Genomic DNA, 114,745 nt, shown 5'->3' with positions numbered 1-114,745 from the left:
CCGCGGCATTCTCAGGGCATCGGCGACCGCACCGTACTCGACGCGGCCGGCGAGCACTGTCAACCGCAGTAGTTCCTGGCACCGTGCCGGGAGCTTGCTGAACGCCCGCCAGACCTGCCGATCGCGCTCCGCGCGCAACACGGCGTCTTCGGGTGCCGGCTCTGCGGAGATCAGGGTTTCCGTCACCTCGTCGGTGAGCGGCATCGGACGCGATCTCGGCTCGGCCGCACGGCGAGACTCGCGCCGGGCGGTCGTGATCAGCCAGGAAGTGAGGGCACGCGGCTCCGTGAACCGGTCGAGATGGTCGAACAACTGCAACCAGACCGTCTGCACGACGTTTTCGGCGGCCGCGCGGTCGAGGTGGTTGCCCCTGGCCACGTGCCAGACAAGCGGCGTCAACTCGTCGATCAGGGCTTGCAATGCCGGGCGGCTGCCGGTGCCGGCGGCCAGGAGGTAGGATCTTTGCCGATCGGTGCCGCTCAGCCGTTCCCACGAGTGGTCGACGCTTTCAGCCTGTCTGTCGACCATCCCTACCACCGATCTCCGTCGTCGGCCACTGATTCTAGAACACCAAACCGGCCATAGCCGGTCGGTTCTCACGCTGGGGATCGGCTACGTGGAGGCACGCGGCGACGCGCCGTCGGCCAGCCGCGGCGAGGCGATCCGGGCATCGTCGAGGACACCTCCGTCGAACAGGTTGTTCGTCAAGGCAGGGCGGCCGTCCGGTTGCGGCAGGTCCGTGGATCAGAGCCGGACCCTGTTGACGATCGAGTTGACCGCTTCCCTCAGTTGCTGGAGCAGGGATTCGAGCGGCGCCGGGAATGCCGGACGGAGGGAGTTCGCGACTCGCGCCAGCCGCGCACCGCTGATTCCCTGGCCGCGCAGCAGGTCCGGCGAACCGAGCTCATCCAGGAGGCAGATGATGAATCCGGCGCCGATGGCGGCCTGCGACGGATCTTCCAGCGTTTTGGTGATCAACGCGAGTGGTTTGTTGGCGTGCCATGCCGACGCTGTCCGAAATACCTGCTGGCGACGACCGAGAATCGTGCGCACCGTGCTGGCTGTCATGATCCCGTCGGTCACCAACTGGCGGAGTGCGACTTCGTAGGCCTGTGTTCCGCTTGTTCTGTACAGCAGCTTGACAGTCGGATTCGCGGTCTGCGCCAGCTGGTTCAGCTGGTCGACCACAAGCCGTTCCAGCGCTGTCTCCGTGGTCGTCGTCCTGGCATGTTCTTCCTCGCGCCGAAGCTGCATCCGACTACCGGTTCGATCGCGTTGGACGACCAACCTGCCCGAGAGGACGAGCTCGGCGAGTTGAGTGGTCAGCAGGCCGCAGGACAGCAATTCGGCGCCGAGCCGGGCGCGCCCCTTGCTGTCGTCGTGGGTCAGCAGCAGAAGAGCGGCGGGCATCGGGCCGAGATCATGGGAATGATCCATCGTGTCCTCTTGTTTCGCGCGGTGCGGCAAATGCCGGCCGCTCTTCTCGAACAGTGCCTCCGGGTGCGGGTTGGGGATCGTAGCGCAAGGCGCACGACCTCCGGGGAGCAGCAGGTCCAAGGTGCGGCTCCGCTCGTTGAGCGGGACGACGATCAGGTCGGTCACCCCGGCGTCCTCATAGCGCTTCACCGCGTCGGTGACGGTGGTGCCGTCTCCGATGACCAGTGTGTCGGCGGGGCTGGCGGGTCCCGCGCGCTGGAGCGAGGCGCGGTAGGCGGGCATCCGGCCGACCGTGGCGAGTTGTCCGGCGAAGCCGGCGCGGGCGCGGTCGGGGTCCGGGCTGAGCAGGGTGACGGCTTGGGCCACGATGCGCGCGCCGGGGCGGTGCGCGGGGCGATGTGCCGGGCGACCATGTCCGGTGTGACCCAGGCGGCGGCCACGCCGTCGGCGAGGTCGTGGGCCGGTTCGAGCATGCGTGGCCCGAGTGCCGACATGAGGAGACTCGAGGCCGGGGCGGTGATGCCGAGCCGGGTGTCGACGGTGAAGAACTCGCCGTCGAAGCGGACGGGCCGGCCGTTCAGCAAGGGGCGCAGCACGGTGAGGTATTCGCGGGTGTGGTGCAGCGGCGAGGTGTAGGCCGGGTTCGCGGCGCGCCGGGTCCGCGCGTTGCCACTCGATCCGCCGCTGAGCATCGACGGGCACATCATCGCCTCGCTGCGGACTCCGCAGGACTGCGGGTCCTCGTTCGTCCGGGCGTTCACCGACATCCCGGCACGAGAGCTGGCGTGACTGCGGCCGGGAACGCGACGACGTCTCTTCGATCCGGCGCACGCTCTCGGAGGAAGCAGTCCTCGACAACTCTCCTCACGGCCGTGTAGCGTTCGCACGGAGTTTCCGTACGCCATACTAAAATGGAGGTGGCCGTGGTCGCGGCGTCTTTTCGGGTCGGTCTGCGGGTCGGTGACGTGGCCGCTGCCGCGCGGTTCTACCGGGGGTTCGGGTTCGATGAGGTCGGCAGCGTGCCGGAGCCCGGTGGCCGGCCGGTGATGACGATCCTGCGGCGGGGTGAGGTGCAGCTGATCGTCGATGCCCTGGTGGGTATGCCGTTTCCCGACAGCGAACGGGAACGGCGGATCCAGGCCGGGCCTCGGGGGCTCGGCGTGGCGATCGGCCTCGGCGTGGACGACCTCGCGGCGAGCTACGAGTACTGCCGCGGCGCCGGCTGCACGATCACCTCGGAGCCGGCGGACGAGGCGTGGGGTGACCGCGTGTTCGAGTGCCTCGATCCGTTCGGTTACCAGTGGGAGTTCTCCCAGCCCATCGAGGACTGGCAACCCGCTGCCGGCTTGGAAGCCGCGCAGGCCGCCTGGTTCGGCACCCCGTGACCTCGCCGGAGGTGCGGATGAGCCCGGTCGGGTGGGTGGCCGGGCAAGCTCGGCTGTACGAGGAATCGGGTGGCACCAGGGGGACCACGATCAGCGGTGCGCCGTGCCTGCTCCTGGACTATCGGGGCCGGCGCAGCGGCCAGTGGCGTCGCACCGTGCTGATCTACCGCCGATCCGGCGAATCGTTCCTGGTCGTCGCCTCCAACGGCGGCGCCGACAACCATCCACTGTGGTACCGCGGCATCCAGGAGAACCCTGATGTGCGGGTGCGGGTCGGCATCCACCGGTTCGCCGCCCGCGCCCGGGTCCTGTCCCGCGAGGAGAAAGCGGACGTGTGGACCAGCCTGGTGGACGTGTTCGCCCCCTACGCGACCTATCAGCGCAAGACTTCCCGCGACATCCCGGTGGTGAGGCTGCACCCGGCGGAGGGGCGGGCGAGCGAATAGCGCGGCAGGCCGGCGGTTTGCCGCTCAGCCGCCGAGAGCCGCGGCGCGGAACTCTCTGGGCGAGACGCCGAACTCGGCGCGGAACAGCTTGCTGAAGTGGCTTGCTTCGGCGATTCCCCACTCGGCGGCGAGGCTGGCGACCGGCCGCCGGGCCAGGGCGGGGTCGGCCAGCTGCGCGCGGATGCGGTTACATGGTGAAGGCGGGGCCGCCGGCGGACCTGTCGGAGGCGCTGGCGGTGCCGCTGCCCGGCTTGATGATCTGCGAACTGCTCGGTGTGCCGTACGGCGACCGCGACCGGTTCCGGGATTGGGTCGGCGCGTGGATGTCGGTCACCGCGCTGACCCCGGAGCAGCGCGGCGAGCACCTCGGCCGGCTCGCCGCCTACCTGGCCGACCTCGCGGCCCAGCGCCGCCGGAACCCGACCGACGACCTGCTCGGCGCGCTGGTGGTCGCCTCGGACGAGGGCGACCGGCTCACCGAGGACGAGGTGGTCCAGCTGACCATGGTCATCCTCGCCGCCGGCTACGAGTCCACCGCCAGCCAGATCGTCAACTTCACCTACGCCCTGCTGACCCATCCCGACCAGCTGGACCTTCTGCGGTATCGACCCGACCTGATGCCCGGCGCTGTCGAGGAGCTGACGCGCTGGGTTCCGCTGCTCGCGGTGGCCGACGTCCTGCCGCGGTACGCGGTGGCGGACGTCGAGCTCAGCGGCGGCACGGTCCGGGCGGGCGAGCCGGTGCTGCTGGCCAAGCACGCCGCCAACCGCGACCGGCGCCGGTACCCCGACCCCCACCGGCTCGACATCACCCGCGACGCCCGAGGCCAGCTCGGCTTCGGGCACGGCGCCCACCACTGCCTCGGCTCCCCACTGGCCAGAATGGACATTCAGACCGCACTCACCGCTCTGCTGAGCCGCTTTCCGGATCTCCGGCTTGCGGTTCCGGAGGCCGAACTGGTCTGGAAGAGCGGGATGGCGGTCCGCGCCCCCGTCGCACTACCCCTCGCTTGGTGACCGGTGTGTGGGCGGAGACGGCCCGGACATCATCCTGCCTCCGGGCGACCACGTGGATGCTCTAGAGCCGCAGCTCGGCTGCCGCGCGGACCAGGTTGAGGCCGCACTCGCACCACGCCGTGATCGTCCGGCGCAGGGCCGGCCAGCCGGGTTGTGCGCGGAAGCCGCCGAGGACGGCGCGGACGAACCTGACCCGCGTGTGCCCCGGCGGCCGCGACCGCGGGGACTCAGGTGGTCCAGGTTGTTGCTCAGGCGCGGATCGGCCAGCAGGCGCTTGTACCGCGGTCCGTGGCGTCGAGGTCGACGATCTCATCGGGTACCCGGCGGGTCACCACGCGATCGGCATCCGCTGGGCGCCGCGCACCGGCATTTCGATCTTCCACTCGATCTCCCCGGCGATGTGCAGGCCGGGCAGCTTCCCGAGCAGCGCCCGCAGTCCTTCCTGCAGCTCGACCCTCGCCAACGGCGCGCCGAGGCAGTGGTGCACGCCGTGCCCGAAGCCGAGGTGCTGGTTCTCCTCCCGGTCGAAGCGCAGCTCGTCGGGATCGGGGAACTGCCGGGGATCCCGGTCGGCGGCCGCGAAGTCGACCACGACGGGTTCTCCCGCGCGCACCAGTACCCCGCCCACTTCGATGTCTTCGGTGGCGTAGCGCGGGAAGCCGGGTCCGTAGCTCAGCGGCGTGAACCGCATCAGCTCCTCGACGGCGGTGGGCACCAGGTCGAGATCGGCCCGCAGCTCGGCCAGCCGCTCGGGGTGCGCCTGCAGCACGACGAGGAAGTTGGGGATGTGCGAGGCGGTGGTTTCGTGCCCGGCGACCAGCAGCCCGAGGCACATGTCGGTCAGTTCGAGCTCGGAGAGCCGGTCGTGCTCGTCACGGGCCTCGATCAACGCGGTCATCAGGTCGTCGGCGGGCGCCGCGCGGCGGGCGGCGACGAGCCCGCTCATGTACTCCCGGAACCCTTCCCGGTTGACCGCGAACTGTTCCGCCGTGGTCTTGTTGGTGGACAGGAACGCGTCGCTCCACGCCCGGAACTTCGGCCGGTCGGCCACCGGCACCCCGATCAGCTCGCAGATCACCGCGACCGGCAGCGACAACGCGAAGTGCTCCACCAGATCGACCGGCTTGCCCCGGGCCACCATCGCGTCCACGAGTTCTTCGGCCAGTTCCCGGATCCGCGGCCGCAGCTGCGTCACCCGGCGCACGGTGAACGCCTTGGCCACCAGCTTGCGCAGCCGGGTGTGGTCGGGCGGATCCTGCACGATGATCCCGGCATCGAGCTTGACGGGCCCCATTCGCGGCACGTCGGCCTCGACGGCCATGGCACGGCTGAACCGCCGGTCGCCCACGACGAGCCGGACGTCGTCGTAGCGGACGGCCAGCCACGCGGGCTCACCGTAGGGCAGCTGGATCCGGATCATTCCGGGGGTTTCGCGTGCCTTCGCGTAGGCGGGGTCGATGTCCAGCCCCGCCGCCGCGCCGAACGGATAGGTGACGGGCTCGAGATGCGTCATACCGCTCACCCTTCGGGTGTATCGGGAGAACCTGGCCCGGAAAACCGCTGATCGGCGCAAGTCCGCCTCGCCAGAAGGCGATCGAAGTGTTCGGCTACAGCGTGGTGTTGCGGCCGTGGCGTCCCGGTATCGGCTGCGGCACCGCACGCCACCGCGTACCGGGCCGATGCCTCGATAACCGGCGACGTCGCCCGGCCGCGGCGGCTGCACGGTCCCCGGCGGACCAGGTCTCCGCGGGCACGTTCTCCGGCGCGTCGGCGAAGTCGACGTCCCAACGCCTGCCGGTCACCGGACGACGGTCTTGTCCAGCTGGTTCTGGACGCGCTGGGCATCTTCGGTGCGGTGCTGAGCGCGGAAGAGCTGCAATGCGTGTCGCCACGCGGTGCGGGCGCGAGCTTCGTCGCCGGCGGCGGCGTGGGCCTGGCCGATGCTGTCGAGGGTGTTGGCTTCCTGGTAGGAGTCTCCGAGCTCCCGGCGGAGGGCGAGCGACTGCTCGTAGTACCCGATGGCGCTCGCCGCCTCTCCCTTGCGGTGGTGGATGTAGCCGAGGTTGTCGAGGGCGTGCCCTTCGCCGTCGCGGTAGTGGTGCTTGCGGTGCAGTTCGAGCGCGGTCCGGCAGTGCTCGAGTGCGTTTTCGTGATCGCCGAGCCGGGCGGTGAGCCAGCCGAGGTTGTTGAGGGAATGCGCTTCGCGGATCTCGTCCCCCAGTTCGCGGAAGAGGGCGAGGGTGTCCGTCATGTGCCCGAGGGCTTTGTGGTCGTCGCCGCGCTGGGTCCAGAGCTGGGCGAGCGTGCCGTGGATGGCCGCCTGTTCCGGGCGGTCGGCGTGGGATTCGGCGAGGGTGAGGGCGCGGTAGACGTGGTCGAGTGCTTCGTCGAGCCGGTTGAGCCTGCCGAGCACCCGGCCCAGGTAGCGATGGGCTTGCGTCTCGGCCGCCGGATCGGCCAGTTGCCGGGTGGCGGTGAGCCCGGCCTGCCAGACGGTGAGCTCGTCGTGGAGGAGGCCGCGCCGGTAGTGGTAGGTGTTCATCGCCCAGGCGAGTTGCCAGACGACGTCGTGGTGGCCGTGCGCGGCGGCGGCCTGCTGGGCGCCGAGCAGGCACGGGTGTTCCTCGTCGAACCAGGCCGCGGCGGATTCGTCGTCCGGCAGCCGCGGGAACCGGCAGCCGGGGACCGCGGGCGCGGGGGTGAGGTGCCGGCGTTGGGGCGACAGGAGCTTCTCGGCGGCGCAGGCGGTGTGCAGGAAGTAGCCGAGGACCCGGCGCAGCGCCTCGCGGGCAGCGGGCTCTTCCGCGGTTTCGGCCGCGTACTGGCGGATGAGGTCGTGCATCCGGTACCGGCCGCCGGACTCCCGCGTGAGCAAGGAGGCCTGTTCGAGGGCGTCGAGGATATCCGCGGTCTCGCCGGGCGACCGGCCCAGGACGTTGGCTGCCGCGTGCAGGCTGACATGGGGTGCGGGCGCCGTGCCGATGAGGGCGAACGCGTGCGCGATGTCGCCGGGGAGTGCTTGGCGGGACCACGAGAGGACCGTGGGAAGACTGGCGATCGGGTCCTCGTCGCCGAGCGCACTCGTCCCCTTTTCCCGCAGTTCGGCGACGAGGACGGTGAGCGGCCGTTCGGGATGGACGGTCGCGTGGCCGGCGACGATGCTCAACGCCAGGGGGTAACCGCCGCACAGCCGCACGAGGTCCGTCACGGCGTCCGGTTCGGCGGTGATCCGGGCCGGGCCGAGCCGGTCGGTGAGAAGGGCACGCGCTTCGGCGTCGAGGAGCACGTCGAGCGCCAGGTGGCGGGCGCCGTAGCCGGTGATCAGTCCGGGCAGACGGTTGCGGCTGGTGACCACGACGAGACTCGAACCGTCGCCGGGCAGCAAGGGCGTGACCTGGCTGGTGTCGACGGCGTTGTCCAGGACGACCAGCATTCGCTTGCCGGCGACCAGACTCCGGAACAGCGCGGCCTGGGCGTGCGGGAGGCCGGGTACCCGGGCGGGTTCGACGCCGAGAGCTTCGAGGAAGCCGCGGATGGCCACCTCCGGGCTCATCGGCGTGCCTTCGTGCCCGAACCCGCGCAGATCGACGAAGAGCTGCCCGTCGGGGAAGCGGTGAGCGTGCCGGTGCGCCCAGTGCAGCGCCAGCGAGGTCTTGCCGATGCCACCGGCCCCGGAGACGGCCGAGATCACCACGGTCGCGGCGGCGGTGTCCCGCAGGAATTCGCCGAGGCGGTCCAGTTCGGTGTCCCGTCCGACGAACGGCGCCGGCGTCAGGGGCAGCTGCCGGGGGACGGGTGTGCCGCCAGGTCCGGCCGTCACCGTGCTCAGCGTGGGATCCGCCTCGAGGATCCGTCGGTGCAGGTCTTGGAGCGCGGCGCCGGGATCGGCGCCCACTTCGTTCGCCAGGTGACTGCGAACAGTCCGGTAGTGCGCCAGCGCGTCGGCCGGCCGTCCGGCGCGGTACAGCGCGAGCAGGTACTGACCGGCCACTCGTTCGTCCAGGGGGTCCTGCGCGGCTCGCGTGGCCAGCCAGGCAGTGAGCTCCCGGCCTTCGCCGAGTTCCAGCCGGGCGTCGGCGAGGTCGTGTTCGGCGGCGAGCCGCTCCGCACGCAGTTCTTCGCGCGTGGCTTCCACCCAGCTGCCGGCGAGCCCGGTGAGTGCCTCGCCGCGCCACAGCTCCAGAGCTTCGGTGAGCAGCGCCGTCGCGTGTTCGTGTCCCGCTGAGCGGGCACGGGTGCACAGGTCACGGAACCGGGCGACGTCCACGTCCATGCCGTCGGCCTGCAGTGAGTACCCACCCGAGCGCCTGATGATGTCCGTCTGCCCGGCAACCGCGAGCGCATGCCGCAAGCGGGAGATGTAGCTGTGCAGCGTGCCGCGCGCCCGGTCCGGCGCGTCCGGTCCCCACACGCGCGTGATCAGCCGTTCCGCGGGGATCAGCCGGCCGGCCTCCACGGCCAGGGCCGCCAGGACGCACCGCTGCTTGGCCGGGCCGAGGTCGATCGGCCTGCCGTCCAGGTGCGCGGTGACATCACCCAGCAGTCCGAGCCGCAGCACGGTGTTCCGCCCCCTGCCTCGCGTCCCGATCCGGACAGGAGTCCTGTCGACCGGCGAATTGCAGAAACCCACAAGAAAGGTACACGAGGATCTGTCCGAGTTGACCGCCATGGAGAAGGGACGGCCGGCCGCGGCCGGTTGTCGTTCTTCGTGACGAGCGGAACCCGATCGCCGTCGAGCACCGGCTGTGCCTACGTTCCACGAGGGGATATCGACCATGCGAAACCGACTGTCGAGAGCGAATCGCCGGGTGGTGCCGCGGGCGCGGATCGTGCCCGGTCGCCGAAGAATGACGGTGGTGGCCGCGGCCGCGGCCGCGTTCGCCGTGTGCGGAGGGCTGGTCGCTCCGGCGACGGCGGACGCGGTCGCCGGTGGTGAACCGGTGCCGGCGGACTCGGACCGGTTCGCGGCGCGGATCACCAGCGAGGGCCACGCCTGCGGCGGCGCGCTGATCGATCCGCAGTGGATCGTCACGGCGGCGTCCTGCCTGCCGTCGGGCGTGGACACGGCGTCGGTCGCCGTCGGCGCCGAGAGCCGGCACATCGCGCAGGTGGTGCCCCGGACCGACCGCGACCTGGCCCTGGTCGAGCTGACCTACCCGATCGACGGCGTCGCGCCGGTGCGGGTCGGGACCGTGGCGCCCTCGGCCGGTGAGACGCTGAAGGCCGAGGGCTTCGGGCGGACGACGACGGAATGGGTGCCCGACCGGCTCGCGTCGTCGCCGGTCACCGTGGGGACGTCCTCGGCCACGACGGTCACGCTGGCGAACGCGGCGGGCAACGACCTCTGCCGCGGCGACGCGGGCGGCCCGGTGCTGCGCCAGGCCGGCGGCCAAGCCGAACTCGCCGGGATCGCGGTCACCGGGTGGCAGCACGGGTGCCTCGACAGCGCCGAGACCCGGCAGGGCACCACCGCCGTCCGGGTGGACGACATCGCCGGCTGGATCGGCGAGCAGGTCAAGCCGAAGGTGCTGCGCCTGGTGAACCGGGCGACGCAGCGGTGCCTCGCGGTCGAAGGGGCGCGGAACGTGAACGACGCTCCCGCCTTCCAGTTCGACTGCCCGCCCGCGTACGAAGACCAGTCGTGGGAGGTGGAACCGGTCGCCGGAGGCGGGGTGCTGGTGCGGAACCACGCCACGAAGCGGTGCTTGATCGTCCATGCGGGCGGCAACGTGAACGGCTCGCCCGCGGTCCAGTTCGGCTGCGCGCCGCAGTTCGCCGACCAGCTCTGGGACCTGAACCCGGTCAAGGGCGGGTTTCAGCTCCGCAACCGCGGCACCGGCCGCTGCCTGGCGGTCGAGGGCGCCGACAACGTCAACGCCGCTCGCGCGTTCCAGTTCGACTGCCCGCCCGCCTACGACGATCAGGTCTGGGACCTGACCGGCGTTCCGGAGACGACGCAGGTGCGCAATCGCGGCACCCAGCGTTGCCTCGCCGTTCAGGAAGCGAACAACGTGAACGACGCCCCGGCCTTCCAGTTCGACTGCCCGCCCGCGTATCCGGACCAGGCGTGGGAGATCGAGCCGCACGCGGGCGGCGGGTTCCTGGTGCGCAACCACGCGACCAAACGCTGTCTCATCGTGCACGCGGGCGACAGCGCGGCGCTCGCGGTCCAGTTCGACTGCATGCCGCAGTTCGCCGACCAGCTCTGGGACCTGACCCCGGTCAAGGGCGGGGTCCAGCTCCGCAACCGCGGCACCGGCCGCTGCCTGGCGCTCGCCGGGGACAACGTCAACGGCAACCGGCCGGCGCAGGCGGACTGTGCCACGGCCGGCGACAACCAGACCTGGGACGTCGTCCGGTTCCCCGCGGGGACCACGGGAGCGCAGAGCGGGCCGGCCCGGACCGCGGCCGACGGGCAGCCCTCGCTGGTCGAGGACTTCGGCTACCCCGGAGCGGACCGGATCTTCGCCGATACCGGCGTCAAGCTGATCTCGGGCGACGGCCACATCCTGTTCGCCGACTGCGCCACCCCGCGCACCGGTGACATCGGCCTGCTGCAGGTGCACTCGTCGGAGTCCGTCGGCACGAAGCACGACGGCGTGGTCTGCTTCAAGATCACGGCGTCGAGCGGCACGGTGCAGGTGAAGATCCCCGCCGTGTTCGAGATCCGCGGCGACGGCTACGTCCCCGGGGCCGGCCACAAAGTCAAGGCCAAGCTCACCACGGACGCCGGCACTCAGTCCACTGTGGACGTCAATCCCAGCGGCAGCACCCAGGTCGGCCAGGGCACCGGCCCGGGCGCGGCGCCCACGACGCTGCTGCAGCTGACCGCCGGCTCGTGAACCGCGAAGGAGGGAACACCATGTTTTCGGCAAGACGATTGCTGGTAGCCGTGCTCGGCGTGTGCCTGACGGCGGCGGCAGCGGAGGTGCCGGCCGCGCATGCGGACACTCCGCCGCCCGGCGCGGCGGCCTCGCCGCGAGCCACGGTGCTGATGCTGTGGCAGACGGGCGGTCCGCGGGTGAAGGCGGGCGCGGAACGGGCACTGGCCGGGACGGACGCCGCGGTGGCGGACTTCCTCGCGCACGGCCTGGACGCGGCCGCGCGGATCGACCGGCGGATCGCGGTCAACCGGGTCATTTCCTCCGGTGGCCCGGCGGTCGGGGCGGCGGCGCAGAGCGCGCTCGACGCGGCCGATCCCGGCGCGCTGGCCGGGTTCCTGGAGAACGGGTGGCAGGGCCCGTCGGAACAGGACGAGCGGCTCCAGGTCAACCAGGTGATCGCGGCCGGCGGCCCGCTCGAGCGTGCGGCGGGCCAGAAGGCGCTGGACGACGGGTCCGCCGAGGCGTTGCGCAAGTTCCTGCAGGACGGCTGGGTGAACCCGTGGATGCTCGACACCCGGATCCGGATCAACCAGCTGATGGCCGGTGGCGGCAACGCGGTCAAGGCGGCGGCACAGGTCGCGCTCGACGCCGGCACGCCCGATGCCTACGCGCGGTTCCTCAACACCGAACTGGCGGTCGCCCAGGCACGTGACCAGGAGACGGCGAGCGTCGCACAACTGGCCGCGGTGGCCAAGGACGCCGGGGCCGTGGCGGCGCAACAGACCCAGGCGGCCAAGGACGCGGCCCAGCGCGCGGTCGTCGAGGCCGAAATGGCGCGGCAGGCCGCGGAGGCTTCCGCGAGGGCGACGGAAAGCGCCCAGAACAACGCCAACGACGCCGCGGCGGCGGCCAACCGGGCGGCCGACGCCGCCAACCACGCCGCCGACGCGGCCCGGGTGGCGATCGGTGCGGCGAACGCCGCCGGCACCGCGGCCCGGGGTGCGGCGTCGGCCGCCGCCCGGGCGGCGAACGCCGCGTCGCTCGCCGGCGGAGCGGCGTCACGAGCCCAGCAGGCCGCCGCCGCGGCGGCGGGCGACGCCGGCAAGGCCGCCGCCGCACGGCAGGCCGCGCAGGCCGCACGGGACGTCGCCACGGGGGCCGGCCAGGCCGCCGACGCCGCCAACGCGGCCGGTCAGGCGGCGCAGCAGGCGTACAACGCGGCGGGGGCCGCCCGCGACGCGAGCGGCCACGCGTCGGCGGCCGCGAAGGCGGCGACCGACTCCGTGACATTCGCCAAGCGGGCCGGTGCGGACGCCGGCGCCGCCGAGGCCGCCGCGAGGCAGGCACGCGCGCAGGCCGTCCGGGCCGACTCGGCGGCCAACGCCGCCCAGGCCTTCGCCCAGGTCGCCGCCAACGCGGCGTTCGCGTCGAGGGACGCGGCGCAACGGGCGGCGGCCGATGCGGTCGCGGCCGCGGCGGCGGCCGACGACGCCGCCGAACACGCCGGGCACGCCGCCGACGCGGCGAAGGAGGCGACCGAGCACGCGAACGCCGCCTCGGCGGCCGCTCAGCGTGCGACCGACGCCGCGGCACAGGCCCAGCAGATCCACGCCGCCGCGGCGCGGGCGGAAGCCGCCCGCATCGCGACCAACGTCGGCCAGGCCGACGACGCCGCGATCGCGGCCAAGGCCGGCGCCGATCAGCTGCACTTCGACGCGGCGTGGGACGCGCCGCAGGACACCAAGCGGGACGCCGAGAGCACCCGCCTGATCGCCGAGGCGAACACCGCCGGCACCGCGCCGGCGGTGGTCGTCGCCGACGCACGCAAGGTGGCCCTCCGGCTGGCCACGTCGGGCGGCCCGTGGAGCAGATCGGCGGCGTTGGCCACGTTGGCCGCCACGGACGCCGAGGCCGTGGCGTACGTGCGCGACGGCGTGAACATCGCGGCGGCGCAGGACGACCGCGAGACGCTGCAGACCGTCGGCGACAACGGCACCGACGGACTCCGGGCCGCCATCGACAACGTGACCATGGGGCCGGACGCGGGAGTGCACGCCTTCCTGCTGAACCCGGCGTACCCGGACCGCGCCAAGGACGAGCGGATCCAGACCAACCAGATCATGGCGGCCGGCGGTCCGGCGGTGAAGGCGGAGGGGCAGAAGGCGCTGGACGCCGGCACCGACGCGGCACTGCACGACTTCGTCATGACCAAGCAGTACACCGCCGCGGCCAACGACGACCGGCTGGTCGCCAACCAGCTGATCGCGGATCCGAACACCGGCCCGGAGACGAAGGGCATGGCGCAGGCCGCGTTGGACGGCCCCGCCGGGTACCTGCACCAGTTCGTCCAGGTCGGCCAGTACCTCTCGATCCGCCACGACAAGGAGGCCGCCGACCACGAAGCCGAGGTGCTGGGCCATCTCCAGCAGGCGGCGAGCGCCGCGGCCACGGCGACCGCGGACGCCGACACCGCTCAGCAGGTTGCCGCGATCGCCCGGAACGCGGCCGACCAGGCGGCGCAGTGGGCCCAGCAGGCCAAGGACGCGGCCAAGCAGGCCGCGGACTATGCCGCCCAGGCCCACGAGTCGGCGGTGAAGGCGGAGCAGTCGGCCAAGGACGCGCAGGCATCGGCCACCGCGGCCCGGCAGGCCGCTCAGCGAGCGGAGCAGTCCGCCAAGCAGGCACAGCACTTCGCGGTGCGGGCCAACGTGTCCGCGAACCAGGCGTATGGCTTCGCCAACCGGGCGGTGGCGGCCTGGCACTCGGCCTACGACTCGGCGGTCGCGGCGGGCAAGGACACGATCGCGGCGATCGACGCCGCCAACGCGGCCCGCGACGTGGCGGTGCAGAAGGTCAATGACGAGCGGTCGAAGCAGGCTTCGGACATGTCCCAGGCGTGCGAAGCCAACAAGGAAGTCGGCGGGCAGAAGGCGTATGCGGACTGCCTGCGGTTCGCCGGTGAGGACCCCGAACACCGTTTACAGCACATCTACAGCCGCGGCATGTTCTGCGCGACCTTGAACGGCCCGGGGAAGTATCTGGACAACTGCGCCGCCGACGCGCTGTCGCCGACGTTCATGACCGATCAGTTCCTGTCCCAGGTCAACACCGTGTCGCAGATCGTCACCGCGGTCGCCGGCGGTGAGCTGATCTTCGAAGCCGCGCTGACGTGCCTTGGACTCGGCGAACTCTGTGGCGGCGCCGCGGACGCGGCGATCCTGCCGTGGGGCGCACTGACCGAGCAACTCTCCGAGCTGGCCGCCACCACGTGGCAGAAGATCGGCGTGCTGGCCCTGATCAACGGACCCGAGCTGGCGTTCTGGGGCGAAGGCTGGGATCAGTGGCGGGAGGTGCTCCTCGATCAGACGAAGGAGGCGCTCGTCGCGGAGGAGGCGGGCAAGTTCGCCGGGATGGGCGAGGCGGACCGGTTGCAGCGGCTGGGCATGGACCCCAACCTCGGCGGCGCTTTCCAGCAGCACCAGCAGGATCTCGCCGTCGCGATCCAGAACCAGTTCGGAGTCAAGCTGTTCCGCTGGCCGCTGCGTTCCGGACCGGCCTGGGTCGGCGCCGACGGCATGACGTACAGCGTGCTGGGGCCGTTCGACCCGAACACCTTCAACGCGCAGAACATCGCCGAGCAGGTACGCCAGGCGATCAACACCCACCAGGGCAGCAAGGCGAACTACGTACTCGTCGACACCGTCGGGCTGCGCGCCGACCAGATCACCCAGCTGAAGGACCTCGTCCGGCGCTACGAGCCGTACGCCTTCTTCCTGAGCTGACCCCGGTCGGCAAGGCGAGCGCTCGCGCGTGGCGCGGGCGCTCGCCGCCTGGTTGCTGTACGAACGCCTCGGTTCGACAGCCGTTCAGCGGCGTTCTCGCCTGGGGACTGTGAGATTTCAGCCACCCGACGTCCATTCACCGAACTTCGGCAGGTCCGCCACCGCCGGGGCTTCCGGGCCGACCCTGGACGTGAAGAAGGCCACGTCTACCTGCGTAAACGTGGCCGATCCGGTCGGGCTGACAGGATTTGAACCTGCGACCCCTTGACCCCCAGTCAAGTGCGCTACCAAACTGCGCCACAGCCCGGACCCGCACTCCCTGAGTGCGTGGAAGTACTTTAGCGTGCCCTCCGAACGGCCCTGCAACCAGGGTCCCCAGTGCACTTGACCTGCGCAAACACCGCCAGGGAAGATCAAGCCGGGTTGGCTGCGTGCGTCAGGGTCTGCCATGCCACGAACAGGCCGTTCGTGCCCGCCGGGCGTTGGCGCTCCGTCAGGGTCTGGGTGTTCGCCATTGCCGTGCCCAGGCGCGTGTGCAGGGCGTTGAAGCCCACCTCCGTCACCGGGCCGAGGCCGAGGTTCAGCTTTCCCGAGCACAGCCACGTCGGGACCGCCGTGCCCAGCTGGTACTTCGACTGGAAGCCCAGTGCCTGGCGCAGGCGTGTGCCGACGTCCGTCGTGTACACGTCCTGGCCCTGGATGTGCAGCGTCTCCGCCACGTCGGCTATCGCCGCTATGCCGTAGCCCGTGTGGGTGAAGTCGCGGCAGGTTTCCTGCGTCAGGCCGTCCGCGAATGTCGATTGGCCCTGCCAGTACTTCACGATCTGGTCGCGGGTCGACAGGCCGCTGCCGGGGACCGTCTTCGGGAGGGGGCCGTCCGAGGACAAATACACGTACGCCGCGACGCGGTTGCGGTACCTCGTGACCGCCTTGTCGAAGCTCGTCCGGTCCTCCAGGAACACCGAGATGCCGATCGCGGCCTCCATCATGGACAGTTCCCAGTTTCCGTTGCTGTTGCTGCCGTTGATCACCTTGCTCAAGTAGACATTGCGCAGCATCGTGGCGAACCGCCCGGAGTTCGGCCAGCTCGGGTACGTGTACTTGATGATTTCCGCCGCGCGCGGCCATGACGAGCCCGCCCAGCCTGTCTGCAACGGCGCGTTGCTGTTGGTGTGGCTCGTGATCGTCGCCGACCACGCGTCCATCAGGGCGATCGCCTTCTGTGCGTAACGCGCGTCGCCGGAGAGGTACCAGATCAGTGCGTCCGTGTACGCCGCCAGTGCGTCTTCGCGCTCGTCGGTGCAGCCGTAGTTCGGATTCGAATACGAGCCGCATTCGACCACCGCACGCGGTTTCGGTGTCCGGGAAAGTGAGGCGTAGGAACTCGCCAGGGCTTGGTCGTACGCCGCTTTCCAGGGCTGGGCGCCGGCCTTCACCTTGGCCTTGACGAAGTCCAGCTGGGGGCGGCTGACCAGCACGCCGGGGTGGGTGAACGTCGCCGGGGCCGCGGGGGCCGGTGGGGCGATCAGGCTCAACACCAACGCCGCGACGAGCGTGAAGGCCTTGCGAAAGGGGGACATGGCTCTCCTCGAGACGACGGTGTCCGGGGGACGCGCTGCCCTCAGTGTCATGGTCCAGACCACTATTGGTCAAGGGTCGAAGAAAGGGTTCAGCCCGCTGAACAAAAGCCGTTCAGCGGGCTGAACAAACTCACCCGAGTCCGCTGCTGACTGCGTTCATCAGGACGCCGGTGTCACCCGACATCTCCCACGCCATCACGCCGAGCAGGCCGCGCGACTTGAGCCACGTCGTCTTCAGCCCGATCGACCACGCGTCGTCGAACGTCCACCACTGGCCGCCGTTGCCCGTGTAGCACGACGTCGCCACCGCGGCCGTGTCGTGGTGGACCGTGCAGCCCGGCACGCTCGCCACCAGGTTCGCGTAGCCCCGGGTGCCCGCCTCCTCGGCGAACTGGCCCGGCGCCGCGCCGGTCGCCGGCTGCCACTCGCCGCTCTTGCCGCCGTCGGCGACGCCTTGCCAGCCTCGGCCGTAGAACGCCAGGCCGAGCGTCAGCCGCCGGGGGTCGACGCCCCCGTTCGTGTACGCGTTGATCGCCGCTTCGGCGCTGAAGTGGAACGGATACGGGTCGTCCGCGTCGGCGTACAGGTTGCCCTGGTGGCCCGTGCGGTTCGGCTCCCACGAGTTGTCGCTGCCCGCGCCGTGGAAGTCGTAACCCTGCACGTTCGCGACGTCCAGGGAACCGAACACCTTGGCCAGGTCCCAGCCGGACGCGACCTTGGCCGGGTCCGCGGGCGTGAACGCGTGCAACTGGTACCGCTTTCCGGTCGTCACGCCGTACGCGTCGAGCTGCGTGCGGAACTCGGCCAGCAGTGCCGTGAGGTTGTTCTTGTCGCCTCCGCTCCAGTGGTTGCCCGGGTGGCCGTCGGCGCTGGCCGGCCACTCCCAGTCGAGGTCGATGCCGTCGAAGATCCCCGCCGCGGTGCCCGGACCGCCCGCGCCACCGTACGGTGCGATGTTGCCCTTGAGCCACGTGTCGATGCACGACGAGACGAACTTCTTGCGCGACGCGTCCGTGGCCGCGACGTCGGAGAAGTACTTCGAATACGTCCAGCCGCCCAGCGACACCAGCACTTTCAGGTTCGGGTGCTTCGCCTTGAGCTTCTTGAGCTGGTTGAAGTTGCCGCGCAACGGCTCCCAGCCCGTGTCGGCCACGCCGTCGACGGACTGCGCCGCCGCGAACGGCCGCGAGTAGTCGGCCTCGGCGTCACCCGCGCCGTCGCCCTGGTTCGGGTCCTGGGGGTTGGCCGTGGTGCCCTTCGTGACGCCGGACAGGCACGTCAGGTTCACCGGATCGATGTTCTCGAACGCGTACAGCAGATGTGTCAGCTTCGCCGCCGCGCCCGAAGTCTCCAGGTTCTTCACGAAGTACTGGCGCCCGTAGATTCCCCACTGCACGAAGTACCCGACCTTCGCGTACCCGGACACGATGTCGCCGGTCCTCGCCACCACCGCGTTGCTCGGCGCCGACAGGTTGTCGTACCCATCGCGGGCCCGCACCGTGAACGTGTACGAAGTGGACGGTGCGAGCCCGGTCACCACCGCCGACGTCGTGGTCACCGTCGTGGCCAGCACGGAACCTCGGTATACGTCGTAGCCGACCACGCCGGTGTTGTCGCTCGACGCGGTCCAGGTCAAAGAGACGCTGCCCGAATCCGCGGCCGTCGAGCGGAGGGCACCGGGCGCCGACGGCGGCTGCGTGTCGTCGGCCGGGTTGTTCGTCGTGACGGCCAAAGCGGCGCTCGCCGGGGAGGTGTTCCCCTTGGCGTCCCTGGCCTTCACCGTGAACGAATACGTGGTGCCCGGAGCGAGTCCACTGATCGTGGCGCTCGTCCCGCTCACCGACGTGGCCGGCGAAGTTCCTTGGTAGACGTCGTACCCGGTCACCGGCAGCGAACCGGCGGCGGACGCGGTCCAGGCCAGCACCACCGTCTTCGTCGTCTTCGCGACCAGTCGCAGGTTCGCCGGCGCGCCCGGTGGCGTGTCCGGTGAACCGTCGCAGTTGGCGTTGTCGATCCGGCACTGCGCCGGCGTCGCGGCCGCGCTGAGCCGGAAGGTCGGGCTGTACGGGTAGGTGCTGCGCCCCGGCGCCAGCGTCGCGATGTAGTACGCCGGGGTCAGCGTGACCTGGGTGCCGTTCTGGCTCACGGTGCCGTTTTCGCCGGTGCTCGCCGTGACGCCGGCGGGCAGCGTGAAGGTGATCGTCCAGTTGCTCACCGACGCCGTGCCGCCGTTGGTGACCGTGTACGTGCCGGTGGTGCCGGTCATCGCCAGGGTGGCGGTCAGCGAACCGGCCGCGGCGGCCGGAGGCGCCAGGCCGCCGATCGCGATCAGTGCGACGGCGAGCGCGGAGCGTAGTCGGGTGCGGGTGCGTCTCATGGCGGTTCTCCAAGCGACGGGATCCGGTGTGGTCTAGACCACACTGAATGTAACCCGCGGCGGGGAGAACCGCGTCCGGCCGAACAGCGGAAACCGTTGTCCGGATGGCGGGTTAACGTCCCGCGAACGTGGCTTTCCCCGGCCCGTCGGCCAGGAACGACTTCACGGCGTTGCGGAGGTCCTCGGTCTCGAACAGCGAAGCCGCGATCGTGGTGATGTGCGCGTTCGCTTCGGGGACGCCGCCGGCGGAGTAGTGGTCGAGGACGCGCTTGGTCGCCGCGTGGGCGCGCGTCGGCCCCTCGGCCAGCCGCCCGGCGAACTCGCGCGCGGCCGCGTCGAAGCCCTCGTCGGGCAGCACGCGGTTGACGACGTTCCAGCGCTCCAGCGTAGCCGCGTCGTAGGTGTCGCCGGTCATCACGAACTCCTTGGCGCGCCCGACGCCCGCCCGCGCGGCGAGCCGCTGGGTGCCGCCCATGGTCGGCGTGAGCCCGACGACCTTCTCGACCAGCCCGAACTTCGCCCGCGAGGCGGCGAGGATGATGTCGCAGGCGACGGCGACCTCGAACGCCCAGGTCAGGCACAGGCCGTGCGCGGCGAACACGGTCGGGAACGGCAGTGCCGCGATCCGGTCCGGCACCGCCAGCATCTCGTCGAACAGCCCTTTCGCCTCGGCGGCCGAGCCCTGGGCGTCGAACAGCGAGACGTCCACGCCGCCGCTGACGATCTTGCCCTCGGCCCGGACGAGCAGCGCCCGCGCGGGTTCCGCCTCCAGTGCGCCGATCGCCGAAGAGAGCGACGACTGCAGCGAAGCCGTGTAGAGGTTCAGCGGCGGGGCGTCGATGGTCAGGACGGCGAGCCCGCCATCACGGTCGAGGCGGACTTGCTCGGTCATGCTCACCCTGCTTCTTCGGCTTCGACGATGTCGTCCCAATACTGCTGGGCCTCCGGACGCCAGTCGACGTGTTTGTGATGGAACAGTTCCGCTGCCTTCGTCCCGCTCCACTTCGCCGGGAGAAGCTCGGCGGGCAGCTGCGGGTCGAGGAAGGGGAACCGGCGCCACTCGTGCACCAGCTCCGTCTGCGCCCGCAGCACCGCGCGGCCGCCGGTGGGGTGCAGGCCGGTGAACCGGTCGATGAAGTCTTCGTAGCGGTCCTTCAGCTCGCTCAGGTCCCACGACCGCGCGACCATGGACTCCTGCTCGCCGACCTCGCCGTACGCGGCCGTGAACGACATCGCCTGCGCGTCCAGGCCGAGCTCGTTGACGATCTGCTGGGCCTCGCGCTGGCGGGACAGGTCCGGGCTCACCCACACGCCCGCCACGGGCGAGCCGAAGCCCGCCCAGGTCAGGCGCGTGCGAAGCCGGTGCCGGAGATCGCGCTTGGCCTCCGGGACGGAGACGATCAGCATCAGCCACTGCCCGTTCCAGCGGCGTTCCTCGCGGCCGAAGGCGTAGATCCGGTCGGCGCCCTCGGTCAGCAGGCGCCGCCCGGGCGGGGTCAGCGACCAGCGCACGCGGCGCCCGACGCGCTCGGACACCACCCAGCCCTCGGCGGCGGAGCGGGCCAGCGCCTGCCGGGCCGACTTCTCCTCGATGTCGAGGATGCCCAGCACCTCGACGAGCATCGACGTCCAGACCGGCTTGTCCCGCGGCAGCGCGTACTCGCCGAGTACGGTCATCAGCAGCGACCGCGCGCTGGCGTGGCTGACCTCGCGGCGCCGGCTGACCGTGGGCCGGGGCGCGGATGGGCGGCCTTCCCTCGGTTTCGGCCTGCGGCCGAGGGTGACCGGGGGAGCGGGTTCGCCCATGCTGTTCACCGACCTCACTGCGCTGGGGGACTGACAACCGAACAGGGTACCCACACTGAGTGATCAAAGCGCCACGGGACACACACGGCCGGTGGCTTTGACCTTGATCTGACACTTCACCACGGGGTCGTAGACTCGGCTACCTCATGAGCGCAACTCTCGTCGCGAAGGACCTGGCCGCGGGCCACGGTGACCGCATCCTCTTTTCCGGGCTCGATCTGGTGGTCGCGCCCGGCGACGTCGTCGGCCTGGTCGGGGTGAACGGCGCCGGCAAGTCGACGCTCCTGCGGACCCTGGCCGGGCTCGCGAAGCCGGACGGCGGCGAGATCCGGCTGAACCCGCCGACCGCGACCGTCGGGCACCTGCCGCAGGAGCCGGAGCGGCGGGAGGGTGAGTCGGTGCGGGCGTTCCTGGCCCGGCGCACCGGCGTGTCGGCGGCGCAGGCGGACCTCGACGCGGCGACTTCGGCCCTCACCGCCGGCGCGGCGGGCGCGGACGACCAGTACGCGGCGGCGCTGGACCGATGGCTGGCCCTCGGCGGCGCCGACCTCGACGACCGGGCCGCCGAGGTCGCCGCCGACCTGGGGCTCGCGGTCGACCTGGACCAGCCGATGACGTCGTTGTCGGGCGGCCAGGCGGCGCGGGCGGGGCTGGCGTCGCTGTTGCTGAGCCGGTACGACGTGTTCCTGCTGGACGAGCCGACCAACGACCTCGACCTGGACGGGCTGGCCCGGCTGGAGCGGTTCGTCTCCGGACTGCGGGCGGCGACCGTGCTGGTCAGCCACGACCGCGAGTTCCTGGCTCGCACGGTGGACCGGGTCGTCGAGCTGGACCTGGCGCAGCAGCAGGTGAACGTCTACGGCGGCGGGTACGAGGCGTACCTGGAGGAGCGTGAGGTCGCGCGGCGGCACGCGCGGGAGGAGTACGAGGAGTACGCCGACACGAAGGCCGCGCTGGAGGCGCGGGGGCGGATGCAGCGGGCGTGGATGGAGAAGGGCGTCAAGAACGCCCGCCGGAAGCAGCCCGACAACGACAAGGCCGCGCGGAAGTTCCGGTCGGAGGCGACGGAGAAGCAGGCGTCGAAGGCGCGGCAGACCGACCGGATGATCGAGCGGCTGGAGGTCGTGGAGGAGCCGCGCAAGGAGTGGGAGCTGCGGATGGAGATCGCCGCGGCCCCGCGTGCGGGCGCGGTGGTCGCGACCCTGCGCGGCGCGGTCGTCCGGCGTGGTGGTTTCACGCTCGGGCCGGTCGACCTGCAGATCGACTGGGCGGACAAGGTCGCCATCACCGGCGCGAACGGCTCGGGCAAGTCGACGCTGCTGGCCGCGCTGCTGGGCCGGGTTCCGCTCGACGGCGGTTCCTCCGCGCTCGGGCCGGGAGTGGTGGTCGGCGAGGTCGACCAGGCGCGGCGGTTGTTCCTGGGTGACGTCCCGCTCGCGGAGGCGTTCGCGCGGGAGGTGCCGGAGTTCGCCGACGCCGAGGTGCGGACGTTGCTGGCGAAGTTCGGGTTGAAGGCCGCGCACGTGCTGCGGTCGGCGGCGACGCTGTCGCCGGGGGAGCGGACGCGGGCGGCGCTGGCGTTGCTGCAGGCGCGCGGGGTGAACCTGCTGGTGCTGGACGAGCCGACCAACCACCTCGACCTGCCCGCGATCGAGCAGCTCGAGGCGGCGCTGGACAAGTACCCGGGGACGCTGCTGCTGGTCACCCATGACCGCCGCATGCTCGACGCTGTCCATGTGACGCGCCGGCTGGAGGTCGACGCCGGCAAGGTCCGCGAGCTGTGACTACCGGGCTTCCGGTTGTGGCAGGTTGGGTGAGCCGTGCTCTCGTTTGGGAGCGGTGTGCTTGAGGGTGTTGCGAGCGGTGCTCTCGGTTCTGAACGGTGCTCGCGCTGGGAGTGAGCGGTGCTCTCGAAGTGGAACACTCCGGGTGGTTTGGGGTGAGCGGCGCTCTCGATGCTGGGCGCTGTCGAGAGATGAACGTGAGCAGCGCTCTTGGGGCGGAGCGCTGTTCGCGGCAGGCCGTGAGCAGCGCTCTCGAATCGGAACACTGCCCGGGGCGCGCAATGACCAGCGTGGCCGGCGCTCTTGAATCAGGGCACTGCTCTCCGCTCCGGGGAGAGCAGCGCTCTTGCATGTGAGCGCCGTCCTGAAACGCGAGTGATCACTGCTCTCGCGTGCGAGCGGTGATCACCCCTTGGTCGCCCCGCCGGTCAGGCCCTTCACGAACTGCTTCTGCAACGCCAGGTAAAAGATCAGCACCGGCAGCGTCGCCAGGAACATCAGCGCGAACACGCTCCCGAGGTCCGCCTGGTACTGGCCGATCGAGCGGTAGATGCCGGTCGTGATCGTCGTGCCCTGGCTGGGGCCCAGGATGATCAGCGGGTCGATGAAGTCGTTCCAGATCCACACGCCGAGGAAGATCAGCACCGAGGCCGTCGCCGGGCGGAGCAATGGGAACACCACCCGCCAGAACACCTGCATCCGGCTCGCGCCGTCGAGGCGGGCCGCCTCCTCCAGCTCCACCGGGACGCCGCGGATGAACCCCGTGAACACGAACACCCCGAACGGCACGTAGTACCCGACGTTGAACAGGACCAGGCCCTGCAGCGTGGCCATCAGGTGCGTGACGCGCAGGACGTCGGTGATCGGGATGAGGATCACCTGCGGCGGGATCATCAAGCCGGCCAGGAGGATCAGCGTCAGCACCTTCGTCCACCGCTTGCCCGAACGCGCCAGGTAGTGGCCCAGCATCGCCGACAGCACCGTCAGCACCAGGATCGACAGCACCGTCACGACAACGCTGTTGGTCAAGCTCACCCAGAACAGCCCGTCCGGCCGGGTCAGCACCGCGTGGATGTTGGCCAGCGTCGGCGGCGACGGCAGCGCCGCCGGCTCCTTCGCGATCAGGTCGCCGCGCTTGACCACGTTGGCCAGGACCAGGTACAGCGGCACGAAGAACACCGCACTGACCAGCACCGCGACCGACGGCCGCAGCCAGGAGCGGGTCACAGGTCCACCTCCCGGCGGCGCAGGAAGTTGAGCACCACGGTCGTCACCACCGCGACGATCACCAGCATCAGCACGGCCATCGCCGACGCGTAGCCGACGTGATTGGAGTCGAAGCCAGTCTGCAGCACGTCGAACGCGATCGTCGCCGTGGCGCCGGATCCCGGGCCCCCGTTGGTGATCACCTTGACGTAGTCATAGGTCTTGAACGCCGAGATCAGCAGCACGACCGTGTTGATCGTCAGTGACGGCGCCAGCAGCGGCCAGGTCACCGCGCGGAACCGGCGCAACGGCCCGGCGCCGTCGATCTCGGCCGCCTCCAGCAGCTCCGACGGCACACCCTGCAGCCCGGCGAGGTAGACCACGACGCAGAACCCGAGCATCTGCCAGCACACGATCGACGCCACCGAGTACAGCGCGACGTCCGGATCGGACAGCCAGCCCGGCGGGTGCTCGACACCCAGGGCACGCAACAGATTGTTCAGCGGCCCCTGGTCGTCGAGCAGCCGCGACCACACGATCGAGACGACCACCGAGCTCAAGATCACCGGTGTGAAGAACACGCTGCGCAAAGCGTTGTACAGCCAGCCTTTCCGGTCCAGCAGCAGCGCGACGCCCAGGCCGAGGACGTTGGGCACGATCACCACGATCAGCGTCAGGATCGTGGTGACCTTCAGCGCGGTGAGGAACTGCTCGTCGCTGAACAGCAGCTTGTAGTTGTCCAGGCCGACGAACTTCACCGGCGGGTTGAACGGGTTGTAGTTCGTGAGGCTGTAACCGAAACTGATCAGGATCGGCGCCATCACGAAGCACAGGTAGACGAGCACCCCCGGCGCGCCGAACGACGCGAAGTGCGCCACCCGCGGCAGGATCGGCTTGCGCCGCCTGCCGCGTTCGAAAGCCTGGCGCGGGCGGGGAGGAGCGGGCGGGGAGACGACGGCGGCCAAGTGCGTCAGCCCGCCTTCGCCCACTCGGTGTCCAGGAACGCGCACGCGTCGGCCACGGACTTGCGGCCGGTGATGACGTCCTGGGCGGCCTGGTCGACCTTGTCCTTCATGCCGGGCAGCAGCCCGTCGTCGGCGGTCTCCCAGCGGAACGCGTGCACCACGGCGTTCTGCTGGACGGCCTGGGTGTACAACTCGTAGCCGGCCTTGAAGGTCGCCCCGACGCCCGCCGGCGGCGTGTAGCCCTTGATCGCCGGGAACAGGCCGTCGGCCTTCACCGAGGCGTCCAGCTGGTCCTTGTCCAGCTGGAACCCGAGCGCGAACTTCCGCGCGGCGTCGAGGTTCGCGGCCTTGGCGTTGACGATCATGCCGCCGCCGGTGTAGGCGGGGACGACGAGCTTGCCGTCCTCGGTGGGGAAGTTGAACACGCCCACCTCGAAGTCGTGCTTCTTCGAGTCGGCGTTGGCGGCGAACCAGTTGCCCATCGGGTACATCGCGCTCTTGCCGTCGAGGAACGCCTGCTCGGTCGCCGCGTAGTCGCGCGACACGCTGGTCTTGTCGACGTACCCCTTCGCCGCGAGGTCGGCGAGCTTCGAAAACGCGTGCTGGAAAGCGGGATCGGCGAACTTGACCTTGTCCTGGCGGCGCTGGGTCAGCCAGTCCGGCATCGTGTTGTAGACCTCGGTGCTGACCAGGCCGGAGAGGATCATCGACGACGGGAAGCCGTCCTTGCCGCCGCCGATGGTGAACGGCGAATAGCCCTTGTCCTTGAGCTTGCCCGCGTCGGTGACGAGCTCGTCCCACGTCTTCGGCGGCGCCGCGATGCCCGCGTCGGCGAACATCTTCTTGTTGTAGTAGATCGGCGGGATCGTCTGGGTGTTCGCGGGCAGCTGGTAGTACTTGCCGTTGACCGGGTTGGCCTGCGGGAACTGGAAGTCCTTGAGCTCGTCGGGCGTCCAGGCGTAGAGGTTGCCGGCCTCGGCGAAGCCCGCCGAGTCGACGGCGATCATCACGTCCGGGAACTGGCCCGACTGCAAGAGCTGCTTCGCGTACGACGTCCGCCCGTCGGCGGTCGGCGCGACGAGCTTCTTGACCTTGATCCCCGGGTTCTTGTCGGTGACGCGCTTGATCGCGGCGTCCCAGTAGGCCGGGGTGAGGTTCGGGGTTTCGAACGTCAGGAAGGTGATCTGCCTGTCGGCGGCAGTGCCGCCGGTGTTCGACCCGACCGAGCACGCGCTCACCGCCAGGAGCGCCGCTGCGCCCAGCGCCAGGGACCTTCTCATGTCCAGCCACCTTCCTCGACCCACCATATGTGATGTATGACGCATCTGATCGGATCTATTCGACGATGTCAAGCGTCCGACATGCACAAAAGTGCATCGAACGCCGAGATAGATCAGATCTTTACGCGATCGAGTCGGAGGGCGACGCTGGCGAAGTCTCCGGCGGGCAAGCCGAGCGGGAGTCCGTGGGCGAGCAGGACCGCGCCGCTGTGCGTCCGGCCCGAATCCGGGTCGGCGTACCGGGCGGCCGGATCGAGGCCGTCGAGCCGCAGCGGCCGCTCCGGCGCGTTGAAGTGCGCGGCCTGGCGGTAGGCGAAGACGACGGACCGGTCGCCCAGCACGTACTGGAGGGCGACGACGCCGTCGTCGATCGGGGGCCGCAGCCGGTACAGCGCGCCGTGCTGCACCACCGGCCGGATGTCCTGGTAGAGCGCGACGAGGTCCCGGGCGAGCGCGAGGTCCTCGCCGGGCCAGTGGACGATGTCGCCGCCGAGCCCGAGCACCCCGGCCATGGCGACGTGGAACCGGAACCGCAGCGGCGCCGACCGCGCGGTGACGAAGTTGGGGTTGTCGGTGACCCACGCCGACATCGCGCCGGCCGGGTAGAGCTGGCTGTAGCCGTGCTGGATCCGCAGCCGGTCGAGGGCGTCGGTGTTGTCGGAGGTCCAGACCTGGTCGGTGCGGGCCAGGACACCGAGGTCGATCCGGCCGCCCCCGCCGGCGCACGACTCGATCCGCAGGTCCGGGTGGTCCGCGCGAAGCCGGTCGAGCAGCGCGTACACCGCGTGGGTGTGCTCGACCCACAGCCGGTCCTGGTCCGCTTCGCCCGGCCAGCCCGCTTCGCTGAACGGCCGGTTCATGTCCCACTTCAGGAAGTCGATGCCGTGGTCGCCGACGAGCCGGTCGAGCCAGTCGTGTGCCCAGGCGGCGACGTCGGGGCGCGCGAAGTTGAGCACCAGCTGCCGCCGCAGCTCCGACCGGCGCCGGTGCGGGTGGTGCAGCACCCAGTCCGGGTGGGCGCGGTAAAGATCGCTGTCGGGGTTGACCATCTCGGGCTCGACCCAGATGCCGAACTTCATGCCGAGGGCGTGCACGGCGTCGACCAGCGGTTTGAGCCCGTCGGGGAAACGCGAGCGATTGACGTGCCAGTCACCGAGGCCGGCGTGGTCGCCGGTGCGGGCGCCGAACCAGCCGTCGTCCATGACGAACAGCTCGACGCCGAGTGCCGCGGCCCGCTCGGCGAGCGCCCGCTGCCCGGCTTCGGTGACGTCGAACCCCGTGGCCTCCCAGGAGTTGTAGAGCACCGGACGCAGTTCTTCCGGGTGCGGCAGGACATGCGCGCGGATGTAGGCGTGCCACGCCCGGCTCGCGGCGCCGAACCCGCCGCTCGTGTACAGCCCGGCGGAGACCGGGGTGGTCAGCGGGCGCCCGGGGCCGACGCGGTGGACGACGCCGTCCTGGCCGAAGCCGCCGCTCACGGTCAGCCGTCCGGTCGAGGACCGGGTGGTGGTCAGCCGCCATGATCCGCTCCAGGCCAGCGCGACGCCGTAGACCTCGCCGTGGCGCTCGGTGGCGGTGCCGTCGTCGACCATCACCCACGGGTTGGCGTGGTGGCCGGTGATCCCGCGACGGCTGGCGAACGTGGTTTCACCGTAGGGCACAGACTCCCGCTGCAGCCGGCTTTCCGCGGCCCAGCGGCCGGTGACGTGGCTGAGCCGGTAGTCCTCGGACACCGGCAGTGCCCAGGTGGCCGAGTCGGCCCGGACGACTTCGACGTCGGTGTCCGCGGCCAGTTCGGCCCAGCGTTCGAGGACGTCGCCGCGCAGTCGGTAGTGCAGGGTGATCCGCAGCGGGTAGTGCCGGTCGGCGAAGAACAGCCGCAGGTGGCTGCCGGTGGTTTCGTGGTCGAGATACCGCCATTCGAGGGCCCGCGTCCCGTCGGCGAAGCGGACCTGCAGGGCGGGTGTCCAGTAGCGGGTGCCGCCGTCGGCGGCGAGCTCGTCGAGCCCTTCGTTCGGGTCGTTGAAGCCGTCCCACCAGGGAAGCGCTTCCCCGGTCAGCTCGACGACGCCGGCTTCGGGCAGCGCGGGTCCCCAGTAGACATGCGTCGGGACGTCGTCTTCGCCGAGCCGCAGCGCGTACGTGCTCGACTCCCCGGTGAGCACCCAGGTGCGGTGTGCTTCGAGGAAGCTGATCCCGGTCATGCGGGACATCCTGCTCACCGGCGTGGCCGCCGCCAAGGGATGTCCCGCTCACCGGTCACGGGCGGTCGGTGAGATAGCCGCCCATCGTCTTGAAGTATTCGTGCGCGCTCACGTCGGTGCCGTCGGCGGTGCGGACGCGCTCGACCAGCAGGCCGGGCGACTGCCCGCGGCGGGCGTCCGGGCCGGCCACGATCACGACGCCGTCGCCTTCCCTGATGAAGATCCGGCCCGGCGTGCCGCCGTAGTGCCCCTGCGAGACCGACGCCTTGAGGATCCGCAGCTCCTGGCCGCGGTGGTGGGTGAACGCGTTCGGGTACGGGTCGGACAGCGCGCGCACGAACCGCTCGAGGTCGGCGGGCGGCAGCGTCCAGTCGATCAGGCTGTCCCGCTTGGCGCGCTTGTGGAAGAAGCTGGCTTTCGACCGGTCCTGCGGCACCGGCGTGTAGCCGGTCTCGATCAGCGAGATGGCTTCGGCGGTGATCGGCGCGATGAGGTCGACGGTGCGGTGGAACAGGTCCGTCGTCGTGTCGGCGGGCCCGACCGGGATCGCGCGCTGCAGCACGATGTCGCCGGCGTCGAGCTCGCCGTCCATCATGTGGGCGGTGACGCCGACCTCGGGCTCGCCGTTGATCATGGCCCAGATGAGCGGGGAGAAACCCGCGTACGCCGGGAGCAGCGAGTCGTGGATGTTCAGGGTGCCGTGGCGCGGCAGCTCGAAGATCTCCGGCGGCAGCCAGGTGCGCCAGTTGTTCGCCACGATCAGGTCGAGGTCCGCGGCCTTGAGCTCGGCCGGCAGCTCGGCGTCGTCCGGGCGGTTGCGCAGCAGGACCGGGATGTCGTGGGCCGAAGCGAGGTCGGCGACCGAGTCGGCCCAGATCCGCTCGTAGGCGTGGTCGCTCTTCGGGTGCGTGACCACGAGGGCGACCTCGTGACCGGCGTCGATGAGCGCCCGCAGGGTCCGGTGCCCCCAGGTCTGGTAGCCGAACATCGCGACGCGCATTGGTGCCCTTTCAAGATCGGGGGACGAACATCACCACGAACGTACTAGGCGAGGCTCGCCTAAGTTAGGTTAGGGTTCCCTGAATCGTACTGGAGCGCGCGAGGGAGCAACATGACTGCAGAGGTCCCGATCTACGACATCGTCGGCGTGGGCTTCGGGCCGTCGAACCTCGCGCTCGCGATCGCGTTGGCCGAGCACAACGCGGGCCACGCCGAGCCGGTGATCGCGCACTTCCTCGAGCGGCAGCCGCGGTTCGGCTGGCACCGCGGGATGCTGATCGACACCGCGACCATGCAGGTGTCGTTCCTCAAGGACCTGGTCACCATGCGGAACCCGACCAGCGAGTTCAGCTTCCTGAACTACCTGCACGCGTCCGGCCGGCTGGTCGACTTCATCAACCACAAGAACCTGTTCCCGCTGCGGGTCGAGTTCCACGACTACTTCGAGTGGGCGGCGGCGAAGGTCGACGACGTCGTCTCCTACGGCACCGAGGTCGTCTCGGTGCGGCCGGTGTACGACGGTTCGGAAGTGGCCTACTTCGACGTCGAGGCGTCGGACGGCTCGTCGTTGCGGGCCCGGAACCTGGTGATGGGCACGGGGTTGCGGCCCCAGCTGCCCGAAGGCGTCACCGCCGGCGCCCGGATCTGGCACAACAGTGAACTGCTGTTCCGGGTGGACGCCCTGCGTGGCGCCGACCCGAAGCGGTTCGTCGTGGTGGGTGCCGGGCAGAGCGCGGCCGAGGTGGCCGCGTTGCTGCACGACGAGTTCCCGCGCGCCGAGGTGTGCGCGGTGTTCGCCCGCTACGGCTACAGCCCCGCCGACGACAGCTCGTTCGCGAACCGGATCTTCGACCCCGAGGCCGTCGACCAGTTCTACCGCGCGGGCGAGCCGGTGAAGGACCGCCTGATGCGCTACCACGGCGCGACCAACTACTCGGCCGTCGACATCGACCTGATCGACGAGCTGTACCGCCGTGTCTACCGCGAGAAGGTGCTGGGCGTGGAACGGCTGCGGCTGTTCAATGTCTCGCGCCCGGCCGAGGTGACGGACACGGGAACGGTGACGGTCGAGTCCCTGACGACCGGCGAGCGCACGGTCCTGGAAGCCGACGCGGTCGTCTACGCCACGGGTTACCGGCCCGCGGATCCCACGCCGCTGCTCGGGGAGCTGGGCCGGGGTTGCCTGCGGGACGACGAAGGCCGCCTCCGCGTGGAGCGCGACTACCGGCTGGCGACGGAGTTCCCGCTGCGCGGCGGGATCTACCTGCAGGGCGGCACCGAGCACACGCACGGGATCACGTCGTCGCTGCTGTCGAACACCGCGGTGCGGGTGGGGGAGATCCTGCGGTCCGTCGTGGACCGCCGGGTGGTCGCGGAGCCCGTGGGGGAGTACGTGATCAGCGGTCGCTGACCAGCCAGACCGCGCTCACGTCGTTGAGGGAGGTCGAGCGCACGATGAGGGACGGGCCGGGGAGAGCACGCTTCAGCCGGTCCCACGTCTCCTCGGTCGCCGACAGGGGATCGCCGAGCTGGTCGAGCACGTCGTCCGGCGCGGCGGAGAGCGCGTAGAGCCGGTCGTCCACGTCGTCGTCGGGGCGCCTCACCGCGATGACTTTGAAGTACCAGCACGAGGCCGGATCGGCGATGCGCAGATACCCTTCGAGGGGCCCGTCGTACCAGTCGAACACGGCGACGTGGTCGATGCGGATGTCCGGCGGCGGGGTGTTCGCGACTCGCCCGGCGATGTCCTCCACGGTCAGCCCGCGGTGATCTGCTCGCGCAGGATGTCGCCGTGGCCGGTGTGGCGGGCGAGTTCCTCGATCAGGAACAGGTAGATGAACCGCAGGGTCACCTCGCCGACGACCGGGTGCGTCCACCGGTCGTCGAGCGAGAAGCCCGCCGCGATCTCGCGGGAGCGGGCGCTCGCGCGCTCGTACTCGGCGATCACGTCGTCGACCGTTTCGTCGTCGGCGACCGCGAAACTGACGTCTCCGGGGGTCGACGGGCCGTCGATCTCGGCGGCGTCGAGTCCGGCCACCAGCCACTGGAACCAGCGGCGTTCGGCGACGGCGGCGTGCTTGACCAGGGCGATCGGCGTGGTCAGTGACGGGACCAGCCGGCGCCGGGCGTCCGCTTCCGACAGACCGCGCGCGTTCTCGACGAGGGCGAGGCGGCCGCGGTCGATCATGGTCTCCAGCAGTTCGCGCTCGGAGCCGGTGGTCTTTTCGGGCAGCACGTACATGGGCTCCAGCTTGCCGGAGAATCAGTTCTGGCGCACCGGTGCCGGGTGGTGGCGGCTGATCGGGATGACCATCGGGGTGCCGCTCACCGGGTCCGGGGTGACCTGGCAGCGGACGTCGAAGACCTCCTCGACGAGCTCCTCGGTGATCACCGAAGACGGCTCGCCGGAGGCCACGATCCGGCCCGCCTTCATCGCGATCACGTGGTCGGCGTAGCGGCACGCCTGCGGGAGGTCGTGCAGCACCATCACCACCGTCCGGCCCTCGCCGCGGTTGAGGTCGACGACCAGGTCGAGCACGTCGATCTGGTGCGCGAGGTCCAGGTACGTCGTGGGCTCGTCGAGCAGCAGCACCGGCGTGCCCTGGGCGACCGCCATCGCGATCCACGCGCGTTGCCGCTGGCCGCCGGACAGCTCGTCGACCGGGCGATCGGCGAGGTCGGTCAGCTCCGTGGCCGCCAACGCGGCAGCGACCGCGCCTTCGTCCGAAGTGGACCATTGGCGCCACCAGCTCTGGTGCGGGGCGCGGCCGCGGCCGACGAGGTCGGCCACCGTCATGCCTTCGGGCGCGACCGGGGACTGCGGCAGGATGCCGAGCCGCTGGGCGACCTGGCGGGTCGGCAGGTCGTGGATCGACCGGCCGTCGAGGTACACCCCGCCCGCCTTCGGCGTGAGCAGCCGGGCCAGGGTGCGCAGCAGCGTCGACTTCCCGCACGCGTTCGCCCCGACGATCGCGGTGATCCTGCCGGGCGGGATGTCGAGGTCGAGGCCGTCGATGACGACCCGGTCGTCGTAGGCGACGCGCAGGTCCCGCACGTTCAGGGACGGTGTCATCTTCTCAGCCTCCGGAACCGGATCGGTTGGCCCTGGCCAGCAGCCAGAGCAGCAGCGGGGCGCCCAGCGCGCCGGTCACGATGCCGACCGGCAGCGGCGACGCGGTGATCGAGCGGGCGAGGATGTCGCTGCCCAGCACCACGACCGCGCCGGTGAGCGCGGACGCGGTGAGCGGCGGCGAAGCCAGGCGCGCCAGGCGTTGCGCGATCTGCGGCGCGGTGAGCGCGACGAACGAGATCGGGCCGGCGGACGCCGTCGCGAAGGCGACCAGCCCGGCACCGGCCAGCAGGAGTCCCAGCCGCACCGGCTGGACCGGGGTGCCGAGCCCGGCCGCGACCTCGTCGCCGAGCTGCAGCGTGCGCATCCACCGCGACAGGGCCAGGATCAGCGGCAGCAGTACCGCCAACGCGCCGGCCAGGGGGACGACGTGCTCCCAGCCGCGGTTGGCGAGGTTGCCGACGAGCCAGCCGATCGACGCCTGGGCTTCGGTGATCTGCGCGCGGCTGAGCAGGTAGTCGGTCAGGCTGGTGCACATCGCGAAGACGCCGATGCCCACCAGGATGATCCGGTAGCCGGTGGTGCCGCGCCGCCACGCGAGCGCGTACACGAGCAGCCCGGTCAGCAGCCCGCCGAGCAGGCCGAGCGTCGTGGTGCCGAGACCGCCGCCGAAGCCGAACGAGATGCCCGCGACGACGGCGGTGGCCGCGCCCGCGTTGATGCCGATCATGTCCGGGCTGGCCAGCGGGTTTCGCGTGATGGTCTGGAACACCGCGCCGGACGCGCCGAACGCCAGCCCGGCCAACAGCCCGGTCAGGGCCCGGGGCAACCGCAGTTCCTGCACGATGTACGCGGTCCCGCTGTCCCCGCCGCCGAACACGGCGGAAAGGACGTCGGACACGCCGAGCGGGACGTCCCCGATCGTCATGCCCACGCAGAACAACGCGAACGCCAGCACGGCGAGGACGAGCGAGACGACGGCGAGCCGGAGCCGGATCTGCCCGGACACCGCGGGTTTCGCGAGGCGGAAGGTGACGCGGTCGCGCCGCATCTGCACCAAGCTCATGTCAGGACTCCACCAGCTTGCGGCGGCGGACGAGGTGGATGAAGAACGGCGCGCCGAGGAACGCGACGATCACGCCGGCCCGGACCTCGCCGGGCCGCGCCATCACGCGGCCGAGGATGTCCGCGGCCAGCAGCAGGCACGGCGCCAGGACCGCGGTGTAGGGCAGCAGCCACCGGTGGTCGGGACCGATCACGAACCGCACGGCGTGCGGGACGATCAGCCCGAGGAACACGATCGGCCCGGCGACGGCGACGGAAGCGCCGGTCAGCAGCGTGACGGCCAGCGCACCACGCAGCCGTAGCGGCCCGAGCCGTCGCCCGAGCGCGACGGCGACGTCGTCACCGAGAGCGAGGCTGTTCAGTGCCGGCCCGCTCGCGATCGCCAGCACGACGCCGGCGAGGAGGAACGGCAGGATCCGCAGCAGCGAACCGCCGTCGACACCGGCGAGGGAACCGGCCGACCAGAACCGGAAACGGTTCAGCGCCACCGGGTCCGACAGCACCATCGCGCTGGTGAACGACCCGAGCAGCGCCGTGACGGCGGCGCCGGCGAGGGCGAGCTTGACCGGGCTCGAGCCGTTGCGGCCCCGGGTGCCCAGGAAGTAGACGATCGCCGTCGCGGCGAGCGCGCCGGCGAAGGCGAACCAGACGTAGCCGTAGAGGGAGCCGACGCCGAGCACGGTGATCGAGAAGACGATGGCGAACGCGGCTCCGGCGCTGATGCCGAGCAGGCCGGGGTCGGCGAGCGGGTTGCGGGTCAGCGCCTGCATGAGCGTGCCGGCCAGCCCCAGCGCGGCACCCACCGCGACGGCCAGGAGTGTCCTCGGCAGCCGGACACTGTGGATGATCACGGCGTCGGCCGAGCCGTCGTCGTGCCAGAGCACCTGCCAGACCGCGCCGAACGAAATCTCCTTCGACCCCAGCCAGACGCTCAGCAGGCACAGGAAAACCAGGACACCGAAGGCGGCGAGCAGACCGAGAGCGCGGCCCGTGTGTGGCGGGCGTCGCGTGAGAGCGATCCCTCCGGGGGCTGTTCGCACCGCACCTCCGACTGGTAGTGATTTAGGTAAGGCTAACCGATGGTACAGGAGTGCGTCCTCACCATCCGTTTGTTAGGGTCGCCTAAGTTTGCACCCCGATCGGGGTGCCGTGAGCAGCGGGAGGCTGGTCTACCGGTGAGCAACGGTGACGCTGTGCAGCAGGTGTCGAGGCTCGGCTTCTGGCGTGAGCGCCTCGCCTCGGCGCCGAAAGAGCTGCCGCTGCCGGTCGACCGGCCGCACTCGGCCGAGCCTGTCGTGGAACGGCTGATCAGGCCGCTGCCGATGGTCGACGAACTGACGCTCCTCTCGGCGTTCATCGTGTTGCTGTCCCGGTATTCGGGCACCGCCGACGTCGTGGTGGGCCTCGGTTCACTGGTGCCGCTGCGGGTCGATCTCGGCGGTTCGCCGGGCTTCGCCGACGTCGTGACGCGGGTGCGTGAAGCGCGCGAAGAGGCCCTGGCGCACGAAGTTCCGTTCGACGACCTGGTCGCCGAGATGGCACCCGAGCCGGGGCGCGGGGGATCGGTGCTGGTCAACGTCGGCTTCGGCGCCGACACCGACCTCCCGCTCGATCTGAACCTCACCGCCGACGGCAGCCTCGACTACCGCGCCGACGTCCTCGACAGGTCCACTGTGGACCGCATGCTCGGGCACCTCGCGCGCCTCCTGGCCGACGCGCTCGAGCGTCCACAATGCCTGGTCGGGCGGCTGGAAGTCGTGCCGGAGCCGGAACTGCGCCGGATCCTCGACGACTGGAACGACACGGACCTCGACGCGCCGCTGTCGACCCTGCCGGAGCTGTTCGCCGCCCGCGTCCGGGAAGCGCCGGACGCGGTGGCGCTGGTCTTCGAGGACCAGGAGCTGACCTACGCCGAGCTGGACGCGCGCGCCAACCGGCTCGCCCACGTCCTCATCGGACGGGGCGCCGGGCCCGAACGGGTGGTCGCGCTCGCCGTGCCGCGTTCACTGGAGATGATCGTGGCCGAGCTGGCCGTGCTCAAGGCCGGGGCCGCCTACCTGCCGCTGGACCAGGACTACCCGGCCGAGCGCATCGCGTTCATGGTCGCCGACGCGCGTCCGGTCTGCGTGGTGACCACCGCCGATCTCGCCGACCGCTTCGACGGCGATGTCCTGCTCCTCGGCGAAATCGACCTCGGCGCGGGCCCGGACACGGACCCGCGTGCGGAAATCGTCCCGGCGAACGCGGCCTACGTCATCTACACGTCCGGGTCGACCGGCCGGCCCAAGGGTGTCGTGGTTTCCCACGCGGGCGTGGCGAAGCTCGTCGCGACGCAGTCCGAGCGGTTCGGTGTCGGCCCGCAGAGCCGGGTGCTGCAGTTCGCGTCGCCGAGTTTCGACGTCGCCTTCTGGGACCTGTGCCTCGGCCTGCTCTCGGGCGGACGCCTGGTGATCGTCCCCGCCGAGCGGCGCGTGCCCGGCCCCGAGCTGGCCGAATACGCGCACGCCCACGGCGTCGACTTCATGATCTTGCCGCCTGCGCTGCTGGCCGAGTTCCCCGAGGACTGCGATCTGCCGCGGGACAGCGTGCTGCTGGCCGGGACCGAGCGGGTGTCGCCGGAGCTGGTGCGCCGCTGGGCGCCGGGGCGGCGGATGTTCAACGCCTACGGCCCGACCGAGGCGACGACCAACTCGACGCTCGGGCTCTGCGACCCGGAGATCCCGCCGGGTTCGGCCGTGCCGATCGGCGTGCCGGACCCGGGCACCCGCGCGTACGTCCTCGACGCCTACCTCGCGCCGGTCCCGGTCGGCGTGGTGGGGGAGCTGTACCTGGCCGGATCCGGTTTGGCACGCGGGTATCTCGGGCGGCCGGGGCTGACGGCGGAGCGGTTCGTGGCGGATCCGTTCGGCTCGGGCGGTCGGCTGTACCGCACGGGTGACCTGGTGAAGTGGCTGCCGGATGGGCGGCTGGTGTTCCTCGGCCGGGCCGATGACCAGGTCAAGATCCGCGGCTACCGCATCGAACTGGGCGAGATCGAGTCGGTGCTCGCCGAACACCCGCGCGTCGGCCAGTCGGTCGTCGTCGCCCAGGACGGGCAGCTGGTCGCCTACGCCGTCCCGGTGCCCGATCGCGACCAGGCCGCCGAGCAGGGCCACGTCGACGAATGGCACGACGTCCACGAGGAGATGCTCGCCGGCTCGACGGGCATCGAGGAGAACTTCGCCGGCTGGAACTCCAGCTACGACGGGTCCGAGATCCCCCTCGACGAGATGCGCGAGTGGCACGCGGCGACGATCGACCGCATCCGTTCTCTCCCAAAGCCCGAGCTTTCACGTGAAAGCTCGGGGTTGGGACGGGTGCTGGAGATCGGGGTCGGCAGTGGCCTGATCCTGTCCCGGATCGCGCCGGACGCCGAGGAGTACTGGGGTGTCGACCTGTCCGAGAGCGCGGTCGAGAACGTCCGGCGCGAGGTCGCCGCGCTGCCCTTCGCGGACAAAGTCCACCTGGCCGCGCGGCCGGCGCACGACCTCGGCGAGCTGCCGGACTTCGACACGGTGATCGTCAACTCCGTCGCGCAGTACTTTCCGAGCGCCGACTATCTGGCCGAGGTCGTCCGGACTGCCGCGGGCGTCCTGAAGCCGGGTGGGACGATCTTCCTCGGCGACATCCGCAACCTCCGCTCGCTGCGGGCGTTCCGCACGGCGGTCGAGCTGCGGCACGGCCGGGGCGACGTCGCCGCCGTCGACCAGGCGATCGCGCGCGAGGGCGAGCTGGTGCTCGACCCGGACTTCTTCCCGGCCCTGGCCCGCGAGCTGGACGGCTTCGACGACGTCGACCTGTGGGTCAAGCGTGGCGAGGCGCACAACGAGCTGACCCGGCACCGCTACGACGTCGTCCTGCGGAAGGCGCCGAAGCCGGAAGTGGCCGACGAGCAGGTCGTCGCGTTCGGCGACCTCGGCGCGGTGGAACGGTTCCTGGCCGCCGAGACCCCGGCGCGGCTGCGGGTCACCGGGATCCCGGACGCGCGGCTGGCCGGGGAGCTGGCGGCGGTCCGCGCCCTGGACACCGGCGACGCCGGCGCGGCACTGGCCGCCCTCGAGCGGCGGGACGGTGTCGACCCCGAAGCCCTGCACCGGCTCGGCGAGCAGGCCGGTTACCGCGTCGCGGTGACGTGGGCGGCCGAAAGCGGCGAGCTGGAGGCTGTCTTCACGCGCCCCAATGTGGCATTGGGTGCGTCCAGCGCACCCAATGTGGCGTTCGGTGCGTCCAACGCAACCAACGCCACATTGGGGCGTTTGGGCGAAGGCGGAACCGCGTACCGGCCGGTGCGTGCGGCAGGCGCGCCGGGGTCGTACGCCAACAACCCCGCGGCCCGGCGCGAAACCGGTGCGCTGGTGGCGTCGCTGCGGGCGCACGTGTGGGACCGGCTGCCGCTCTACATGGTGCCCTCGGCGTTCGTCGTGCTGGACAAGCTGCCCGTGCTCGCCTCGGGCAAGCTCGACCGCAAGGCCCTCCCGAGCCCCGAGCGGTTCGCCGCCGCACGAGGACGTGCGCCGCGCAACCCGGTCGAGCAGCTGCTGTGCGAGATGTTCGCCGACGTCCTCGGCCTGCCGCAGGCCGGCCCCGACGACGACTTCTTCGCCCTCGGCGGCCACTCGCTGCTGGCCACGCGGCTGATCCAGCGGATCCGCGCGGCCGCCGGCGCCGAGGTCCCGGTGCGGGCCGTGTTCGACGCGCCGACGCCGGCCGCGCTCGCGGAACTGCTGTCCGGGGCCGTCGCCGGCACCGGGCGGCGCCCGCTCGTCCGCGTCGCCGAGCGGCCGGATCGGCTGCCGCTGTCGTTCGCGCAGCAGCGGCTGTGGTTCCTGCACCGGCTGGACGGCGGGTCGGCGACCTACAACGTCCCCCTCGTCGTGCGGCTGGCCGGCGAGCTGGACGTCGAGGCGTTGCGCGCGGCGCTGAACGACGTCGTGGCGCGGCACGAGACGCTGCGGACGGTCTTCCCGGCCGCCGACGGCGAGCCGTACCAGCAGGTCCTCGCCGAGACGACGGTCGAGTTGACCGTTCGCGAAGTGGCCGAGTCCGAAGTGGACACCTCGGTGGACGGCCTGGTCCGCGAGGTGTTCGACCTCGGCGCCGGCGTGCCGCTGCGCGCCGCGCTCCTGGCGCTCGACCCGCGCCGGCACGTGCTGGTCGTCGTCCTGCACCACATCGCCGCCGACGGCTGGTCGCTGTCCCCGCTGTGGCAGGACATCGCCACGGCCTACCGCGCCCGGCTGCACGGCGACACTCCACAGTGGACTCCGCTGCCGGTGCAGTACGCGGACTACACGCTCTGGCAGCGTGATCTCCTCGAAACCGAAGAGACCGCCCAGCTCGACTACTGGCGCGAGACGCTCGATGACTTGCCCGAGCGGATCAGCCTCCCGCTCGACCGGCCGCACCCGCCGGTGTCCGCCCACCGCGGCGAGTTCTTCACCTTCACCTGGGACGCCGGGCTCCGGGCCGGGCTCGCCGACCTCGCCCGGGCGTGCGGCGCCAGCCCGTTCATGGTCGTGCACGCCGGCCTGGCGGCGCTGCTGTCGCGCCTCGGCGCCGGGCACGACATCCCGATCGGCACCCCGATCGCCGGGCGCACCGACCAGGCCTTGGACGACCTCGTCGGGTTCTTCGTCAACACGCTCGTCCTGCGCGTCGACACCGGCGGCGACCCGACGTTCCGCGACCTCGTCGCCCGGGTCCGCGAGCGCGGCCTCGACGCCTACAACCACCAGGACGTGCCGTTCGAGCGCCTGGTGGAAGCCCTCAACCCGGCCCGGTCGCTGGCACACCACCCGCTGTTCCAGACCATGCTGGCCTGGCAGAACACCCCCGGCACCGGCGCTGGCCTGCCCGGGCTCACCGTGACCACGCAGCACGTGGGCACCGGCACCTCGAAGTTCGATCTCTGGTTCTCCTTCACCGAGCAGGACGGCGGCCTCGCCGGCGAGGCCGAGTTCAACACCGAGGTCTTCGACCGGACCACCGTGACCGGCCTTCTCGACCGCCTCGAACTGCTGCTGCGCCAGGTCATCTCGGCCCCGGACCGGCGGCTCGGGTCCCTCGAAGTGCTGACCCCGGCCGAGCGTGACCGCCTGGACGGCGTCTGGTCCGGTGCCGCCGAGGACGTCCCCGCGGTCACCCTGCCCGAGCTGTTCTCGGCCCAGGCAGTGCGGACCCCGGACCACCCCGCACTGGTCTTCGAGGACGAAGAACTCAGCTACGCCCAGCTGGACGCCGTTTCGAACCGCCTCGCCCGCGTGCTCGCCGCGCGGGGTGCCGGGCCCGAACGCGTGGTCGCCCTGGCCCTGCCGCGTTCGGTGCACCTGGTCACGGCCATCGTCGCCGTGCTCAAGACAGGCGCGGCCTACCTGCCGCTCGACCCCGGCTACCCGGCCGACCGCATCGCGTTCATGCTCGAAGACGCGGACCCGGCGCTGGTGCTCGCCACCGCGGAGACCGCGGTTCCGGGCGCGCTGCTGCTGGACGATCCGGACGTCCTCGCCGGAGTCTCGGACGCGCCGCTCGACGTCGTGCTCCGGCCGGACAACCCGGCGTACGTCATCTACACGTCCGGGTCGACGGGCCGCCCCAAGGGGGTCGTCGTGCCGCACGCCGGGATCGTCAACCGGCTGCTGTGGATGCAGGACGAGTACGGCCTGACCCGCGACGACCGCGTGCTGCAGAAGACGCCGTCCAGCTTCGACGTCTCGGTGTGGGAGTTCCTGTGGCCGTTGACCACCGGGGCCACCGAGGTCCTGGCCCGGCCGGACGGCCACAAGGACCCCGCCTACCTCGCCCGGCTGATCCGCGACCGCGGCATCACGACCGTCCACTTCGTCCCGTCGATGCTCCAGGTCTTCCTGCAGGAACCGGCCGCGACGGAGTGCACGAGCCTGCGGCGCGTCCTGTGCAGCGGTGAAGCCCTGCCGCCGGACGCGGTCGCGCAGTTCGGCCGGGTGCTCGACGCCGAGCTGCACAACCTGTACGGCCCGACCGAAGCCTCGGTGGACGTCACGTCGTGGCGTACGTCCACTGAGGACAAGACCGTCCCCATCGGACATCCGGTGTGGAACACGCGGACGTACGTGCTCGACGCCGCTCTCCGCCCGGTGCCGCCGGGCACGCCGGGGGAGCTGTACCTCGCCGGCGTCCAGCTCGCCCGCGGCTACCTCGGCCGCCCGGGGCTGAGCGCGGAGCGGTTCGTCGCCGACCCGTTCGGCGCACCCGGCTCCCGGATGTACCGCACCGGCGACCTCGCCCGCTTCCGCCCCGACGGTGTGCTGGAGTTCCTCGGCCGCGGCGACGAGCAGATCAAGATCCGCGGCTTCCGCGTCGAGCCCGGCGAGATCGCCGCGACGCTGTCCGCGCACGACGACGTCGCCCACGCCGTCGTCGTGGCCCGCGAAGACCGGCCGGGCGACGTCCGCCTGGTCGGGTACGTCGTGCCCGCCGGTGCCCCCGCCGACGCCTTGCCCGCCGAGCTGCGGGCGCTGGCCGCCGCCCGGCTGCCGGAGCACATGGTGCCGTCGGCGATCGTGGTCCTCGACGAACTTCCGGTGACGGCCAACGGCAAGCTCGACCGCCGCGCACTCCCGTCCCCGGACCCGGTGGCGCCGACGTCCGGCCGCGCACCGCGCACCCCCGTCGAACGGCAGCTGTGCGAGCTGTTCGCCGACGTCCTCGGCCTGCCGCGGGTCGGCCCGGACGACAGCTTCTTCGCCCTCGGCGGCCACTCGCTGCTGGCCACCCGGCTGATCGCGCGGATCCGCACGGCGCTGGGCGCCGAGGTCGAGATCCGGTCGGTGTTCGAGACGCCGACCCCCGCGGGCCTGGCCGGGGTGCTCGCCACCGGCGCCGGGATCGCGCGCCCGCCGCTGGTGCCGGTGCCCAGGCCGACGCGGGTGCCGCTGTCCGGCGCCCAGCAGCGGCTGTGGTTCCTGCACCACCTCGAAGGCCCGTCCGCCACCTACAACGTCCCGCTGGTCATGCGGCTCGAAGGCGAGGTCGACGTCGAGGCACTGTGCACGGCGCTGGCCGACGTGGTCGGCCGGCACGAGGCACTGCGGACCCGGTTCCCGCAGCGGGACGGCGTGCCGTACCAGGACATCCTGTCCGTCGAGGACGCGGACGTCACCCTTCGGGTGCGCCCGGTCGACGACCTCGGCGAGGCGCTGACCGGGCTCGTCCGCGGCCCGTTCGACCTCGAGCGGCACGTGCCGATGCGGGCCGAGCTGCTGCGCCTGGGCGACCGTGAGCACGTCCTGGTGCTGGTGTTCCACCACATCGCCTCCGACGGCTGGTCGATGGCCCCGCTGTGGCGGGACATCGCCACCGCCTACGCCGCCCGCCGCGCCGGTGAAGCTCCACAGTGGACGCCGTTGCCGGTGCAGTACGCCGACTACACGCTCTGGCAGCGGGACCTGCTCGGCCGCGAGGACGACCCGGACAGCGTCCTGTCCGGCCAGCTGGACTACTGGCGTGAAGCCCTGGACGGCCTGCCGGACCGGATCGAGCTGCCCCTGGACCGCCCGCACCCGGCCGCCGCGACGTTCCGCGGCGAACTGCACACGTTCACCTGGGACGCCGGGCTGCACGCCCGGCTGGCCGAGCTGGCCCGCGAGTGCGGCGCGAGCGTGTTCATGGTCGTGCACGCGGCGCTGGCCGCCCTGCTCACCAGGCTGGGCGCGGGCACCGACGTGCCGATCGGCTCGCCGATCGCCGGCCGCACCGACTCCGCGCTCGACGACCTCGTCGGGTTCTTCGTCAACACGCTCGTCCTGCGCGTCGACACCGGCGGCGAGCCGTCGTTCCGCGATCTCGTGGCGCGGGTGCGCGAGCGCAACCTCGACGCCTACGCCCACCAGGACGTCCCGTTCGAGCGGCTGGTCGAGGTGCTGAACCCGGCGCGGTCGCTGTCCTACCACCCGCTGTTCCAGGTGATGATCGCCGGGCAGAACAACGCCCGCGCCGAGGTCGTCCTGCCCGGCCTGACCGTCTCCGAGATCCCGGTGACCACCGGGACGTCGAAGTTCGACCTCGCGATCTCGCTGACCGAGCGCGATGCCGGGATCGCGGGCGTGCTGGAGTTCAACGCCGACGTCTTCGACTACGCGGGCGCCCACGCGATCCTGCGGCGGCTCGAAGTGCTGCTGCGCGCGGCGCTGGCCGAACCGGACCGCCCGGTCGGGGCCCTGGACCTCCTGGACGGCGACGAGCGCGACCGCGTCCTGACGCAGTGGGCCGGTTCCCTCGACCCGGCCGGCACCGAGACGTTCCCGGGGATGTTCGCCCGGCGCGTCGCCGAGGCCCCGGACGCGGTGGCGCTGGTGTTCGAAGACGTCGAACTGACCTACGCCGAGGTCGACGCCCGCGCGAACCGGCTCGCCCACGTCCTGATCGGACGAGGCGCCGGGCCTGAGCGGGTCGTCGCGCTCGCCGTGCCGCGATCACTCGACATGATCATCGCCGAGCTGGCGGTCCTGAAGGCGGGCGCCGCCTACCTGCCGGTCGACGTCGACTACCCGGGCGACCGGATCGCCTACATGGTGGGGGACGCGGCGCCGGTCTGCGTCGTGACGACCCGGGAGATCGACGCGAAGCTGCCCACGGACGTCCCGCGGGTGCTCCTGGACGACCCGGCACTGGCCGGAATGTCCACAGAGGACCCGGCCGTGGTGGTCAAACCGGAGAACGCGGCTTACGTGATCTACACGTCCGGCTCGTCCGGGCGGCCGAAGGGCGTCGTCCTCCAGCACTCCGGCGTCGCGAAGCTCGTCGCGACCCAGGTCGAGCGCTTCGGCGTGGGCCCGCACAGCCGGGTGCTGCAGTTCGCGTCGCCGAGCTTCGACGTCGCCTTCTGGGACCTGTGCCTCGGCCTGCTCTCGGGCGGCCGCCTGGTCGTCGTCCCGGCCGAGCGCCGGGTCGCCGGGCCCGCGCTGACCGAGTACGCGCACCGGCACGGCGTCGACTTCATGATCCTCCCGCCCGCACTGCTCGACGCCATGCCGGAGGACTGCGACCTGCCGCGGGACAGCGTGCTGCTGGCCGGGACCGAGCGGGTGTCGCCGGAGCTGGTCAAGCGGTGGGCGCCCGGGCGGCGGATGTTCAACGCCTACGGCCCCACGGAGGCGACCACCAACTCGACGCTCGGCGAGAGCGACCCGGCCGAACTGGCGGACGCGACGGTCGTCCCCATCGGCATCCCCGACCCCGGCACGCGGGCGTACGTCCTCGACGCCGGGCTGCGGCCGGTGCCGCCGGGTGTCGTGGGGGAGCTGTACCTGGCCGGATCGGGCCTGGCGCGTGGCTATCTCGGGCGGCCGGGGCTGACGGCGGAGCGGTTCGTGGCGGACCCGTTCGGCTCCGGCGGGCGGCTCTACCGGACCGGTGACCTGGTGAAGTGGCTGCCGGACGGGCGGCTGGTGTTCCTCGGCCGGGCCGACGACCAAGTCAAGATCCGCGGCTACCGCATCGAGCCGGGCGAGATCGAGGCCGTGCTCGCCGAGCACCCGGCCGTGGGGCAGTCCGTCGTGCTCGCGCAGGACGGGCGGCTCGTCGCCTACGCCGTCCCGGCCGCCGGCCGCGACGAGGAAGCCGAGCTGGACCACGTCGGCGAGTGGCGCGAGCTGCACGAGAACGTCTTCACCGACGCGGCTGCGGGTGGCCTGGAGGAGAACTTCACCGGCTGGAACTCCAGCTACGACGGGTCCGAGATCCCCCTCGACGAGATGCGCGAGTGGCACGCGGCGACGATCGAGCGAATCCGTTCCCTGGCAAAGCCCGAGCTTTCACGTGAAAGCTCGGGGTTGGGGCGGGTGCTGGAGATCGGGGTCGGCAGTGGCCTGATCCTGTCGCGGATCGCGCCGGACGCCGAGGAGTACTGGGGTGTCGACCTGTCGGAGAAGGCCATCGCCAACCTGCGGCGGGAGTTGGCGGCGACACCGTTCGCGGGCAAGGTCCACCTGGCCGCGCGGCCCGCGCACGACCTGGGCGAGCTGCCGGAGTTCGACACGGTGATCGTCAACTCGGTCGCGCAGTACTTCCCGAGTGTCGGCTACCTCGCCGAAGTCATCCGCACCGCCGCGGCGCGCGTCCGGCCCGGCGGGGTGATCTTCCTCGGCGACATCCGGAACCTGCGTTCGCTGCGGGCGTTCCGGACCGCGACCGAGCTGCGCCACGGCCGCCGGGACATCGCGGCGGTGGACCAGGCCATCGCGCGGGAGGGCGAACTCGTCCTCGACCCGGACTTCTTCGCGGCCCTGGCCCGGGAACTCGACGGCTTCGACGACGTCGACCTGTGGGTGAAGCGCGGCAAAGCGCACAACGAGCTGACCCGGCACCGCTACGACGTCGTCCTGCGGAAGGCATCGAAGCCCGCCGCGGCCGACGAGCAGGTCGTGCCGTTCGAGTCCGTCACCGAACTGGACCGGCTGCTGGCCGCGCGCCCGGGCCGGGTGCGCGTGACCGGGGTGCCCAACGCCCGGCTGTCCGGGGAACTCGCCGCTGTCGCCGCACTGGCCACCGGGGCCGCCGAGGCGGCACTGTCCGCTTTGGACACTGAGGCTGGGGTGGATCCCGAGACACTGCACGAACTCGGCGAGCGCCACGGCTACCGGGTGTACGCGACCCTCACCGCGGACGAAGGCGCCCTGGAAGCCGTGTTCACCACCGGTGCGCCGACGCGGATCCACCGCGGCCGCCCGGTCCGGGCCGCCTTGGAAGCCCTGGGCAACCACCCGGCCGGGCAGCGGGACACGAACGCGCTGGTGGCGGCCCTGCGGGCGCACGTCCGGGACCGGCTGCCGCAGTACATGGTGCCGTCGGCGTTCGTGATCCTCGATCGCCTGCCGCTGCTCGCCTCGGGCAAGCTCGACCGCCGCGCCTTGCCGAGCCCGGACAAACAGGCCGTCACCGCCGGCCGGGCGCCGCGGACGCCGGTCGAAGAAGTCCTGTGCGGCCTCTTCGCCGAGGTCCTCGACACGTCGTCGATCGGCGTCGACGACGACTTCTTCGCCCTCGGCGGGCACTCGCTGATGGCGACCCGGCTGGTCGCGCGGCTGCGCGCGGTCTTCGGCGTCGAACTGCAGGTGCGGTCGGTGTTCGAGACGCCGACGGTCGCCGGGCTGGCCGCGTTGCTGTCGACCGCAGGGCAAGCTCGTCCGGCGCTGGTACGCGCCGATCCGCGGCCGGACGTGCTGCCGCTGTCGTTCGCCCAGCAGCGGCTGTGGTTCCTGCACCGGCTCGAAGGCCCGTCGGCGACGTACAACATGCCGAGCGCGGTCCGGCTGACCGGAGACCTGGACGTCGAGGCACTGCACACCGCACTGTCCGATGTGGTCGAACGCCACGAAGCCCTGCGCACCGTTTTCCCGGAGGTCGGCGGCGAGGCCCGGCAGCGGGTCCTCGACGACGTCACGATCCCGCTGCCGCTGCGCACGGTCACCGAGGCCACGCTCGCCGACGCGGTGTCCGAGGCGGCGGGCACGGTATTCGGGCTGGAGTCGGAGATTCCGCTCCGGGCCGAGCTGCTGCGTCTGGGGGACCGGGAGCACGTCCTGGTGCTGGTGTTCCACCACATCGCCTCCGACGGCTGGTCGACCGCCCCGCTGTGGCGCGACCTCGCGACCGCCTACACCGCCCGCCGGGCCGGGGAAGCTCCACAGTGGACTCCGCTGCCGGTGCAGTACGCGGACTACACGCTGTGGCAGCGGGAAGTCCTCGGCGAACCGGTGATCGAACCGCAGCTCGCCTACTGGCGCGAAGCCCTCGCCGGCCTGCCGGACCGGATCGAGCTGCCGGTCGACCGGCCGCATCCGGCGGAAGCGTCCTACCGGGGCGAGCAGTTCGCCTTCGGCTGGGACGCCGAGCTCCACAGTGGACTCGTCGAACTGGCCCGCGCGTGCGGCGCCAGCGTGTTCATGGTCGTGCACGCCGGGCTCACCGCGGTGCTCACCCGCCTCGGTGCCGGCACCGACATCCCGCTCGGCACGTCCATCGCCGGCCGCACCGACCAGGCTCTCGACGACCTCGTCGGGTTCTTCGTCAACACCCTGGTCCTGCGCGTGGACACCGGCGGCGACCCGACGTTCCGGGACCTCGTCACCCGGGTGCGCGACCGCAGCCTCGACGCCTACGCCCACCAGGACGTCCCGTTCGAACGACTGGTGGAGGCGCTCAACCCGGCCCGGTCCCTCGCATACCACCCGCTGTTCCAGACGATGCTCGCCTGGCAGAACAACGCCGTCGCCGACCTGGCCCTGCCCGGCCTGACCGCCGTGGAGGAGCCGGTCCGCACCGGCACCGCCCGGGCCGACCTGACGTTCTTCGTCGGCGAACAGCCCGGCCACCAGGCCGGAATCCGGGGCACCGCGGAGTACAACAGCGACGTCTTCGACCGCGCGAGCGTCGAGGCGGTCCTGGACCGGCTCCGGACGCTGCTGCGGGCCGTCGTGGCCGACCCGGACACCCGGATCGGTGCCGTCGACCTGCTCACCGAAGCCGAGCACGAGCGGCTCGCCGCCGACCCCGCGACCCCCTTGCCCGCCGAGACGGCCGCCGAGCTGTTCGCCGCGCAGGTGGCCCGGACACCGGACGCGACCGCGCTGGTCTTCGGTTCCGCACAGCTCACCTATGCCGAGCTGGACGCCCGGGCCACCACGCTCGCCCGGGCGCTGCTCGCGCGAGGCGCGGGCCCCGAACGGGTCGTGGCGGTCGCGCTGCCGCGGTCACCGGAGCTGGTCGTCGCGCTCCTGGCCGTGCTGAAGACCGGCGCCGCGTACCTTCCCTTGGACCTGAACCACCCGGCGGAACGCACCGAGCTGATGCTCACCGACGCGGCACCGCACCTGGTCGTCGCCGAAGACGGCTTCGGTCACCGGCTCGTCCGGCCGGGCGACACCGGGCCGGAACCGGCCTGGCCGTCGATCAGCCCGGACAACCCGGCGTACGTGATCTTCACGTCCGGCTCCACGGGCCGCCCGAAGGCCGTCGCCGGGACACAGCGGGCCCTGGCCAACCGGCTGTACTGGGGCCGCGACCTCGCCGAAGGCGTGCGCGTGGCCAAGAGCGCGCTGACGTTCATCGACGGCTCCACCGAGCTGCTCGGCGGGCTCGTCGCGGGCGACCCGGTCGTCCTCGCCGACGATGCGACGGCCACCGACCCCCTGGCCCTCGCCGAACTCGTGCGGAACGCCGGCGCGCGGGTGCTCACCGTGGTCCCGAGCCTCCTCGACAGCTTCACCGAGGACGCCCCGGCCGCCGCCCTGGAATCGGTGACCACGTGGATCACCAGTGGCGAGCCGCTTTCCGCCGCGCTCGCCGAAAAGGTCGCCACGCGCTGGCCGTCGGCGAAGCTGGTCAACCTGTACGGCTGCTCGGAGGTCGCGGGCGACAGCCTGGCCCACGTCTGCGCCGGGTCCGTGGCCATCGGGCGGCCGATCGCGAACACCCGCGCGTACGTCCTCGACGCCGCGCTGCGGCCGGTGCCACCGGGGGTGCGCGGCGAGCTGTACCTGGCCGGTGCCGGGCTCGCCCGGGGCTACCTCGGCCGTCCGGCGCTCACCGCGGAACGGTTCCTGCCCGACCCGCTCGGAGCGCCGGGGGAGCGGATGTACCGCACCGGCGACCTGGTCCGGCGGCGCGCCGACGGCACACTGGAGTTCCTCGGCCGCGCCGACCAGCAGATCAAGATCCGCGGCTTCCGCGTCGAGCCCGGCGAAGTCGAAGCCGTGCTGACCACGGACGCCTCGGTGGCGCGCGCGGCCGTGATCGCCCGCGAAAACCGGCTGATCGCCTACGTGGCGCCGTCGGGTGACCCCGTGGCGCTCCGGGCCCTGGTGGCCGGGCGACTGCCGGAGTACCTGGTGCCGTCGGCGATCGTCGTCCTGCCCGAGCTGCCGGTGAACGCCAACGGCAAGCTCGATCGCGCCGCGCTGCCGGACCCGGTGGCCCGGACGTCGGGGCGGGCCGCGCGGACCCCGGCCGAACAGGCGTTGTGCGAGCTGTTCGCCGACGTCCTCGGCGTCCCGGCGGTCGGCCCCGACGACGGCTTCTTCGCCCTCGGCGGGCATTCGCTCCTGGCGACGCGGCTGGTCAGCCGGATCCGGGCGCTGCTCGGCGTCGAGGTGCCGATCCGGGCGGTGTTCGACGCGCCGACCCCGGCCCGGCTCGCCGGGCTCCTTGACCCCGGCCGCCGGAGCCGGCCGGCGCTGGTCCCGGCCGAGCGGCCCGAGGTGCTGCCGGTTTCGTTCGCGCAGCAGCGGCTGTGGTTCCTCGACCGCCTGGACGGGCTGAACGCGACCTACAACATCCCGTGGGCGTGGGAGCTGACCGGCCCGGTCGACGCCGGCGCGCTGCAAGAGGCGCTGTCCGATGTCGTGGCCCGCCACGAGATCCTCCGGACGCTCCTCGTCGAGGAGCAGGGCACTCCGCGGCAGGTCGTGCTCGACCGGGCCGAGCCGGTGCTGGTCACCGAGACCGTCGCCGCCGCGGACCTCGACGAGCGCGTCACCGCCGCGGCGTCGTACTGCTTCACCCTGGACGCCGAGATCCCGATCCGGGCGACCCTGGTGTCGGCGGGGCCCGAGCGGCACGTGTTCGTGCTGCTGGTGCACCACGTCGCGGGCGACGGCTGGTCGCTGCCGCCGCTGAAACGCGACCTCGACACCGCCTACGCCGCCCGCCTGCGCGGCGAGCGTCCACAGTGGACCGCACTGCCGGTGCAGTACGCGGACTACACGCTGTGGCAGCGGGAGATGTTCGGCCGCGCCGACGACCCGGACAGCCTGCTCGGTCGTCAGGCGGCGTTCTGGCGGGACACCCTGGCCGGGATCCCAGACGAGCTGGCACTCCCGGCGGACCGGCCGCGCCCGGCGCGGTCGACGAACCGCGGCGCCGCCGTGCCGTTCACCGTGCCCGCCGCCGTCCACCGCGGCCTGCGCGAACTGGCCCACGGCAGTGACACCAGCACGTTCATGGTCCTGCAGGCGGCGCTGGCCGCCCTGCTGACCCGGCTCGGCGCGGGCACCGACATCCCTCTGGGCACGCCGGTCGCCGGCCGCACCGACCACGCCCTGGACGACCTCGCCGGGTTCTTCGTCAACACCCTGGTGCTGCGGACCGACACCGGCGGCGACCCGACGTTCCGGGAGCTCCTGGCCCGCGTCCGGGAAGCCGGCCTCGCCGCGTACGCCCACCAGGACCTGCCGTTCGAGCACCTCGTCGAGCTGCTCAACCCGCCCCGGTCCCTGGCCCGGCACCCGCTGTTCCAAGTCATGCTCGCGGTCTACCACTCGGGTGCGGAGCCTGAACGACTGCTCGGGCTCGACGCGGCCTACCGGGACACCGGGCTGCGGCAGGCGAAGTTCGACCTGTCCTTCGACCTGGTCGAAACGACCGAGGGCATCGACGGCGACCTCGAATACAGCCTCGACCTCTTCGACGAGCCGACCGCCCGGACGCTCACCGAGCGCCTGGTCCGGGTGATGACGGCGGTCGTCGCGGACCCGGACCGGCCGCTGAGCCGCATCGACGTCCTCGAACCGGTCGAGCGGGAACGGGTTCTGCGCGACTGGGGTGCCGGGGCACCGCTGACGCTCTCGGCACCGACGGTCGTCGACCGCCTCGCCGCGCAGGTGGCGGCGACCCCGGACGCGACCGCGCTGAGCGACGCCCACTCGAGCGTGACGTTCGCGGAGTTCGCCGCGCGAACCGACCGGCTCGCCCGGTGGCTCGCGTCCCAGGGTGCGGGTCCGGAGAAGCTCGTGGCGCTGGTGCTGCCGCGGTCGGCGGCGGTCGTCGAGGCGATCTTCGGCGTGTTCAAGACGGGCGCGGCCTACCTGCCGGTGGACCCGGACCAGCCGGCGGACCGGATCTCGGCGATCCTCGCCGACGCGGGTGCCACGCTGGCGCTCACCAGCCGTTCGTCGGGTTCGCCAGTGCCGGGGGCGCTGTTCGTCGAGGACATTGTGGACAGTGACGCGGCGCTTACCCCGCCGTCGCCCGCGAACCCGGCGTACGTGCTCTACACGTCCGGCTCGACGGGCAAGCCGAAGGGTGTCGTCATCCCGCACTCCGGGCTGGTGAACCTGTTCCACAGCCACCGCGAGACGCTCTACCGCCCGGCGGTCGCCGCCGCGGGGGGACGGCGGCTGCGGATCGGGCACGCCTGGGCGTTCTTCTTCGACGCCTCCTGGCAGCCGCAGCTGTGGCTGCTCGACGGGCACGAGGTGCACGTCGTCGACGACGACACCCGCCGCGACCCGGACCGGCTGGCGGCGGTGGTGCGCGACCGCGGGCTCGACTTCCTCGAACTCACGCCGTCGCACTTCGCGCAGCTGGCCGCGGCCGGGGTGGTTTCCGACGGGAAGTGCGCGCTGAGTGTGGTCGGCGTCGGTGGTGAAGCCGTGTCCCAGACGCTGTGGGAGACGCTGCGGTCGATGCCGGGCACGTCGGCGTACAACCTCTACGGCCCGACCGAGGCCACAGTGGACGCTCTGGTCGGCCGCTTCCGCGACGCCGAGCGGCCCGTGGTCGGCCGTCCGGTGCACAACACGCGCGCGTACGTCCTCGACGGCGGCCTTTCGCCGGTTCCGGCCGGGGTGCCGGGCGAGCTGTACCTGGCCGGCGCCGGGCTGGCCCGCGGCTACCACGGACGTCCCGCGCTGACCGCGGACCGGTTCGTCGCCGATCCCTTCGGGCCGCCGGGGGAGCGGATGTACCGCACCGGCGACCTCGTGCGGTGGCGGCCCGACGGGCAGCTCGAGTACCTCGGCCGCACCGACGACCAGGTCAAGATCCGCGGTTTCCGGATCGAGCCGGGCGAGATCGAGGCGGTGCTGGCCCGGCACGACGACGTCGGCGAGGCTCTCGTCGTCGTCCGGGACGAGCGGCTGGTCGCGTACACGACTCCGGCGACCGGCGATCCGGTGGTGCTGCGGGAGTTTCTCGCGCGGTCGTTGCCGGACTACATGGTGCCCGCGGCGATCGTGCCCCTGGACGAGTTCCCGGTGACCCCCAACGGGAAGCTGGACAAGGCGGCGCTCCCGGTGGCGGAGTTCGCCGCTCGCGGCCGGGCGCCGGAAACGCCCCTGGAAAAAGCTCTCTGCGAGATCTTCGCGGAGGTCCTCGACGTCGACGCCGTGGGCGCCGACGACGACCTGTTCGCCCTCGGCGGCCATTCGATGCTGCTCGTGGTCCTGCGCGACCGCGTCACCGAGCGGCTCGGGACCGAGCTGGAGATCGCCGAGTTCTTCCGTACCCCGACCGCGGCGGGCCTCGCCGCGCTGCTGACCCGAGACACGGAGTAGACGTGCACCGCACCCTGATGAACGCCAAGATCCACCGCGCCACCGTGACGCAGGCCGACCTGCACTACGTCGGCTCGCTGACCATCGACGCCGAGCTGATGGCCGCCGCGGACATCGTCGAGGGGGAGAAGGTCCAGGTCGTCGACATCACCAACGGCGCCCGGCTGGAGACCTACGCCATCACCGGCGAGCCGGGCTCCGGCGTGATCGGCGTCAACGGCGCCGCCGCGCACCTCGTGCACCCCGGCGACCTCGTCATCATCATCACCTACGCGCAGGTGGAGGAGGCCGAGCGCGCCGGGCACCGGCCGCGGGTGGTGCACGTGGACGGCGACAACCGCCAGGTCCACCTGGGACACGACCCGGCCGAGCCCGTGCCCGGCGCCGCGGCGCAGCTCCCGGGCCGGGTGGGGGCGGACACAGTTGCTTTTGAGAGGATGCCCTAAATAAGGTGTGCCTATCCTAATGGTTTGGTGAGAGGGTCTCATGTCCGTGTTTCAAGGCGCTGCCGGGCTCAGCCGGCGTGGATTCCTGATCGGGGCGGGCGGGCTCGCCGCGGCCGCGGCGCTCACCGCGTGCGGCGACGGCAAGTCGTCTTCGGGCGCGGCCGCCTCCGGTCCGTGGGAGTTCACCGACGACCGCGGCCAGAAGGCGGCGCGCGACCAGCGTCCCGCCCGCGTGGTCGCCTACGCCAGCTCGGCCGCCGCGCTGTGGGACTACGGCGTCCGCCCGGTCGGCGTCTTCGGCCCGCAGAAGACGGCCTCCGGCGGCAAGGAGATCCAGGCCGGCAACATCGACCTGAACACCGTCACGTCGATCGGCAACGCGTGGGACGACTTCAGCATGGAGAAGTTCGCCGCGCTGAAGCCCGACCTGGTCGTCACCGGCCTGACCGGCACCAAGCCGACGGACATGTGGGTGCTGACCGGCGACCTCGGCCCGAAGGTGCAGCAGATCGCGCCGATCGTCGCGCTCTCGGAGTACAAGGTCGCGCTGCCGAAGGTGATCGAGCGCTACTCGCAGCTGGCCGTCGCGCTCGGCGGGGACGCGAACTCCGACGTCATGAAGAAGGCGAAGGAGGACTTCGACAAGGCGTCCGAAGACCTGCGCGCGGCGGCGAAGGAGAAGGCCGGGCTCAAGGTCCTGGTGCTGTACGGCGACAAGGACGGCCTGTACATCGCGAAGCCGGAGTACTTCGCCGACCTCGCGTACTACCGCGAGCTGGGGCTCGACATCGTCTCGGGTGGCGGCACCGAGGACTACTGGGAGCAGCTGTCCTGGGAGCAGGCGGGCAAGTACCCGGCGGACCTGATCCTCACGGACACGCGGTCGTACGCGCTGCCGCGCGCGCAGATGACGCAGTTCCCGACGTGGAACCAGCTGCCCGCGGTCAAGGCGAACCAGCTCGGCGACTGGTCGGCCGAGCCGCGCTTCAACCACCTGCTCGCCACGCCGGTCATCCAGAAGCTGACCGCGCTGGTGAAGGGTGCCCGCACGGACATCACCGCCTGAGGAGGCCCGCGATGACCAACCCGTTCGAAGACCCCTCCGCGACGTACCTGGTCCTGGTGAACGCCGAGAACCAGCACAGCCTGTGGCCGGAGTTCGCCGAGGTCCCGGCCGGCTGGACGGTCGCGTTCGGCCCCTCGTCCCGCCAGTCCTGCCTGGACCACGTGGAGACCAACTGGACGGACATGCGCCCGAAGTCCCTGGCCGAAGCCATGGACGCCTGAGCTTCTTCCCCCGACACGCCGGGAGCCGTCGGCTCCCGGCGTGTCGTCGTCCCAATCACGTGTGATGACCCTCCAATCACGCGATATCCGCCTTCAATCACGCGAGTACCGCGCCTGATCACGCGAGTTCCGTGTACCGGAACGGTCGGCTCGCGTGCCTGGAGGGTCGACACGCGTGTCTGGAGGGTCGACACGCGTGATTGGCGGGACGACACGGGTCAGGTGCGCTGGCCCGACCAGGCCGCCCAGAGCGTCGCGTACTGGCCGCCCGCGGCCACGAGGTCGTCGTGGGTTCCGGATTCCACCACGGCGCCCGCGTCGAGGACGATGATCCGGTCGGACGCCGCCGCCTGGGTCAGGCGGTGTGCCACCACCAGGGCCGTACGTCCTTCCAGCGCCGCCGCGGCCGCGGACTCCAGTACCCGGGAGCCCGCGCTGCCCGCCTCGGCCGTGGCCTCGTCGAGGATCGCGATCGGCGGGTCCGCCAGCACCAGCCGGACCAGCGCCAGCTGCTGAGCCTGCGTCACCGTCAGCTGGTGGCCGCCTTCGCCGACGACCGTCGCCAGTCCGTCCGGGAGGGACGACGCCCAGGTCAGCGCCCCCACCTTCGCCAGCGCGGCCCGCAGTTCGTCATCCGACGCCGACGGGCGCGCCAGCCGCAGGTCTTCGGCCAGGGGGCCCGCGAAGACGTGGACCTCCTGGCTGATCAGCGCGACCGTCCGGCGCGTGGCTTCCGGGCCCAGCTCGTCCAGGGGGACGCCGCCGAGCGTGACGGATCCCGCGTCCGGGCGGTGGATCCCGGCGATCAGCTTCGCCAGCGTCGTCTTCCCGGCCCCGCTCGCCCCGACCAGCGCCACCCGCTCGCCGGGCGCGACGGCGAGGTCGACGTCCCGCAGCGCCGGATGACCGTCCACATAGGAATATCCGACGCCCGCGATCTTCACGGACGCGTCGACCGGCCGCGTCGGCCGCGAAGGCGACGTCTCGGCCGGCAGGTCGGCGACGCCGATCAGCCGCGCCAGGCTCGCCGCGGCCGCCTGCGCGTCGTCGACCAGCGCCAGCGCGGTCATGATCGGCCCGAACAGGCTGTGGAAGTACAGGGCCGCGGCCGTCGCCACGCCGACCGTCACCGCGTCCGCGCCGACCAGCAGGAACCCGATCGCCAGCACCGCCGACAGCCCGACGAACTCGGCGAGGTTGAGCCGCGAATAGAACCGCGTCACCAGCCGGATCCCCTGCAGGGCCAGCGAGACGGCCGCGTCGGACCGCTCCCGCACCCGCTCGAGGTGGGTGTCGGCCAGCCGGAACGCGCGGACCGTCTTGGCCCCGCCGATCGTGTCGAGCAGCTGCTGCTGTTGCGCCCCGACGGCCTCCCGTTGCGAGGCGTACAACGGCTTCGCGCGCGGCACGTACCACCGCACGGTCCACAGCTGGATCGGCACGGCGACCAGTGCGGCCAGCAGGAAGCGCCAGTCGAGGACCGCCAGCGCGCCGAGCGTCAGGACGACGGTCAGCACCGACCGGCCCAGCTCCGGCAGTGCCTGCCGAACTCCCTCGGCGACGACCGAGACGTCGTTCGTCACGCGTGCGGTCAGGTCGCCCGAGCCGGCGCGTTCGAGCTGTTCGAGCGGCAGCCCGAGGGCGCGTTCGACGAAGCGTTCGCGCAGCTCGGCCAGGATCGTCTCGCCCAGCCGCGCCACCAGCGACACCCCGGCGGCGGTCGCGACCGCCTGGGCGAGCGCGACGAGCACCAGCCCCACCACCGGCGTGACGAGCTCGGCCGCCGGACGGCGCGTCGCGACCAGGTCGACGACCCGGCCGAGCAGGGGCGCGGTGAGCAGGCCGATCGCGGTGGCGGCGACGAGCATCGTGAACGCGGCGGCGGCGCGGCCCTTGGAGCGGCCCACCAGCTCGCCGACCACGGCGCGGATCCGGCGGCCGTCGGCCACCGGCAGGAGTTCCCGGGTCACGACAGCACCGCCGCCCGGTAGTCGGCCCGGCCCGCCAGGTCGGCGTGGCTGCCTTCGCCGGTCACGCGCCCGTCGTCGAGCAGGACGACGCGGTCGGTCGCGGCGAGCAGCGCCGGGCTGGTGGTCACGAGGATCGTGGTGCGGCCGCGCCGCAGCTGCGCGAGGCCCGTGGCGATCCGGGCCTCGGTGACGGTGTCGACGGCGGTCGTCGGGTCGTGCAGCACCAGCACCGGCGCGTCGGCGGCGAGCGCCCGCGCGAGCGCGACCCGCTGCCGCTGCCCGCCGGACAGCGACCGCCCGCGCTCGGTGACGGCGGTCGCGACGCCGCCGGGCAGCGCGCTCGCCACCTCGTCGACGGCGGCCGCGGACATCGCCTCGGCGGAGAGGGGCCCGGCCGTCACGTTCTCCGCGACCGTCCCGGCGAACAGGTCCGCGTCGTGCGCGGCGACCAGCACGACCTCGCGGACCCGGCCGGGGTCCACAGTGGACAGATCGACCGAGTCGACCGACACCGAACCGCCGTCGGGGTCGGCGGCGCGGCCGAGGCAGTCCAGCAGGTCGGTCGCGGCGGCCGGGTCGGTCGCGACGACGCCGAGCAGCTCGCCCGGCCGGGCTTCGAAGCCGACGTCACGCAGGGCGCCGCGGCGCAGTGCGGACAGCTTCACGTGCCCGGCCGCCGGTTCCGGCAGCGTGGCGTCACCGCCTTCGACGGCGGGCGGCGCGTTCAGCACGTCCGCGATGCGCGCGGCCGACGCCCGGCCCTGCGCCAGCTCGCCGTTGACCCACGTGAAGAGCGTGAACGGCGTGATCAGGTACTGCGCGAGCCCGACCGCGGCGACCAGGTCGCCGACGCTGATTTCGCCCGCCGCGGCGAGGTTTCCGCCGACGAGCGCCACCACGGCGATGAAGGTCCCGGTGAGGGCGAGCAATGCGCCGTTGTGCCAGGCCTGGGCCCGGGCCGCGCGCAGCGTCGCCCGCAGGGAGTCCTGGCTGGTCCGGCGGTAGCGGTCGACGGCGGCGCGTTCGGCGCCGATGCCCTTGAGCACGCGCAGCCCGGCGACGAGGTCGGTGGCGACGCCGGAGGCGAACGCGGACCGCTCCTGCTCCGCCTCGCTGCGGCGCTCGAGAGGCTTCCCGATCAGGTGGGCCAGGTACAGCATCGGCGGGGTGCCGAGCAGGACGAGCAGGCCGAGCGGCAGTGACATGGTGAGCAGCGCGACGGCGCTCACGAGCAGCCCGGCCAGGCCCGCGACGGCGAACGGCAGCACGCTGTTGACCGTGCCGACCCGCTTGGCGTCCGACGTCCCGACGCTCACCAGCTCGCCCGCGAGGGTGCCGGACTCGGCGACGCCGCCGGGGTGGAGCACCCGGCGGCCGAGCGCGAGCCGGAGGTCGTGCGCCGCGCGTTCGGCGGCGCGTTCGCCGAACCGGGCGCCCAGCCGGTAGCTGTTCGACAGCGCGGCGAAGAGGACGCCCAGCACCGCGAGCCAGAGCAGGAGCGTGCTCACCGAGCCGTCGGCCACGGCCTGGTCGACGAGCACGCCGATCACCACCGGGACCAGCGCTTCGCCGCCTTGGTGGCAGGCGGTCAGCAGTGCCGAGAGCGTCACCGGCCGCCGTTGCCCGGCGATCGAACGGCGGAGGACTTCCCGTCCCGTCGTGCCCACCCGAGCCTCCCTGTCCTGTGCTGGGATAGGTAAGGCTAGTCTAAGTTAGAGGCTCACGGGGAAACGGTCTCGGTTCGCGGCTCGGTGGCGGGTTCGCCGAACCGGGCCAGCGCGAGCGCGGCCGCCACGGCGAGGACGAACCCGGCGACGGCGACGAAGACGAACCCGGGCCGGGTGCGGTCGCCGAGCACCAGCACCCCGACCAGCGAGGGGAACACCGTCTCGCCGAGCACCATCATCGCGGTCGAGGTCGTGACGCTCCCGCGCTGCAACGCCGTCGCGTAGAACAGCATCGCCATCCCGCCGGCCACCGCGACGACGTAGGTCGCCGGGTCGGTGAGCAGGTCCAGTGGCGCGAGGCTGGGGATGATCCGGCCGGCGATCGCGACGACGCCGAAGCTCAGCCCGGCGACGAGCCCGAGCGCCGGCGTCCGCACGCGGCGGCTCGCCTTGCCCGCGGCGATCCCGGCCGCGGCCAGCACGACGACGGCTCCGATGAGCACGAGCCGGAAGCCCAGCCCGACCGGATCGGACCCCTCGCTCTCGGCGGCCGCGCCGAGCAGGGCGAGCCCGGCGCACACGACGGCCACGGCCGCCCACTCCCGCCTGCCGAGCCGGACGCCGAGGAACCGGACGGCGACGGCCGTGACGGCGAGGCTCGCGGCGAGTGCGGCCTGCACGACGAACAGCGGCAGCACGTGCAGCGCGACGATCTGGGCGACGAACCCGAGGACGTCCAGCGACAGCCCGAGCACGAACTTCCCCTGGCCGAGCACGCGGACCAGCAGCTTCGGGTCGACACCGTCGGTGCCGGTGTCCGTCGCCCGCGCGGCGACCGACTGCATCACCGAAGCCACGCCGTACGCGCATGCGGCGCCCAAGGCGCAGAGCAGTCCCCACCACATGCCGATCACTCTATGGCGCATTTTGTCGGACCCGCGCGGTAGGTTCCCGGCATGTCGAACACGGGTTCGAAGACGCATCGCCAGTGGCCGGGTCCGCTGGCCGCCGACGAGCTGCGCCTGCAGCTGGACTTCCTGCGGTTCCTGCGGGCCACGGCGGTGAACAAGGTGGCCGGGCTGCCGGCGGAACTGGCCGCGGCGACGCCGTTGCCGACGTCGCCGCGGATGAGCGCGCTCGGGGTGGTGAAGCATCTCACCGCGGTCGAGCGGTGGTGGCTGTGCATCGAGGCGGGCGGGGCGGACCTGCCGTCGCTGTGGGCGGGCACCCCGGACCCGAGCTGGGACCTGACCGCGGAGGACACCCCGGCATCGGTGGTGGCGGCCTACCGGGCGGAGTGGGCGCGGGCGGAGAAGGCCCTGCGCGGACTGGGCCCGGACGACCGCACCCGGCGGCGCGCGGAGTTCACGGTCCGCTGGGTGGTGGCGCACGTGGTGCAGGAGACCGCGCGGCACGTGGGGCACTTGGACGTGCTGCGCGAACTGGCCGACGGGGAGGTGGGCGAGTGACGGAGGGATGAGGTCGGCCGGGGTGGCTGGGCTGGGCGGACTGGGCTGGTGGGCGGGCCGTTCCCGGGGGTGGGCCGGGCTGGTTGTGGGAGGTTCGGGCGCGTTCGGCCGGGCGTACTCGTTCGGTCGGAACCCGGTGGCCCGGGTCGTTATCCTGGGTACGTGGCCGTCGTCGCGGAGCACCGGCGATTTACCGGCCCCCTGGCCCTCGCGGGTGCCAGCGGGGTTGCGGTGCCACGTCCGCCGCCGGTGGTGCCTGAGCGGTGTCGCCGGGCGGTTCGGCCTGAGCGGCTTTCCGATTCCACGGCATGTCGTTCGCCGCGAGTTCGGCTTTCGCCGAGCCCAGGCCGCACTGACCTCGCCGGGTGTCCGGGCCAGGGGGAGTCGTTTCCCCTCAGCCGTCCACCCTTGGAGGTCTTCCCATGCCCGCAACACTCACCCCGGCCCAGCTCGCCCGCGACCTCGCCGTGCGTGATCTCACCGATCCGGCCGCCGGGCCGCATGCTGTCCAGCTCGTCGTCGAGCAGGCCGTCGCGGCGCTGGCCGCCCGGTGGTCGTGTGCCGTGCGGTGGTGGCCCGGCGATCGGATCGTCACCGTCGCCGACAACTACGACCACCTCGGCTACGACCCCGCCGACGTCACCCGCGACGCCCGCTACACCCGGTACGTCGACGACGGCCACGTCCTGCGCAGCCACTCCACCGCCATGATCCCGGCCGCGCTGCGGGCCCTCGCGGCCGCCCCGGCCGACGACGTCCTGCTCGTGTGCCCCGGCGTCGTCTACCGCCGCGACAGCATCGACCGGCTGCACAGCGGCACCCCGCACCAGCTCGACCTGTGGCGGATCACCCGGGGCACCGTGCGCCGCACGGACCTCGAAGAGATGGCCGCCGCGCTCGTCCCGGACCGCGGCTGGCGGCTCGAACCCCGCCGTCATCCGTACACAGTGGACGGTGCTCAGCTCGACGTCGAGCACGACGGCGGCTGGGTCGAGGTCGCCGAGTGCGGCCTGGCCCACCCGGACGTCCTCGCGCGAGCCGGGCTCGGCGACGGCTGGTCCGGGCTCGCTCTCGGGATGGGCCTGGACCGGATGCTGATGCTGCGCAAAGGCATCCCGGACATCCGCCTGCTGCGCTCGGCCGAGCCGGCCGTCGCCGCCCAGATGACGGACCTCGCGCCGTACCGGCCGGTGTCCGCCCTGCCCCCGGTGCGCCGCGACCTCTCGATCGCCGTCGCCGCGGACGACCGGGCCGAGGACCTCGGCGACCGCGTCCGCGACGCCCTCGGCGCCGACGCGGACGTCGTCGAGTCGGTCGAGATCCGGCGGGAAACGCCGTGCGCGGAGCTGCCTCCGCCCGCGCTGGCCCGGCTCGGGGCGCGCCCGGACCAGAAGAACCTCCTCGTCCGCCTGGTCCTCCGCCCCCTGGACCGGACGCTGTCCGACCACGACGCGAACGTCCTCAGGGACCGCGCGTACGCGGCATTGCACCGGGGGAGCATCCACCAGTGGGCCGGCTCAGGCTCGCAAGCCCCTGATCGCGATGGCGGCGAAGCGCCGGGAAGCCGCGACACGGGCGGCCGGTGAGGCGCCCTGGAGGCCGCTGTTGGCCAGGAGGACGAGGATCACGTCGTCCAGTTCGACGTCGGGGCGCAGGTGACCGGCTTCCCTGGCCCGGCGGGTCACCTCCGCGATCGACTTCACCGCGCGTTCCCGGTCCGCGGTGAAATCCAGCGCGTGCGGGAACTCCGCCGTGAACGCCGCGGTGAAGCCCCGGTCGCGGGCGTGCAGCTCGCTCAACCGCTCGACCATCGAAGTGAAGCCGCGTCCCGGGTCGGGGTCGGCCAGCGCCTCGTCGACGATCGCGTAGCACGCGCGCATCCGGTCGGCGAACGCCTCGGTCGCCAGCGCCTCCTTGGTGGGGAAGTGGCGGTACAGCGTCGCCGGGCCGACGTCGGCGCGGCGGGCGATCTCCCGCATCGGCACGGTCAGGCCGTCGGCGGCGAACACCGTCCGCGCCGCTTCGAGGATGCGTTCGCGGTTGTCGCGGGCGTCGGAGCGGCGGAGGTGAGGCAAAACCTCGGTCACTTCCTCACTTTAGCCAACCGGACGGGGGCGTCCGTTAGCGTCCGCCGGCGACGATCGGAGGAGAACGTGAAAGCAGTCGCGGTGCGGGAGTTCGGCGGTCCGGACGGGCTCGCGGTCGTGGACCGGCCGGTGCCGGTCCCGGCCGCCGGGCAGGTCCTCATCACGACCGAGGCGATCGGCGTCGGCGGCGTCGACGTCCTGATCCGGAGCGGGGCGCTCGCCGCCTACGGCTTCCGGGACGGTCACGTCCTGGGCGGCGAGATCGCCGGCACGGTGACCGAGACCGGCGACGGCGTCGACCCGTCTTGGCTCGGAAGGCGCGTCTGGGCGTTCGCCGGCGTGGGCGGCGGCTACGCCGAGCAGGCGGTGTCCCCCACCGAGACGCTCGTCCCGCTGCCGGGAAACCTGTCGCCCGTCGACGCGGTGACGCTCGGCAGCTCGGGGGTGGTCGCCCACTTCGGCCTGCGCCACGCCCGCTTCGCCCCCGGCGAGTCGGTGCTGGTGCGCGGCGCGGCCGGCGGCATCGGGATCACGGCGGTCCAGCTCGCAGCCCGCGCCGGTGCCGGAGCGATCGCGGTCACGACGTCGTCGGCCGAACGCGGCGAGCGCCTGCGTGAGCTCGGCGCGACGCACGTCCTCGGCCGCGACGGCGGGGGAGCGGAGGGCTTCGACGTCATCCTCGACGTGGTGGCCGGCCCGGGCCTCCCGGCGTTCTTCGCCCGGCTCAACCCGAACGGGCGGCTGGTGACTGTCGGCGCGGTCGCCGGCGACCCGCCCGCGGACTTCGGGAAGGCCTTGTTCACGGCGTTCCGGAAGTCGCTGTCGTTCGCGACCTTCAGCGCGGACACCGTCCCCATGGCCGACCGCACGGCCGTGACCGCCGAGCTGTTCTCCGCCGGCCTGCGCGCGGTCGTGCACGAGGTGCTGCCGCTGGAGCAGGCCGCACGGGCGCACCGGATGCTGGACGCGGGCGAGGTGTTCGGCCGGATCGTGCTCACCACGCGGAGTTTCCGCGGAGGACGCGATACCTCAGGTGCGTGACGGAGGCCGCCGCGCGCGACTCCAGCTGCTCCAGGTTCAGCGGCGGGACGCCGTCGAACAGCCGGACGCCGGCGCCGAGCGTGAACGGCGCGATGTGCAGCCGCAGTTCGTCGATCAGGCCGGCGGCGAGGTACTGGTTGACCGTGGCCGCGCCGCCGTGGACGGAGATGTCGCCGTCGCCGGCCGCTTCGCGGGCTCGGTCCAGCGCGGTCTCGATGCCGCCGGTGACGAAGTGGAACGTCGTGCCGCCGTCCATCGGCTGCGGGTCACGCGGGTGGTGGGTGAGCACGAAGACCGGGGCGTGGTACGGCGGGTTGTCGCCCCACCAGCCCTTCCACGCGCGGTCCCACTCGCCGCGCACCGGCCCGAACATGTTGCGCCCCATGATGAACGCCTTCGCCGTCAGCATCCGGTCGAACTCGGCCGGGTGCTCGTCGCGGCCCTCCGCGAACCAGGCGTGCAGCTTGTCCCCCCAGCCGTCCCCGCCGTCGTCGCCGAACGGGCGCTGCTCGGTCTGGTGGAGCCCGGCCGCGTACCCGTCGGCTGTGATGGTGAGGTCGCAGGTCACCTTGCCTGTCCGTGTGGTCATGCGAACCAGGATGGCCCGGACCCGACATGACGTCCAATGTCAATTCGCGGGCCGAATCATTGATATCCTCGATGAGTGCTCAGCCTGGTCCAGCTCAAGGTCCTGGCCGCGGTGGCCCGGCACGGGTCGGTGACCGAGGCGGCCCGCGAGCTCCACTATTCGCAGCCGTCGGTGAGCCATCACCTGGCCCGCCTGGAGACGGCTACCGGCGCCAAGCTCCTGCAGCGAACCGGCCGCGGCATCCGCTTGACACCGGAAGGACGCCTGCTGGCCGGCCGCGCCGCCGAGATCGTGGGCCGGGTGGACGCGGCGGCGGGTGAGCTGGCCGCGCAGGTCGGCCTGCGGGCCGGGCGGGTCCGGCTGGCCGCCAACGCCTCCACGCTGAGCACGCTGGTACCGGAAGCCGCCGCCGCTTTGGCGCGGGCGCACCCGGGGCTGGAACTGAGCCTGTCCGACCGGCACCCGGTGGAAGCACTGGACCTGCTGCGCCGCGGCGAGATCGACGTCGCCCTGGTCTTCCAGCACGCCGGCGCGCCGCTCGAGGACGAGGGATTCCGCTTCCGGCACCTCGCCGACGACCCGATCCACCTCATCAGCAGGCACCCCGGCGACAGCCTGGCGAACCACCGCGACTCCGCCTGGATCGGCGGCTGCGACCGGTGCCGGGGCGAGCTGGCCGCCGTGTGCGGCAATGCCGGCTTCACCCCGCGCGTCACCGCGCACAGCGACGACATGGTGGTGGTGCAAGCCCTGGTGGCGGCCGGCCTCGGTGTCGCCACGCTGCCCGGTCTCGCGCTCGCCGCCCATCGCCGGCCCGATGTCCACGCCACCGAGCTGCCCGGCGTCCACCGCCGGATCCACGCGGCCACCTACGGCGACCCGCCGGACCCGCCCGCGGTCGCCGCCGTGCTGGCCGCGCTCGCCGAGGCGGCCGAGCCGGCGCGGAGTGGCCCGTAGGGTGTCCGCATGACTGATCGGCTCTATTTCCGTAATTAGTCGGTCGTCTCACCTGGTGTTTCTTCGTATGTCTCTGGAGTAGTCCGGCGCATGCCGGGCGTCCTTTTTGGACCCCCGCGTGTGCGTCCGCACGTCGTTCTGTCACGACGTGGTTATTGCACGACACACTCTTGTACGCCGTCTAGTCCGGCGGGAGCGTGTCAGAAGGTGGTTCGATCGCCTTCGTCTCAGACCGGGGTTTGAATTCGATCTCGATCAATCCGAGGAATTTCATGCGGAGGCCCTCACCCTCGCGTCGCCGCTTTGAGAGTACGCACGCGCCGCCGAGCACTACGAGTAGTAAGAAGACGAGCGCCCACAGGCTTCCTGCGGACATGCTCGCGATACGAGAGAAGACGACCTCGACAGACACGCACAGCCCTCACCGCCGACGAGTCCCGGGGCGTCCCCACCGGCCGGTTAAGGGTGGTGTCGCGTTTTGCCCAGCTCGGCCGAAACTTCATCGGCGCGTACTGCTCATGCGTCCCGGCCCCGGTTGGCCCGCTGTTTGCACCTCAGCAGGTCAGGCGAGACGCATCCTGTCTCGACTATGGACAGGTGCTTCTACCTCGAAAGAGTCCGGGCTTGACGCCTGAACTTCTTCCGCTCTACCAACCTGCCCTACGTGGGCAGCAGTCGTCGCGGTCCTAAGGGCTGTACTCCCTGACGAGCGTCGCGCACGATGGTGGCATCGCGCTCGCCTGGGGCCCTGGCTCCTGTGCCTTGACGCCGACGTCAGGATACCCGATCGCGCGAGCGGTGGTGAGGGCCTGGCGAAGCCCCGGTGCCCATGACACCTGTCGGGCGTGTTTGTGCAGGTCAGAGGTTAATTCGGTGCGGGCTGAGGACGGGCCGTAAGGTGACCGGCATGACTGATCGGCTCTACTTCCGGCAGCTGCTCGCCGGCCGGGACTTCGCCGTCGGGGACGCCGTTGCGACGCAGATGCTGAACTTCGCCTACCTGATCGGCGATCGCGAAACCGGGGACGCCGTCATCGTCGACCCGGCCTACGCGGTGCGGGACCTGCTGGACGTCCTGGCCGGCGACGGCATGCGGCTGACCGGGGTGCTCGCCACCCACCACCACCCCGACCACGTCGGCGGCGAGATGCTCGGCTTCTCGCTGCCCGGCATCGCCGAGCTCCTCGCCATCGAGCCGGTGCCGATCCACGTCAACGGCGCCGAGACCGAGTGGGTCCGGCGGGTCACCGGTGTCTCCGGGACCGACCTGCGCGCCCACGACCACGACGACGTCCTCGAGGTCGGGGCGATCCCGATCCGGCTGCTGCACACGCCCGGGCACACGCCGGGCAGCCAGTGCTTCCTCGTCGAGGACAAGCTCGTCTCCGGCGACACGCTGTTCCTCGAAGGCTGCGGCCGCACCGACTTCCCCGGCGGCGACGCCGAGGAGATCTACCGCAGCCTGCAGGCGCTCGCCGGGCTGCCCGGCGACCCGGTCGTCTACCCCGGGCACCAGTACTCGGCCGAACCGTCGGCCGCGCTGTCGGAGGTGAAGCGGACCAACTTCGTCTACCGGCCGCGCTCGCCCGAGGAATGGAAAGTCATGTTCGGCGGCTGAGACAAGCCGTTCCACGGGCTGAAACGCCGCCTGTTCACGGAGTGGGCGCGGATTGACTTCCCCTCCCGGGGGTCCGAAGGTCGGGATCACGCAAGCGAGAAAGTCCCCGTCCCCGGGAGAAATCCGTGTCGATTTCCACCACGGGCGTGCTGCCACGCGCCCGAAAACAAGAGCTGCCGCGCAAGGCCGTGCGGCGGCCCGACCTCCGGCGCTGGATCAGCCCGGTCGTGCTGGTCGCCGCCTGGCAGATCGCCAGCGCCACCGGACTCCTGCCGTCCGACAAGCTCAGTTCACCGTGGACGGTCGTGCGGGCGGGCGTCGAAGTCGCCCGCAGCGGCGAACTCGGCGACGCGTTCGCCGTTTCGCTCGGCCGCGTCGGCGCCGGCTTCGCGCTCGGTGCGGCCGCCGGAGTCCTGCTCGGCATCGTCTCCGGGTTGTCCCGCTGGGGCGAGGCACTGGTCGACCCGCCGGTGCAGATGCTGCGCACCCTGCCGTTCCTCGGCCTGATCCCGCTGTTCATCCTGTGGTTCGGCATCGGCGAAGAGACGAAGATCGTCCTGGTTGCCCTCGGCGTGGCCTTCCCGCTCTACCTCAACGTCCACTCGGGAATCCGCGGCGCCGACCCGAACCTCGTCGAAGCTTCCCGGGCCCTCGGGTTCACCCGGGCGGAACGGCTCTGGCACGTCATCCTGCCCGGCGCGCTGCCGCAGGCGCTCGTCGGGCTGCGGCAGTCGCTCGGCCTCGCCTGGCTCGCGCTGATCGTCGGCGAGACGGTGAACGCCGACGCCGGCGTCGGCTACCTCATCAACAACGCGCGCGAGTTCCTGCGCACCGACGTCGTGGTCGTCGGGCTGGTCCTCTACGCCCTGCTCGGCCTGGTCACCGACGCGCTGGTCCGGCTGGCCGAACGGAAGGTGCTGCGGTGGCGAACCCGGTAGCCGAGGTCCGCGACCTCACCAAGCGGTTCGGCGACCGGACCGTCCTCAAGGGACTCGACCTGACCGTCGGACGCGGCGAGTTCGTCGCGCTGCTCGGCCGCAGCGGCTCCGGCAAGTCGACGCTCCTGCGCGTCCTGGCCGGGCTCGACGACGAGATCGAAGGCAGCGCCGAAGTCACCGGAACCGTTTCGGTCGCCTTCCAGCAGCCCCGGCTGCTGCCGTGGCGGAAGGTCTGGCGCAACGTCGTCCTCGGCCTGCGCCAGGACGGCGTCACGAAGTCCCGCAACCGGGCGCTCGCGGACCAAGCCCTGGCCGAGGTCCACCTGGCCGAGCACGCCGACGACTGGCCGCTCACGCTGTCCGGCGGGGAAGCCCAGCGCGTCTCGCTGGCCCGCGCGCTGGTGCGCGAACCCGACCTGCTGCTGCTCGACGAGCCGTTCGGCGCCCTCGACGCGCTGACCCGGATCGCGATGCACACGCTGGTCCAGGACCTCTGGCGGCGGCACCGGCCGGGCGTGCTGCTGGTGACCCACGACGTCGACGAGGCCCTGCGGCTCGCCGACCGGGTCCTGGTGCTCGACGGCGGCCGGATCGTCGCCGCGCACCGGCCACGGGAGACCACCGACGACCTCCGCCGGCGTGTGCTGGCCGACCTGGGAGTGACCGAAGATGCTGTGGCGTAAGGGAATACTGGTCGTCGCGGCGGCCCTCGCCGTGTCCGCGTGCGGGACGGCGACCGGGGAAGCCCCGGCCGCCGTGCCGGGGCCGGTGAGCGCGGCCGACCTGGCGAAGGTGACGCTCAAGATCGGCGACCAGAAGGGCGGGGTGAAGTCCCTGCTCACCGCGGCGAACCTGCTGCAGGGCACGCCGTACCGGATCGAATGGGCGACGTTCACCTCGGGGCCGCCGCTGCTGGAGGCCGCCTCGGCCGGGGCGATCGACGCCGGGCGCGTCGGCAACACCCCGCCGATCTTCGCGGCCGCGGCCAAGGCGAAGATCAAGGTGCTCAGCGTGGCGCGCAGCAACGTCGAACGGGAGGCCATCCTCGTCCCGCCGGACTCGCCGCTGCGCGACGTCGCTTCCTTGAAGGGGAAGACGATCGGCGTGGCCAAGGGCAGCTCCGCCCACGGGCAGCTGCTGAACACCCTGCACCGGAACGGACTGTCCACGAAGGACGTCAAGCTGAGCTTCCTGCAGCCGTCGGAGGCCTACGCCGCGTTCACCCAGCACACCATCGACGCCTGGGCGATCTGGGACCCGTACACCGCACAGGCCCAGCTCGAGGCCGCCGCCCGGGTGCTGGCCGACGGCCGGGGCGCCTCGAACGGCCTGGCCTTCCTGGCGGCGAGCACGGCCGCGCTCGGCGATCCCGGCAAGAACTCCGCGTTGCGCGACTTCGCGGTGCGCGTGGTCAAGGCGCAGAAGTGGGCCGACACCCACCGCGACCAGTGGGCGCAGGCGTGGGCCAAGGAAACCGGGCTGAAGCTCGAGGTGGCGCAGAAGGCCGTCGACGCCGGGCGTGACCAGCCGATCGCGCTGGACGACTCGGTCGTGGCGTCCGAACAGCAGCTGGCGGACGCGTTCACCGACGAGAAGACTCTGCCGGGCAAGGTGGACTTCGCCGCGTACGTCGACCGGCGGTTCGCCGCGGACCTCGACCAGGCGAGGAGCAACGGATGAGCATCAGGCTACACTGGTTCCTGCCCACCAGCGGCGACGGCCGCACGATCGTGGAACGCTTCCACGCCAACCGGTCCGCGGGCCCGGCGGCGCAGCGCGACCCCGACCTGGACTACCTGGCCCAGGTTGCCCGCGCCGCCGAACGGCAGGGCTTCGAGGGCGTCCTGACGCCGACGGGTACGTGGTGCGAGGACGCGTGGCTCACCACGGCCGCGCTGATCCGCGAGACCACCCGGCTGAAGTTCCTGGTCGCCTTCCGCCCGGGCGTCATCTCACCGACCCTGGCCGCGCAGATGGCCGGGACTTTCCAAAGACTGTCGAACGGGCGCGTGCTGCTCAACATCGTCACCGGCGGCGACGCGGTCGAGCAGCGCCGCTTCGGCGACTGGCACGACCACGACGCCCGCTACGCGCGCACCGACGAGTTCCTCACGATCGTCCGCGGGGTGTGGTCCGGTGAGCCGTTCACCTTCACCGGCGAGCACCTCCGCGTGGAAGGCGCGACGACGCTGGCCCCGCCGGATCCCGTGCCGCCGATCTACTTCGGCGGCTCGTCGCCGGCCGCGCTGCCGGTCGCGGCGCGGCACGCCGACGTCTACCTGACCTGGGGCGAACCGCCCGCGCAGGTCGCGGAGAAGATCGGCAAAGTGCGGGAGCTGGCGGGGGACCGGCCGATCCGGTTCGGCGTCCGGCTGCACACCATCTCGCGCGACACCTCGGCCGAAGCCTGGGCGGAGGCGCAGAAGCTGCTCGACGCGCTGAGCCCGGAGCAGGTCGCCAAGGCGCAGGCGCAGCTGGCGGCCAGCGAGTCGGTGGGGCAGCAGCGGATGGTCGCGCTGCACGGCGGCCGGACCGATGGCGGCGTCCGCGGCCTGGAGATCCACCCGCACCTGTGGGCCGGCGTCGGCCTGGTCCGCGGCGGCGCGGGCACGGCACTGGTCGGCAGCCACGAGGAAGTCGCCGACCTGATCGAGGAATACCACTCGATCGGCGTCACGGAGTTCGTGCTGTCCGGCTACCCGCACCTCGAGGAGGCCTACTGGTTCGGCGACGGCGTCCGCCCGGAGCTGGCCCGGCGCGGTCTGCTGGCGGACGTCCCGGCGCTGCGCCGGCCGTCGCACCCGGAGCGGAACGTCGCCGCGCTTTAGGGAGCCTGGAAGGGGACGAGCAGGCCGGGCGGCGCGAACAGCGGGTAGGTGACGAGCACCCCGGCTTCGGTCCGCGTGACCGAAGCCGGGCGGAACAGGTCGCGCTGGCCGGTGTAGAACGCCGCCACGCCGTCCTCGCCGCCGGTCAGCAGCACCCGGCGGCGGGGCTGCCCGGCGGGGTCCTCGCCCGGGACCTCGGGGAAGGCCGCGACCGTGACCTGCTGGAGGGCCGACAGCGCGGCGATCGTCGCGATGAGCCGCGGGTCCGCGCGCCCTTCGCGGAGCACGGCGGCGGCGTCCGGGGCCAGGGAGATCCGGGCCGACGCCGTCAGCGCCGCGCCGGCGTGGGCCCGGGCCGGCGCTTCCGGCGGCGCGGTGGGGTCGGGCGGGGGCAGCCCGAGGCGCCGGACGGTGACCCGGCGGTCGCGCGTGCCGAACACCGCGGTCGTCCCGGCACCGGTCAACGCGGTGTCGAGCGCCGGGTAACGCTCCCGCAGCCCGGTCACGTCGCCGGAGAAGACGGCCCACTCGGCGGGTGGGCAGACGTGGACGCAGGCGGCGGGCGGGGCCAGCATGCCGGTCGGCCAGCCGGCGTTCGCGAGCTCGGCCCACGCCGCGTCGTCGACCAGCAAGGTGGCGCCGGAAGCGTTGTCCCGCAGCCATTTCTGCGCTTCGGTGAGCGGGCCGGACCGGTCGGTCGAGGGCTGCAGCGCCGGGTAGCCGAAGGACCAGCCGGCGGCGACGGCCACCACCGCGGCGACGGCGGTGACCACGAGCCCGGTCCGCCGCGCGCGGCCGGGGTCCGACAGGTGCGCCGGGGTGCGCCGCCGGAGGACGGCCTGGGCGGCCCCGGCCAGCAGCAGTGGCGTCACCGGCAGCAGCAGGGCGAGCACGGCGGTGTGCTGCACGCCGGGGACGAGCAGGGTCGCGGCGAGCAGCAGGCCGGACACCGCGAACGGCCGCAGGGCGCCGAACACGAGCCCGGCCACCAGGGCGACGGCCGACAGCACCGCCCAGGCCGGGTCCAGTGCCGCCCAGTCGGCGGCCGTCGGGTGACCGTCCGCGGCGAGGTGCGGCTGGAGCACGCCGCCCGCCGGACCGTACGCGATGCCCAGCCCGAGGTTGAGCAGCACCGTCACCAGCGCCGCCCGGATCGGCGCGCGCCGCACCAGCAGCCAGCCGGCCGCGGGCAGGAACAGCAGCGCCAGGGGTGAGGTCAGGACCGCCGCGAGCAGGCAGAACGCGGCCACGACGTCGTGCCGGATCCGGGCGTCCGGCCGGGTGATCAGCACCAGCGCGCCCAGCGCCCACACCACCGCCAGGTGCTCCACGAGGACCAGCCGCTGCAGGCCGAGCGCGAGCGGGGACGCGGCCACGAACACCACCGCGGCCGCCGACGCCCAGTGCGTCAGGCCCAGCCGGCGCGCCAGGAACCACAGCAGCACGGCGGCGACGACCGCGGCGACCAGCATGGTTTCGCGGACCGCGGCCAGTGCCGTGGCCGAGCGCCCGAAGGCGTCCGAAACCATCGTCCAGGCCCCGAGCTGCAGCCAGCCGAACCGGCTGATCCCCGCGCCGCCCGCGTCGGTGAAGGACGTGAGGTGGCCGAGCGCGTAGGCGTGGGCGACGGTGGCGGCCTCCGACGGCAGGACGGGCTCGGGAGCCGCGAGGTAGAGCACGCGCAAACCGCCGGTCAGGGCCAGCAATGCGAGCAGGATGTCGAGCGACAGCAACCGGTGCGCGGCCGAAGTCCGGATGCCCGGCCCGGGAAGGATCGCGGGGGAGCGGTCGCGCGTTTCCCGGCTGTGCTGCGCCATTGCACGGATCGTAGCGGGCCCCGGATCGCCGTCCAGCGCGGGCCGGGGACGTCAGCCGGACGGCCTAGCCCGGCGGAAAGCGTTGCCCCGCAAGATTATTTCCGACCTTCCGCAGTGGATCCGGAGAGTGTCCGGGTCAACGCGAGGGCGACCGTACGGACGGCCGGGGCGACCCGTTCGGTCCGCATCCGGTTGGCCCAGCCGGAAATGGAGACCGCCGCCACCGCGACGCCGCGGGAGTCGAGCAGCGGGCTGGCCGCGCACACGACGCCGACGCCGGATTCCTCGCGCTCCAAGGCGACTCCGTCCTCCCGCACCCGGGCGAGCTGACGGCGGAGCAGCCCGGGTGCGGTGATCGTCCGCGCGCTCACCCGGGGCAATCCGGCGTCGATGACCTGGTTCACCACGGATTCCGGGGAAAACGCCAGGATCGCCTTGCCGACCCCGGTGGCGTGCGCGGGGAACCGGCCGCCGATGCGCGAGGGCAGCGTCGGCGCGTCCGGGCCGCGCAGCACGTCGAGGTACACCACTTCGGTGCGTTCGAGGATCGCCAGGTGCACGGTGTTGCGTGTCGCCTCGCGCAGGTCGGCCAGGTACGGCCGGGCTGCTTCGACCAGCCCGCGGCGGGGCGAGGCCAGTTGGCCGATTTCGAACAGCCGCAGCCCGAGCCGCACGGCGCCGTCCTCGCGTTCGAGCAGGCCCGTTTCGGTGAGGTGCCCGACGAGCCGGTGCACGGTCGTCTTGGCCAGCCCGGTCCGGCGGGCCAGTTCGGAGACGCCGAGGGTCTCGTCACCGGGCCGGAAGGCTTCGAGGAGCGCGGCGAGCCGGGTCGCCACCAGGCCGTCGCCGCTCGCGCCCTCGTTCCGCCCAGCGGTACGCATGGGTTGAGTGTGCCCCATCCGCCGCGCGAGTGTCACGAGGTCAGCGCGGAGGTGAGGTCAGTGGTCGTCGGCGCCGAGGACGAGCTTCACGCAGTGCGCGACGAGCCGCTCGCGCGAGACCTTCAGCGAGCCGTCGAGGTAGGCGATGAAGACGTTGCTCAGCGCGCCGACCAGCCCGATCGCGATCATCCGGCGTTCGACCTCGTCGCCGTGGGACAGCTGCTCGCCGACGAGCGCGGCGAACACCGGCAGCAGGTGCAGGCCGCGGCGGGTCAGTGCCGGGTCGGTCAGCGGGGCGAGCAGCAGGACGCGGCCCTTGCGCGGGTCGTCGACGATCAGCTCGACGAACGCGCGCACGGCGTGCTCGGCCCGCAGGACGGCGGTCGGGGCGTCCCGGACGGCGTCGACGAGCGCCTGCCGCGCCTGCTCGCCGACGTGCTCGTACACCGCCGCGACGAGCTCTTCGCGGTCGGCGAAGCTCTCGTAGAAGTAGCGCTCGGTCAGCTTCGCGTGCCGGCACACCGCGCGGACGCTCGTCGCGGCCGAGCCCTCGGTGCCCAGCAGCTCCAGGCCCGCGGCCAGGAGCTGCTCGCGCCGCAGCGCCTTCCGGTCGTCCAGCGTCGTGCCCGCCCACGTGCGGCCCGGCATGGCGGCTCCTCGGTTGACTACAACTGTTGTCAGATCCTAGCCTGACAACAGCCGTAGTCAATTTCGACTCGACGAGGAGCGCGCGATGGAACCCGAACCGCTCGGTCCGGACTCGCTGACCTGGAAGTACTTCGGCGACTGGCGCGGCCTGCTCATCGGCCTGTGGGCCGGGTCGATGCAGAACATGCACCCCGGCCTCGGCGCCGGCGTCGAGCAGCACTCGCGGTTCTTCGAGGAGCGCTGGCAGCGGCTGTTCCGCTCGCTCTACCCGATCGGCGGGGTGGTCTACGACGGCCCGCGCGCGCACCGGACCGCCCTCGAGGTCCGCGGCTACCACGACCGCATCAAGGGCGTCGACGCGCGCGGCCGCCGCTACCACGCGCTCGACCCGGACACCTACTACTGGGCGCACGCCACGTTCTTCGTCAGCACGATCCTCATCGCCGACCACTTCATGGGCGGCATCGGCGAGGCGGAGAAGCGGCGGCTGTTCGACGAGCACGTCACGTGGTGGCGGATGTACGACATGACCCTGCGGCCGGTGCCGGAGAGCTGGGAGGACTTCCAGCGCTACTGGAAGCACATGTGCACCGAGGTCCTGGAGGACAACAAGGCCACCCGGGACGTCCTCGACATCCGCGGGCTCGGCAAGCCGCCGTTCCTGCCCTGGCTGCCGGACGCGCTGTGGCGGCCGGTCCAGCGCGTGATCGCGCGCAACTTCGTCTGGCTGACGATCGGCCTCTACGACCGCGAGGTCCGCGACCTGCTCGGCTTCCGCTGGTCCGAACGCGACGCGCGGCGCCACCGCCGGTTCGGGAAGCTGGTCAACGCCGTCTTCAAGCTCGTCCCGCACGACCGCCGCTACCACCCGCGAGCCCGCGCCGGCTGGCGCCGCGAGCGCGGCGAGGTGGCTCCGGACGCGCCGTTGGTCGAGACTCCACCCAGGAACCTGCCGCCGCTGTCCGAGCGGGGCAAACCCGAGCACTACGCGCCGAACGTCTAGGAGGCCTTCGTGAAGCTGGGATTCCACATCGGATACTGGGGCAGCGGCCCGACCCCGGGCGCGCTGGAGGCCGTCCTCAAGGCCGAGGAGCTCGGCTTCGACTCGGTGTGGACGGCGGAGGCGTACGGCTCGGACGCGTTCACGACGCTGGCCTGGTACGGCGCTTCGACCAGCAGCATCCGGCTCGGCACGAACATCGTCCAGATGGCCGCGCGCACCCCGACCGCGACCGCGATGCACGCGCTGACCCTCGACCACCTCTCGGGCGGCCGGATGGTGCTGGGGCTCGGCGCGTCCGGCCCGCAGGTCGTCGAGGGCTGGTACGGGCAGCCGTACCCGAAGCCCCTCGCCCGGACCCGGGAGTACGTCGACATCGTCCGGCAGGTGATCGCGCGCGAAGCCCCGGTGACCCTGGACGGCCAGTTCTTCCAGCTGCCGCTCAAGGGCGGCACCGGACTCGGCAAGCCGCTGAAGCCGACGGTGCACCCGCTGCGCAAGGAGATCCCGATCCACCTGGCCGCCGAGGGCCCGAAGAACGTCGCACTGGCCGCGGAGATCGCCGACGGCTGGCTGCCGATGTTCTTCTCGCCCAAGAGCAACGGCTTCTACAAGGCCGCACTGGAAGAGGGCTTCGCCCGGCCGGGCGCCCGGCACACCCTGGAGACGTTCGAGGTGCCGTGCTCGGTGCCGGTGATCGTGCACGACGACGTCGAGGAGGCGGCGAGCTGGATGAAGCCGTCGCTCGCCCTCTACATCGGCGGGATGGGCGCGAAGAGCGTCAACTTCCACCACGACGTCTTCGCCCGGCTCGGCTACGAGGACGTCGCCGACAAGGTGCAGGAGCTGTACCTGGCCGGCCGCAAGGAGGAGGCGACGGCCGCGATCCCGACGTCGCTGGTCGAGGACACCTCGCTGATCGGGCCGCCGGCGAAGATCCGCGACGAGCTGCAGGCGTGGGAGGAAACGGTCGTCACGCAACTGCTGGTGCGCGGTGACGCCGCGGCACTGGTGAAGATCGCCGACGCCCTTTCGTGACTGACTAGCGCGGGTCGCTGTCGTGTCCCGGGTCACCCCGATGGCACGATTCCCCTCGACCACCGGGTGTGCACCGTTTCGAGGAGGACCATGGCGACGCTGTCCGGCCGGACGAGGTTCCGCTATTCGCTCGGCTCGTTCGTCACCGGGTCCTTCGGCACGGTCCCCGGCCTGGTGCTGGTGAAGTACCTGACCGACACGATGGCCGTGCCGGCGGGCTGGGCCGCGGCCATCGTGTTCGTGCCGAAGGCCTGGGACGTGCTGTTCAACCCGGTCGCCGGCCGGCTGTCGGACGCCGACCTGCTCAAGACCGGCAGCCGGCGGCGGTTCCTGCTCATCGGCGGCATCGGCGTGGCGATCCTGTTCGCGGCGATGTTCGCCCACCCCGGGTTCGGGAACCCGCTGCCGGACGCGCTGTACGTGGCGATCATGTTCGCCGCCTGCGCCACGGCGTACGCGCTGTTCCAGGTGCCGTTCAACGCGCTGCCCGCCGAGCTGACCGAGTCGGCGACCGAGCGCACGAAGCTCACCAGCGTCCGCATCGGCGTGCTCGCCGTGACGATCCTGGTCTGCGGCGGCGGCGCGCCGGCGATCACCGCCGCGATCGAGGGGGTCGCGGGCTACCGGATCATGGCCGTGGTGATCGGGCTGATCGTGCTCGCCGCGACGTTGCTGGTGTACTTCGGGCTCAAGGACGCGCCGGTCGGCTCGCTGCGGCCGAACACCGTGAACCTGAAGGAGCTGGTGCGGACGCTCGCCGCGTGGCGGCCGTTCCGCTGGCTGCTCGGCACGTACTTCATCCAGGCGCTCGGCATCGGCACGGTGCTCGCGGCCATCCCGTTCTTCGCCCAGCGCATCCTCGGCAAGGAGAGCTACGGGACGATCCTGTTCGTCATCTTCGTCGGCCCCGCGCTGGTCACCATGCCGCTGTGGCCGCGTCTGGGCGACCGGGTCGGCAAGCTCAACGGCTTCCGCCTGGCCACCGCGGCCTTCGCCGTCGGCCTGCTCGGCCTGGTCTTCGCGCGCGAAATCCCGCTGGTCGTGTCGTTCGTCTTCGTGGCGCTGTGCGGGGTCGGCTACGCCGGGATCTCGGTGTTCCCGCTGGCCATCCTGCCCGACCTGATCACCGCCGAGGAGGAGCGCACCGGCGAGACGCGGGCCGGGATCGCCGCGGGCGTGTGGACCGCGGGGGAGACGCTCGGCCTGGCCTTCGGCGGCGGGCTGTGGGCGATCATCCTCGCCGTCGGCGGGTACGTGTCCAGCACCGACGCGACGGCGAACCAGCCGCACAGCGCGATCCTGGCGATCCTCGTCGGGGCGTCGGTCATCCCGGGCGTGCTCATCGCGCTGGCCCTGCCGCTGCTGCGGCGCTCGGTGCTGGAACCGCGGCATGAGAACGCCTGAGGACGTCCTCGCCGAGCTGCGGGCGCTGCGCGCGGGCGACCTGCCGACGCACGGCGGCCGCACGCTGGCCTACGTCTACGACAGCGGGATGTCCGAAGTGGACTCCCTGGGCGCGGCGGCGCACGCGCTGGCGTCGTCGGCGAACGGCCTGGACCCGACGGCGTTCCCGAGCCTGCTTCGCATGGAGAACGACCTCGTTTCCGCGGCGGCGTCCTTGCTCGGCGACGTGCCCGGGGTGGTCGGCTCGGTGACGTCCGGCGGGACGGAGTCGTGCCTGCTGGCCGTGCTCGCCGCGCGGGACGGGCCGCCTTCGCCGTCGATCGTGCTGCCGACGACCGCGCACGCGGCGTTCCACAAGGCGGCGCACCTGTTCGGGCTGCGCCGGATCGACGTCCCGGTCGACCCGGTGACGTTCCGCGCCGACCCGGCGGCGATGGCCGCAGCGATCGACGACTCGACTGTGCTGGTCGTGGCGAGCGCGCCGTCGTACGCCCACGGCGTGCTCGACCCGGTGCCGGAGATCGCGGCGGCGGCGCGGGAACGCGGCGTCCGGATGCACGTCGACGCCTGCATCGGCGGCTGGGTGCTGCCGTACTTCGCGCGGCTCGGCGCGGACGTGCCACCGTTCGACTTCCGCGTCCCGGGTGTCACGAGCATTTCGGTGGACCTGCACAAGTACGCGTACTGCCCGAAGGGCACGTCGGTGCTGCTGCACGCCTCGGCGGAACTGCGGCGCACGCACTACTTCGCGAGCGCTTCCTGGCCGGGCTACACGATGCTGAACACGACGATCCAGAGCACCCGCTCGGGCGGCCCCCTCGCCGCGGCGTGGGCGGTGGTGAACCACCTCGGTTCCGACGGTTACCTGCGGCTGGCTTCCGCGGCGCGCGAGGCCGTGTCCCGGATCCGTTCCGGCATCGGGGAACTCCCCGGCCTGCGGGTGCTCGGCGACCCGGTGTCGACGCTCATCGCGTTCACCGGCGACGACGGCTTCGACCTGTTCACGGTGGCCGACGAGATGAAGGCCCGCGGCTGGTACGTCCAGCCGCAGTTCGCTCATCTGTCGTCTCCGGTGAACCTGCACCTGACGGTGACGGCAGCGAACCACGGCAGCGAGAAGGAGTTCCTCGCCGACCTGGCCGCTTCGGTCGACGCGGCCCGTCTCGCCGGTCCGGTGGTCGTCGACCCGGCGGTGGCCGAGTTCGTGGCCGCACTCGACCCCGACACGCTGACGTCGGCGCAGTTCGCGGACCTCCTCGCGGCGGCCGGCCTCGGCGGCGCGTCGGGCCTCCCGGACCGCATGGCCCCGATCAACGCGCTTCTCGCCACCGCGCCCGGCCCCCTCCGCGAGCGCCTCCTCCTGGAGTTCCTGGGCGCGCTCTACATGCCGTGAAGGCCTCCTTCCCGGCTCTTATGGCCGGGAAGGAGGCCTTCACGGACTTTCGGCTACTGGGTGCGGGAAGCGAGGCCCGCCGGGGCGGACTTGAGGGCCGCGTGGATCGCGTCCGCCAAGGCCAGGGCGTCTTCTTCGGTCAGCTCCAGGGCGACGCGGGTCGAAGCGCCCAGGGACGGGTTGCGGAAGTCGATGTTGACCGTGTGCCCGTACGGCGCGTGAACCGGGTGGTCGACGTACACGGTGCCCTCGGTCAGGCGGAACCAGCCGCGGGCGCCCTTGCCGCTGCCTTCGAGGGCGAACTTCTCGGTCAGGTAGGTGCACATGGCGGGTCCTCTCAGGCGGTGAGCGTGCGCGCGTAGAAGTCGAGGATGCGTTCCCAGCCGTCCTTCGCGGCTTCGGGGCGGTAGCTCGGGCGGTCGACGGCGAAGAACGCGTGGCCGGCGTCGGCGTAGGTGTGGAACTCGTGCTCCTTGCCGTGCTTCTCCAGCTCGGCCGCCAGGACCGCCACCTCGTCCGGGCCGGGGAACTGGTCGTCGGCGCCGAAGATGCCCAGCAGCGGGCACGACAGCTGCGGGGCCAGGCCCAGCAGCGGCTTCATCATCTTCATCGCCTCGGGCGGGTCGTTGACGACGAAGGCGCCGTAGCAGTCCACCGCGGCGTCGAGGTTCAGGGAACAAGCCGCGAGGAACGCGTGCCGCCCGCCCGAGCAGTGCCCGATCACGCCGATCCGGCCGTTCGCGTTTTCCAGCGCGCGCAGGTAGTCGGCCGCGCCGGAGACGTCGCCGACGAGCCGGTCGTCCGGGACGCCGCCGGCCGCGCGGACCATCGCGGCCGCGTCATCCGGGTCCGCGCCCGGCGCTTCGCGCGTGTACAGGTTCGGGCAGAGCGCGTTGTAGCCCTCGACGGCGAAGCGGCGCACCATCTCCTTCGTCGCCGCGTCGTAGCCGGGCAGGTGGTGGATCACCACGACGCCGCCGCGCGGGGTCGCGTCCGTCGGTTTGGCCAGGTAGGCCTCGAGCTCGTCCCCGCCGTGGCCGCTGATGGTGACCGTTCCGGCGATGATCTCGTCGTTCATCGGTTCTCCTTGACTCCCTCGGGGGCGTGGATGTAGCGCCGGCCGCGGGCGGCGGAAGCCACCGCGGCGATGACGGCCATGAGCGCGGCCGCGGTGAACACGACCACCAGGCCGTGGTGGAACGGGCCGGACACCAGCCGCGGGAAGAACTCGCCGCCGGTGAGCGTCGCCCGGTCCGCGGGCGACAGTCCGGAAAGGACGTCCGGGCCGAGCAGGTGCCCGACCGGGTTGCTGCCGAGGAATGCGGCGAACAGCGTGCTCACCGGGGGCAGCCGCGCGACGCCGTCGGCGACGTTCGCCGGGACGCCGTGGGACTGCAGGCCGCTCGTCAGCGTCTGCGGCAGCGAGGTGGCCAAGCCGGCGATCATCAGCGAGAAGAACACGCCGATCGACAACGACGTCCCGGAGTTCTGGAACGTCGCCCGCATGCCGGAGGCGACCCCGCGCTGCTCGGTCGGGACGCTGCTCATGATCGCCGAGGTGTTCGGTGCGGCGAACATCCCCTGGCCGATCCCGCTGAGGACGAGCAGCGCCGCGAACGCCGGGTACGGGAAGTCGACCGGCAGCGCGAGCAGGCCGAGGAACGCCGCGGCCACGAGGAGCAGGCCGCCGGTGGCCAGGGGCCGGGCCCCGAACCGGTCGGACAGGTACCCCGAAACCGGCCCCGCGACCAGGAACCCGACGGTCAGCGGCAGCATGTGGATCCCGGCCCACAGCGGCGTCTGCTCGTAGTCGTAGCCGTGCAGGGGCAGCCAGATGCCCTGCAGCCAGATGATGAGCATGAACTGCATGCCACCACGGGCCACCGAAGTCAGCAACGCGGCGATGTTGCCGGCGGCGAACGCCCGGATCTTGAACAGGGAAAGCTGGAACATCGGCGCGGCGACGCGGGTCTCGATGACGCCGAACAGCAGGAGCAGCAGCACGCCGGCGCCGATCCCGCCGAGCACCCACGGGTTGCCCCAGCCGGTCGCGCCGCCGCCGTAGGGCTGGATGCCGTAGGTGATGCCGGCGAGCAGGAGCGCGGTGCCCGCGGCGAAGGTGACGTTGCCGCCCCAGTCGATCTTCGCGCGCCTCGGCGTCCCGACCTCGCGGAGGCTGCGGATCGACCAGATCGTGCCCAGCAGCCCGAACGGCACGCTCACCCAGAACACCGCGCGCCAGTCGATCTCGGCCAGCAGCCCGCCGACGACCAGGCCGAGGAACTGCCCCGCCAGCGCGGTGATCTGGTTGACCCCCAGCGCCATCCCGCGCTGCTCGGCGGGGAAGGCGTCGGTGAGGATGGCGGCCGAGTTGGCCGTCAGCATCGACCCGCCGACGGCCTGGACGATCCGCCAGCCGATCAGCCACAGCGCGCCGCCGCCGCCGTGGAACGGGTCGAAGGACAGCGCCACCGAGGCCACGCTGAAGACGACGAAGCCGACGTTGTACATCTTGACCCGGCCGAACATGTCGCCGAGCCGCCCCAGCGTCACCACCAGCACGGCCTGCACCAGCAGGTAGCCGAGGATCATCCAGAGCAGGTAGCCGATGTTGCCCGGCGCGAGGGGGTCGAGCCCGATGCCGCGGAAGATGGCCGGCAGCGAGATGATGACGATCGAGCCGTCGAGCGCGGACATCAGCACGCCGAGCGTGGTGTTGGACAGCGCGACCCACTTGTAGCTCACAGCTCGTCCGCCAGCCGCTCGATCAGCGGGATGGCCGCGATCAGCTCGCGCTGCTCGGCCGCGGTGAACTTCCCGGCCAGCGCGGCCGCCATCCGGCGGGTGGTCTCGGACCGCCGGTCGGTGACCAGCTTGACGCCGGCCTCGGTGACCGACATCAGCACCTTGCGGCCGTCGGAGTCGTCCTTGCGCCGCTCGACCAGCCCGCGGTCGACGAGCCCGGCGAGCGTGACGCCCATGGCCTGCGGTTTGACGCGTTCGAGGTCGGCCAGGCAGCCCGGTGTGGCCGGGCCCTCCCGTTCGAGCCGGGAAAGCACCGAGCGTTCGGGCAGGGTCAGCTCACCGGCGACGTACCCCTGGCGCAGGCGCCGGACCAGCCGGCCGAGGGCGACGCGCAGGTCGGCGCTCACCTGGAGGAGCTCCTCGTCCGTCATGGTCGTCAACCTAGGCTGATAAACCTGGGTTGATCAACCCGGACGGAACCGCCGCTATCGGGTGAGCCGGGAGCTTTCGCCCGGGCCGGCGCCGCGCTCCGGTGTTACCGTCCGAAATGGACACACCTGGAAGGGGCAGCCGATGACCATCCCGCACGTGCAGCACGCCGGCCACGACCACGTCCACCGCGAGGGCTGCGGCCACGCGGCACTCCCGCACGGCGACCACGTCGACTACGCCCACGACGGGCACCTGCACCGGGCCCACGACGGTCACTTCGACGAGTGCGAGATCGACGGCCACGTCCCGCACACGGGCCACGACCACACCCACGGCGACGGCTGCGGCCACGTGGCGGTCCCGCACGGCGAGCACGTCGACTACCTGCACGACGGCCACCGCCACGCAGCCCACGAGGACCACTACGACGACCACTGACGTGTTTTCATCGGACCAATCAGCCTGATGGTCCGGTCTGAAGTACGACGATCTCCCTGTCTGTAAGGGATTCCGCTGATCGGGACCTGTCGGGAAAGGTCTTTACATCCGATGTTCAGCGGCTACCTTGGAAGCGTGGCGACGACGCCGCGCTCGGCTCAGGGAGAGGAGCAAGGCATGTCAGGTCCGCGCCTGGCCGGACTCGCCATCGTGGCCGCGGCCGCGCTGGCCGTTCCGGTCACCGCCGCCTCGGCGGCACCCGTCCCGCAGCCCGCCGTGATCGGCACCGGCTGGACCCAGGTCGACCCCTCGAAGACGATCCAGGTGGTCAGTCACGGCACCGCCCATCCGCACGACTGGGCCACCACGACGCAGGCGTCCGAAGACGGGGTTTCCTACGACCGCTCCGGTGGGGTGGAGACGTTCAAGCTGCTGAGCAAGTCGTCGAACCGGGTCGAGGTCCGGGTCCACAACGACTACAAGACCGGGCTCCGCCAGTTCGAGGGCGACCTGAAGGTGGCCAGTCCGACCGAAGACGAATCGTGCATGCAGATCTTCGGCAACGACGGGCCCGGCGCGACGACGTTGATGATCCGTGCCTACGCGGCCGACGGTGGCACCCTCCGTGGCCTGGGCAAGGTCCTCGCCACCGGAGTCTTCGGCAAGTGGGTGCACGTCAACGTCATCCACGACGCCACCGCGAACAAGGTCTCCGTCTACCTCGGCGGCAAGCTCGTGGCCAGTGGATCCGGGCCGACCGGCACGCACTACTTCAAGTACGGCGTGTACGGCACGCTCCAGGCGGCGAACGCGCAGACCCAGTGGAAGAACGTGAAGTACTTCCAGAAGTGACTCGTGAGCGCTCCGGGCCGTCCGGAACGCTCACGAGTCAGTGCACGTGGACCGGGCCCCACTCCGGGAACGGGTCCGGGCCGGTCGCGACGTCGCCGAGGCAGTCCCGCAACGCGGTGAGCAGGGCGTCGCCCGCCAGGTCGACGCCGATGAACACCAGCTCCTGCCGCGGTTCGGCGGCCACGCCCTGCGGCTCGAACCGGGCCACCGCGCCCGCCTGGGACCACAGCCCGGTCACCCCGGGCCGGGACGCCAGCGCGAAGAACCCCTTCGACCGCAGCACCGTGCCGAACTCGCCGGAGTCCAGCCGCCGGGTGACGAAGTCCCACAGCGCCGCCGGGTCGAACGCCCGCGCGGCGCGGAACACCACGCTGGAGATCCCGTACTCCTCGGTCTCCGGGACGTGGTCGCCGTTCAGCTCCGCGACCCAGCCCGGTGCCTCCTGCGCCCGCTCGGCGTCGTACCGGCCCGTGCCGAAGACCCGTTCCAGCGGCACCTTCCCGAAACTGCCCGTGACGACGTCGGCGGCCGGGTTGAGCCGTCGCAGCGTCGCCACCAGCCGGTCGACGTCGGTGGCGAGGTCCGTCTTGTTCAGCAGCAGGACGTCGGCGAACTCGACCTGGTCCATCAGCAGGTCGCTGACCGTCCGCTCGTCGTCTTCGTACTGGTCGAGCCGGCGCTCCACCAGGGAGTCGCCGGCCGCCAGTTCGCGGGCGAAGTTCGCCGCGTCGACCACGGTCACCATGGTGTCGAGGTGGGCGACGGCGTCCAGGAACGTGAACGTCGCCGCCACCGGCATCGGCTCGGAAATCCCGCTCGACTCGATGAGCACGTGGTCGAAGCGGTCGTCCGCGCACAGCGCCGCCACCTCCTCCAGGAGGTCCTCCCGCAGGGTGCAGCAGATGCACCCGTTGGTCAGTTCCACGAGGCGCTCCTGGGAGCGCACGAGCGCCGCGTCGATGTTGACCTCGCTCATGTCGTTGACGATCACCGCGACCCGCAGGCCGTCGCGGTTGGCGAGGATGTGGTTGAGCAGCGTCGTCTTGCCCGCGCCGAGGAAGCCGGACAACACGGTGACCGGAACGCTCACTGCGCGTGGAAGTGCTTCATCAGCCGGCGCGGGACCAGCCGGACCTTGCCGTCGACCTTGATCGGCACCAGGTCCGGCACGGCGGCCTTCCACTGCGACCGCCGGGACCGCGTGTTGCTGCGCGACATCTTGCGCTTGGGGACGGCCATCAGCGGGTGCCTCGCTTCCCGTAGCGGCGGTGGAACTTCTCGACCTGGCCGGCGCTGTCCATGATCCGCTGGGTGCCGGTCCAGAACGGGTGCGACCACGAGCTGATGTCGACCATGACGAGCGGGTAGGTGTGGCCGTCCGACCACTCGATGGTCTTGTCGGAGGTGATGGTCGAGCGGGTCAGGAAGGCGTCGCCGGTCGACGAGTCCTTGAACACCACCGGGTGGTAGTCGGGGTGGATCCCGGGTTTCACTGGTCTTCCTTTCGGTTCGCCGCGGTCGCGTCGTGCCGCGCCGGGTCGGTTTCGGTGTCTTCACACGGTTCCTCGTGCCAGTCCCCGAACGGGTCGGGGTAGCGCAGCCAGGCCTCGGGCCCCTCCGCGAACTCCGCGTCGGTCAGCAGCGCGCCGCGCAGGGCGGCCTCGACCTCGTCGGGCGTCGCCTGGTCGGTGACGACGACCAGCTCCTGGGCCCGGTCGCCGTGCACCGGGTCCCAGCGCAGGGACGCGAGCGTGCGGCGCTCGGGGGAGACGTCCGTCCACTCCGGACCGTCCGGCGACGCGAGCCACGGCCCCGCGTGCCCCAGGCCCAGCCCGCCACCCGCCGACTCGATCCAGAACGCGACGTCGGGCTGGCTGGCCACCCACGCGCGCCCGCGGGTGCGGACGACGCCGTCGAGCAGGACGTCGAGCGCGTCGTGCAGGCGCGAGGGGTGGAACGGCCGCCGCGCGGTGAAGGTGAGCAGGGCGATGCCGCAGTCGGCGTGCAGCGGCGGCTCGCCGCGCAGCAGCGCGCCGTGCATGTCGGTGACCTCGCCGCGCCGGGCGTCCTTCGGGACCGCGTCGAGCACGCTGTGGCCGTCGATCCGCGCCAGCTCGACGCGCGGGACGGACGGCGCCACGCGGTCCAGCACGGCGGACGCCTTCGCGGCGCTCCACGCGTCGGCGGCCGCGCCGGCCAGCACCAGGACGTCGGCGAACTCCACCTGGGACAGCGCGACCTGGGCGACCGTCCGCTCGTCCTCGGGGCTGCCCTGCAGGTTCCGGTCGGCCAGCTCGTCGTCGCCGGTCGCGTCGGCGAGCCAGGTCGCGCAGTCGACGACGGTGAGCACCGCCCGCAGGTCGACGTCCTCGCTCACCGGGTGGTCGCCGACCACGACGTTCCGGATCGCCCAGCTCACCGGCTCCGGCTCCATGGCCTCGTCGAGCCGGAGGACGATCCGGGTCACCTCCGGGCGCCGGGCCAGCCGCCGCAGCAGCGGGAGCAGGTCCTCCCGCAGCGTGCACGACACGCAGCCGTGGGCCAGCTCGAGCACGGTGAGGTCTTCGCGCTCGCCGAGCTTCAGCCGGCGGCGGACGACGCCGGAGTGGATCTCGCGCAGGTCGTGGTGGACGACGGCGGTGCCGGGCTCGGCCACGCGCAGCAGCTCGGCGAGCGCGGCGTTCGGTCCGGCGGCCAGACCGCTCACCAGGACGAGCGGGACGCGGGGGTGGTGGGTCACAGGGGCTCCAGGAATGCGGACGGGGTGCGATGCGCTACAGTACTTGAAAACGAAAACCACTATCAACTCGGGAGGGCCTTTGTCCGCCGTGTGCCAGGTCACCGGCCGCAAGCCGGGCTACGGCAAGCAGGTCTCGCACTCCCACCGCCGCACGTCCCGGCGGTGGGAGCCGAACCTGCAGAACCGCCGGTACTTCGTGCCCGGTGAGGGCCGCTGGGTGCGGCTGCGCGTCTCCGCCAAGGGCATGAAGACGATCGACAAGCGCGGCATCGAGGCCGTCGTCGCCGAGCTGAAGGCGAAGGGGGTGAAGCTGTAATGGCGAAGAGCACCGACGTCCGGCCGATCATCAAGCTGCGGTCCACCGCGGGCACCGGCTACACGTACGTCACCAAGAAGAACCGCCGCAACGACCCGGACCGCATGGTCCTGCGCAAGTACGACCCGGTCGCGCGCAAGCACGTCGAGTTCAAGGAAGAGCGCTGATGGCCAAGAAGTCGAAGATCGCGAAGAACGAGCAGCGGAAGGTGATCGCCGCGCGGTACGTCGAACGCCGCCGCGCGCTGAAGGCCGTCGTCGCCTCGCCGTCGTCGTCACCCGAGGAGAAGGCGAACGCGGTCGTCGCGCTGCAGAAGCTGCCGCGCGACGCGAGCCCGACGCGGATCCGCAACCGTGACGCCGCCGACGGCCGTCCGCGCGGCTACCTGCGGAAGTTCGGGCTGTCGCGGGTCAAGATGCGGCAGGCCGCGCACCACGGCGAGCTGCCCGGCGTCGCGAAGTCGAGCTGGTGAGCCGGATGCCGAAGCCGAACCGCGACCGTCCCGCCAAGCGCAAGGTGAACCTGTTGCACGCCAACAAGATCACCCACGTCGACTGGAAGGACGTCGACCTGCTGCGGAAGTTCATCTCCGACCGCGGCAAGATCCGCGCCCGCCGGGTGACGGGATTGACGCCGCAGCAACAGAAGCAGGTCGCCACGGCGATCAAGAACGCGCGGGAGATGGCGCTCCTGCCGTACCCCTCCGCGGGCCGCGCGAGCTGAAAATCGGGTGCGCCGGCCGGGCGGGCGCGCGATCATGGGCGCACGAAAGGGGGCGTCGCAAGGGATGTCCTGAACCAGGAGGTCCACGCTTGCACGCCCAGCTCACGGTCACGCCCGCCCGGCTGCCCGAAGTCCTGCTCACCACCGCCGTCGTGCGGCCGGTGTTCCTCTGGGGCGCACCCGGCATCGGGAAGTCCTCGCTGGTGCGCGACTTCGCCGCCTCGCTCGGGCTCGACTGCGTGTCGCTGCTGGGCACTCAGCTCGCGCCCGAAGACCTGATCGGCGTCCCGCAGATCACGGGCGGCCGCAGCCGGTTCTGCCCGCCGGAGCAGATCGCCCGCGACGAGCCGTACTGCCTGTTCCTCGACGAGCTGAACGCCGCCGCGCCCGACGTCCAGAAGGCGTTCTACTCGCTGATCCTCGACCGCCGCATCGGCTCGTACGAGCTGCCGGCGGGCTCGGTCGTGATCGGCGCCGGCAACCGCGCCACCGACCAGGCCCTCGCCCGGCCGATGGCGTCGGCGCTGGTGAACCGCCTGGTGCACGTCCACCTGCGCGCCGCGCCGGACGACTGGCTCGCGTGGGCCGCCGGGAACGGGATCCACCCGTGGGTGCTCGAGTACCTCACCCAGCGCCCGGACCACCTGTGGAGCGCACCGCCGAAGACCGAGGAGCCGTTCTCGACGCCGCGGTCCTGGCACATGCTCTCGGACCTGCTCCACTCCGCGGGCGACCCGGCCGACGACGAGACGGTCGCGCTGCTGGCGTACGCCACTCTCACCCCGGCCCACGCGGGCGCGTTCCGCGCGTACCTCAAGGTCGCCCGGCACGCCTTCGACCTGGAGGCGATCCTCAAGGGCGACGTGCGCTGGCCGGCCGAGCCGGCCGATCGGGACCTGCTGTACTTCCTCGCCGAGACCTTCCGCGCGCGGCTGGTCAAGGAGCTGCCCGCGGACAAGCGGCACGCGCCGGCGGCCGTGCGCCAGTTCGCCTTCCGCGCGAAGGGCCTGCTCGTCGAGCTGGCCGAAATCTCCTTGGAGATGGCGCAGCTGGTCATCGCCGACGACGAGGCGGGCAACCCGCGGCTGCCGTCGTGGTTCCTCGTCGAGGCCGCCCGTGATCTCCCGCGGCTGGTGGCGGCGCGCGCGTGAACGCCAAGGCGGAGGCCAAACGCCGCGAGCGCCGGAACAAGGCGATCGAGGACGGCTGGGCCGAGGTCCGCGCGCACACCGTCCTCGACCACCTCGCCCGCGGCGCGAGCCTGAGCCGGGAGAGCCTGACCGGCGTGGGCAGCTGGGCCGTCGTCAACGGGCGCGGGCTGATCACCGCCAACCGTGCCCGCGACGCCGAGCCGGGCGAGTGGGCGTGGGTGTTCGCCCACCTCCTGCTGCACCTCGGCCTGGGCCACCTCGACGAAGATCCGCTCCTGGACGAGGCCTACGGTGCCGCGTGCTGCGTGGCCGTCCACCGGTTCGCCGACGCCGTCCACGTCGGGACGCCGGTCGTGGCCCTGCCGGAGCTGCCCGGCACCGACGAAACCGCGCTCGCCCTCGCCTGGCGCGAGACCGGCGTGCCAGAGCACTTCAAGGCGCTCGGAACCGGCGGGCCGCGGTCGTGCCTGCGGGCCGCGCCACCACTTTCGCGCTGGGAGCTGCAGTACCACGGGAAGCCGGAGCCGTGGACCGAGCGGTTCGCGCGGGGCCTGATCGCCTCGGCCACCGAGGCCATGGAACGCGCCGCCGACGCGCGCGGCCAGACCCGCCACCGGCGGGCGCTGGGGGAGTGGGACCGCGCGCTGTCCTGGTTCGTCTCGTCGTTCCCGCTGCTCGGCGCGGTGGCCGCGGGGTTCACCCTGGTCGTCGACGCCGAGGTCGTCCGCGCCTGGGACATCTCCCTCGCCGCGGTCGACGCCGAGCACGGCGAGATCTACGTCAACCCGGCCGCCGGCCTGACGTCCGAAGAATGGCGGTTCGTCTTGGCCCACGAAATGCTGCACGCGGCGCTGCGGCACGACCGCCGGGCGCTGGGCCGCGACCCGTACCTGTGGAACGTCGCCTGCGACTACGTGATCAACGGCTGGCTGGTCGCCATGGGCGTCGGCGAGCTGCCCCACGGCGTCCTGCACGACCAGCAGCTGACCGGGATGTCCGCGGAGTCGGTGTACGACACGCTCACGACGGACCTCCGGCGCGCCCGCAAGCTGCTGACGCTCGGCTCGCGCGAGGCCGGGGACGTCCTGGGCGATTGGCTGTCCGAACCGGACGCGGTGCGGCGCCGGTCGTCGCGACGGAACGCACGGCCGCTGCCGTGGCGTGCCGGCGACCGGACCGGCGGCGTCGACCTCGACGAGTTCTACCGCCGGGCGCTCACCCAGGGCCTCGAATACCACCACGCGCAGGGCCGCGGGCTCCTGCCGGCCGGGCTGGAGCAGGAGATCCGGGCCCTGGACCACCCGCCGCTTCCGTGGGACGCCCGTCTCGCGCGCTGGTTCGACGAGCACGTCCGGGTGGAGCTGCCGGTCCGCAGCTACGCGCGGGCGTCGCGCCGCCAGTCGTCGACTCCGGACATCCCGCGCCCGGGCCGCGTCCGCCCGGAACGGCTCGATCAGCTCGTCACCTTCGGCGTCGTGCTGGATACGTCGGGGTCGATGAACGCCGAGCTGCTCGGCAAGGCGCTGGGGGCGATCGCGTCGTACGCGCTGGCCCGGGACGTCCCGGCGGCGCGCGTGGTGTTCTGCGACGCCGTCGCCTACGACGCCGGGTACCTCGCGGTGGAGGACATCGCGGGCCGGGTCAAGGTGCGCGGCCGCGGCGGGACGATCCTGCAGCCGGGCGTCGACCTGCTGCAGAGCGCGGCGGACTTCCCGGCCGACGGGCCGATCCTGATCATCACCGACGCGCAGTGCGACCACGTCCGGCCACGCCGCGAGCACGCGTACCTGGTGCCGCGGGGCGCGCGGCTGCCGTTCGTGGCCCGCGGGCCGGTGTTCCGGGTGGCGTGACCCACGCTGGGCTGGCGCGGGGATGAACCGCCAATAAACTCCCGCCCATGGACGACCCGCACTACCTTTCCGGCCTCCAGCTCTCCGGCCGCCGCGTCGTGATGATCGGCGGCGGCACGGTCGCGCAACGCAGGCTGCCCCGGCTGATCAGCGCGGGAGCCCGCGTCGAACTGGTGTCGCCGCACACGACGCCGTCGGTGCAGGGGATGGTGGACGCGGGCGAACTGGTCTGGCACGAACGGCGTTATGTTCCCGGCGATCTCAAGGACGCCTGGTACGCGCTGGCCTGCACGAACGACCCTTCGGTGAACGCCGCCGTCTGCGAGGAGGCCGAGCGGGAGCGGGTGTTCTGCGTCCGCGCCGACGAAGGCGAGTCGGGCAGCGCGGTGACCCCGGCGTCCGGGTGGCACGGCGGCCTGCTGTTCGGCGTGCTCTCCGGCGGCGAGCCGCTGCGCTCGGCGGCGGTGCGCGACTCGATGCTCGACGGCCTGCACAACGGCACGATCGAGGACGGCCGCCAGCCGCACCCGGAGGGCAGCCTGCCCGGGGTGGCGCTGGTCGGCGGCGGCCCGGGCGACCCGGAGCTGATCACGGTCCGCGGACGGCGGCTGCTGTCGCGCGCCGACGTCGTCGTGGTCGACCGGCTGGCGCCCCGCGAACTGCTCGACGAACTCGCGCCCGAGGTGGAGATCGTCGACGCGGCGAAGATCCCGTACGGCCGCGCGGCCAGCCAGGACGTCATCAACAGCACGCTCATCGAGCGCGCCAAGGAGGGCAAGTTCGTCGTCCGCCTCAAGGGCGGCGACCCGTACCTGTTCGGCCGCGGCTTCGAAGAGGTGCTGGCCTGCGCCGAAGCGGGCGTCCCGGTGACGATGGTCCCGGGCATCACGAGCGCGTTCGCGGTGCCCGCGGCCGCCGACGTCCCGGTGACCCACCGCGGCGTCGCCCACGAGGTGGTGGTGGTCTCCGGCCACGTCGGCCCCGGCGACGACCGGTCCCTGGTCGACTGGGACCTGCTGGCCCGCATGCGCGGCACGATCGTGCTGATGATGGGCGTGGAGCGGCTTCCGCAGTTCGCGAAGGCCCTCCTGGACGGCGGCCGCCCGGCCGACACCCCGGTGGCGATCGTCGAGGACGGCACGATGCGCACCCAGCGCACCCTCCGGTCCACCTTGGACAAGGTGGTCACCGACGCGGCCGCCGCGGGCGTCCGCCCCCCGGCAGTGATCGTGATCGGCCCGGTGGCCGGCCTGGCCCCGCAGGGGCATCAAGCGTGATCAGAGGGGCATCAAGCGTGTCTGAAGGGGCATCACGGTGATACCCCGCCAATCACGAGTGATGCCCTTCTGATCACGCGAGTTCCGGGTTCCGGCTCGGCTGGAAGAAGGCCTGCAGTTTGCGGGCGGCGTCCGGGGACATCATCAGCTCGTGCATGTCCGCGGACCTCCGGGCGGCGGCGCCGGCGCGTTCGAACATCTCGCGTTCGTACTCGGCGACGGCGGCCGGGAAGTCGTCCGGGTGCGCGGCCAGCGCGCGGCCGAGCGAGGCGCCGTCGAGCAGGGCCATGTTGGCGCCTTCGCCCACCGCCGGCATCAGGTGCGCGGCGTCGCCGACCAGCGTGACGTCCGGTCGCGACGGCCAGGTCAGGCCGACCGGGAGCGTGGTCATCGACCGCGGCACGACCTTGTCGTCGCAGGCCTCGATCAGCGCGGTGATCTTCGGGTCCCAGCCCGGGAGCAGCTCGATCAGCCGCGCCCGGGCGGCGGCCGGGTCGTCGAACGGGATGCCGCTCGTGGCGAACCAGTCCTCGGCGGTGTTGGTGAAGCTGACGCCGATGCGGACGCGGCCGTCGCCGTTGCGCTGCGCCGCCAGGGATGTCCCGTTGCCGACCACCCAGTAGGTGCCGCGCCCGACCATCGCCGCGAGGTCCGGGTGCGTGCGGTCGATGTCGGGGATGCCGATCTCGACGACGTTCTTGCCGAGGGGCACCGGGCGGGCGTCGGTGACCAGGGGGCGGACCCGGGACTGCGCGCCGTCCGCGCCGACCAGCAGGTCGTACGCCGCGGTGCTGCCGTCGGCGAAGCGCAGGACGCCGTCGCTCGCGGATTCGAACGCGTGCCCCCAGCGCACCGTGTCGCCGGGGAGGGAGTCCAGCAGCAGGTCGCGCAGATCGGCGCGGTCGACCTCGGGCCGCAGGAGCGGGGCGTCGTCGGGCGTGTCCTCCTGGTGCAGGAGGGTGCCGTCCGGCTCGAGCAGCCGCATGTCCTGGCCCTCGCCACGGGCGATCGCGAAGAACCGCTCGAGCAGGCCGGCCTCGCGCAGCGCCCGCTGCCCGGAGTGGATGTCGAGCATGCTGCCCTGGTCGCGAGCGGTCCGCGAGGAGTCCCGTTCGTACACGACGGATTCGATGCCGTTCACGTGCAGCACGCGGGCGAGGGCCAGGCCGCCCATCCCGCCTCCGACGATGGCGATCGTCATGGGTCCCCCTTCGATACGCTGTATTGACTGATACAGCGTATCGCGACAGGCGTTGTATCGTCACCGGCATGTTGGTGTGGGAGCGGCCGGAGCCGCCGGAGCGGCCGGTGCCGGCCACGCTGAGCCGCGAGCGGATCGTCCGGGCGGCGGTCCGGCTGGCCGACGCGGACGGCCTGGACGCGGTGTCGCTGCGCAAGGTCGCCGCCGCGCTGGACGTCGGCCCGATGCGGCTGTACGGCTACATCGCCACCAAGGAAGAGCTGCTCGACCTGATGGTCGACGCGGTCTACGCCGAGATCCGGCCGGCCGGCGACGGCTGGCGGGAGGTGCTCCGCTCTCTCGCCGAAGCCGTCCGGAAGGCCGTGCACCGACACGAATGGCTGGCCGACCTGCTCGGCGGGCGGCCGCAGCTCGGGCCGAACACCATGGCCGCCGGCGAGGCCGTGCTGGCCGCGATGGGCGACGTCGGCCTCGACACGGTCGTGCCGGCGGTCGCCGCGGTCAACGCCTACGTGTACGGCGCGGTCCGCCGGGAGATCACCGAACGGCGTGCCGAGCGGACCTCCGGGATGGACAAGCGCCAGTGGCAAGCCGCCTACGGGCCCTATCTGGAGCGGACCTTCGCCACCGGCCGGTTCCCCGCGGTGGCCACGATGGTGCGCGACGGCCCCCACCTGGACGCCGGCGAGACCTTCCGCATCGGCCTCGACTTCGTCCTCGACGGCATCGCGGCCCGCGTCTCAAAGCACGCTCAGTAGCAGCTCGCGGCGAAGTCCCGGATCGCGTCCGACAGCCGCGTGGGGTCGAGCCTGAGCTCGACCGGGCTGCGGGCTTGGACGAACTCCGCGTCCGGCATGTCGACGGCGAGGGTGTCCGCGTCGCCGAACGGGTGGATCGGGTCGCCCTGGTGGCCGATCACCAGCGCCCGCGTGGTGATCTTGCGGCGCACCGACTTCGGCGGCGCGATCCGGCCGAACAGCACACCGTGCAGCAGCGCCGCCATCGGGGCCGGGCGCTGCGAGAGCGTGTCCGTGACGACGTCGACCCACTGGTTGCCGTGCGGGACGACGGACGCCGCGAGCGCGACCGCCTGCACCGTGAACGGCAGGAACCGGGCCGCCATCAGCAGCGGCGCGAACGTGATCAGCCCGGCGACGATGGCGTTGTCCAGCACCGGCATCTCGACGATCAGCCCGCGTGCCCGCTCGGGGGCCAGCACGGCCACTTCCAGCGAGACGTTCGCACCCAGCGACGTCCCGCCGATGACGGCCGAGGAGACCTCGAGGTGGTCCAGCAGCGCCAGGGTCTGCTCGGCGAACGACGGCATCGAGTACAGCCACGACTCGGTCGGGCGGTCCGAGTCGCCGTGGCCGAGCAGGTCGAGGGTGATCACCCGGAAGCCGGCGCGGGCCAGCCGGCGCGCCAGCGGCGCGTGCATCCGGCGGGTCAGCATGATGCCGTGGGTGAGGACGACGACCTTGTCGCCGCTGCCGAACTCGGTGTACCAGAGCCGGTGTCCCTCGTGGTCGAAGGAGCCGGTCAGCTCGATCGGGCGGGACTCGCGCCGGGTGGGCGCTTCGGTGGGTTCGGGTTCGATCGCGGTCGCGCTGGCCGGGCTCATGTCCCACCGTCCTCCCCGTGTCGTGAGGGTGAGTCTCTTTCAGGAAAGCATCCCCCGACCAGGTTGGCACAGTGACATGGGGGGCAATTGACAAGGCGCCAATGGCGGGTCGCCGCGGGCATGGGTCAAGATGACCCCATGACCGCTACTGCTGACAGTCTGCCCGACCTCGTGTCCCTGAAGGTCGACGTCGACGGCCATGTGGCCGGAGTGACGCTGCTCGGCCCCTCGAAGGGCAACGCGATGGGCCCGGACTTCTGGCGCGAGCTGCCGCTGGTGTTCCGCGCGCTGGACGCCGACCCGCAGGTCAGGGCCGTGGTGCTGACCGGCAGCGGGACGAACTTCTCCTACGGCCTCGACCTGCCGGCGATGATGGGCGACTGGGCGCCGATGCTGGGCGCGGACAACCTGGCCGGCCCGCGCACGGCGTTCCTCGACCACGTCCGGTCGCTGCAGGCGGCGGTCAGCTCGATCGCGGAATGCCGCAAACCGGTCGTCGCGGCCGTGTCCGGCTGGTGCATCGGCGGCGGCGTCGACGTCATCGCCGCGGCGGACGTCCGCTTGGCCAGCGCCGACGCGAAGTTCAGCGTCCGCGAAGTGCGCGTCGCGATCGTCGCGGACCTCGGCAGCCTGCAGCGGCTCGCGCCGATCATCGGCGAGGGGCACCTGCGGGAGCTGGCCCTGACCGGCAAGGACATCGACGCCGCCCGCGCCGAGAAGATCGGCCTGGTCAACGACGTCTACGAGAGCCAGGACGCGCTGCTGAAGGCCGCGCGCGAACTCGCCGGGGAGATCGCCGCGAACCCGCCGCTGGTGGTGCAGGGGACGAAGCAGGTGCTGGCGGCCAACACCGAGCGCCAGGTCGCCGACGGCCTCCGGTACGTCGCGGCGTGGAACTCGGCGTTCCTGCCCAGCAAGGACCTCGGCGAGGCAGTCCAGGCGTTCATGGAGCGCCGCAAGCCGGAGTTCAAAGGCGAATAGGAGGCAGCCGTGAGCGTCCACCACGCGTTCCGCGTCGCGCGGGACTACCTGCAGGCCCACCGCGAGGACTACGACACGGCCTACCGGGACTTCGCCTGGCCGGAGTTCGACGAGTTCAACTGGGCGATCGACTGGTTCGACGTCGTCGCGCACGACCCGGACAACGCCGAGCGGTACGCCCTCTGGATCGTCGAGGAGGACGGCACCGAGAACCGCTGGACCTACCCGGAGATGTCGGGCCGGTCCAACCAGGTGGCGAACTGGCTGCGCGGCCTCGGCGTCCGCCGCGGCGACCGGCTGATCCTCATGCTGGGCAACCAGGGCGAGCTGTGGGAGACGATCCTCGCGGCGATCAAGCTCGGTGCCGTGATCATCCCGGCGTCGACGCTGCTCGGGCCGGCCGACCTGACCGACCGCGTCGAGCGCGGCGCGGCGAAGCACGTCGTGGTCCGCTCGGTGGACGCGCCGAAGTTCGACGGCGTCGAAGGCGACTACACGCGCATCGCCGTCGGCGAGCCGGTCGAGGGCTGGCACTCGTACGCGACGGCGTTCGCGCAGTCGCCGGAGTTCACCCCGGACGGCCCGACGAAGGCGGCGGACCCGCTGCTGCTGTACTTCACCTCCGGCACGACGGCGAAGCCGAAGCTCGTGCAGCACACGCACGTCTCGTACCCGGTGGGTCACCTGTCGACGATGTACTGGATCGGCCTCGAGCCGGGCGACGTCCACCTGAACATCTCCTCGCCGGGCTGGGCGAAGCACGCGTGGAGCAACTTCTTCGCGCCCTGGAACGCCGAGGCCACGGTCTTCCTCTACAACTACAACCGGTTCGACGCGGGCGCGCTGCTCGCGCAGATGGACCGGTGCGGGGTGACCAGCTTCTGCGCCCCGCCGACGGTGTGGCGGATGCTCATCCAGGCCGACCTGACGGCACTGAAGACGCCGCCCCGCAAGGTCGTGGGCGCGGGGGAGCCGCTCAACCCGGAGGTGATCGACCAGGTCCGCAAGGCGTGGGGCGTCACCATCCGCGACGGCTTCGGGCAGACGGAGAGCAGCGTCCAGATCGCCAACACGCCGGGCCAGGACGTCGTGCCCGGCTCGATGGGCCGCCCGCTGCCCGGGTTCGTGGTGGCGCTGGTCGACCCGGTCAGCGGCGAGCGGGCGTCGGAGGGCGAGATCTGCCTCGACCTCGCGCACCGGCCGGTCGGCCTGATGACCGGCTACGCCGACGACGACGAGCGCACCTCGACGGCCTTCGCAGGCGGCTACTACCACACCGGTGACGTCGGTTCGATCGACGAGCGCGGCTACATCACCTACGTCGGGCGCACGGACGACGTCTTCAAGGCGTCGGACTACCGGATCTCGCCGTTCGAGCTGGAGAGCGTGCTCATCGAGCACGAGGCGGTGGCGGAGGCGGCGGTGGTCCCGGCCCCCGACCCGATCCGGCTCGCGGTGCCCAAGGCGTACGTCGTGCTGGCCGCGGGGTTCTCGCCGGACGCCGCGACCGCGCGGTCGATCCTGGCGTACTGCCGCGAGCACCTGGCGCCGTACAAGCGGATCCGGCGGCTCGAGTTCGCGGAGCTGCCGAAGACGATCTCGGGCAAGATCCGCCGCGTCAAGCTGCGGGGCCGCGAGAACGACCCTGCGCGGGGCGCCGGGACCGAGTACCGCGAGGAGGACTTCCCCGACCTGAAGTCCTGATCCGGATGCCCGAGCCCCGGGGGCACTTTCACGTGAAAGTGCCCCCGGTGAGCGCTCGTCAGCCGCGCGTGCCTTCGACCTGGCGGCCGTCTTCGGTGGAGCACGCCGTCACCGGGTCGTTCGGGCCGCTGCCGCACGTCCACTCGTCGAGCACCACCGGGCCCGGGCCGTCCGCGGAGGCGGCTTCCGCCGGGGTCAGCTTCGCGAAGTAGTCCTTCAGCAGCTTCGTCGCCGCGGCGCAGTCGACCTTGCCGTGGGCGACGACGGCCGTCTTCGCGCCGCCCGTGCCCGCGACTTCGCCGCAGGGCACGCCCGGTGCCGTCGACTCCGCCGCCGCCACCGCGGCGGGGACGGTGGCGGACGGCGCCACGGGGGCCGGGGTGTCGCTCCCGCAACCGGCCAGTGCGGCGGTCGCGGCGACGAGCAGCAGGGGGTACGCGAGTGTCTTCATGGGCCCTTCAGGAGCGGACGGGAGGGGACGGACTCACTCGGACGGCACAACGGCGGCGAACACCGTCTGCTCGCCTTTGGTACAGGTGGTGCCGCCCTGCGCGGCGGGCGGCCCGGAGGTGCACAGCCAGCCGTCGACGGTCTCGTTCACCGCGTCGTTCGAGCCGGCGTCCTGGCGCCCGGCGATCTTGCGGTGGAAGTCGCCGACGAGCTTCGTCGCCGTGGCGCAGGTGACCCCGGCGGAGCCGCTGTCGAAGACGTACAGCGTGAGCCCGCTGGCGGCGGTGACCGTGCCGCACGACCCGGGCACCGTCGGCGGCGGCCCGGACGGCTTGGTCACCGGGGCCGGCGCGGACGAACCACCGGTGGCGGCCGGAGGCGGCGGGGAGGTGCCGGGAGACGTCGTGGTGGTGGCCGCCGGTGCCGCCGAAGAAGGCGGGGCAGGGGGCGCCTGCGCGGCCGGGTCGCCGGCGCAAGCCGCGAGCGCGGGGACGGCGAGACAGGCCGCGAGCAACGGCCGCCACGTCCTCGTGGTGGCTGGGTGGGGCACCGCGATCGTTCCTCCCCGGTCAGGCCGACCCGGTCATTCTGGCCCATCGGGCCGGGGGCCCGTGGACCGGCTCGCCCACGAGTGTGCCGGAGATTACTCCAGCCGGGTGGCGGCCCGCTCCGGTGGCCCCCACTTGACCGTCCACAATGGACAATTAACATTCCGTTCACGCTCCGAAACCTCACGCTGCCATGAAGAATCGATCGGTCTAATTCCCGCTGTTCCGGTTAACATCCCGGCCCCGCGGGCCGAAGATCTTGGTGGAGGCCGAAGAGCTTCCCGTCCCCGAAACCCCTCCCGAGCCCGTGAGAGCGATGAACGACGACGCTGTGACCAGTACCGAAGACCCCGCCAGTCCGCCGACCGTCCCCAGCACCGTGGTCTGGTGCGGCGGCCGTCCGTACGTCCTCGAGGGACGCATCGGCCGCGCCCGCTGGATGGGCACCGACTTCCGTGGCCGCCCCGAGTCGCTGAGCAGCGCGGAGCTGCAGCGGCGCGGCTGGAGCCACCACCGCGCGAGCTGACGGCACCCGGGCCGCACCACCGGGCGGCCCGGCCCCGCTCCGCTGTTTAATTGGCCGGTGAGCACAGCCGCCCCGGAACCAGCCGCTCAGGCGAGCGCCGAACCGTCCCTGCTGAAGCAGGCCTTCAACGTCCCGAACATCCTGTCGCTGCTGCGGCTGGCCGGCGTGCCGGTGTTCCTCTGGCTGCTGCTCGGCCCGAAGGAGGACGGCTGGGCGCTCGCCCTGCTGGTGTTCAGCGCCCTGACCGACTGGCTCGACGGCAAGCTGGCCCGCTGGCTCAACCAGATGTCCCGGCTGGGACAGCTGCTCGACCCGGCGGCCGACCGGCTGTACATCCTCGCGACGCTCATCGCCTTCCTCGTCCGCGACATCATCCCCTGGTGGGTCGTCGTGCCGCTCGTGCTGCGGGAGGCCGTGCTCGGCGTCTGCGTCTACGCGCTGCGCCGCCGCGGCTTCGCCCCGCCCGAGGTCACCTACCTCGGCAAGGGCGCGACCTTCGTGCTGATGTACGCCTTCCCGTTCCTGCTGCTCGCGCAGGGTGGCTCGGACGTCGCCGCGGTCGCCCGGCCGATCGGCTACGCCTTCACGATCTGGGGCGCCGTCCTCTACGTCTGGTCGGGCGTGCTCTACGTCGTGCAGGCGCGCAACGCGCTCCGCGGCGCCGGAGACGACTGAGCGCGACTCTTTGCCCGGGTCGTGGCAGGCGGCTGGGCCGTGTGGGTGTAAGACTTCGCCCAGCACGTTTTCGCCAGTGAGGGCATGAAAGGGGACCGGCGGTGTCCGCTCCTGAAGAGCTTCGCTACACCGAGGAACACGAGTGGGTCGCCACCCGCGAGGAAACGCTCGTCCGGGTGGGCATCACCGAGTACGCGCAGGACCAGCTCGGGGACGTCGTGTTCGTCGACCTGCCCGAGGTCGGCAGGCAGGTGAGCGCGGGCGACGTCTTCGGCGAGGTCGAGTCGACCAAGAGCGTCTCCGAGCTGTTCGCGCCGGTCGACGGCGAGGTCGTCGCGGTCAACGACGCCGTCGCCGACTCGCCGGAGCTGATCAACAGCGACCCCTACGGCGAGGGCTGGCTGATCGAGATCCGGCTCGACGACCCGTCGGGGCTCGAAGCCCTGCTGGAGGCCGAAGCCTACGACGCGCTGACCAAGGGCTGAACCCCGCCGGAAGCGCACTGCGCCGGTTCGGGGAGCCGGGGCTCGGAGAATCGATCAGGCACGGTACGTTGGCAGCTACACGTTCTTGAGTACTGGCAACACAGCATGTGTGGAGGAGAGCTCAGGTGAGCACGAACGACGGGCCCGGCGGCGTTCCCCCGGAGCAGTCTCCGGAGCGGACCTCTGTCTTCCGGGCCGACTTCCTGGCCGAAGCCGAAGGTCGCGAGCCCGCCCCGGAGGCCCCGGTCCAGGGTGTCGACGCCCTGCCGGCGGGTTCGGCGCTGCTGGTCGTGAAGCGCGGGCCGAACGCGGGTTCGCGGTTCCTGCTCGACCGCGACACCACCAGCGCCGGACGGCACCCGGACAGCGACATCTTCCTGGACGACGTCACGGTCTCCCGCCGGCACGCCGAATTCCGGCGTGAGGGCGGCGAGTTCGTCGTCATCGACGTCGGCAGCCTCAACGGCACCTACGTCAACCGGGAACCGGTCGACCAGGCCGTCCTCGCCGGGGGCGACGAGGTCCAGATCGGGAAGTTCCGCCTGGTCTTCCTGACCGGCCCGGGTCACGGGGGCCAGGGGGCGCAGTGACGGCGGCCGGACGGCCACAACGTGACGGGTTGAGCATCGGGGCCGTCCTGGCGCAGCTGCGCGGGGACTTCCCCGATGTCACCATCTCCAAGATCCGGTTCCTCGAAGCCGAAGGCCTGGTCCAGCCGGGCCGGACGCCGTCGGGGTACCGGCAGTTCGCCGCGGCGGACGTGGAGCGTCTCAGGTTCGTCCTGGCCGCCCAGCGGGACCACTACCTTCCGTTGAAGGTCATCAAGGAACAGCTGGACGCGGCGGACTCGGGCAACGGGTCCGCCGCAGCCCTTCCCCGGCCGCCGCGCCGGCTGGTGCCGATCGACGCGCCGGCGGAGAACGTCGGCCTGCCGGTGGCGGACGACTTCGCCGCGGGCAAGGAACTGCGCCTGACCCAGGAGGAGCTCCTGGAGCAGGCCGGCATCGACGCGGCCGCACTGGCCGAACTGCGGCAGTACGGCCTGGTCCGGCCCGGTCCCGCCGGGTTCTTCGACCCGGACGCGGTGCTGGTGGCGCGGACGGTGAAGGCGATGACCGAATTCGGTATCGAGCCGAGACACCTGCGTGCCTTCCGCGCCGCGGCCGACCGCGAGGTCGGGTTGCTGGAGCAGATCGTGACCCCGGTGTACCGGCACCGTGACCCGGAAGCCAAGGCGCGGGCCGACGAGGTGGTCAGGGAGCTCGCGGCACTGTCCGTGACGCTGCACACGCTCCTCGTCAAGGCCGGAATCCGTGGCGTGTCCGGGTGTTGATCGTAACGGGGCAGTGAGATCCTCTTTGCGGTCCCATGTCAATGACTGAATGTTCGGCACCGCATGCCGTACCGTGAAGGCACGGGTTTGCGGCAGGCGAACCGAGAGAGTCCGGACAGCGAGCACAGCGCGCGGAGGACGGGTAGCGTCGACAGTGGCGGCGCGAAACCGGTTCAGCGCTGAAGCCCGTGTGCACGAGAGGGAGGCGAAGCCCGATGAGCGAAATGCGCGTCGTCGGTGTGCGGGTCGAGCTGCCCGCGAATCAGCCGATCTTGTTGCTGCGGGAGACCGAGGGTGAACGGTACCTGCCGATCTGGATCGGCTCGGTCGAAGCCACCGCCATCGCGTTGGAGCAGCAGGGAGTCCGCCCGGCCCGTCCGCTCACGCATGACCTGCTGAAAGAGGTCATCGGGGCGCTCGGCCGGGAGCTCGAGCAGGTCGTCATCACCGACCTGAAGGAGGGCACGTTCTTCGCGGAGCTGGTCTTCGACGGTGACATCCGGGTGTCCGCCCGGCCGAGCGACTCGGTCGCCCTGGCCCTGCGGATCGGCGTCCCCATCCACGCCGTGGACGCGGTGCTGGAGGAGGCCGGCCTGATCATCCCGGACGAGCAGGAGGACGAGGTCGAGAAGTTCCGCGAGTTCCTCGACTCGGTTTCCCCGGAAGACTTCCGCGGAGCGGACACGTAAGACCTTGCCTTGACGCGGACGTCAACGTCTAGCGTCGACGGCATGCGGATCGGAGAACTGGCGCAGCGCACGGGTGTCACCACCCGTGCGCTGCGGTTTTACGAGGACCAAGGTCTCCTCGCGGCCCGGCGCTCGGCGAACGGCTACCGCGAATACGACGAGGACGACGTCGGCCTGGTCGAGGAGATCCAGACCCTCCAGACGGTCGGCCTGACCCTCGAGGAGACGCGCCCGTTCGTCGAATGCCTGCGCAGCGGCCACGAAACCGGCGATTCGTGCGCGAGCTCGATCGAGGTGTACCGCCGCAAGCTGGAAGAAGCGGACGCGCTCCTCGCGCGGCTCGGCGGCATTCGCGCGGAACTGGCCGCGAAGCTCGCCGGCGCCCTCGCCCGGCAGGCGCCCGATCCGTGTGTCGTGCCCGAGTCCCCGCGCCCCTGAAGGAGCCCGAGTTGTCCGCTGTCACCGCCGAAGTCACCGCCGTCACCGATGCCACGTTCGCCGCCGAAGTCCTCGGCGGCGACGTTCCCGTGCTCGTCGAGTTCTGGGCCACCTGGTGCGGGCCCTGCCGGATGGTCGGCCCGGTGCTGGCGCAGCTGGCCGGCGAGCGCGCCGGCACCCTGTCCGTCCGGAAGATCAACGCCGACGAGAACCCGGAGACGACCCGGGCCTACCAGGTCATGTCCCTGCCGACGATGATCCTCTTCCGGAACGGCGAACCCGTGACGACGATCGTCGGCGCCTACCCGAAGGCCCGCATCGAGGAGCGTCTCGACCAAGCCCTCTAGGGTGCGGTCGCCTTGACGAAGGTCTCGGCGATCTCGCGGCCGTACGTTTCGACGTCCAGCGAAGGGTCGGCCGCGTAGGCCGCGGCGACGCCGTCGACGGCCTGGGCGATGGACATCGCCATCACCTCCGGCGTGAACTCGCCGAACACGCCCTCGGCCTGGCCCTGCTTGAGCTGGCGGGCCAGGCCGTGCACGCGCAGGTCGTCGACCAGCACCTTCGTCATCACCCAGCCGTCGGCGTCGTCGGCGTTGGCGGCCAGCTCGGTCAGCGCCCGGACGCATTCCGGGTACGCGCGCAGGAACGCGACCGACGTCTCGATGTGCGCCCGCAGGTAGCCGGGGCGGTCGGCGGGGTCGAGCCCGCCGCCGGTGCGTTCGGCGAGGAACTGGTGCTTCGTCTCGACGACCGTGCTGAGCACGGCCTGCATCAGGCCGGCCTTGTTCGTGAAGTGGTACGAGATCAGCCGGGTGCTGCTGAGCCCGGCGCGCTCCTTGATCTTGGCGAAGGTGGTCCGCCGGTAGCCCAGGTCGGCGAGCACGCCGATGGTCGCGCCGACGATCTGTGCGCGTCGCGCGGCTTCGGTGACGCTGAGGCCCAGCTCGGCCATGAGGTCGGGGTTTACTTGCATGAGTAAAAAGTTACTCAGCTGAGTAAAAGCGGTCAAGGGGTTTGGCTCACGCGACAGGGGGTACGGCGAACGGCTCAAAGGCTCATCCGGTCGTTGAGGCTTGCCGCGCGTCGCGTTGACCGGCACTGTCCGGGCGCTTACCGTCGAAGAAGGTAAATCGCCACGGTGTGATTCACGGTCTGGGGCCGGACCGTGGTGATTGATCTCCGGCGGGTCCCGCTCCTGGGACCGTCCGGCTGTCATTCGCCGGCCGCCAGGTCGGGCGAGGGGAGGCTTGCGTGGTCGAGGCTGGTTCCGAGAAGCAGCCTGTCGAGGTCGCGACTGGTGAGCAGGGAGAACTGTTCCCCGACAACTCGCTGCCCGACGAGCTGGTGGGCTACCGCGGCCCGGCCGCGTGCCAGATCGCCGGGATCACCTACCGCCAGCTCGACTACTGGGCGCGGACGAAGCTGGTCGCCCCCAGCATCCGCACCGCGCACGGCTCCGGCTCGCAGCGGCTGTACTCGTTCAAGGACATCCTGGTGCTCAAGGTGGTCAAGCGGCTGCTCGACACCGGGGTCTCCCTCCAGAACATCCGGGTCGCCGTCGACCACCTGCGCGTCCGCGGCGTCCGCGACCTCGCCCGCGTGACGCTCTTCTCCGACGGCACCACGGTCTACGAATGCACCTCCCCGGAGGAGATCGTCGACCTGCTCCAAGGCGGCCAGGGCGTCTTCGGCATCGCGGTCAGCGGAGCGATGCAGGAGATCAGCGGAACCATCCACGAGTTCCCGGCTGAACGCGCCGACGGCGGCATCATCGAGGCCCACGAACCGGACGAACTCACCCAGCGCCGCAACGCCCGCAAGACCGGTTGATCACCACCCCGGCGCACGGGGTAGGATTTTCCATGCGGTCGACGAAACCGCGCGGGAGAGACCGAGCCTCATATTGAGCTCGGCGCCGAAGGAGCAAGTCCTCCCCGGAACCTCTCAGGCACCCTGGACCGCGCGGACGAGACGCCTCTGGAAAGCGGGTCGTCAGGACACCACCTGATGGCCCCGCCGACGGTGCAAGCCCGGCTCAACCTGCGGGCGAAACTCTCAGGCGCCCTCGGGCAGGACAGAGTGGGGAGGTCGACCTACGGGGTTGGGTGGAGTGTGCTCGCGGAAGCGCTCGCCCTGACCCCTCCGGAGTGTCTTGTGGGGGTGCAACCCCCACACCCCGCCCGGCGGGCTTCGCCCCCGGACCCCCTCCCAGGGGCTTCGCCCCCGGACCCCCTCCCAGGGGCTTCGCCCCCGGACCCCGCTGTGGTCGCCTTCCCCGCCGTGAACGGCAACGCTGAGGCATGACTGGCACACCCACCCAGACCTCCCCCGCCGCCCCGATACGAAGCCAGAACACGGACGGTAGTGCCGGGTCAAGGCACGCTTTCCCGCCTTGACGCGGTGCTGCCGGCCGTAGTCACAATCGGGCTTCGGGGTGGTGGGCCACGGAACGCTGACCAAGGCGACTTGGCGCAGCCCAAGCGCGCTGCGCGTCGAGCGTGATCGGCAGGCGTTCCAGCCTTTGTGGCGCTGCCTGCGACGACACCACTTGCCGGAACCCCGCCGTGGTCGCCGTTCGCTAGTTCGTTCGTGTCGGTCGCGGGGGCGATAGGGTGGTTCATGCCCCTGAGTGCGCACCAAGTCAGAGCTTCGATCGCCGTGTCCGACATCGGCCGGGCCGTCGCGTTCTACGAAGGCAAGCTTGGCCTGCGGGCACTGCAGTCCGGCCCCAGTGCCCACGTCGCCGACGGCAGTCGGACCTACGGGTCCGGTGGTGGACCCGCCCTGAACGTGTACCAGTCCGTCACCGCCGGGAAGAGCGCGGCCACACTGGCGACCTGGTACGTCGACGACCTCGACGAAATCGTCGACGAACTCACCTCGACCGGCGTCGAGTTCACCCGCTACGACCAGTTCGAACACGACGCGAAAGGGATCACTGCCCGGGCCGGCGGGGGGCGTATCGCCTGGTTTCAGGACCCCGACGGCAACACCTTCGCCATCGAAGCCGACGTCTGAGCGGGCATGACCCCGCCGTGGTCGGTTGGTACGCAGCACGGTCGGGAGGCCATCGTGGAACCTACGCTCGCCTCGCTGGAACAGGGCATTCCCTTCGCCGACCGGCACATCGGGCCCGGTCCCGACGACCTGCGGCACATCCTCGACGTCATCGGCGTCGCCTCCCTCGACGAACTCGCCGAGCGCGCCGTCCCGGGGGCGCTGCGGGAGTCCGCCGCGCCGCTCGAACTGCCGCCGCCCGCCTCCGAAGCCCAGGCACTCGCCGAACTTCGCGAGCTTGCCTCGCGCAACCGGCTGACCGCGTCGATGATCGGGCTCGGGTACCACGACACCGTCACCCCGCCCGTGATCCGGCGGAACGTCCTCGAAAACCCCGCCTGGTACACCGCCTACACGCCCTACCAGCCCGAGATCTCCCAAGGGCGGCTCGAAGCGCTGCTCAACTTCCAGACCATGGTCGCCGACCTCACCGCGCTGCCGGTCGCCAACGCCTCCCTGCTCGACGAGGCCACCGCGGCCGCCGAGGCCATGACGCTGGTGCGGCGGGCCGGGCGAGCGAAATCGCACCGGTTCGTCGTCGACGAGGACACCCTGCCGCAGACCCTCGCCGTGCTCCGGACCCGGGCCGAGCCCCTGGACATCGAACTCGTCGTCGAGGACCTCTCCCAAGGCTTGACCGGGCTCGGGCTCGGCGGCGACTTCTTCGGCGTGCTCCTGTCCTACCCGGGCGCGTCCGGTGCCGTGCGGGAGCTCGACCTCACCATCGGCGAGGCCAAGAAGCACGGCGCGGCGGTGATCGTCGCCGCCGACCCCCTCGCCCTGACCCTGCTGCGCCCACCCGGCGAGCTCGGTGCCGACGTCGCCGTCGGATCGACGCAGCGGTTCGGCGTCCCGCTCGGCTTCGGCGGCCCGCACGCCGCGTACCTCGCCGTGCGGAAGGGACTCGAACGGCAGCTGCCCGGCCGGCTGGTCGGCGTCTCGAAGGACGCCGACGGCACGCCCGCCTACCGGCTCGCCCTACAGACTCGCGAACAGCACATCCGCCGCGAGAAGGCGACGTCGAACATCTGCACCGCGCAGGTCCTCCTGGCCGTGATGGCGTCGATGTACGCCGTGTACCACGGACCCGACGGCCTCCGTTCGATCGCGCTGCGGGCCCACCGGATGGCCACCGTGCTGGCCGCCGGCCTCGCCGAGGGCGGGGTCGACGTCGTGCACGGCGAGTTCTTCGACACCGTCGCCGCGGCGGTGCCCGGCCGCGCGGACGCCGTCGTCGCGGCGGCCCGCGACCTCGGCGTCTCGCTCCGCCGGATCGACGCCGACCACGTCGGCATCGCCTGCGACGAGACGACCACCCGCGAACGGCTTTCCTGCGTGTGGAAGGCGTTCGGCGTCTCGGTGTCCGATGTGGACGGACTCGACGCGGACACCGCCGACGCGCTCCCGGCCCCGCTGCGGCGGACGAGCGAGTACCTCACGCACCCGGTGTTCCACGCGCACCGCTCCGAAACCGCCATGCTGCGGTACCTGCGCCGGCTGGCCGAAAAGGACGTCGCACTCGACCGCAGCATGATCCCGCTCGGCTCGTGCACCATGAAACTCAACGCCACCGCCGAAATGGAGCCGGTCACCTGGCCGGAGTTCGCCGGGCTGCACCCGTTCGCCCCGGCCGAAGACGCCGCCGGGCTCCTGACGGTCGCCGCCGACCTGAGTGCCTGGCTCGCGCGGATCACCGGCTACGACGCGGTTTCCCTGCAGCCCAACGCCGGCAGCCAGGGCGAGTTCGCCGGCCTGCTCGCCATCCGCGCCTACCACCGCTCCCGGGGCGAGCACGCGCGCGACGTCTGCCTGATCCCGGCCAGCGCGCACGGCACGAACGCGGCCAGCGCGGTGATGGCGGGCATGCGCGTGGTCGTCGTCCGGTGCGACGACCGGGGCGACATCGACCTCGTCCACTTGCGGTCCACAGTGGACGAGCACCGGGCCGACCTCGCCGCGATCATGCTCACGTACCCGTCGACGCACGGGGTCTACGAAGACACCGTCGGCGAGGTGTGCGCGGCGGTGCACGACGCGGGCGGGCAGGTGTACGTCGACGGCGCCAACCTGAACGCGCTGATCGGCGTCGCCCAGTACGGCCGGTTCGGCGCCGACGTCTCGCACCTCAACCTGCACAAGACGTTCTGCATCCCGCACGGGGGCGGTGGGCCCGGCGTCGGCCCGATCGGGGTCCGCGCGCACCTGGCGCCGTTCCTGCCGAACCACCCGCTGCAGCCGGCCGCCGGCCCGGCCGGCGGCGTGGGCCCGGTCAGCGCGGCGCCGTGGGGGAGCGCGTCGATCCTGCCGATCTCCTGGGCCTACGTCCGGATGATGGGCGCCGAGGGCCTCCGCCGGGCGACGCTCGTCGCGGTGGCGAACGCGAACTACGTGGCCCGCCGCCTCGCCGGCCACTTTCCGGTGCTGTACACCGGCCGGGAAGGCCTGGTGGCGCACGAGTGCGTCCTCGACCTGCGGCCGCTGACGAGGGCCACCGGCGTCACGGTCGACGACGTCGCCAAACGGCTGGCGGACTACGGGCTGCACGCGCCCACGATGTCCTTCCCCGTCGCGGGCACGCTGATGGTGGAGCCGACGGAGAGCGAAGACCTCGCCGAGCTCGACCGCTTCTGCGCGGCGATGATCGCGATCCGCGGTGAAATCGACCGCGTCGCGGCGGGGGAGTGGCCGCTCGAAGAGTCGCCGCTGCGGCAGGCACCGCACACCGCCCGGTGCGTCGCGGGCGAGTGGGACCGGCCGTACGGCCGCGAGACCGCGGTGTTCCCCGCGGGGACGGCCGCACCGAAGATCTGGCCGCCGGTCCGCCGCATCGACGGCGCGGCGGGCGACCGCAACCTCGTCTGCTCCTGCCCGCCGCCGGAGGCGGTCGCCTCAAGCCCCTGAGAAGCGGACCAGCAGCTCGGCCCGGCTGGTCAGGCCCAGCTTGCGGTAGATCTGCTGGAGGTGCTTCTGCACGGTCCGCGGGCTGATGCCCAGGAGCCGGGCGACCTGCTGGTCGGTCGCCGCGCGGGCGACGGCGGTCGCCACCTCGCGTTCCCGCGCGGTCAGGACCTCGAGCGGCATTCCGGTGGCCGTCCGGACCGGCGGCCGGTCCTCGTGGGCGAAGGCCTGGGCGAGGTGTGGCGCGAGCAGGTCCACCAGCGCGTGGTCGCGCGGGGCGAACCCCGGCCGGGACCGGCTGAGCGTGAGGACGCGCCCGTGCCGGTGGTCGACCTGGACCACGCACAGCAGCTGGTCGACCGTCCCGCGCGGGCGGTAGAAGTCGGTGTAGATCGGCAATCCGCGCAACGTGCGGAGGTCGGCCAGGTCGCTCAGCGCCGCCGACGTGCCCAGCCGCAGCGCGCCCGAGCGGTAGGCGGCGAAGCCCGGGTGCTGGTGGGCCTGCGCGCGGAACTCCGGGTGGCGCATCAGGTTCTGCTCCGGACGGTCGGTCACCGTGCCGGTCAACCGCCGGGTCGTGTGCTCGGTGGCGGTGCACGAGATGACGTCGCAGCCGACGAGCCGCCCCAGCCCGGCCAGGCCGGGGCCGGGTCCGGAGTCCTTCAGCTCGCGCACGACTTCGAGGGCGCGGTGCAGGCACCGCGCCGTGAGTTCACTGGTCACTGCCGATCCCCCTCGGTTCTCCCGGTCGGAAAGACCCGGGCGAACCGAGGGAGATACCAACCGGGCATTACTGGGCGATACGGACGTTCATCGTCGTGTTCGGCCCGGCGCTCACCATCGACTGGGCGATGGCGCTGATCCCGGCCGGGGCGTTGTACTCGTTCTTGTTGTTCTTGTCCTCGTCGTCGCTGCGGAAGAAGCCCGACGAGTCCACCCCGGAGAACACGAGGTAACCGAAGCCGACGTTCGGGAACGCCGTCGTCGTGGCCACTCCGGGCGCGAAGAGGCAGAACCGCAGCAGCGTGTTGCTGTCGCTGGAGTTCGGGAAGATGTTGCCGCTGAACGAGTTGCGGTTGTTCTTGTCCTCGTTGTCGAAGCGCCGCGAGAACTCCTGGGAGCCGTTCGGGCAGTTCGCGCCGAGCTTCAGCACCGCGTACGGCCGGAACGAGCCGGACTGCACGACCCCGCGGAACGCGGTCCCGTTCACCCGGCAGAAGAAGAACTCGGTGTTGTTCGTGCTGTCGACCGCGCCGATGAACCCGCCGCGGGCGTTCTTGTTGTTCGTGTCCTCGTCGTCCATCCGGATCACGATGGCTTCGGTGCCGACCGGGCACGACCGGCTCGCCGGGATGACCCCGACGTCGGTCGTGGCCGCCTGGGCCGCGGCCGGTACCGTGAGCACTCCCGCGAGCGACGCGAGCAGCAGTGCCGGAACGGTGAAGAGTCGTTTCATGGTGTGCCTTCCTCCCCATTGCTGTGACCGGTCAAGGACACCAACCGGGCGGGGAGAGCGGCCATACGCACTTTTGCGTACGCGCACTGCGGCCGCACAGGAACGGCAGGTAGGTTGACGCCCATGGCGAGTGCGCACGGTCCCGTTCGGACGTCCGTGGTCGTGACCGGCGGCAGCGGCTTCATCGGCCGGGCCGTCGTGCGCGCCCTCCGCGACCGGGGCGTCCCGGTCACCGTCGTGGACCGGGTCGCGTTCCCCGAAGACCTCGACGGAGTGCGCGTGGTCGTCGGCGACCTGCGCGAGGCGGCCGTCCGCGAGCAGGCCGTGACCCGCGAGACCGCGGGCATCGTGCACCTCGCCGCGCTGACGTCGGTGCTCAAGTCGGTCGAGCTGCCCGAAGACACCTTCGCCGACAACGTCCTCGTCACCCAGGAACTGCTCGAACTCGCCCGCCGGCACGAGGTGCCGAAGTTCCTGTTCGCCTCGACCAACGCGGTGATCGGCAACGTCGGCACCGCGACCATCACCCCGGACCTGCCGCTGCGCCCGCTGACGCCGTACGGCGCCACGAAAGCGGCGTGCGAAATGCTGCTGGCGGGCTACGCGGGCGCGTACGGCATGACGACGTGTGCGTTGCGGTTCACCAACGTCTACGGTCCGGGAATGTCCCACAAGGACAGTTTCGTGCCGCGGATGATGCGCGCCGCGCTGACCGGCACCGGGGTCAAGGTCTACGGCGACGGCCGCCAGCGCCGCGACCTCGTGCACGTCGACGACGTCGTCCGCGCCGTCCTGCTGACCCTCGACAGCGGCTACTCCGGCCGCGCGATCGTCGGCGCCGGGCGCTCGGTGTCGGTGCTGGAGATGATCGAGGCCGTGCGCGAGGTGACCGGCGTGGAGCTGCCGGTGGAACACGTCGAGGCCCCGGCCGGCGAGATGCCCGCGGTCGTCGTCGACATCTCGGCGAGCGCGGAGACCATCGGCTACCGGCCGGAGGTCTCGCTGACCGACGGCCTGGCCACGGCATGGAAGTACTTCTCCGGCCTCGCGACACCGTGACCGGGTTCCTGCGCCGCCACTGGCTGCTTCTCCTGCTCCTCGTCCCGGCGATCGTCCTCCGGGTGCTGACCTGGCTGGCGTACCGCCCGGCGCTGCTGTTCATCGATTCGTTCCGGTACATCGACAACCTGCACGCACTGCGCGCCGACCAGCTCGACCCGATCGGCTACGACCTGGTGCTGCGGCCGCTGCTGGCCGTCGGCGGGCTCGCCTGGGTCGCGGCCGTCCAGCACGTCGGTGGTGTGCTCATCGCGATCGGCGTCTACGGGCTGGTCCTGCGCCTCGGCGGCCGTCCGTGGGCCGGCGCGCTCGCCGCCGCGCCGGTGCTGCTCGACGCGTACCAGCTGCAGATCGAGCAGAACATCATGTCGGAGGTGACCTTCGAGGCGGTGCTGCTCGGGCTCCTCTGGCTGCTGCTCGGCTGGGGCACGCCGGGCTGGAAGCGGGCCGGGGCAGCAGGGTTGCTGCTCGGCTTCGGCGTGCTCACGCGGCTGATCGGGATCTCGCTGGCCCTGCCGCTGCTGGTCTTCCTGGTCACCGCCGGGGGAGCGTGGCGGCGGTGGGCGGGCTGGCGCCGCGCCGGGATCGGCCTGCTGGGCCTGCTCGCCGTGCTCGTGCCGTACTCGGCGCGACTGCACTCGGAGACCGGCAAGTGGGGACTGTCCGGGCCGTCCGGGAACATGCTCTACGGCCGGACCGCCGCCGTCGCCGACTGCGCGAACCTTCACTTCGACCCGACGCTGATGGTGTTCTGCCCGGCCGAACCGCGCGAGACGCGGCTGGTGGACAACTACACGCACGCCGACCTCGACCCGAACTGGCCGGGCCCGCTGCCCCCGGGCGCGGACAAGGCGGCGCTGGCGCACGAGTTCGCGATCGGCGTCCTGAAGGCACAGCCCGGCGACGTCGCGGAAGCGATCCTGAACGACTTCGCCAAGAGCTTCGCCTGGACGCGCGAGCAGGACCCGACCGACGTCCCGCTCGATCGCTGGCAGTTCCAGCTCACCTACCCGCAGTGGGCCGACCAGTCCCTGATCGACCTGGTCACGCTGCAGAACGACGGCATCGTCGCGAGCGTCGACCAGCCACTGGCGAAGATCCTCCGCGACTACCAGCTCGGCGGCGGGTACGTCTCGGGCGGCGTGCTCGGCATCGGTGCCCTGCTGGGCCTGCTCACGGTGTTCCGGCGCAAGAAGCCCCTGGACCGTGCGCAGGCGGGAGCACTGCTGGCGGCGTCCAGCGGGCTCCTGCTGCTGTTCGCCTCGGCGGTGTTCCAGTTCTCCTGGCGCTACCAGCTCCCGGCGCTCGTGCTGCTGCCGGTCGCCGGTGCGCTCGGCTTCACGACGCTGACCTCGGCCGGCCGGAAACGCCTCGCCGCCTTCCCCGACGACGTCGACTCCGGCGCGCTCGACGACTTCCGCGGCCGTCACCCCGACCTTGAGCTGGCTCCGCTGACGGTCGTCATCGCCGCCTACAACGAGGCCGGCGGCATCGGCGAGGTCCTGGAAAAGATGCCCGACCAGTGCCTCGGCATGCCGGTCGACGTGCTCGTCGTCGTCGACGGCGGCACCGACGACACGGCCGCGATCGCCGAAGACCACGGCGCGTACGTCTGCGTCGCCCCGCGCAACCGCGGCCAGGGTGCCGCGCTGCGGCTGGGGTACCACCTCGCGGCCGAGGCCGGCGCCGAGTACGTCGTCACGACCGACGCCGACGGCCAGTACGACAACAGCGAGCTGGAGGCGCTCGTCCGCCCGGTCGTCGACGGCACCGCCGACTTCGTCACCGGGTCCCGGCGGCTCGGGCACGAGGAGGCCGACAGCCGCGTGCGGTGGCTCGGCGTCCGGGTGTTCGCGGTGCTCGCGTCGGTGCTGACCGCGCGGCGGATCACCGACACGTCGTTCGGCTTCCGCGCGATGCGGGCGGAGCTGGCGTGCTCGGTGCCGCTCCACGAGCCGCAGTACCAGTCGTCGGAGCTGCTGCTCGGCGTGACCGCGTGGGGCGCCCGGGTCACCGAGCTGCCGATGAGCATGCGGCTGCGCAAGGCGGGAAAGAGCAAGAAGGGCGGCAGCCTCGTCTACGGCGCCAACTACGCCCGCGTCATGACCGGGACGTGGTGGCGGGGATACGTGCTGCGCCGCGGCCGAACACGACCCGGTCGAGCAGGGTGAACTTGACGGCGAAGACCAGCGCGTAGCTGGCGACGTACGCGCCGTCGACGAGCACGACCCACCAGAAGTGCGGCAGGTCCAGCGGGTCGAGCAGCGAGCCCGCGAGGGTCGTCAGGCCGATCGACGCCAGCCCGCCGAGCCCGATCACCGCGAGGTAGGGGAGCAGTTCGCGCCGGACGCGCGGGCGCCCGGTGCGGCCCCACACCCAGCGTCGCGTGACCAGGAAGTTCAGCACCGCCCCGGCCGCCCACGCGAGGGTGCTCGCCAGCGCCGGGACTCCGCCGGCGGCGAGGACGGCCAGCAGCACGACCTGGCTGAGGACCGTGGCCGCGACGGACGTCGCCGCGGCGCGCGCCAGCCGGGCCCAGCCGCGGCGGCGGGTCTTCTCCGCCGTGCGGGGCCGCACGCCGTTGGTTACGGTCGTCATGCCCCCATCCTCCCCGCGGGCCGGCCGCGCCGCCGTCCGGCCCCCTCACGCATAGGAGATTCACAGGTCATTGCCAGGTCTTCATCAGCACGTGATCTATAGCGTTCGTGTGGCGTTAAACGAGCAGGAAAGGCGGCACAATGCGTGTGCTGGTTCTCGGCGGTGACGGATATCTGGGCTGGCCGACCGCGTTGCACCTATCGGACAAAGGTCACGAGGTGGCCGTTCTCGACAATTTCGCGCGGCGTGGGTACGACGCGGAGCTCGGCGTCGAAAGCCTGGTCCCGATCGAATCCCTCGCCGGCCGCATCACCGCCTGGAAGGAGGTCTCCGGCCGGACGATCACCAGCTACGAAGGTGATCTGCTCGACGCGGAGTTCCTGTTCGAGGCGGTGCGCGACTTCGCGCCGGACGCCGTGGTCCACTACGCCGAGCAACGATCGGCGCCGTATTCCATGATCGACCGCGAACACGCGGTGTACACGCAGCACAACAATGTGATCGGCACGCTGAACCTGCTCTACGCGATCGCCGAGATCGATCCGGCGATCCACCTGGTCAAACTGGGCACGATGGGTGAATACGGCACGCCGAACGTCGACATCGAAGAAGGCTGGCTCGATCTCGAGCACAACGGGCGCACGGACCGGGTGCTGTTCCCGAAACGGCCGGGTTCCTTCTACCACCTGACGAAGGTCCACGATTCGCACAACATCGAATTCACCTGCCGCGCGTGGGGCCTGCGGGCCACCGACCTCAACCAGGGCGTGGTATACGGCCAGCAGACACCGCAGACGGCGCGGGACCCGCGGCTCGCGACCCGGTTCGACTACGACGCGGTGTTCGGCACGGTGCTGAACCGGTTCGTCATCCAGGCGGTGCTGGGCCAGCCGCTGACCGTGTACGGCAAGGGCGCGCAGACCCGCGGCCTCATCGACATCCGCGACACCGTGGAGTGCATCCGCCTGGCCGTCGAACACCCCGCCGGGCCGGGGGAGTTCCGCGTCTTCAACCAGATGACCGAGAGCCTGTCGGTGGCCGGCATCGCCGACCTCGTCGCCGACCGGTTCCCCGGCCCGGTGCAGATCGAGCACTTGGAGAACCCGCGCACCGAGGCGCCGGAGCACTACTACAACGTCAAGCACACCGGGCTGGTCGGGCTGGGCCTGGAGCCGCACCTGCTGTCCGACACCCTGATCGAGTCGATGTTCGACATCGTCGGCGCCAACAAGCACCGGGTGAACCCGGAGAAGCTGCGCCCGACCGTGCGCTGGCGGGGCGCGCTGAAGGGCTAGCGGTGCGGGGTCGCGTGCGGGCTCCCCGTCCGGGAGCCCGCACGCACCGGCTCATGCCGGGATCTTGTCGAGGAAGCCGTGCACCTTGGCGATCCGGCCGTTCTCGATCTCGATGACGTCGAACCCGATCGCGACCGGCTCGGCCCCGGGCATGCCGAGGTACCACTGGAACCGCGCGAGGTGGTGGTGGGCGTCCGGCTCCGCCGGCAGGCTGAAGGTGAGCCCGCCGAACTGCTGCTGGGCCCCGGCCACGAACTGGTCGATCCCGTCGTGCCCGGTGACGGCGCCGATCGGGTCGGTGAAGCCGGCCTCCTCGGTGAAGACGTCGGCGACGAGGGCGCGCCGCTTGTCGGCGTCGGTCTCGTTCCAGACGGCGATGTACTGCTCGACGAGGCCACGGACGTCGGTCATGGTGGTTCCTTTCCTTGGGGGACAACGGGTTCCGCTGTCCTGCGCTGGGACCGACTCTGGCGGGCGAGCGGCGGCGCGTCGATTACGCGAGAGGTAATGCGAAGGCATTACCCCCGAAGTAATGGCAGCGGTCCGATGATCGTCGTAGCGTCGCTCGCGTGACGACTACGGTGCAGGCGGCCGCGCGGCAGCGGCCGGTCGGGCAGCTGCTGCGGGAATGGCGCGACCGGCGCCGGATCAGCCAGCTCGACCTGGCGATCTCGGCGGACATCTCGACCCGCCACCTGAGCTTCGTGGAGACCGGCCGGTCCCAGCCGAGCCGGGACATGGTCCTGCGGCTCGGCGAGCACCTCGACGTGCCGCTGCGGGAACGCAACCGGCTGCTGCTGGCCGCCGGCTACGCGCCCGCCTACCCGGAGAACGCCTTGCCGGACCCCGAGATGTCCGCCGTCCGCGCGGCCGTCCGGCAGCTGCTCGCCGGCCACGAGCCGTACCCGGCGGCCGTCGTCGACCGGAACTGGGACCTCGTCGACGCCAACGCCGGCACCGGGCTGTTCGTCGCCGGGATCCCGCCGGAGCTGACCACCAACGTGCTGCGCGCGACCCTGCACCCCGACGGCATGGCTCCGCACATCCGGAACCTCGGGGAGTGGCGCGCGCACCTGCTGGGCCGGCTGCGGCGCCAGGTGAGCCAGACCGCGGACGCCGGTCTCGCCGACCTCCTCGACGAGCTGCGCGGCTACCCGTGCGACCAGCCCGTGCCCGAAGTGGAGGTCCCCGGACCGGGTGACATCTTCGTGCCCCTGCGGTTCCGCCACGAAGGCACCGACCTGACGTTCTTCAGCACGGTCGCCACGTTCGGCACCCCGCTGGACGTCACCGTGGCCGAGCTGATGATCGAGTCCTTCTTCCCGGCCGACCCGGCGACGGCGGCGTATCTGCGCGAGCGGGCCGCCCGGGTGGGATGATGGGGGTCCGCGCAGCATCCGAAGTGAGGATCACCGGTTGATGGCCGTCCCTTCGCTCGCCCTGTCCGACGGAGTCCGCATCCCCCAGCTGCTGTTCGGCGTCGCGGGCCTGTCCGCGGCCGAAACCGGCCGCGCCGTCCGCATCGCCCTCGACACCGGCTACCGCGGCATCGACACCACGCCGGGAACCGAGGCGGCGGTGGGCGCGGTGCTCGCCGCGGCCGAAATACCGCGCGAAGAACTGTTCGTCACCGTGCACGTGCCGGCGCAGGGCTACGACACGGCCCGCCGCGCGGCCGACCAGGCGCTGGCCGCGCTGGGGCTCGAGCGGGCCGACCTGTGCCTGCTGGAGGGCACGAAAGGCGCGTTCACCGACACCTGGCGCGTCCTGGGCCGCCTGCGGGCCGACGGCCGCGTCCGCGCGGTCGGCGTGGCCGGGTTCGGCGTCGCCGAGCTGCGGCGGCTGATCGACGCGACCGGCTCGGTGCCCGTGGTCAACCAGGTCGAGCTGCACCCGTGGCTGCAGCAGCTCCCGCTGCGGGAGTTCCACGACGGGCGCGGCATCCTGACGGTCGCGTCGAGCCCGGCCGCGAACTCGGCGCTGCTGGCCGACGAGACGGTCACCGCGCTCGCGGCGAAGTACGGCAAGACGCCGTCCCAGATCATGCTCCGATGGCACCTGCAGACGGGCACGGTCGCGGTGGCGGCCTCGGCGACCACGACCCGGACCCGCGAGCACTTCGGGATCTTCGACTTCGAACTGGCCGACGACGACCTCGCGGTGGTCGCGGAACTCGACAACGGCACCCGCGTCTAGTGTCGCGCGTCCGCGGCTCGTCCGCAGTGGCCCGGCTCTCATGCGCCCCAATGAGGGTTTCTCAGTAGCGTCGATGTCTGGTGTGGTGAGGCGGGTTGCCCCGCGCGGCTACCTGCGCCCGGCGAACTCCTGCGCCCGGCGGTAGCCGTGAATCCCGCGGGGCTGCGGGGCTGGGGTGTCTTGAACGAGTCGTTCGAGACACCCCAGGTCCTGAACGACTCGTTCAAGACATGAGGGGCCGCAGCCGCCCAGTGGCCTGCCACGCCGGACCCCCGCAGCCCGCCAGTGAGAAAACCCCAATGTGGCGTTGGGGGGGGGGGGGGGCCCCCACAACACACACGCAGGGTGTGAAAAGAA

96 protein-coding genes, 1 tRNA gene, 1 pseudogene and 1 riboswitch (1 of these 99 cut by a window edge) are annotated in these 114,745 nt (G+C 71.8%); of the genes and pseudogenes, 52 read left to right on the top strand and 46 right to left on the bottom strand.

The genetic code is table 11. The annotated features are described in order from the left end of the window. The 3 genes and pseudogenes from AB0G28_RS21555 to AB0G28_RS21545 form a co-directional block, all read right to left on the bottom strand. Positions 1–528, bottom strand: a pseudogene (locus tag AB0G28_RS21555) (sigma-70 family RNA polymerase sigma factor) (its annotated part extends 72 nt beyond the left edge of the window); the annotation flags it as partial. A 216-nt stretch (positions 529–744) separates the two neighbouring features. Then, entirely contained in the window at positions 745–1,719 is a 975-nt protein-coding gene (locus tag AB0G28_RS21550) for a GPP34 family phosphoprotein (RefSeq protein WP_361091435.1), read from the bottom strand. Further along, a complete protein-coding gene (locus AB0G28_RS21545; RefSeq protein WP_361091432.1) occupies positions 1,623–2,204 on the bottom strand; it encodes an LLM class flavin-dependent oxidoreductase in 582 nt (193 codons plus the stop codon). The genes AB0G28_RS21550 and AB0G28_RS21545 overlap by 97 nt, the downstream gene beginning before the upstream one ends. Before the next feature lie 144 nt (positions 2,205–2,348). Between AB0G28_RS21545 and AB0G28_RS21540 the strand changes: the two genes are divergently transcribed. Both AB0G28_RS21540 and AB0G28_RS21535 read left to right on the top strand, forming a co-directional pair. Next, a complete protein-coding gene (locus AB0G28_RS21540; RefSeq protein ID WP_361091429.1) occupies positions 2,349–2,822 on the top strand; it encodes a VOC family protein in 474 nt (157 codons plus the stop codon). 17 nt (positions 2,823–2,839) lie between these two features. Continuing rightward, complete coding sequence (locus tag AB0G28_RS21535) at positions 2,840–3,268, top strand: nitroreductase family deazaflavin-dependent oxidoreductase (protein WP_361091426.1); 429 nt, start codon at positions 2,840–2,842, stop codon at positions 3,266–3,268. Positions 3,269–3,292: 24 nt separating this feature from the next. Here AB0G28_RS21535 and AB0G28_RS21530 read toward each other — a convergent pair whose 3' ends face one another. Beyond that, positions 3,293–3,451: a helix-turn-helix domain-containing protein gene (locus tag AB0G28_RS21530; RefSeq protein ID WP_361091507.1), complete on the bottom strand. Its 159-nt coding sequence runs from the start codon at positions 3,449–3,451 to the stop codon at positions 3,293–3,295. A gap of 8 nt (positions 3,452–3,459) precedes the next feature. On the opposite strand from AB0G28_RS21530, the gene AB0G28_RS21525 reads away from it, so the two are divergent. Beyond that, the gene (locus AB0G28_RS21525; RefSeq protein ID WP_361091423.1) at positions 3,460–4,284 is read left to right on the top strand and encodes a cytochrome P450; all 825 of its coding nucleotides are present in this window, start codon (positions 3,460–3,462) and stop codon (positions 4,282–4,284) included. A gap of 328 nt (positions 4,285–4,612) precedes the next feature. Here the strand turns inward: AB0G28_RS21525 and AB0G28_RS21520 are convergent, their stop codons facing one another. Both AB0G28_RS21520 and AB0G28_RS21515 read right to left on the bottom strand, forming a co-directional pair. Beyond that, entirely contained in the window at positions 4,613–5,797 is a 1,185-nt protein-coding gene (locus AB0G28_RS21520) for a cytochrome P450 (RefSeq protein WP_361091420.1), read from the bottom strand. A gap of 285 nt (positions 5,798–6,082) precedes the next feature. After that, the gene (locus AB0G28_RS21515; RefSeq protein WP_361091417.1) at positions 6,083–8,842 is read right to left on the bottom strand and encodes a BTAD domain-containing putative transcriptional regulator; all 2,760 of its coding nucleotides are present in this window, start codon (positions 8,840–8,842) and stop codon (positions 6,083–6,085) included. Positions 8,843–9,131: 289 nt separating this feature from the next. Here AB0G28_RS21515 and AB0G28_RS21510 point away from each other — a divergent pair, with 289 nt between their 5' ends. Beyond that, positions 9,132–11,126: an RICIN domain-containing protein gene (locus AB0G28_RS21510; protein ID WP_361091414.1), complete on the top strand. Its 1,995-nt coding sequence runs from the start codon at positions 9,132–9,134 to the stop codon at positions 11,124–11,126. 20 nt (positions 11,127–11,146) lie between these two features. Further along, a complete protein-coding gene (locus AB0G28_RS21505) occupies positions 11,147–14,890 on the top strand; it encodes a hypothetical protein (RefSeq protein WP_361091411.1) in 3,744 nt (1,247 codons plus the stop codon). A gap of 233 nt (positions 14,891–15,123) precedes the next feature. Here AB0G28_RS21505 and AB0G28_RS21500 read toward each other — a convergent pair. The 5 genes from AB0G28_RS21500 to AB0G28_RS21480 form a co-directional block, all read right to left on the bottom strand. Next, positions 15,124–15,197 (bottom strand) — tRNA-Pro (locus AB0G28_RS21500). A gap of 106 nt (positions 15,198–15,303) precedes the next feature. After that, complete coding sequence (locus AB0G28_RS21495; RefSeq protein ID WP_361091408.1) at positions 15,304–16,470, bottom strand: alginate lyase family protein; 1,167 nt, start codon at positions 16,468–16,470, stop codon at positions 15,304–15,306. A 130-nt stretch (positions 16,471–16,600) separates the two neighbouring features. Next, complete coding sequence (locus AB0G28_RS21490) at positions 16,601–18,847, bottom strand: glycosyl hydrolase family 18 protein (protein WP_361091405.1); 2,247 nt, start codon at positions 18,845–18,847, stop codon at positions 16,601–16,603. Between the two features lie 112 nt (positions 18,848–18,959). Further along, positions 18,960–19,739 carry an enoyl-CoA hydratase/isomerase family protein gene (locus AB0G28_RS21485; RefSeq protein WP_361091402.1) on the bottom strand — a complete coding sequence of 260 codons (780 nt, stop codon included), beginning with the start codon at positions 19,737–19,739 and terminating at the stop codon, positions 18,960–18,962. A gap of 2 nt (positions 19,740–19,741) precedes the next feature. Continuing rightward, positions 19,742–20,653, bottom strand: coding sequence for a PaaX family transcriptional regulator C-terminal domain-containing protein (locus tag AB0G28_RS21480; RefSeq protein WP_361091399.1), 912 nt, complete (start codon positions 20,651–20,653; stop codon positions 19,742–19,744). Positions 20,654–20,799: 146 nt separating this feature from the next. Here AB0G28_RS21480 and AB0G28_RS21475 point away from each other — a divergent pair, with 146 nt between their 5' ends. Continuing rightward, a complete protein-coding gene (locus tag AB0G28_RS21475) occupies positions 20,800–22,437 on the top strand; it encodes an ABC-F family ATP-binding cassette domain-containing protein (protein WP_361091396.1) in 1,638 nt (545 codons plus the stop codon). A 405-nt stretch (positions 22,438–22,842) separates the two neighbouring features. Here the strand turns inward: AB0G28_RS21475 and AB0G28_RS21470 are convergent, their stop codons facing one another. The 5 genes from AB0G28_RS21470 to AB0G28_RS21450 form a co-directional block, all read right to left on the bottom strand. Beyond that, positions 22,843–23,664, bottom strand: coding sequence for a carbohydrate ABC transporter permease (locus tag AB0G28_RS21470; protein ID WP_361091393.1), 822 nt, complete (start codon positions 23,662–23,664; stop codon positions 22,843–22,845). Next, a complete protein-coding gene (locus tag AB0G28_RS21465) occupies positions 23,661–24,632 on the bottom strand; it encodes a sugar ABC transporter permease (RefSeq protein WP_361091390.1) in 972 nt (323 codons plus the stop codon). Before AB0G28_RS21465 ends, AB0G28_RS21470 begins: the two co-directional genes overlap by 4 nt. Next, on the bottom strand, positions 24,614–25,888 hold the full coding sequence (locus tag AB0G28_RS21460) for an extracellular solute-binding protein (protein ID WP_361091384.1): 1,275 nt from the start codon (positions 25,886–25,888) through the stop codon (positions 24,614–24,616). Before AB0G28_RS21460 ends, AB0G28_RS21465 begins: the two co-directional genes overlap by 19 nt. Before the next feature lie 113 nt (positions 25,889–26,001). Next, complete coding sequence (locus tag AB0G28_RS21455; RefSeq protein ID WP_361091381.1) at positions 26,002–28,092, bottom strand: alpha-galactosidase; 2,091 nt, start codon at positions 28,090–28,092, stop codon at positions 26,002–26,004. A gap of 55 nt (positions 28,093–28,147) precedes the next feature. Further along, on the bottom strand, positions 28,148–29,092 hold the full coding sequence (locus AB0G28_RS21450; protein ID WP_361091379.1) for a methionyl-tRNA formyltransferase: 945 nt from the start codon (positions 29,090–29,092) through the stop codon (positions 28,148–28,150). Positions 29,093–29,203: 111 nt separating this feature from the next. Here AB0G28_RS21450 and AB0G28_RS21445 point away from each other — a divergent pair, with 111 nt between their 5' ends. Beyond that, positions 29,204–30,502, top strand: a complete 1,299-nt coding sequence (locus tag AB0G28_RS21445; protein WP_361091376.1) for a SidA/IucD/PvdA family monooxygenase — start codon at positions 29,204–29,206, stop codon at positions 30,500–30,502. Here the strand turns inward: AB0G28_RS21445 and AB0G28_RS21440 are convergent. From AB0G28_RS21440 to AB0G28_RS21420, 5 genes are read right to left on the bottom strand one after another with little or no spacing between them, the layout of a single operon-like run. Continuing rightward, positions 30,489–30,845 carry a hypothetical protein gene (locus AB0G28_RS21440; RefSeq protein WP_361091373.1) on the bottom strand — a complete coding sequence of 119 codons (357 nt, stop codon included), beginning with the start codon at positions 30,843–30,845 and terminating at the stop codon, positions 30,489–30,491. The two genes, AB0G28_RS21445 and AB0G28_RS21440, sit on opposite strands and share 14 nt — an antisense overlap. 2 nt (positions 30,846–30,847) lie before the next feature. After that, positions 30,848–31,333 carry a DinB family protein gene (locus AB0G28_RS21435; protein WP_361091371.1) on the bottom strand — a complete coding sequence of 162 codons (486 nt, stop codon included), beginning with the start codon at positions 31,331–31,333 and terminating at the stop codon, positions 30,848–30,850. Between the two features lie 21 nt (positions 31,334–31,354). Further along, positions 31,355–32,164 (bottom strand): ABC transporter ATP-binding protein, encoded by an 810-nt coding sequence (locus AB0G28_RS21430; protein ID WP_361091368.1) that lies wholly within the window; start codon positions 32,162–32,164, stop codon positions 31,355–31,357. Between the two features lie 4 nt (positions 32,165–32,168). Beyond that, positions 32,169–33,227, bottom strand: a complete 1,059-nt coding sequence (locus AB0G28_RS21425) for an iron chelate uptake ABC transporter family permease subunit (protein WP_361091365.1) — start codon at positions 33,225–33,227, stop codon at positions 32,169–32,171. 1 nt (position 33,228) lies between these two features. Next, complete coding sequence (locus tag AB0G28_RS21420; RefSeq protein WP_361091362.1) at positions 33,229–34,266, bottom strand: iron chelate uptake ABC transporter family permease subunit; 1,038 nt, start codon at positions 34,264–34,266, stop codon at positions 33,229–33,231. A 153-nt stretch (positions 34,267–34,419) separates the two neighbouring features. Here AB0G28_RS21420 and AB0G28_RS21415 point away from each other — a divergent pair, with 153 nt between their 5' ends. From AB0G28_RS21415 to AB0G28_RS21400, 4 genes are read left to right on the top strand one after another with little or no spacing between them, the layout of a single operon-like run. Continuing rightward, positions 34,420–51,573 carry an amino acid adenylation domain-containing protein gene (locus AB0G28_RS21415; protein ID WP_361091360.1) on the top strand — a complete coding sequence of 5,718 codons (17,154 nt, stop codon included), beginning with the start codon at positions 34,420–34,422 and terminating at the stop codon, positions 51,571–51,573. A gap of 2 nt (positions 51,574–51,575) precedes the next feature. Further along, entirely contained in the window at positions 51,576–52,019 is a 444-nt protein-coding gene (panD, locus tag AB0G28_RS21410) for an aspartate 1-decarboxylase (RefSeq protein ID WP_361091357.1), read from the top strand. Between the two features lie 40 nt (positions 52,020–52,059). Beyond that, positions 52,060–53,085: an ABC transporter substrate-binding protein gene (locus AB0G28_RS21405; protein WP_361091354.1), complete on the top strand. Its 1,026-nt coding sequence runs from the start codon at positions 52,060–52,062 to the stop codon at positions 53,083–53,085. 11 nt (positions 53,086–53,096) lie between these two features. Further along, positions 53,097–53,306 carry an MbtH family protein gene (locus tag AB0G28_RS21400; RefSeq protein WP_361091351.1) on the top strand — a complete coding sequence of 70 codons (210 nt, stop codon included), beginning with the start codon at positions 53,097–53,099 and terminating at the stop codon, positions 53,304–53,306. A gap of 218 nt (positions 53,307–53,524) precedes the next feature. On the opposite strand, the gene AB0G28_RS21395 is transcribed toward AB0G28_RS21400, so the two are convergent. From AB0G28_RS21395 to AB0G28_RS21385, 3 genes are read right to left on the bottom strand one after another with little or no spacing between them, the layout of a single operon-like run. Beyond that, positions 53,525–55,276 (bottom strand): ABC transporter ATP-binding protein, encoded by a 1,752-nt coding sequence (locus tag AB0G28_RS21395; protein WP_361091348.1) that lies wholly within the window; start codon positions 55,274–55,276, stop codon positions 53,525–53,527. Next, positions 55,273–56,943, bottom strand: a complete 1,671-nt coding sequence (locus AB0G28_RS21390; RefSeq protein WP_361091345.1) for an ABC transporter ATP-binding protein — start codon at positions 56,941–56,943, stop codon at positions 55,273–55,275. The genes AB0G28_RS21395 and AB0G28_RS21390 overlap by 4 nt, the downstream gene beginning before the upstream one ends. A gap of 53 nt (positions 56,944–56,996) precedes the next feature. After that, positions 56,997–57,848 carry a hypothetical protein gene (locus tag AB0G28_RS21385; RefSeq protein WP_361091342.1) on the bottom strand — a complete coding sequence of 284 codons (852 nt, stop codon included), beginning with the start codon at positions 57,846–57,848 and terminating at the stop codon, positions 56,997–56,999. 51 nt (positions 57,849–57,899) lie between these two features. Between AB0G28_RS21385 and AB0G28_RS21380 the strand changes: the two genes are divergently transcribed. Then, positions 57,900–58,412 carry a DinB family protein gene (locus tag AB0G28_RS21380; protein ID WP_361091340.1) on the top strand — a complete coding sequence of 171 codons (513 nt, stop codon included), beginning with the start codon at positions 57,900–57,902 and terminating at the stop codon, positions 58,410–58,412. Between the two features lie 422 nt (positions 58,413–58,834). Next, positions 58,835–59,998: a hypothetical protein gene (locus AB0G28_RS21375; RefSeq protein ID WP_361091337.1), complete on the top strand. Its 1,164-nt coding sequence runs from the start codon at positions 58,835–58,837 to the stop codon at positions 59,996–59,998. Here AB0G28_RS21375 and AB0G28_RS21370 read toward each other — a convergent pair. Continuing rightward, positions 59,930–60,499 (bottom strand): helix-turn-helix domain-containing protein, encoded by a 570-nt coding sequence (locus tag AB0G28_RS21370; RefSeq protein WP_361091334.1) that lies wholly within the window; start codon positions 60,497–60,499, stop codon positions 59,930–59,932. The two genes, AB0G28_RS21375 and AB0G28_RS21370, sit on opposite strands and share 69 nt — an antisense overlap. A 66-nt stretch (positions 60,500–60,565) precedes the next feature. Here AB0G28_RS21370 and AB0G28_RS21365 point away from each other — a divergent pair, with 66 nt between their 5' ends. Beyond that, positions 60,566–61,540, top strand: coding sequence for a zinc-binding dehydrogenase (locus AB0G28_RS21365; protein ID WP_361091331.1), 975 nt, complete (start codon positions 60,566–60,568; stop codon positions 61,538–61,540). On the opposite strand, the gene AB0G28_RS21360 is transcribed toward AB0G28_RS21365, so the two are convergent. Then, positions 61,494–62,129, bottom strand: a complete 636-nt coding sequence (locus AB0G28_RS21360) for a dihydrofolate reductase family protein (RefSeq protein WP_361091328.1) — start codon at positions 62,127–62,129, stop codon at positions 61,494–61,496. The two genes, AB0G28_RS21365 and AB0G28_RS21360, sit on opposite strands and share 47 nt — an antisense overlap. Before the next feature lie 75 nt (positions 62,130–62,204). Here AB0G28_RS21360 and AB0G28_RS21355 point away from each other — a divergent pair, with 75 nt between their 5' ends. The 6 genes from AB0G28_RS21355 (at position 62,205) to AB0G28_RS21330 (ending at position 68,470) form a co-directional block, all read left to right on the top strand. Continuing rightward, positions 62,205–63,086: a LysR family transcriptional regulator gene (locus AB0G28_RS21355; protein ID WP_361091325.1), complete on the top strand. Its 882-nt coding sequence runs from the start codon at positions 62,205–62,207 to the stop codon at positions 63,084–63,086. A 907-nt stretch (positions 63,087–63,993) separates the two neighbouring features. Beyond that, on the top strand, positions 63,994–64,704 hold the full coding sequence (locus AB0G28_RS21350) for an MBL fold metallo-hydrolase (RefSeq protein ID WP_361091322.1): 711 nt from the start codon (positions 63,994–63,996) through the stop codon (positions 64,702–64,704). Positions 64,705–64,829: 125 nt separating this feature from the next. Then, positions 64,830–65,642, top strand: a complete 813-nt coding sequence (locus AB0G28_RS21345; RefSeq protein WP_361091319.1) for an ABC transporter permease — start codon at positions 64,830–64,832, stop codon at positions 65,640–65,642. Further along, positions 65,627–66,325, top strand: coding sequence for an ABC transporter ATP-binding protein (locus tag AB0G28_RS21340; RefSeq protein ID WP_361091316.1), 699 nt, complete (start codon positions 65,627–65,629; stop codon positions 66,323–66,325). The genes AB0G28_RS21345 and AB0G28_RS21340 overlap by 16 nt, the downstream gene beginning before the upstream one ends. Next, a complete protein-coding gene (locus tag AB0G28_RS21335; RefSeq protein WP_361091313.1) occupies positions 66,312–67,322 on the top strand; it encodes an ABC transporter substrate-binding protein in 1,011 nt (336 codons plus the stop codon). The genes AB0G28_RS21340 and AB0G28_RS21335 overlap by 14 nt, the downstream gene beginning before the upstream one ends. After that, complete coding sequence (locus AB0G28_RS21330; RefSeq protein ID WP_361091310.1) at positions 67,319–68,470, top strand: LLM class flavin-dependent oxidoreductase; 1,152 nt, start codon at positions 67,319–67,321, stop codon at positions 68,468–68,470. The genes AB0G28_RS21335 and AB0G28_RS21330 overlap by 4 nt, the downstream gene beginning before the upstream one ends. Here the strand turns inward: AB0G28_RS21330 and AB0G28_RS21325 are convergent. The 3 genes from AB0G28_RS21325 to AB0G28_RS21315 form a co-directional block, all read right to left on the bottom strand. Continuing rightward, entirely contained in the window at positions 68,467–70,287 is a 1,821-nt protein-coding gene (locus AB0G28_RS21325; RefSeq protein WP_361091307.1) for a glycosyl transferase, read from the bottom strand. The two genes, AB0G28_RS21330 and AB0G28_RS21325, sit on opposite strands and share 4 nt — an antisense overlap. Positions 70,288–70,382: 95 nt before the next feature. Beyond that, a complete protein-coding gene (locus tag AB0G28_RS21320; protein ID WP_361091304.1) occupies positions 70,383–71,168 on the bottom strand; it encodes an IclR family transcriptional regulator in 786 nt (261 codons plus the stop codon). A 57-nt stretch (positions 71,169–71,225) separates the two neighbouring features. Then, positions 71,226–71,816, bottom strand: a complete 591-nt coding sequence (locus tag AB0G28_RS21315) for a TetR/AcrR family transcriptional regulator (protein ID WP_361091302.1) — start codon at positions 71,814–71,816, stop codon at positions 71,226–71,228. Between the two features lie 85 nt (positions 71,817–71,901). Between AB0G28_RS21315 and AB0G28_RS21310 the strand changes: the two genes are divergently transcribed. From AB0G28_RS21310 to AB0G28_RS21295, 4 genes are all read left to right on the top strand, one after another. Further along, positions 71,902–72,819 (top strand): oxygenase MpaB family protein, encoded by a 918-nt coding sequence (locus AB0G28_RS21310; protein WP_361091299.1) that lies wholly within the window; start codon positions 71,902–71,904, stop codon positions 72,817–72,819. Between the two features lie 9 nt (positions 72,820–72,828). Continuing rightward, on the top strand, positions 72,829–73,854 hold the full coding sequence (locus AB0G28_RS21305; RefSeq protein WP_361091296.1) for an LLM class F420-dependent oxidoreductase: 1,026 nt from the start codon (positions 72,829–72,831) through the stop codon (positions 73,852–73,854). 90 nt (positions 73,855–73,944) lie between these two features. Then, positions 73,945–75,258, top strand: a complete 1,314-nt coding sequence (locus AB0G28_RS21300; protein WP_361091293.1) for an MFS transporter — start codon at positions 73,945–73,947, stop codon at positions 75,256–75,258. Further along, entirely contained in the window at positions 75,245–76,651 is a 1,407-nt protein-coding gene (locus AB0G28_RS21295; protein ID WP_361091290.1) for an aminotransferase class V-fold PLP-dependent enzyme, read from the top strand. The genes AB0G28_RS21300 and AB0G28_RS21295 overlap by 14 nt, the downstream gene beginning before the upstream one ends. Before the next feature lie 53 nt (positions 76,652–76,704). On the opposite strand, the gene AB0G28_RS21290 is transcribed toward AB0G28_RS21295, so the two are convergent. Genes AB0G28_RS21290 through AB0G28_RS21275 form a run of 4 tightly spaced genes read right to left on the bottom strand, consistent with a single transcriptional unit; the run spans position 76,705 to position 79,827 of the window. Then, entirely contained in the window at positions 76,705–76,977 is a 273-nt protein-coding gene (locus AB0G28_RS21290; protein WP_361091287.1) for a DUF6295 family protein, read from the bottom strand. An 11-nt stretch (positions 76,978–76,988) separates the two neighbouring features. Continuing rightward, positions 76,989–77,729 carry a dienelactone hydrolase family protein gene (locus AB0G28_RS21285; protein WP_361091284.1) on the bottom strand — a complete coding sequence of 247 codons (741 nt, stop codon included), beginning with the start codon at positions 77,727–77,729 and terminating at the stop codon, positions 76,989–76,991. After that, on the bottom strand, positions 77,726–79,396 hold the full coding sequence (locus AB0G28_RS21280; protein ID WP_361091281.1) for an MFS transporter: 1,671 nt from the start codon (positions 79,394–79,396) through the stop codon (positions 77,726–77,728). The genes AB0G28_RS21285 and AB0G28_RS21280 overlap by 4 nt, the downstream gene beginning before the upstream one ends. Continuing rightward, positions 79,393–79,827 carry a MarR family transcriptional regulator gene (locus tag AB0G28_RS21275; RefSeq protein ID WP_361091278.1) on the bottom strand — a complete coding sequence of 145 codons (435 nt, stop codon included), beginning with the start codon at positions 79,825–79,827 and terminating at the stop codon, positions 79,393–79,395. Before AB0G28_RS21275 ends, AB0G28_RS21280 begins: the two co-directional genes overlap by 4 nt. A gap of 142 nt (positions 79,828–79,969) precedes the next feature. On the opposite strand from AB0G28_RS21275, the gene AB0G28_RS21270 reads away from it, so the two are divergent. Together AB0G28_RS21270 and AB0G28_RS21265 are read left to right on the top strand one after the other, a co-directional pair. Beyond that, on the top strand, positions 79,970–80,266 hold the full coding sequence (locus AB0G28_RS21270) for a hypothetical protein (RefSeq protein ID WP_361091275.1): 297 nt from the start codon (positions 79,970–79,972) through the stop codon (positions 80,264–80,266). A 177-nt stretch (positions 80,267–80,443) separates the two neighbouring features. Continuing rightward, positions 80,444–81,118: a hypothetical protein gene (locus tag AB0G28_RS21265; RefSeq protein WP_361091272.1), complete on the top strand. Its 675-nt coding sequence runs from the start codon at positions 80,444–80,446 to the stop codon at positions 81,116–81,118. A gap of 37 nt (positions 81,119–81,155) precedes the next feature. Here the strand turns inward: AB0G28_RS21265 and AB0G28_RS21260 are convergent, their stop codons facing one another. The 4 genes from AB0G28_RS21260 to AB0G28_RS21245 are packed head-to-tail and all read right to left on the bottom strand — an operon-like array spanning position 81,156 to position 83,858. Beyond that, positions 81,156–82,208: a GTP-binding protein gene (locus tag AB0G28_RS21260; protein ID WP_361091269.1), complete on the bottom strand. Its 1,053-nt coding sequence runs from the start codon at positions 82,206–82,208 to the stop codon at positions 81,156–81,158. Further along, a complete protein-coding gene (rpmF, locus tag AB0G28_RS21255) occupies positions 82,205–82,357 on the bottom strand; it encodes a 50S ribosomal protein L32 (protein WP_361091266.1) in 153 nt (50 codons plus the stop codon). The genes AB0G28_RS21260 and rpmF overlap by 4 nt, the downstream gene beginning before the upstream one ends. Continuing rightward, complete coding sequence (locus tag AB0G28_RS21250; protein ID WP_361091263.1) at positions 82,357–82,611, bottom strand: type B 50S ribosomal protein L31; 255 nt, start codon at positions 82,609–82,611, stop codon at positions 82,357–82,359. The genes rpmF and AB0G28_RS21250 overlap by 1 nt, the downstream gene beginning before the upstream one ends. Next, positions 82,608–83,858, bottom strand: coding sequence for a GTP-binding protein (locus AB0G28_RS21245; protein ID WP_361091260.1), 1,251 nt, complete (start codon positions 83,856–83,858; stop codon positions 82,608–82,610). Before AB0G28_RS21245 ends, AB0G28_RS21250 begins: the two co-directional genes overlap by 4 nt. A gap of 79 nt (positions 83,859–83,937) precedes the next feature. Between AB0G28_RS21245 and rpmB the strand changes: the two genes are divergently transcribed. From rpmB to cobA, 7 genes are all read left to right on the top strand, one after another. Further along, positions 83,938–84,174 carry a 50S ribosomal protein L28 gene (rpmB, locus tag AB0G28_RS21240; protein ID WP_360181174.1) on the top strand — a complete coding sequence of 79 codons (237 nt, stop codon included), beginning with the start codon at positions 83,938–83,940 and terminating at the stop codon, positions 84,172–84,174. After that, positions 84,174–84,341: a 50S ribosomal protein L33 gene (gene rpmG / locus AB0G28_RS21235; RefSeq protein WP_003091682.1), complete on the top strand. Its 168-nt coding sequence runs from the start codon at positions 84,174–84,176 to the stop codon at positions 84,339–84,341. The genes rpmB and rpmG overlap by 1 nt, the downstream gene beginning before the upstream one ends. Continuing rightward, positions 84,341–84,646, top strand: a complete 306-nt coding sequence (rpsN, locus tag AB0G28_RS21230; protein ID WP_361091257.1) for a 30S ribosomal protein S14 — start codon at positions 84,341–84,343, stop codon at positions 84,644–84,646. The genes rpmG and rpsN overlap by 1 nt, the downstream gene beginning before the upstream one ends. Then, positions 84,643–84,897: a 30S ribosomal protein S18 gene (gene rpsR, locus AB0G28_RS21225; RefSeq protein ID WP_361091254.1), complete on the top strand. Its 255-nt coding sequence runs from the start codon at positions 84,643–84,645 to the stop codon at positions 84,895–84,897. Before rpsN ends, rpsR begins: the two co-directional genes overlap by 4 nt. A gap of 89 nt (positions 84,898–84,986) precedes the next feature. After that, complete coding sequence (locus AB0G28_RS21220) at positions 84,987–86,048, top strand: MoxR family ATPase (protein ID WP_361091251.1); 1,062 nt, start codon at positions 84,987–84,989, stop codon at positions 86,046–86,048. Next, on the top strand, positions 86,045–87,898 hold the full coding sequence (locus AB0G28_RS21215) for a hypothetical protein (RefSeq protein ID WP_361091248.1): 1,854 nt from the start codon (positions 86,045–86,047) through the stop codon (positions 87,896–87,898). The genes AB0G28_RS21220 and AB0G28_RS21215 overlap by 4 nt, the downstream gene beginning before the upstream one ends. A gap of 47 nt (positions 87,899–87,945) precedes the next feature. Then, positions 87,946–89,175, top strand: a complete 1,230-nt coding sequence (cobA, locus tag AB0G28_RS21210) for a uroporphyrinogen-III C-methyltransferase (protein WP_361091245.1) — start codon at positions 87,946–87,948, stop codon at positions 89,173–89,175. 73 nt (positions 89,176–89,248) lie between these two features. On the opposite strand, the gene AB0G28_RS21205 is transcribed toward cobA, so the two are convergent. Then, positions 89,249–90,376 carry an FAD-dependent monooxygenase gene (locus AB0G28_RS21205; RefSeq protein ID WP_361091242.1) on the bottom strand — a complete coding sequence of 376 codons (1,128 nt, stop codon included), beginning with the start codon at positions 90,374–90,376 and terminating at the stop codon, positions 89,249–89,251. Positions 90,377–90,444: 68 nt separating this feature from the next. Here AB0G28_RS21205 and AB0G28_RS21200 point away from each other — a divergent pair, with 68 nt between their 5' ends. Next, entirely contained in the window at positions 90,445–91,134 is a 690-nt protein-coding gene (locus AB0G28_RS21200) for a TetR/AcrR family transcriptional regulator C-terminal domain-containing protein (protein WP_361091239.1), read from the top strand. Here AB0G28_RS21200 and AB0G28_RS21195 read toward each other — a convergent pair. After that, positions 91,128–91,997, bottom strand: coding sequence for an alpha/beta fold hydrolase (locus AB0G28_RS21195; RefSeq protein ID WP_361091236.1), 870 nt, complete (start codon positions 91,995–91,997; stop codon positions 91,128–91,130). The genes AB0G28_RS21200 and AB0G28_RS21195 overlap by 7 nt on opposite strands. Positions 91,998–92,135: 138 nt before the next feature. Between AB0G28_RS21195 and AB0G28_RS21190 the strand changes: the two genes are divergently transcribed. Next, positions 92,136–92,978: a crotonase/enoyl-CoA hydratase family protein gene (locus AB0G28_RS21190; protein ID WP_361091233.1), complete on the top strand. Its 843-nt coding sequence runs from the start codon at positions 92,136–92,138 to the stop codon at positions 92,976–92,978. Between the two features lie 9 nt (positions 92,979–92,987). Then, the gene (locus tag AB0G28_RS21185; protein WP_361091230.1) at positions 92,988–94,682 is read left to right on the top strand and encodes an AMP-binding protein; all 1,695 of its coding nucleotides are present in this window, start codon (positions 92,988–92,990) and stop codon (positions 94,680–94,682) included. A 58-nt stretch (positions 94,683–94,740) separates the two neighbouring features. Here AB0G28_RS21185 and AB0G28_RS21180 read toward each other — a convergent pair whose 3' ends face one another. Both AB0G28_RS21180 and AB0G28_RS21175 read right to left on the bottom strand, forming a co-directional pair. After that, entirely contained in the window at positions 94,741–95,133 is a 393-nt protein-coding gene (locus tag AB0G28_RS21180) for a hypothetical protein (protein ID WP_361091226.1), read from the bottom strand. A 33-nt stretch (positions 95,134–95,166) separates the two neighbouring features. Further along, a complete protein-coding gene (locus AB0G28_RS21175) occupies positions 95,167–95,682 on the bottom strand; it encodes a hypothetical protein (protein ID WP_361091223.1) in 516 nt (171 codons plus the stop codon). Positions 95,683–95,996: 314 nt separating this feature from the next. Between AB0G28_RS21175 and AB0G28_RS21170 the strand changes: the two genes are divergently transcribed. The 8 genes from AB0G28_RS21170 (at position 95,997) to trxA (ending at position 100,173) form a co-directional block, all read left to right on the top strand. Continuing rightward, a complete protein-coding gene (locus AB0G28_RS21170) occupies positions 95,997–96,206 on the top strand; it encodes a hypothetical protein (protein WP_361091220.1) in 210 nt (69 codons plus the stop codon). A gap of 57 nt (positions 96,207–96,263) precedes the next feature. Further along, complete coding sequence (locus AB0G28_RS21165) at positions 96,264–96,881, top strand: CDP-alcohol phosphatidyltransferase family protein (RefSeq protein ID WP_361091217.1); 618 nt, start codon at positions 96,264–96,266, stop codon at positions 96,879–96,881. A gap of 101 nt (positions 96,882–96,982) precedes the next feature. Next, entirely contained in the window at positions 96,983–97,366 is a 384-nt protein-coding gene (gene gcvH, locus AB0G28_RS21160) for a glycine cleavage system protein GcvH (protein WP_361091214.1), read from the top strand. Positions 97,367–97,491: 125 nt separating this feature from the next. Continuing rightward, positions 97,492–97,956, top strand: a complete 465-nt coding sequence (garA, locus tag AB0G28_RS21155) for a glycogen accumulation regulator GarA (RefSeq protein WP_086844851.1) — start codon at positions 97,492–97,494, stop codon at positions 97,954–97,956. Beyond that, a complete protein-coding gene (locus tag AB0G28_RS21150) occupies positions 97,953–98,699 on the top strand; it encodes a MerR family transcriptional regulator (protein WP_361091211.1) in 747 nt (248 codons plus the stop codon). The genes garA and AB0G28_RS21150 overlap by 4 nt, the downstream gene beginning before the upstream one ends. 215 nt (positions 98,700–98,914) lie before the next feature. Next, entirely contained in the window at positions 98,915–99,388 is a 474-nt protein-coding gene (locus AB0G28_RS21145; RefSeq protein ID WP_009078856.1) for a bifunctional nuclease family protein, read from the top strand. 42 nt (positions 99,389–99,430) lie between these two features. Continuing rightward, the gene (locus AB0G28_RS21140) at positions 99,431–99,826 is read left to right on the top strand and encodes a MerR family transcriptional regulator (RefSeq protein ID WP_361091208.1); all 396 of its coding nucleotides are present in this window, start codon (positions 99,431–99,433) and stop codon (positions 99,824–99,826) included. Positions 99,827–99,837: 11 nt separating this feature from the next. Further along, on the top strand, positions 99,838–100,173 hold the full coding sequence (trxA, locus tag AB0G28_RS21135) for a thioredoxin (protein ID WP_361091205.1): 336 nt from the start codon (positions 99,838–99,840) through the stop codon (positions 100,171–100,173). Here the strand turns inward: trxA and AB0G28_RS21130 are convergent. Next, a complete protein-coding gene (locus AB0G28_RS21130; protein ID WP_361091504.1) occupies positions 100,170–100,781 on the bottom strand; it encodes a TetR/AcrR family transcriptional regulator in 612 nt (203 codons plus the stop codon). The genes trxA and AB0G28_RS21130 overlap by 4 nt on opposite strands. Before the next feature lie 299 nt (positions 100,782–101,080). On the opposite strand from AB0G28_RS21130, the gene AB0G28_RS21125 reads away from it, so the two are divergent. From AB0G28_RS21125 to gcvP, 3 genes are all read left to right on the top strand, one after another. After that, positions 101,081–101,659 carry a MerR family transcriptional regulator gene (locus AB0G28_RS21125; RefSeq protein ID WP_361091202.1) on the top strand — a complete coding sequence of 193 codons (579 nt, stop codon included), beginning with the start codon at positions 101,081–101,083 and terminating at the stop codon, positions 101,657–101,659. A 42-nt stretch (positions 101,660–101,701) separates the two neighbouring features. Next, positions 101,702–101,800: riboswitch (glycine riboswitch) on the top strand. Positions 101,801–102,448: 648 nt separating this feature from the next. Continuing rightward, the gene (locus AB0G28_RS21120; protein WP_361091501.1) at positions 102,449–102,847 is read left to right on the top strand and encodes a VOC family protein; all 399 of its coding nucleotides are present in this window, start codon (positions 102,449–102,451) and stop codon (positions 102,845–102,847) included. A 54-nt stretch (positions 102,848–102,901) separates the two neighbouring features. Next, positions 102,902–105,787, top strand: coding sequence for an aminomethyl-transferring glycine dehydrogenase (gcvP, locus tag AB0G28_RS21115; protein WP_361091199.1), 2,886 nt, complete (start codon positions 102,902–102,904; stop codon positions 105,785–105,787). Here the strand turns inward: gcvP and AB0G28_RS21110 are convergent. After that, positions 105,776–106,507, bottom strand: coding sequence for a helix-turn-helix transcriptional regulator (locus tag AB0G28_RS21110; protein WP_361091196.1), 732 nt, complete (start codon positions 106,505–106,507; stop codon positions 105,776–105,778). The genes gcvP and AB0G28_RS21110 overlap by 12 nt on opposite strands. A 67-nt stretch (positions 106,508–106,574) precedes the next feature. Next, the gene (locus AB0G28_RS21105) at positions 106,575–107,240 is read right to left on the bottom strand and encodes a hypothetical protein (RefSeq protein WP_361091193.1); all 666 of its coding nucleotides are present in this window, start codon (positions 107,238–107,240) and stop codon (positions 106,575–106,577) included. Positions 107,241–107,363: 123 nt separating this feature from the next. On the opposite strand from AB0G28_RS21105, the gene AB0G28_RS21100 reads away from it, so the two are divergent. Continuing rightward, positions 107,364–108,299 (top strand): NAD-dependent epimerase/dehydratase family protein, encoded by a 936-nt coding sequence (locus tag AB0G28_RS21100; protein ID WP_361091190.1) that lies wholly within the window; start codon positions 107,364–107,366, stop codon positions 108,297–108,299. After that, positions 108,296–110,470: a glycosyltransferase family 2 protein gene (locus AB0G28_RS21095; RefSeq protein WP_361091498.1), complete on the top strand. Its 2,175-nt coding sequence runs from the start codon at positions 108,296–108,298 to the stop codon at positions 110,468–110,470. The genes AB0G28_RS21100 and AB0G28_RS21095 overlap by 4 nt, the downstream gene beginning before the upstream one ends. Here the strand turns inward: AB0G28_RS21095 and AB0G28_RS21090 are convergent. After that, on the bottom strand, positions 110,400–110,897 hold the full coding sequence (locus tag AB0G28_RS21090) for a GtrA family protein (protein ID WP_361091187.1): 498 nt from the start codon (positions 110,895–110,897) through the stop codon (positions 110,400–110,402). The genes AB0G28_RS21095 and AB0G28_RS21090 overlap by 71 nt on opposite strands. A 140-nt stretch (positions 110,898–111,037) precedes the next feature. Here AB0G28_RS21090 and AB0G28_RS21085 point away from each other — a divergent pair, with 140 nt between their 5' ends. Beyond that, complete coding sequence (locus AB0G28_RS21085) at positions 111,038–112,192, top strand: NAD-dependent epimerase/dehydratase family protein (RefSeq protein WP_361091184.1); 1,155 nt, start codon at positions 111,038–111,040, stop codon at positions 112,190–112,192. 51 nt (positions 112,193–112,243) lie between these two features. Here AB0G28_RS21085 and AB0G28_RS21080 read toward each other — a convergent pair whose 3' ends face one another. Next, the gene (locus AB0G28_RS21080; RefSeq protein WP_361091181.1) at positions 112,244–112,603 is read right to left on the bottom strand and encodes a nuclear transport factor 2 family protein; all 360 of its coding nucleotides are present in this window, start codon (positions 112,601–112,603) and stop codon (positions 112,244–112,246) included. 158 nt (positions 112,604–112,761) lie between these two features. Between AB0G28_RS21080 and AB0G28_RS21075 the strand changes: the two genes are divergently transcribed. Then, a complete protein-coding gene (locus AB0G28_RS21075) occupies positions 112,762–113,571 on the top strand; it encodes a helix-turn-helix transcriptional regulator (protein ID WP_361091178.1) in 810 nt (269 codons plus the stop codon). A 40-nt stretch (positions 113,572–113,611) separates the two neighbouring features. Then, complete coding sequence (locus AB0G28_RS21070) at positions 113,612–114,388, top strand: aldo/keto reductase (protein WP_361091175.1); 777 nt, start codon at positions 113,612–113,614, stop codon at positions 114,386–114,388. Positions 114,389–114,745: the final 357 nt, after the last annotated feature.

The organism is Amycolatopsis sp. NPDC021455 (assembly GCF_040640995.1).
GTDB lineage: Bacteria > Actinomycetota > Actinomycetes > Mycobacteriales > Pseudonocardiaceae > Amycolatopsis.
The sequence above is the reverse complement of the archived record's forward strand: the minus strand, read 5'-3'. Positions and strand labels throughout refer to the sequence as shown.

Coding starts and splice junctions, on each gene's coding strand:
- AB0G28_RS21090 (WP_361091187.1), bottom strand. CDS start 110,897: ATGACGACCGTAACCAACGGCGTGCGGCCCCGCACGGCGGAGAAGACC.
- rpsN (WP_361091257.1), top strand. CDS start 84,341: ATGGCCAAGAAGTCGAAGATCGCGAAGAACGAGCAGCGGAAGGTGATC.
- AB0G28_RS21205 (WP_361091242.1), bottom strand. CDS start 90,376: ATGACGATCGCCATCGTCGGAGGCGGGATGGGCGGCCTGGCCCTCGCC.
- AB0G28_RS21360 (WP_361091328.1), bottom strand. CDS start 62,129: ATGACCACACGGACAGGCAAGGTGACCTGCGACCTCACCATCACAGCC.
- AB0G28_RS21445 (WP_361091376.1), top strand. CDS start 29,204: ATGACTGCAGAGGTCCCGATCTACGACATCGTCGGCGTGGGCTTCGGG.
- AB0G28_RS21295 (WP_361091290.1), top strand. CDS start 75,245: ATGAGAACGCCTGAGGACGTCCTCGCCGAGCTGCGGGCGCTGCGCGCG.
- rpmF (WP_361091266.1), bottom strand. CDS start 82,357: ATGGCCGTCCCCAAGCGCAAGATGTCGCGCAGCAACACGCGGTCCCGG.
- AB0G28_RS21350 (WP_361091322.1), top strand. CDS start 63,994: ATGACTGATCGGCTCTACTTCCGGCAGCTGCTCGCCGGCCGGGACTTC.
- AB0G28_RS21320 (WP_361091304.1), bottom strand. CDS start 71,168: ATGCGTACCGCTGGGCGGAACGAGGGCGCGAGCGGCGACGGCCTGGTG.
- AB0G28_RS21275 (WP_361091278.1), bottom strand. CDS start 79,827: ATGACGGACGAGGAGCTCCTCCAGGTGAGCGCCGACCTGCGCGTCGCC.
- AB0G28_RS21485 (WP_361091402.1), bottom strand. CDS start 19,739: ATGACCGAGCAAGTCCGCCTCGACCGTGATGGCGGGCTCGCCGTCCTG.
- AB0G28_RS21285 (WP_361091284.1), bottom strand. CDS start 77,729: ATGAACGACGAGATCATCGCCGGAACGGTCACCATCAGCGGCCACGGC.
- cobA (WP_361091245.1), top strand. CDS start 87,946: ATGGACGACCCGCACTACCTTTCCGGCCTCCAGCTCTCCGGCCGCCGC.
- AB0G28_RS21505 (WP_361091411.1), top strand. CDS start 11,147: ATGTTTTCGGCAAGACGATTGCTGGTAGCCGTGCTCGGCGTGTGCCTG.
- AB0G28_RS21475 (WP_361091396.1), top strand. CDS start 20,800: ATGAGCGCAACTCTCGTCGCGAAGGACCTGGCCGCGGGCCACGGTGAC.
- AB0G28_RS21520 (WP_361091420.1), bottom strand. CDS start 5,797: ATGACGCATCTCGAGCCCGTCACCTATCCGTTCGGCGCGGCGGCGGGG.
- AB0G28_RS21455 (WP_361091381.1), bottom strand. CDS start 28,092: ATGACCGGGATCAGCTTCCTCGAAGCACACCGCACCTGGGTGCTCACC.
- AB0G28_RS21510 (WP_361091414.1), top strand. CDS start 9,132: ATGACGGTGGTGGCCGCGGCCGCGGCCGCGTTCGCCGTGTGCGGAGGG.
- AB0G28_RS21080 (WP_361091181.1), bottom strand. CDS start 112,603: ATGACCGACGTCCGTGGCCTCGTCGAGCAGTACATCGCCGTCTGGAAC.
- AB0G28_RS21405 (WP_361091354.1), top strand. CDS start 52,060: ATGTCCGTGTTTCAAGGCGCTGCCGGGCTCAGCCGGCGTGGATTCCTG.
- AB0G28_RS21460 (WP_361091384.1), bottom strand. CDS start 25,888: ATGAGAAGGTCCCTGGCGCTGGGCGCAGCGGCGCTCCTGGCGGTGAGC.
- AB0G28_RS21535 (WP_361091426.1), top strand. CDS start 2,840: ATGAGCCCGGTCGGGTGGGTGGCCGGGCAAGCTCGGCTGTACGAGGAA.
- AB0G28_RS21540 (WP_361091429.1), top strand. CDS start 2,349: ATGGAGGTGGCCGTGGTCGCGGCGTCTTTTCGGGTCGGTCTGCGGGTC.
- AB0G28_RS21105 (WP_361091193.1), bottom strand. CDS start 107,240: ATGAAACGACTCTTCACCGTTCCGGCACTGCTGCTCGCGTCGCTCGCG.
- AB0G28_RS21170 (WP_361091220.1), top strand. CDS start 95,997: ATGAACGACGACGCTGTGACCAGTACCGAAGACCCCGCCAGTCCGCCG.
- AB0G28_RS21450 (WP_361091379.1), bottom strand. CDS start 29,092: ATGCGCGTCGCGATGTTCGGCTACCAGACCTGGGGGCACCGGACCCTG.
- AB0G28_RS21180 (WP_361091226.1), bottom strand. CDS start 95,133: ATGAAGACACTCGCGTACCCCCTGCTGCTCGTCGCCGCGACCGCCGCA.
- AB0G28_RS21200 (WP_361091239.1), top strand. CDS start 90,445: ATGTTGGTGTGGGAGCGGCCGGAGCCGCCGGAGCGGCCGGTGCCGGCC.
- AB0G28_RS21425 (WP_361091365.1), bottom strand. CDS start 33,227: ATGAGCTTGGTGCAGATGCGGCGCGACCGCGTCACCTTCCGCCTCGCG.
- AB0G28_RS21100 (WP_361091190.1), top strand. CDS start 107,364: ATGGCGAGTGCGCACGGTCCCGTTCGGACGTCCGTGGTCGTGACCGGC.
- AB0G28_RS21300 (WP_361091293.1), top strand. CDS start 73,945: ATGGCGACGCTGTCCGGCCGGACGAGGTTCCGCTATTCGCTCGGCTCG.
- AB0G28_RS21550 (WP_361091435.1), bottom strand. CDS start 1,719: ATGCCCGCCTACCGCGCCTCGCTCCAGCGCGCGGGACCCGCCAGCCCC.
- AB0G28_RS21310 (WP_361091299.1), top strand. CDS start 71,902: ATGGAACCCGAACCGCTCGGTCCGGACTCGCTGACCTGGAAGTACTTC.
- AB0G28_RS21495 (WP_361091408.1), bottom strand. CDS start 16,470: ATGTCCCCCTTTCGCAAGGCCTTCACGCTCGTCGCGGCGTTGGTGTTG.
- AB0G28_RS21270 (WP_361091275.1), top strand. CDS start 79,970: ATGACCATCCCGCACGTGCAGCACGCCGGCCACGACCACGTCCACCGC.
- AB0G28_RS21265 (WP_361091272.1), top strand. CDS start 80,444: ATGTCAGGTCCGCGCCTGGCCGGACTCGCCATCGTGGCCGCGGCCGCG.
- AB0G28_RS21140 (WP_361091208.1), top strand. CDS start 99,431: ATGCGGATCGGAGAACTGGCGCAGCGCACGGGTGTCACCACCCGTGCG.
- AB0G28_RS21130 (WP_361091504.1), bottom strand. CDS start 100,781: ATGGCCGAGCTGGGCCTCAGCGTCACCGAAGCCGCGCGACGCGCACAG.
- AB0G28_RS21145 (WP_009078856.1), top strand. CDS start 98,915: ATGAGCGAAATGCGCGTCGTCGGTGTGCGGGTCGAGCTGCCCGCGAAT.
- AB0G28_RS21315 (WP_361091302.1), bottom strand. CDS start 71,816: ATGCCGGGCCGCACGTGGGCGGGCACGACGCTGGACGACCGGAAGGCG.
- AB0G28_RS21120 (WP_361091501.1), top strand. CDS start 102,449: ATGCCCCTGAGTGCGCACCAAGTCAGAGCTTCGATCGCCGTGTCCGAC.
- AB0G28_RS21290 (WP_361091287.1), bottom strand. CDS start 76,977: ATGTGCACCTACCTGACCGAGAAGTTCGCCCTCGAAGGCAGCGGCAAG.
- AB0G28_RS21525 (WP_361091423.1), top strand. CDS start 3,460: ATGGTGAAGGCGGGGCCGCCGGCGGACCTGTCGGAGGCGCTGGCGGTG.
- AB0G28_RS21335 (WP_361091313.1), top strand. CDS start 66,312: ATGCTGTGGCGTAAGGGAATACTGGTCGTCGCGGCGGCCCTCGCCGTG.
- AB0G28_RS21085 (WP_361091184.1), top strand. CDS start 111,038: ATGCGTGTGCTGGTTCTCGGCGGTGACGGATATCTGGGCTGGCCGACC.
- AB0G28_RS21545 (WP_361091432.1), bottom strand. CDS start 2,204: ATGTCGGTGAACGCCCGGACGAACGAGGACCCGCAGTCCTGCGGAGTC.
- AB0G28_RS21070 (WP_361091175.1), top strand. CDS start 113,612: ATGGCCGTCCCTTCGCTCGCCCTGTCCGACGGAGTCCGCATCCCCCAG.
- AB0G28_RS21385 (WP_361091342.1), bottom strand. CDS start 57,848: ATGTGGTGGGGACTGCTCTGCGCCTTGGGCGCCGCATGCGCGTACGGC.
- AB0G28_RS21195 (WP_361091236.1), bottom strand. CDS start 91,997: ATGAGCCCGGCCAGCGCGACCGCGATCGAACCCGAACCCACCGAAGCG.
- AB0G28_RS21190 (WP_361091233.1), top strand. CDS start 92,136: ATGACCGCTACTGCTGACAGTCTGCCCGACCTCGTGTCCCTGAAGGTC.
- AB0G28_RS21375 (WP_361091337.1), top strand. CDS start 58,835: ATGCCCGCAACACTCACCCCGGCCCAGCTCGCCCGCGACCTCGCCGTG.
- rpmG (WP_003091682.1), top strand. CDS start 84,174: ATGGCGAAGAGCACCGACGTCCGGCCGATCATCAAGCTGCGGTCCACC.
- AB0G28_RS21430 (WP_361091368.1), bottom strand. CDS start 32,164: ATGACACCGTCCCTGAACGTGCGGGACCTGCGCGTCGCCTACGACGAC.
- AB0G28_RS21380 (WP_361091340.1), top strand. CDS start 57,900: ATGTCGAACACGGGTTCGAAGACGCATCGCCAGTGGCCGGGTCCGCTG.
- AB0G28_RS21480 (WP_361091399.1), bottom strand. CDS start 20,653: ATGGGCGAACCCGCTCCCCCGGTCACCCTCGGCCGCAGGCCGAAACCG.
- AB0G28_RS21325 (WP_361091307.1), bottom strand. CDS start 70,287: ATGGCGCAGCACAGCCGGGAAACGCGCGACCGCTCCCCCGCGATCCTT.
- AB0G28_RS21435 (WP_361091371.1), bottom strand. CDS start 31,333: ATGTACGTGCTGCCCGAAAAGACCACCGGCTCCGAGCGCGAACTGCTG.
- AB0G28_RS21400 (WP_361091351.1), top strand. CDS start 53,097: ATGACCAACCCGTTCGAAGACCCCTCCGCGACGTACCTGGTCCTGGTG.
- AB0G28_RS21330 (WP_361091310.1), top strand. CDS start 67,319: ATGAGCATCAGGCTACACTGGTTCCTGCCCACCAGCGGCGACGGCCGC.
- AB0G28_RS21490 (WP_361091405.1), bottom strand. CDS start 18,847: ATGAGACGCACCCGCACCCGACTACGCTCCGCGCTCGCCGTCGCACTG.